Annotated in this window: 107 protein-coding genes and 5 pseudogenes (2 of these 112 only partly in view); 49 read left to right on the top strand and 63 right to left on the bottom strand. The window is 71.3% G+C overall.

Annotation, left to right across the window (positions count from 1 at the left end; all coding sequences use genetic code 11):
• The 5 genes from AB0B50_RS26190 to AB0B50_RS26170 form a co-directional block, all read right to left on the bottom strand.
• Positions 1–758, bottom strand: the 5' portion of a protein-coding gene (locus AB0B50_RS26190; protein WP_362336602.1) for a HAMP domain-containing sensor histidine kinase. Its footprint begins 496 nt before the window's first position; only the first 758 of its 1254 coding nucleotides appear in the window; the start codon lies at positions 756–758; its stop codon lies off the left edge, out of view.
• 5 nt (positions 759–763) lie between these two features.
• Positions 764–1507, bottom strand: coding sequence for a two-component system response regulator CseB (gene cseB / locus AB0B50_RS26185; protein WP_362336599.1), 744 nt, complete (start codon positions 1505–1507; stop codon positions 764–766).
• A 206-nt stretch (positions 1508–1713) separates the two neighbouring features.
• Positions 1714–4068, bottom strand: coding sequence for a galactose oxidase-like domain-containing protein (locus AB0B50_RS26180; RefSeq protein WP_362336597.1), 2355 nt, complete (start codon positions 4066–4068; stop codon positions 1714–1716).
• Positions 4069–4262: 194 nt separating this feature from the next.
• Complete coding sequence (locus tag AB0B50_RS26175) at positions 4263–5513, bottom strand: matrixin family metalloprotease (protein ID WP_362336594.1); 1251 nt, start codon at positions 5511–5513, stop codon at positions 4263–4265.
• A 343-nt stretch (positions 5514–5856) separates the two neighbouring features.
• The gene (locus AB0B50_RS26170; protein WP_362336591.1) at positions 5857–6072 is read right to left on the bottom strand and encodes a matrixin family metalloprotease; all 216 of its coding nucleotides are present in this window, start codon (positions 6070–6072) and stop codon (positions 5857–5859) included.
• Positions 6073–6584: 512 nt separating this feature from the next.
• On the opposite strand from AB0B50_RS26170, the gene AB0B50_RS26165 reads away from it, so the two are divergent.
• From AB0B50_RS26165 to AB0B50_RS26150, 4 genes are all read left to right on the top strand, one after another.
• Complete coding sequence (locus tag AB0B50_RS26165) at positions 6585–7505, top strand: hypothetical protein (protein ID WP_362336588.1); 921 nt, start codon at positions 6585–6587, stop codon at positions 7503–7505.
• A 293-nt stretch (positions 7506–7798) separates the two neighbouring features.
• Positions 7799–8791, top strand: a complete 993-nt coding sequence (gene dhaK / locus AB0B50_RS26160) for a dihydroxyacetone kinase subunit DhaK (RefSeq protein ID WP_362336586.1) — start codon at positions 7799–7801, stop codon at positions 8789–8791.
• Between the two features lie 56 nt (positions 8792–8847).
• A complete protein-coding gene (gene dhaL / locus AB0B50_RS26155; protein ID WP_362336583.1) occupies positions 8848–9477 on the top strand; it encodes a dihydroxyacetone kinase subunit DhaL in 630 nt (209 codons plus the stop codon).
• Complete coding sequence (locus AB0B50_RS26150) at positions 9470–9880, top strand: PTS fructose transporter subunit IIA (RefSeq protein ID WP_362336580.1); 411 nt, start codon at positions 9470–9472, stop codon at positions 9878–9880. Before dhaL ends, AB0B50_RS26150 begins: the two co-directional genes overlap by 8 nt.
• Positions 9881–9929: 49 nt before the next feature.
• Here AB0B50_RS26150 and AB0B50_RS26145 read toward each other — a convergent pair whose 3' ends face one another.
• Positions 9930–10688, bottom strand: coding sequence for a glycoside hydrolase family 75 protein (locus AB0B50_RS26145; protein ID WP_362336577.1), 759 nt, complete (start codon positions 10686–10688; stop codon positions 9930–9932).
• Between the two features lie 190 nt (positions 10689–10878).
• On the opposite strand from AB0B50_RS26145, the gene AB0B50_RS26140 reads away from it, so the two are divergent.
• Positions 10879–11865: a fibronectin type III domain-containing protein gene (locus AB0B50_RS26140; protein WP_362336574.1), complete on the top strand. Its 987-nt coding sequence runs from the start codon at positions 10879–10881 to the stop codon at positions 11863–11865.
• A gap of 10 nt (positions 11866–11875) precedes the next feature.
• On the opposite strand, the gene AB0B50_RS26135 is transcribed toward AB0B50_RS26140, so the two are convergent.
• Complete coding sequence (locus AB0B50_RS26135; RefSeq protein WP_362336571.1) at positions 11876–12448, bottom strand: PadR family transcriptional regulator; 573 nt, start codon at positions 12446–12448, stop codon at positions 11876–11878.
• A gap of 95 nt (positions 12449–12543) precedes the next feature.
• Here AB0B50_RS26135 and AB0B50_RS26130 point away from each other — a divergent pair, with 95 nt between their 5' ends.
• The 4 genes from AB0B50_RS26130 to AB0B50_RS26115 all read left to right on the top strand — a co-directional run bounded on the left by AB0B50_RS26130 (position 12544) and on the right by AB0B50_RS26115 (position 15853).
• Complete coding sequence (locus AB0B50_RS26130) at positions 12544–12972, top strand: nuclear transport factor 2 family protein (protein ID WP_362336568.1); 429 nt, start codon at positions 12544–12546, stop codon at positions 12970–12972.
• 211 nt (positions 12973–13183) lie between these two features.
• Complete coding sequence (locus AB0B50_RS26125; RefSeq protein ID WP_362336565.1) at positions 13184–13687, top strand: hypothetical protein; 504 nt, start codon at positions 13184–13186, stop codon at positions 13685–13687.
• 253 nt (positions 13688–13940) lie between these two features.
• Complete coding sequence (locus AB0B50_RS26120; RefSeq protein ID WP_362336562.1) at positions 13941–14714, top strand: sugar phosphate isomerase/epimerase; 774 nt, start codon at positions 13941–13943, stop codon at positions 14712–14714.
• Positions 14711–15853 carry a Gfo/Idh/MocA family oxidoreductase gene (locus tag AB0B50_RS26115; RefSeq protein ID WP_362336559.1) on the top strand — a complete coding sequence of 381 codons (1143 nt, stop codon included), beginning with the start codon at positions 14711–14713 and terminating at the stop codon, positions 15851–15853. Before AB0B50_RS26120 ends, AB0B50_RS26115 begins: the two co-directional genes overlap by 4 nt.
• On the opposite strand, the gene AB0B50_RS26110 is transcribed toward AB0B50_RS26115, so the two are convergent.
• Entirely contained in the window at positions 15850–16386 is a 537-nt protein-coding gene (locus tag AB0B50_RS26110) for a PadR family transcriptional regulator (protein WP_362336556.1), read from the bottom strand. The genes AB0B50_RS26115 and AB0B50_RS26110 overlap by 4 nt on opposite strands.
• A gap of 54 nt (positions 16387–16440) precedes the next feature.
• Positions 16441–18490, bottom strand: a pseudogene (locus AB0B50_RS26105) (NADPH-dependent 2,4-dienoyl-CoA reductase).
• Positions 18491–18670: 180 nt separating this feature from the next.
• Here AB0B50_RS26105 and AB0B50_RS26100 point away from each other — a divergent pair.
• Positions 18671–19168, top strand: a complete 498-nt coding sequence (locus tag AB0B50_RS26100) for a methylated-DNA--[protein]-cysteine S-methyltransferase (protein WP_362336870.1) — start codon at positions 18671–18673, stop codon at positions 19166–19168.
• A gap of 32 nt (positions 19169–19200) precedes the next feature.
• The gene (locus tag AB0B50_RS26095) at positions 19201–19923 is read left to right on the top strand and encodes a 2OG-Fe(II) oxygenase (RefSeq protein ID WP_362336868.1); all 723 of its coding nucleotides are present in this window, start codon (positions 19201–19203) and stop codon (positions 19921–19923) included.
• A gap of 25 nt (positions 19924–19948) precedes the next feature.
• Here the strand turns inward: AB0B50_RS26095 and AB0B50_RS26090 are convergent, their stop codons facing one another.
• The 3 genes from AB0B50_RS26090 to AB0B50_RS26080 form a co-directional block, all read right to left on the bottom strand.
• A complete protein-coding gene (locus AB0B50_RS26090) occupies positions 19949–20614 on the bottom strand; it encodes an alpha-ketoglutarate-dependent dioxygenase AlkB (RefSeq protein WP_362336553.1) in 666 nt (221 codons plus the stop codon).
• Between the two features lie 66 nt (positions 20615–20680).
• On the bottom strand, positions 20681–23041 hold the full coding sequence (locus tag AB0B50_RS26085; protein ID WP_362336550.1) for a phosphoketolase family protein: 2361 nt from the start codon (positions 23039–23041) through the stop codon (positions 20681–20683).
• A gap of 63 nt (positions 23042–23104) precedes the next feature.
• Positions 23105–24130 carry a universal stress protein gene (locus AB0B50_RS26080; protein ID WP_362336548.1) on the bottom strand — a complete coding sequence of 342 codons (1026 nt, stop codon included), beginning with the start codon at positions 24128–24130 and terminating at the stop codon, positions 23105–23107.
• Between the two features lie 341 nt (positions 24131–24471).
• Here AB0B50_RS26080 and AB0B50_RS26075 point away from each other — a divergent pair, with 341 nt between their 5' ends.
• Complete coding sequence (locus AB0B50_RS26075; protein ID WP_362336545.1) at positions 24472–25170, top strand: response regulator transcription factor; 699 nt, start codon at positions 24472–24474, stop codon at positions 25168–25170.
• Positions 25171–25309: 139 nt separating this feature from the next.
• Here AB0B50_RS26075 and AB0B50_RS26070 read toward each other — a convergent pair whose 3' ends face one another.
• The 6 genes from AB0B50_RS26070 to lnt form a co-directional block, all read right to left on the bottom strand.
• Positions 25310–27019 (bottom strand): GAF domain-containing protein, encoded by a 1710-nt coding sequence (locus AB0B50_RS26070; protein WP_362336542.1) that lies wholly within the window; start codon positions 27017–27019, stop codon positions 25310–25312.
• A 96-nt stretch (positions 27020–27115) separates the two neighbouring features.
• Positions 27116–28285 (bottom strand): methyltransferase, encoded by a 1170-nt coding sequence (locus AB0B50_RS26065; RefSeq protein ID WP_362336539.1) that lies wholly within the window; start codon positions 28283–28285, stop codon positions 27116–27118.
• Positions 28286–28325: 40 nt separating this feature from the next.
• Positions 28326–28961: a hypothetical protein gene (locus AB0B50_RS26060; protein WP_362336536.1), complete on the bottom strand. Its 636-nt coding sequence runs from the start codon at positions 28959–28961 to the stop codon at positions 28326–28328.
• Positions 28958–29665 (bottom strand): hypothetical protein, encoded by a 708-nt coding sequence (locus AB0B50_RS26055; protein ID WP_362336533.1) that lies wholly within the window; start codon positions 29663–29665, stop codon positions 28958–28960. Before AB0B50_RS26055 ends, AB0B50_RS26060 begins: the two co-directional genes overlap by 4 nt.
• Positions 29662–30144 (bottom strand): NUDIX domain-containing protein, encoded by a 483-nt coding sequence (locus AB0B50_RS26050; RefSeq protein WP_362336530.1) that lies wholly within the window; start codon positions 30142–30144, stop codon positions 29662–29664. The genes AB0B50_RS26055 and AB0B50_RS26050 overlap by 4 nt, the downstream gene beginning before the upstream one ends.
• A 99-nt stretch (positions 30145–30243) precedes the next feature.
• A complete protein-coding gene (gene lnt / locus AB0B50_RS26045) occupies positions 30244–31929 on the bottom strand; it encodes an apolipoprotein N-acyltransferase (protein ID WP_362336527.1) in 1686 nt (561 codons plus the stop codon).
• A gap of 220 nt (positions 31930–32149) precedes the next feature.
• Here lnt and AB0B50_RS26040 point away from each other — a divergent pair, with 220 nt between their 5' ends.
• Positions 32150–33205 (top strand): O-antigen ligase family protein, encoded by a 1056-nt coding sequence (locus AB0B50_RS26040; RefSeq protein ID WP_362336524.1) that lies wholly within the window; start codon positions 32150–32152, stop codon positions 33203–33205.
• Between the two features lie 17 nt (positions 33206–33222).
• Here the strand turns inward: AB0B50_RS26040 and AB0B50_RS26035 are convergent, their stop codons facing one another.
• Both AB0B50_RS26035 and AB0B50_RS26030 read right to left on the bottom strand, forming a co-directional pair.
• Positions 33223–33771, bottom strand: a complete 549-nt coding sequence (locus AB0B50_RS26035) for a hypothetical protein (protein ID WP_362336521.1) — start codon at positions 33769–33771, stop codon at positions 33223–33225.
• A gap of 227 nt (positions 33772–33998) precedes the next feature.
• Positions 33999–34787 carry an aspartate/glutamate racemase family protein gene (locus AB0B50_RS26030; protein WP_362336518.1) on the bottom strand — a complete coding sequence of 263 codons (789 nt, stop codon included), beginning with the start codon at positions 34785–34787 and terminating at the stop codon, positions 33999–34001.
• A gap of 58 nt (positions 34788–34845) precedes the next feature.
• Here AB0B50_RS26030 and AB0B50_RS26025 point away from each other — a divergent pair, with 58 nt between their 5' ends.
• Positions 34846–36033: a glycosyltransferase gene (locus AB0B50_RS26025; RefSeq protein ID WP_362336515.1), complete on the top strand. Its 1188-nt coding sequence runs from the start codon at positions 34846–34848 to the stop codon at positions 36031–36033.
• 4 nt (positions 36034–36037) lie between these two features.
• Here AB0B50_RS26025 and AB0B50_RS26020 read toward each other — a convergent pair whose 3' ends face one another.
• Complete coding sequence (locus AB0B50_RS26020; protein WP_362336512.1) at positions 36038–37333, bottom strand: TerD family protein; 1296 nt, start codon at positions 37331–37333, stop codon at positions 36038–36040.
• Between the two features lie 283 nt (positions 37334–37616).
• Here AB0B50_RS26020 and AB0B50_RS26015 point away from each other — a divergent pair, with 283 nt between their 5' ends.
• The 4 genes from AB0B50_RS26015 (at position 37617) to AB0B50_RS26000 (ending at position 42259) form a co-directional block, all read left to right on the top strand.
• Positions 37617–38045, top strand: a complete 429-nt coding sequence (locus tag AB0B50_RS26015) for a DUF6643 family protein (RefSeq protein WP_362336509.1) — start codon at positions 37617–37619, stop codon at positions 38043–38045.
• Between the two features lie 46 nt (positions 38046–38091).
• Positions 38092–38919 carry an MOSC N-terminal beta barrel domain-containing protein gene (locus AB0B50_RS26010; RefSeq protein ID WP_362336506.1) on the top strand — a complete coding sequence of 276 codons (828 nt, stop codon included), beginning with the start codon at positions 38092–38094 and terminating at the stop codon, positions 38917–38919.
• A gap of 145 nt (positions 38920–39064) precedes the next feature.
• A complete protein-coding gene (locus AB0B50_RS26005; RefSeq protein ID WP_362336503.1) occupies positions 39065–39670 on the top strand; it encodes a hypothetical protein in 606 nt (201 codons plus the stop codon).
• 174 nt (positions 39671–39844) lie between these two features.
• Positions 39845–42259, top strand: a complete 2415-nt coding sequence (locus tag AB0B50_RS26000) for a right-handed parallel beta-helix repeat-containing protein (RefSeq protein WP_362336500.1) — start codon at positions 39845–39847, stop codon at positions 42257–42259.
• Here AB0B50_RS26000 and AB0B50_RS25995 read toward each other — a convergent pair.
• Entirely contained in the window at positions 42219–44483 is a 2265-nt protein-coding gene (locus AB0B50_RS25995) for a hypothetical protein (RefSeq protein WP_362336865.1), read from the bottom strand. The two genes, AB0B50_RS26000 and AB0B50_RS25995, sit on opposite strands and share 41 nt — an antisense overlap.
• Before the next feature lie 282 nt (positions 44484–44765).
• Between AB0B50_RS25995 and AB0B50_RS25990 the strand changes: the two are divergent.
• Positions 44766–45572, top strand: a pseudogene (locus AB0B50_RS25990) (DeoR/GlpR family DNA-binding transcription regulator); the annotation flags it as partial.
• Between the two features lie 207 nt (positions 45573–45779).
• The gene (locus AB0B50_RS25985) at positions 45780–46259 is read left to right on the top strand and encodes an SRPBCC family protein (protein WP_362336497.1); all 480 of its coding nucleotides are present in this window, start codon (positions 45780–45782) and stop codon (positions 46257–46259) included.
• A 6-nt stretch (positions 46260–46265) separates the two neighbouring features.
• On the opposite strand, the gene AB0B50_RS25980 is transcribed toward AB0B50_RS25985, so the two are convergent.
• The gene (locus tag AB0B50_RS25980) at positions 46266–47363 is read right to left on the bottom strand and encodes a PLP-dependent cysteine synthase family protein (protein ID WP_362336862.1); all 1098 of its coding nucleotides are present in this window, start codon (positions 47361–47363) and stop codon (positions 46266–46268) included.
• Positions 47364–47690: 327 nt separating this feature from the next.
• Between AB0B50_RS25980 and AB0B50_RS25975 the strand changes: the two genes are divergently transcribed.
• Together AB0B50_RS25975 and AB0B50_RS25970 are read left to right on the top strand one after the other, a co-directional pair.
• Positions 47691–48023, top strand: coding sequence for a hypothetical protein (locus tag AB0B50_RS25975; RefSeq protein WP_362336494.1), 333 nt, complete (start codon positions 47691–47693; stop codon positions 48021–48023).
• A gap of 196 nt (positions 48024–48219) precedes the next feature.
• Positions 48220–48693 (top strand): ATP-binding protein, encoded by a 474-nt coding sequence (locus AB0B50_RS25970; RefSeq protein WP_362336491.1) that lies wholly within the window; start codon positions 48220–48222, stop codon positions 48691–48693.
• Between the two features lie 53 nt (positions 48694–48746).
• Here AB0B50_RS25970 and AB0B50_RS25965 read toward each other — a convergent pair whose 3' ends face one another.
• From AB0B50_RS25965 to AB0B50_RS25955, 3 genes are read right to left on the bottom strand one after another with little or no spacing between them, the layout of a single operon-like run.
• Positions 48747–51308 (bottom strand): ABC transporter permease, encoded by a 2562-nt coding sequence (locus tag AB0B50_RS25965; protein WP_362336859.1) that lies wholly within the window; start codon positions 51306–51308, stop codon positions 48747–48749.
• A gap of 14 nt (positions 51309–51322) precedes the next feature.
• Positions 51323–52174, bottom strand: a complete 852-nt coding sequence (locus AB0B50_RS25960) for an ABC transporter ATP-binding protein (protein WP_362336488.1) — start codon at positions 52172–52174, stop codon at positions 51323–51325.
• The gene (locus AB0B50_RS25955; RefSeq protein WP_362336486.1) at positions 52171–52464 is read right to left on the bottom strand and encodes an SHOCT domain-containing protein; all 294 of its coding nucleotides are present in this window, start codon (positions 52462–52464) and stop codon (positions 52171–52173) included. The genes AB0B50_RS25960 and AB0B50_RS25955 overlap by 4 nt, the downstream gene beginning before the upstream one ends.
• A 162-nt stretch (positions 52465–52626) precedes the next feature.
• Between AB0B50_RS25955 and AB0B50_RS25950 the strand changes: the two genes are divergently transcribed.
• The 6 genes from AB0B50_RS25950 to AB0B50_RS25925 all read left to right on the top strand — a co-directional run bounded on the left by AB0B50_RS25950 (position 52627) and on the right by AB0B50_RS25925 (position 57305).
• A complete protein-coding gene (locus AB0B50_RS25950) occupies positions 52627–53268 on the top strand; it encodes a TetR/AcrR family transcriptional regulator (protein ID WP_362336483.1) in 642 nt (213 codons plus the stop codon).
• Between the two features lie 11 nt (positions 53269–53279).
• Complete coding sequence (locus tag AB0B50_RS25945; protein ID WP_362336480.1) at positions 53280–53675, top strand: cupin domain-containing protein; 396 nt, start codon at positions 53280–53282, stop codon at positions 53673–53675.
• A 77-nt stretch (positions 53676–53752) separates the two neighbouring features.
• Positions 53753–54337, top strand: coding sequence for a DUF4865 family protein (locus AB0B50_RS25940; protein ID WP_362336477.1), 585 nt, complete (start codon positions 53753–53755; stop codon positions 54335–54337).
• Entirely contained in the window at positions 54334–55272 is a 939-nt protein-coding gene (locus tag AB0B50_RS25935; protein ID WP_362336474.1) for a phosphotriesterase, read from the top strand. The genes AB0B50_RS25940 and AB0B50_RS25935 overlap by 4 nt, the downstream gene beginning before the upstream one ends.
• Before the next feature lie 76 nt (positions 55273–55348).
• A complete protein-coding gene (locus AB0B50_RS25930; RefSeq protein WP_362336472.1) occupies positions 55349–55951 on the top strand; it encodes a TetR/AcrR family transcriptional regulator in 603 nt (200 codons plus the stop codon).
• A 115-nt stretch (positions 55952–56066) separates the two neighbouring features.
• Positions 56067–57305: an MFS transporter gene (locus AB0B50_RS25925; protein WP_362336469.1), complete on the top strand. Its 1239-nt coding sequence runs from the start codon at positions 56067–56069 to the stop codon at positions 57303–57305.
• Here AB0B50_RS25925 and AB0B50_RS25920 read toward each other — a convergent pair.
• A complete protein-coding gene (locus AB0B50_RS25920; protein ID WP_362336466.1) occupies positions 57302–58534 on the bottom strand; it encodes an ROK family protein in 1233 nt (410 codons plus the stop codon). The two genes, AB0B50_RS25925 and AB0B50_RS25920, sit on opposite strands and share 4 nt — an antisense overlap.
• Before the next feature lie 143 nt (positions 58535–58677).
• On the opposite strand from AB0B50_RS25920, the gene AB0B50_RS25915 reads away from it, so the two are divergent.
• Together AB0B50_RS25915 and AB0B50_RS25910 are read left to right on the top strand one after the other, a co-directional pair.
• Positions 58678–60006: an MFS transporter gene (locus AB0B50_RS25915; protein WP_362336463.1), complete on the top strand. Its 1329-nt coding sequence runs from the start codon at positions 58678–58680 to the stop codon at positions 60004–60006.
• Positions 60007–60058: 52 nt separating this feature from the next.
• Complete coding sequence (locus AB0B50_RS25910) at positions 60059–60802, top strand: maleylpyruvate isomerase family mycothiol-dependent enzyme (RefSeq protein WP_362336460.1); 744 nt, start codon at positions 60059–60061, stop codon at positions 60800–60802.
• A gap of 36 nt (positions 60803–60838) precedes the next feature.
• Here AB0B50_RS25910 and AB0B50_RS25905 read toward each other — a convergent pair whose 3' ends face one another.
• Positions 60839–61249 carry a MarR family transcriptional regulator gene (locus AB0B50_RS25905; protein ID WP_362336457.1) on the bottom strand — a complete coding sequence of 137 codons (411 nt, stop codon included), beginning with the start codon at positions 61247–61249 and terminating at the stop codon, positions 60839–60841.
• Between the two features lie 89 nt (positions 61250–61338).
• Here AB0B50_RS25905 and AB0B50_RS25900 point away from each other — a divergent pair, with 89 nt between their 5' ends.
• Together AB0B50_RS25900 and AB0B50_RS25895 are read left to right on the top strand one after the other, a co-directional pair.
• A complete protein-coding gene (locus tag AB0B50_RS25900) occupies positions 61339–62841 on the top strand; it encodes an MFS transporter (protein WP_362336454.1) in 1503 nt (500 codons plus the stop codon).
• Between the two features lie 77 nt (positions 62842–62918).
• Complete coding sequence (locus tag AB0B50_RS25895) at positions 62919–63215, top strand: DUF6332 family protein (protein ID WP_362336451.1); 297 nt, start codon at positions 62919–62921, stop codon at positions 63213–63215.
• Here AB0B50_RS25895 and AB0B50_RS25890 read toward each other — a convergent pair.
• The 3 genes from AB0B50_RS25890 to AB0B50_RS25880 form a co-directional block, all read right to left on the bottom strand.
• Positions 63176–63841, bottom strand: a complete 666-nt coding sequence (locus AB0B50_RS25890; protein ID WP_362336448.1) for a response regulator transcription factor — start codon at positions 63839–63841, stop codon at positions 63176–63178. The genes AB0B50_RS25895 and AB0B50_RS25890 overlap by 40 nt on opposite strands.
• Positions 63838–65121 (bottom strand): sensor histidine kinase, encoded by a 1284-nt coding sequence (locus AB0B50_RS25885; protein WP_362336445.1) that lies wholly within the window; start codon positions 65119–65121, stop codon positions 63838–63840. The genes AB0B50_RS25890 and AB0B50_RS25885 overlap by 4 nt, the downstream gene beginning before the upstream one ends.
• A 619-nt stretch (positions 65122–65740) precedes the next feature.
• Positions 65741–66499, bottom strand: a complete 759-nt coding sequence (locus tag AB0B50_RS25880) for a TetR/AcrR family transcriptional regulator (RefSeq protein ID WP_362336442.1) — start codon at positions 66497–66499, stop codon at positions 65741–65743.
• Between the two features lie 174 nt (positions 66500–66673).
• Here AB0B50_RS25880 and AB0B50_RS25875 point away from each other — a divergent pair, with 174 nt between their 5' ends.
• Positions 66674–67222 carry a nitroreductase/quinone reductase family protein gene (locus tag AB0B50_RS25875; protein ID WP_362336439.1) on the top strand — a complete coding sequence of 183 codons (549 nt, stop codon included), beginning with the start codon at positions 66674–66676 and terminating at the stop codon, positions 67220–67222.
• 24 nt (positions 67223–67246) lie between these two features.
• Here AB0B50_RS25875 and AB0B50_RS25870 read toward each other — a convergent pair whose 3' ends face one another.
• Positions 67247–68449, bottom strand: coding sequence for a geranylgeranyl reductase family protein (locus tag AB0B50_RS25870; RefSeq protein WP_362336436.1), 1203 nt, complete (start codon positions 68447–68449; stop codon positions 67247–67249).
• Between the two features lie 135 nt (positions 68450–68584).
• Here AB0B50_RS25870 and AB0B50_RS25865 point away from each other — a divergent pair, with 135 nt between their 5' ends.
• A complete protein-coding gene (locus tag AB0B50_RS25865) occupies positions 68585–69940 on the top strand; it encodes a dipeptidase (RefSeq protein WP_362336433.1) in 1356 nt (451 codons plus the stop codon).
• Between the two features lie 7 nt (positions 69941–69947).
• Positions 69948–70609 (top strand): annotated as a pseudogene (locus AB0B50_RS25860) (MBL fold metallo-hydrolase); the annotation flags it as partial.
• Between the two features lie 2 nt (positions 70610–70611).
• Here AB0B50_RS25860 and AB0B50_RS25855 read toward each other — a convergent pair.
• From AB0B50_RS25855 to AB0B50_RS25845, 3 genes are all read right to left on the bottom strand, one after another.
• Entirely contained in the window at positions 70612–71805 is a 1194-nt protein-coding gene (locus tag AB0B50_RS25855; RefSeq protein ID WP_362336430.1) for an NUDIX domain-containing protein, read from the bottom strand.
• Positions 71806–71903: 98 nt separating this feature from the next.
• Positions 71904–72641, bottom strand: a complete 738-nt coding sequence (locus AB0B50_RS25850) for a MerR family transcriptional regulator (RefSeq protein WP_362336427.1) — start codon at positions 72639–72641, stop codon at positions 71904–71906.
• A gap of 65 nt (positions 72642–72706) precedes the next feature.
• Complete coding sequence (locus AB0B50_RS25845; protein ID WP_362336425.1) at positions 72707–73624, bottom strand: alpha/beta hydrolase; 918 nt, start codon at positions 73622–73624, stop codon at positions 72707–72709.
• A gap of 128 nt (positions 73625–73752) precedes the next feature.
• Here AB0B50_RS25845 and AB0B50_RS25840 point away from each other — a divergent pair, with 128 nt between their 5' ends.
• Together AB0B50_RS25840 and AB0B50_RS25835 are read left to right on the top strand one after the other, a co-directional pair.
• Complete coding sequence (locus AB0B50_RS25840) at positions 73753–74028, top strand: hypothetical protein (protein ID WP_362336422.1); 276 nt, start codon at positions 73753–73755, stop codon at positions 74026–74028.
• Between the two features lie 208 nt (positions 74029–74236).
• The gene (locus AB0B50_RS25835) at positions 74237–74644 is read left to right on the top strand and encodes an STAS domain-containing protein (RefSeq protein WP_362336419.1); all 408 of its coding nucleotides are present in this window, start codon (positions 74237–74239) and stop codon (positions 74642–74644) included.
• Positions 74645–74722: 78 nt separating this feature from the next.
• Here the strand turns inward: AB0B50_RS25835 and AB0B50_RS25830 are convergent, their stop codons facing one another.
• The gene (locus AB0B50_RS25830; protein ID WP_362336416.1) at positions 74723–75397 is read right to left on the bottom strand and encodes a TetR/AcrR family transcriptional regulator; all 675 of its coding nucleotides are present in this window, start codon (positions 75395–75397) and stop codon (positions 74723–74725) included.
• A gap of 65 nt (positions 75398–75462) precedes the next feature.
• Between AB0B50_RS25830 and AB0B50_RS25825 the strand changes: the two genes are divergently transcribed.
• Positions 75463–76995, top strand: a complete 1533-nt coding sequence (locus AB0B50_RS25825) for an MFS transporter (RefSeq protein WP_362336413.1) — start codon at positions 75463–75465, stop codon at positions 76993–76995.
• 205 nt (positions 76996–77200) lie between these two features.
• Here the strand turns inward: AB0B50_RS25825 and AB0B50_RS25820 are convergent, their stop codons facing one another.
• Both AB0B50_RS25820 and AB0B50_RS25815 read right to left on the bottom strand, forming a co-directional pair.
• Positions 77201–77758: a DinB family protein gene (locus AB0B50_RS25820; RefSeq protein WP_362336410.1), complete on the bottom strand. Its 558-nt coding sequence runs from the start codon at positions 77756–77758 to the stop codon at positions 77201–77203.
• A 772-nt stretch (positions 77759–78530) separates the two neighbouring features.
• The gene (locus tag AB0B50_RS25815; RefSeq protein WP_362336407.1) at positions 78531–78689 is read right to left on the bottom strand and encodes a hypothetical protein; all 159 of its coding nucleotides are present in this window, start codon (positions 78687–78689) and stop codon (positions 78531–78533) included.
• A gap of 92 nt (positions 78690–78781) precedes the next feature.
• Here AB0B50_RS25815 and AB0B50_RS25810 point away from each other — a divergent pair, with 92 nt between their 5' ends.
• From AB0B50_RS25810 to AB0B50_RS25800, 3 genes are all read left to right on the top strand, one after another.
• Positions 78782–78976: a hypothetical protein gene (locus AB0B50_RS25810; protein WP_362336404.1), complete on the top strand. Its 195-nt coding sequence runs from the start codon at positions 78782–78784 to the stop codon at positions 78974–78976.
• 268 nt (positions 78977–79244) lie between these two features.
• Positions 79245–79793, top strand: a complete 549-nt coding sequence (locus tag AB0B50_RS25805) for a hypothetical protein (protein ID WP_362336402.1) — start codon at positions 79245–79247, stop codon at positions 79791–79793.
• An 81-nt stretch (positions 79794–79874) separates the two neighbouring features.
• The gene (locus tag AB0B50_RS25800) at positions 79875–80375 is read left to right on the top strand and encodes a hypothetical protein (protein WP_362336885.1); all 501 of its coding nucleotides are present in this window, start codon (positions 79875–79877) and stop codon (positions 80373–80375) included.
• On the opposite strand, the pseudogene AB0B50_RS25795 reads toward AB0B50_RS25800, so the two are convergent.
• Positions 80276–80557, bottom strand: a pseudogene (locus tag AB0B50_RS25795) (transposase); the annotation flags it as partial. The gene AB0B50_RS25800 and the pseudogene AB0B50_RS25795 overlap by 100 nt on opposite strands.
• 396 nt (positions 80558–80953) lie before the next feature.
• The gene (locus AB0B50_RS25790; RefSeq protein ID WP_362336399.1) at positions 80954–81415 is read right to left on the bottom strand and encodes a hypothetical protein; all 462 of its coding nucleotides are present in this window, start codon (positions 81413–81415) and stop codon (positions 80954–80956) included.
• A gap of 166 nt (positions 81416–81581) precedes the next feature.
• On the opposite strand from AB0B50_RS25790, the gene AB0B50_RS25785 reads away from it, so the two are divergent.
• Entirely contained in the window at positions 81582–82646 is a 1065-nt protein-coding gene (locus AB0B50_RS25785; protein ID WP_362336396.1) for a pentapeptide repeat-containing protein, read from the top strand.
• Between the two features lie 332 nt (positions 82647–82978).
• Positions 82979–83458: a hypothetical protein gene (locus AB0B50_RS25780; RefSeq protein WP_362336393.1), complete on the top strand. Its 480-nt coding sequence runs from the start codon at positions 82979–82981 to the stop codon at positions 83456–83458.
• A 534-nt stretch (positions 83459–83992) separates the two neighbouring features.
• Here the strand turns inward: AB0B50_RS25780 and AB0B50_RS25775 are convergent.
• From AB0B50_RS25775 to AB0B50_RS25765, 3 genes are all read right to left on the bottom strand, one after another.
• Complete coding sequence (locus AB0B50_RS25775) at positions 83993–84868, bottom strand: carbohydrate ABC transporter permease (RefSeq protein WP_362336856.1); 876 nt, start codon at positions 84866–84868, stop codon at positions 83993–83995.
• Between the two features lie 53 nt (positions 84869–84921).
• Complete coding sequence (locus AB0B50_RS25770) at positions 84922–85758, bottom strand: sugar ABC transporter permease (RefSeq protein WP_362336853.1); 837 nt, start codon at positions 85756–85758, stop codon at positions 84922–84924.
• Between the two features lie 143 nt (positions 85759–85901).
• Positions 85902–87170, bottom strand: a complete 1269-nt coding sequence (locus AB0B50_RS25765) for an ABC transporter substrate-binding protein (protein WP_362336850.1) — start codon at positions 87168–87170, stop codon at positions 85902–85904.
• Positions 87171–87437: 267 nt separating this feature from the next.
• On the opposite strand from AB0B50_RS25765, the gene AB0B50_RS25760 reads away from it, so the two are divergent.
• Positions 87438–89549: an NPCBM/NEW2 domain-containing protein gene (locus AB0B50_RS25760; protein WP_362336390.1), complete on the top strand. Its 2112-nt coding sequence runs from the start codon at positions 87438–87440 to the stop codon at positions 89547–89549.
• 621 nt (positions 89550–90170) lie between these two features.
• Here the strand turns inward: AB0B50_RS25760 and AB0B50_RS25755 are convergent.
• Positions 90171–91139 (bottom strand): ROK family protein, encoded by a 969-nt coding sequence (locus AB0B50_RS25755; protein ID WP_362336388.1) that lies wholly within the window; start codon positions 91137–91139, stop codon positions 90171–90173.
• A 182-nt stretch (positions 91140–91321) separates the two neighbouring features.
• Between AB0B50_RS25755 and AB0B50_RS25750 the strand changes: the two genes are divergently transcribed.
• A complete protein-coding gene (locus AB0B50_RS25750) occupies positions 91322–92401 on the top strand; it encodes a LacI family DNA-binding transcriptional regulator (protein ID WP_362336385.1) in 1080 nt (359 codons plus the stop codon).
• A 20-nt stretch (positions 92402–92421) separates the two neighbouring features.
• On the opposite strand, the gene AB0B50_RS25745 is transcribed toward AB0B50_RS25750, so the two are convergent.
• The 4 genes from AB0B50_RS25745 to AB0B50_RS25730 form a co-directional block, all read right to left on the bottom strand.
• Positions 92422–92940: a hypothetical protein gene (locus tag AB0B50_RS25745; protein WP_362336382.1), complete on the bottom strand. Its 519-nt coding sequence runs from the start codon at positions 92938–92940 to the stop codon at positions 92422–92424.
• 159 nt (positions 92941–93099) lie between these two features.
• On the bottom strand, positions 93100–93600 hold the full coding sequence (locus tag AB0B50_RS25740; RefSeq protein WP_362336379.1) for a hypothetical protein: 501 nt from the start codon (positions 93598–93600) through the stop codon (positions 93100–93102).
• 29 nt (positions 93601–93629) lie between these two features.
• Positions 93630–95441: a protein kinase gene (locus AB0B50_RS25735; RefSeq protein WP_362336376.1), complete on the bottom strand. Its 1812-nt coding sequence runs from the start codon at positions 95439–95441 to the stop codon at positions 93630–93632.
• Positions 95442–95516: 75 nt separating this feature from the next.
• A complete protein-coding gene (locus AB0B50_RS25730) occupies positions 95517–96809 on the bottom strand; it encodes an aldolase/citrate lyase family protein (RefSeq protein WP_362336373.1) in 1293 nt (430 codons plus the stop codon).
• Positions 96810–97114: 305 nt separating this feature from the next.
• Between AB0B50_RS25730 and AB0B50_RS25725 the strand changes: the two are divergent.
• Positions 97115–98015: pseudogene (locus AB0B50_RS25725) on the top strand (endonuclease/exonuclease/phosphatase family protein).
• A 60-nt stretch (positions 98016–98075) separates the two neighbouring features.
• Here AB0B50_RS25725 and AB0B50_RS25720 read toward each other — a convergent pair.
• The 4 genes from AB0B50_RS25720 to AB0B50_RS25705 form a co-directional block, all read right to left on the bottom strand.
• Complete coding sequence (locus tag AB0B50_RS25720; RefSeq protein ID WP_362336370.1) at positions 98076–99038, bottom strand: electron transfer flavoprotein subunit alpha/FixB family protein; 963 nt, start codon at positions 99036–99038, stop codon at positions 98076–98078.
• A 57-nt stretch (positions 99039–99095) separates the two neighbouring features.
• Complete coding sequence (locus AB0B50_RS25715) at positions 99096–99881, bottom strand: electron transfer flavoprotein subunit beta/FixA family protein (RefSeq protein ID WP_055699785.1); 786 nt, start codon at positions 99879–99881, stop codon at positions 99096–99098.
• A gap of 232 nt (positions 99882–100113) precedes the next feature.
• Positions 100114–100623: a flavin reductase family protein gene (locus tag AB0B50_RS25710; protein WP_362336367.1), complete on the bottom strand. Its 510-nt coding sequence runs from the start codon at positions 100621–100623 to the stop codon at positions 100114–100116.
• A gap of 234 nt (positions 100624–100857) precedes the next feature.
• Positions 100858–101229 carry a thioredoxin family protein gene (locus AB0B50_RS25705; RefSeq protein WP_362336364.1) on the bottom strand — a complete coding sequence of 124 codons (372 nt, stop codon included), beginning with the start codon at positions 101227–101229 and terminating at the stop codon, positions 100858–100860.
• Between the two features lie 192 nt (positions 101230–101421).
• On the opposite strand from AB0B50_RS25705, the gene AB0B50_RS25700 reads away from it, so the two are divergent.
• On the top strand, positions 101422–102150 hold the full coding sequence (locus AB0B50_RS25700) for a lysophospholipid acyltransferase family protein (RefSeq protein WP_362336361.1): 729 nt from the start codon (positions 101422–101424) through the stop codon (positions 102148–102150).
• Positions 102151–102166: 16 nt separating this feature from the next.
• Here the strand turns inward: AB0B50_RS25700 and AB0B50_RS25695 are convergent, their stop codons facing one another.
• The 7 genes from AB0B50_RS25695 to AB0B50_RS25665 all read right to left on the bottom strand — a co-directional run bounded on the left by AB0B50_RS25695 (position 102167) and on the right by AB0B50_RS25665 (position 109122).
• Positions 102167–102862 (bottom strand): phenylalanine--tRNA ligase beta subunit-related protein, encoded by a 696-nt coding sequence (locus AB0B50_RS25695; RefSeq protein ID WP_362336358.1) that lies wholly within the window; start codon positions 102860–102862, stop codon positions 102167–102169.
• Positions 102863–102926: 64 nt separating this feature from the next.
• Entirely contained in the window at positions 102927–103520 is a 594-nt protein-coding gene (locus AB0B50_RS25690; RefSeq protein ID WP_362336355.1) for a transglutaminase domain-containing protein, read from the bottom strand.
• Positions 103521–103620: 100 nt separating this feature from the next.
• The gene (locus AB0B50_RS25685; protein ID WP_362336352.1) at positions 103621–104691 is read right to left on the bottom strand and encodes a low specificity L-threonine aldolase; all 1071 of its coding nucleotides are present in this window, start codon (positions 104689–104691) and stop codon (positions 103621–103623) included.
• On the bottom strand, positions 104688–105428 hold the full coding sequence (locus tag AB0B50_RS25680) for an SDR family oxidoreductase (protein WP_362336349.1): 741 nt from the start codon (positions 105426–105428) through the stop codon (positions 104688–104690). Before AB0B50_RS25680 ends, AB0B50_RS25685 begins: the two co-directional genes overlap by 4 nt.
• Before the next feature lie 26 nt (positions 105429–105454).
• A complete protein-coding gene (locus AB0B50_RS25675; protein WP_362336346.1) occupies positions 105455–106858 on the bottom strand; it encodes a DUF6421 family protein in 1404 nt (467 codons plus the stop codon).
• A gap of 81 nt (positions 106859–106939) precedes the next feature.
• Entirely contained in the window at positions 106940–107986 is a 1047-nt protein-coding gene (locus tag AB0B50_RS25670) for an alpha/beta hydrolase (RefSeq protein WP_362336343.1), read from the bottom strand.
• Positions 107986–109122 (bottom strand): LLM class flavin-dependent oxidoreductase, encoded by a 1137-nt coding sequence (locus tag AB0B50_RS25665; RefSeq protein ID WP_362336340.1) that lies wholly within the window; start codon positions 109120–109122, stop codon positions 107986–107988. Before AB0B50_RS25665 ends, AB0B50_RS25670 begins: the two co-directional genes overlap by 1 nt.
• 204 nt (positions 109123–109326) lie before the next feature.
• Between AB0B50_RS25665 and AB0B50_RS25660 the strand changes: the two genes are divergently transcribed.
• Positions 109327–109893, top strand: coding sequence for a TerB family tellurite resistance protein (locus AB0B50_RS25660; protein ID WP_362336337.1), 567 nt, complete (start codon positions 109327–109329; stop codon positions 109891–109893).
• Between the two features lie 60 nt (positions 109894–109953).
• Here AB0B50_RS25660 and AB0B50_RS25655 read toward each other — a convergent pair whose 3' ends face one another.
• Positions 109954–110856 carry a LysR family transcriptional regulator gene (locus AB0B50_RS25655; RefSeq protein WP_362336335.1) on the bottom strand — a complete coding sequence of 301 codons (903 nt, stop codon included), beginning with the start codon at positions 110854–110856 and terminating at the stop codon, positions 109954–109956.
• 126 nt (positions 110857–110982) lie between these two features.
• Here AB0B50_RS25655 and AB0B50_RS25650 point away from each other — a divergent pair, with 126 nt between their 5' ends.
• A complete protein-coding gene (locus AB0B50_RS25650) occupies positions 110983–111372 on the top strand; it encodes a VOC family protein (protein WP_362336333.1) in 390 nt (129 codons plus the stop codon).
• A 12-nt stretch (positions 111373–111384) separates the two neighbouring features.
• On the opposite strand, the gene AB0B50_RS25645 is transcribed toward AB0B50_RS25650, so the two are convergent.
• The 3 genes from AB0B50_RS25645 to AB0B50_RS25635 all read right to left on the bottom strand — a co-directional run.
• The gene (locus AB0B50_RS25645) at positions 111385–111951 is read right to left on the bottom strand and encodes a putative immunity protein (protein WP_362336330.1); all 567 of its coding nucleotides are present in this window, start codon (positions 111949–111951) and stop codon (positions 111385–111387) included.
• Between the two features lie 109 nt (positions 111952–112060).
• Positions 112061–112729 (bottom strand): GntR family transcriptional regulator, encoded by a 669-nt coding sequence (locus tag AB0B50_RS25640; RefSeq protein ID WP_362336327.1) that lies wholly within the window; start codon positions 112727–112729, stop codon positions 112061–112063.
• A gap of 94 nt (positions 112730–112823) precedes the next feature.
• A protein-coding gene (locus AB0B50_RS25635; protein ID WP_362336324.1) for an aldehyde dehydrogenase family protein crosses the window boundary here: on the bottom strand, positions 112824–112967 show its end. The gene runs 1230 nt beyond the window's last position; only the last 144 of its 1374 coding nucleotides appear in the window; its start codon lies beyond the right edge, outside the window; its stop codon occupies positions 112824–112826.

Here is a 112967-nt window from a genome sequence, read left to right as displayed (position 1 = left end):
AGCAGGTCCTCGGTCTCGCCGGGCGGCAGCAGGTCGGCGGCGGCGAGCAGGCCGCCGACAGGGGTACGCAGCTCATGGGCCACGTCCGCCGTGAACTGCCGCTCGGTGCGCAGCCGTCGGCCCAGGCTGTCCGCCATGAGGTCGACGGTGGCGGCGATCTCGGCCACCTCGTCGCGCCCCTTGGTGGGGCCGGTCCGCGCGTCCAGGTCCCCCGCGGAGATCCGCTCCGCCGTCTCCGAGACCCGCCGCAGCCTGCGGCCGAGCAGCCCGGCTCCGTAGACCGCGAGGGGCACGGCCGCCGCGAGGGCGGCGAGCGAGGCCACCGCCATGGTCGCGTCGAGCCGGCGCAGCGTGGAGCGCATCGGGCCCTCGTTGAGCGACACGGCGAGGACCTGGCTGTCCGGCCCGGCGACCCGTTGGGCGGCCCAGGCGGTCGGGCCCACCCCGTACGTGTCGACGGAGTCGTCGTAGGCGGTGTGCCGCTCGCCGTCGGTCGGGGCGCGCAGGGAGGCGGGCAGATCGGCGGGGTCGAGTTCGGCGCCGCCGACGAGGGTGCCGGTGCGCCGGTAGACGTCCATGGCCTCGTACAGCGTGTTCGTCACCTGCATCTCGCTCCGGGAGCGGATGTCCGATGCGGTCCACACGTGCACCAGGACGCCCACCGCGAGCGCGACCATGCAGGCCGTGGCCGCGGCCAGCGCGGCGATCTTCCAGCGCAGGGGCACGCGGACCGGCCGCGGCCGAGTGAGGCGGCGCACCGGCCTCAGCGCCTGAACTTGTAGCCGAAGCCGCGGACCGTCTCGATCCGGTCGCGGCCCAGCTTCTTGCGCAGCCGCTGCACGCACAGGTCCACGACGCGGCTGTCGCCGTCCCAGCCGTAGTCCCACACGTCCCGCAGCAGGGTGTGCCGTTCCAGTACGACACCCGGGCGGGCGGCGAACGCGAGGAGCAGCTTCAGCTCGGTCGGGGTCAGTGCCACCGGTCTGCCGGAGAGGGTCACCTCCATGCCGCCGGTGTCGATGGCCAGGTCGCCGAAGACCAGCACGTCCTCGTCGGGCGCCTGCGCCCCTTCGGCCGTGTCCTGTCCGGGGCCCGGGGCGGGCGCGTAGGAGGCCCGCCTCAGCAGCGAACGGATGCGGGCCACGAGGACCCCGGTCTCCACGGGCTTGACCACGTAGTCGTCCGCGCCCGCCTCCAGACCGGCCACGACGTCGACCCCGTCGCCGCGTGCGGACATCATGAGGACGGGCACCAGGCTGGTCTCCCGGACCCTGCGGCACAGGCCGATCCCGTCGAGGCCGGGCAGCATCACGTCCAGGATCAGCAGGTCGAAGCTCTCCTCGCGGAAGAGTTCGAGGCCCGCGAGCCCGTCGGGCGCGGTCCTCATCTCGTACCCGTACCGCTCCAGGGAGACGCCGAAGGACCGGCGCATCAGGTCGTCGTCCTCCACCAGCAGCACGCGCACGGGCAGCGGGGAGGCCGGAGCCGGTTTCAGGTCGCCTTCCATGCGAAGGACGATATGCCAGACATCGGCCGAGGCGGCGCAGCCGATGAGCGGCGGGACGCTCCCTGATGGGCAACAGAGCACTCCCTGATACGCGGCCGATACAAACCCGCCCGACACGGCGCCGTCGAAGGCCGCGTACGCACGGGAGCGGACCTCCTCCTCGGCCGCCTGCCCCGCCCCCGAGCAGGCCGATCGCAGTACGAGCCTTAGGCGAGCCGCAGCCACTGCCCGTACGAGGGCACGTTGTCGCCGTCGGTGGCGAACACCAGGTACCAGCCGGGCGGGGCGAGGTTTCTGTCGCTGGGCAGCTGGAGGCGCAATCCTGTCGGCTCGACGGCGAAGGAGACGTCGACGAGCCGCTGTTCGTTGTCACAGCTGTGGGTGGTGGCACCGGGCCTGATGAGCGAGATCTTGGTGATGCGAGGCGGGACATCGGTCTGTGCGCTCACCGAACCGCCGTATGTGCCGCTTTCGGTGGACAGGGCGAGTCGCGGACGGGGGCCGCGGAAGAGGTAGGGCGGCGAATACACCTCGATGCGCCAATCCTCTGCCTTGCGCTGGGGGTTCGACCCGGCCGTCAGGACCCGGCCGTCAGCGGCGAGGAGGGCAACCGAGTGGTAGAGCCGCGGTACACGGGCACGGGCGGCCCGCACCCATTTCTCCGTCATCGGGTCGAAGATCTCCGCGTCGTGCACAGCCGTGTCGGCGTCCTCCTCCATTTCCGCCCCACCGCTGATGAGCACCGTACGGTCGGGCAAAAGCGCCGCGCACAGGTGCATGCGGGGATGGTGCATCGGCTCCACAGCCCGGTAGGTGGGGGCTGTGGCCGTGAGGTCGGCGATGCTCGTTGCGGACACGGCTGGGGCCTGGCTGTGCATGTCGTATCCGCCTCCGCCCGCGATGAGCACCCGTTGATCCTGCGCGGGCGGCAACAGCACGCTCGTGGACTGGTTGCGCATGTCGGGGAACGGCAGGCCGGTGACGGTGGCCGTCGCACCCGTGGCCGAGTTCCACAGCAGCGGCCGTGTGCCGTTGTTGCCCCCGTACTGCCCGCCGGAGTAGAAGATCCGGCCGTCGGCGAGCAGGAACAGGTGGGCGTACATCGGCAGCGGCCCGGCCGACGGGAGAGTGGACCAGGACGGACTGCCGGAGTCGTCGTAGGCCTCGGGCAGCATATTGAGGTTCCCGTCCGTGCCGAGTCCGGACACCGCCAGAACCCGTCCGTCCGGCAGTGCCAGCAGCGCGGGGTACCAGCGTCCGCCGGCCATGGCGGGGGCGTGCGTCCACTGCCCGGTCGCGGGATCGAACACGACCGCGTCACGCAGGCCGCGGAAGGGGTCGTACGCCTGGGTGCCGCCCGCGGCGAGGAGCCGTCCATCGGGCAGGAACGCCTGCCCGCAGCAGAACAGGTCGATGGGGGTGGCGGGCTCCTCCAGTCGCGGCGTCGGGTACCGCCAGAGTCGAGTGCGGAAATCCTGCGGGTTCAGCCGGTCGGGGTCGTTGCCGGATCCGGAGAAGAACAGCACGTCCCCGGTGTGCAACAGGGCGGCATGGACCGGGTTGACGTCGGTGCCGAAGTCCATGAGGCGCCAGACGCCCAGTTCCGCCGCGTCGTCGAGATCGGTGCTCAGGTCGATGACGCGCCGGTATCCGGCGGGAGCCCCAGGGGGATCGTCGGCGACGAGGATCAGGAGCTCGCCGGGTGCTGCGCCGGGCCGATGGGTGGTGGCGGCCGCCGCACCGCCGTTCTCCCAGAACCGCCAACCGCCGACCGCGGCCCAGGGCCCCCAGCCCTCAGCGGCCCTGCCGGTGGCGTCCAGGGCCCAACCCACTGTGCAGGAGGCACTGTTCTGTCCCTGCGGGTTGTCGACGGCAAGGACGATGAGCTCAAGGCGTCCGTCGCCGTCCAGGTCGGAGAGGGTGACACCGGCGCCCTGGTTCTCCCAGAAGCCCCAGTCCGGCACCGCCGCCCATGGCCCCCAACCGCCGGTGACCGTACCGTCGGCGTCGAGGGCATGCCCGATCCGGTAGTAACCGGCGTTCGGCCCCTCCGGAGCATCCACCATGAACACCACCAGGTCCGGCCGGCCGTCGCCGTCCACATCCGCGACCGCGATGTCGGCTCCCTGATTGCGCCAGGAGAACCAGTCGGGGATCTCCAGCCATGGCCCCCAGCCTCCGGTGACCGCGCCGTCGGCGTCGAGGGCATGCCCGATCCGGTAGTAACCGGCGTTCGGTCCTTGGGGGGCGTCCACCATGAACACCACCAGGTCCGGTCGCCCGTCGCCATCCACGTCGGCGACCGCCAGGCCACCGTCCGAGGTGAGCCAGGAGAACCAGTCGGGCACCTTCCGCCATGGGCCCCAACCGCCACGGACCGCGCCGTCGGCCGCAAGCCCCCGGCCGACACGGTAGTAGCCCGCATTGCGCTCCGGCCGGTCTGCGACGGCCAGGACGACAGCATCCAGCCGCCCCGTCCCGCCCAGATCGGCCACCGCTACGCCCACTCCGGCATTTCCGTCCTGCGGCCAGTCCGGAACCCCTGCGAATCCACCGGCCATCGGGCCACCCCCGTCTTCCTTCCCCCGTCTTCCTTCGTCGGCCGCCTCTGCCTCAGGGGCAGATGAGTGTCCCGTCCTCCCGCAGGATCGGCGGCCCGGTTCGCGGGGGACGCGCCTCTGTCAGATCGAGGTCCGCTGCCAGGCGAAAGCAGCGAAAGCAGAACTATCCAGCCCGGCCACGAAGCACGATGGGCCTACGAAGCACGATGGACCAGGGAGTAGTTGCCGCTGCCGCTCTGGCTGGGCCGGGCATGGGCGCCACCCGCAGCGCATGGCGGTGAGGCGACGTTGTCCTCGAAGTACAGCCCGTGGCACTTGTTGCACCAGCGCCAATTGCTCTGCTGGCCCGGGGCGGTCCCGGCGTTGTGCATCAGGCTGTAGTTACCGCTGCCGGACTGGGCAGGCGGTGTGTGCGTGCTACCGGCCGGGCAGCGCGACGCAGCTGCCTGCGGCCCGAAGAACAGGCCCTGGCACTTGTTGCACCACCGCCAGTCGCTCTGCCATCCGGTGGTGGCCGGGAGGCCGTGCGCCAGAAGGTATCGGCCGCTGCCGGACTGAGCGGGCGGTGTGTGCGTGCTGCCGGCCGGGCAGCGCGACGCGGCCGCCTGCGGCCCGAAGAACAGGCCCTGGCACTTGTTGCACCACCGCCAGTCGCTCTGCGTGGGGTAGTTGCCCGTCACTCCGGTGATGTCGTCGTCGGTCAGCGAGCGCTTGACTGCGCCAGGGGCGATGGTCGGCTGCATCACCGCGCCACTGACGCTGGAGTGCCCAAGGCCGAGTATGTGGCCCAGTTCGTGGAGAGCCACCGTCTCGACATCGAACGCGCCCGCCACCGCGCCGATCGACCAGGTGTGCTCGGTGTCGTCGAAGTGCACTGGTTTGGGAAGGGTAGTGGTGACGATCGAGCAGTTCGGGGGGAAGTCGGCGTGCGCGAGGACCCCGCCGACCATGCTGTGATCGGGGTCGTTGGCCGGGCGCCATCCGATACGGATGTCGGGTGTCTGGTCGACACCGACCTCAGTGAACGTCAGCGGTGTGGCAGCTGCCCAGGTCGCCAAGGCGTTCCGGACGGCAAGGAACTCCCCGAAGCAGTCCTCGGTTCCCGTGTCCATCGTGTAGCTGAGGCTCCACCTGTCCCATGCGCAGGTGCGGGCGAACGCCACGCCCTGCCACAGGTCGGGCATCAAACACCGCGACTGAGTCATCTGCTCCTTGGTCGTCTCGTCGAACGCCCCGGTGTCGGGGAGGTCGAAGAACCGCTGGTACTTCTGGAGCGAGGACGAGGTCACCGCGTCGAGCGTGCCGGGCTGGTAGCCGCCCTCTGCCAGGTAGCCGTAGCGGTTCAGGTAGACCTGCACCCGTTCCAAGCCTTCGATGTGCTCTCCGGGCTTTCCCAGGTCGACCGACTGGATGAAGTTGGTTGAGCCGCTCCGTGCACTGGTCATAATCGTTCCCCTCCTGCGGGCCCGCCCCACCGGTGGCCCTGTGATGCCCATCACGGTCCTCCGGGGTGCGGATGGCGTGAAGAGGCCGAGATGCCCCATCTCCATTCGGCCAGAAAGGGCCCTTGAACTGGTGGTGTCGCTGTGGCTGGGCGCGATCGTCTCCCCCCCTCTTCCACTGTCTCTTCTGTCACGCATCACGCATCGCGCATCACGCACACGGCTGGCGACACCTGCGGGGCAGACGTTGGCCCACGCCCTCCGCCCAACTGCACGTCCTTGGTCGGAATGAGACCAGGCCCGCGTCGTCCGGCGCCCGGTCGAGCAGGCTGAAGTGCAGAGCTCGTCAGCAACCCGTCCGGCGGTGCGGGCAGAAGGGGTTCTTCGTCGAACTGGGCACCGAGGTGTGGTCCAGTCCCAGCGAGGGACCGAATTCGAGCAGCATGCCCGTCAACAGATCGAAGCCCTGTCCGGCGAATCCCTCCTGCCAGGTCTCGCCTTCGTCGAAATGCCCGTCCTCGCCCACCACTCCCGCATTCGACGGCGGGAAGAACGCGTACACGAGAACGCGTACACGAGAACGCCTCCGGCCCACCGAACGGGAAAGCATCACTACGGTCAAGCACACCGAAGCGGATTTCAATGTCGACTTCCCATAAGGCCTCACGGAGCGCCACCGGAACCTCTGATACCCAGCGCCCCAGGCGGTCGATATCAGGGCTGCGTTGACGCCCTGCATCGATGCCCGCAACGCGGCCGGGCCATCGCCTGGCACGCACGGATGACCACCGAGCCCTGGGAGGATTCGAGGGCGACTCCGCCAGGGTCGAGGGCGACTCGCCAGGGTCGAGGGCGGCGGGAAACTGCCACGCACTCTCGCAGTAGACACGGGATCATTCGGGTCGAGCGCCAGTGGCTATTCCCTTCCCGCTCCCACAGGGGTAACGAGCGCACTCAACGAGCAACTACCGTTGACTTCATTACGTTTTGTGGCGTGTTGACCGGGAGTTCCCCGAGCGGGATGCTCCCCGCGACCGAACTCTGCCCCGGAAAACGGGAAGGAAGATTTCCGCTATGGAGTTCAACGCAAATGCCACCACGTTCATCTATGTGCATGGCGCTGGCAACAAACCGTTGGAGTCGGACCTCAAGCGCGCATGGGACGAGGACTTGTTCGAGCGGGACATGGGAGAGCGCACGCGGATGGTCTACTACGCCGACCTGCTGCACGACCGCCCGGCCGCGATCGCGGCCGATGCGTGCGACGCGAGCGGTGCGTTGGGGGCGCTCGCGTCCGCCGCGTTCGCCGATACCGCGCTCCTCGAGGACGCCGAAGTTCGCGAAACGTTCGGCAAGATGGCCCCAGACGGGCAGGAGTTGGCCCTCTCCCTGACGATCAGCATGGCGGCCCGCGCCGCGAGCCCAACGGGCCTCGCCCCGACCCCGAGCGCCCGCCCCGAGGCCGGCGTCGCCGAGTTGCTGCCGCTGCCCGGCCCACTCCGCCGCTTCCTGCTGCGGCAGTTGCTGCGCCACCTCATCCCGGACGCCAACGGGTACTTCTTCACCAGCGCCCGGGAGAGGATCAGGGACCAACTGCGCACTGCCCTCGCCGCCGCCGACGGGCCCGTGGCCGTGATCAGCCACAGCCTGGGCACTGTCGTCGCCTACGACGTGCTCAGTGAGGCCGACTTCACCGAGAAGGAGGTCCCGCTGCTCGTCACGCTGGGCTCCCCCCTGGGATACACCGAAATCCAGGACGTCGTTTCCCGCCCCCTACAGGTCCCCGCCCCCGTACGGTTGTGGGCGAACTTCGCCGACCCTCTCGACCTCGTCACGCTGGACACCACCCTGGCCGACGACTTCAGGACCGAGGGAAAGCTGATCGCCGACATAGTGGTGGACAACCCCTCGCCGAACAACCACGCACCCTGCGGCTATCTGCGCAGCCGTCATATGCGTAACGCCGTGACCGCGGCCCTTGGCAGGCCCTCGTAGTCGCCCACGGGCGATGCGCTGCTCCCGCCCCCTCCGCTCAGCCCACGAGCACCCGGAGAGCTTGATGTCCGGGTGCTCGTTCTTGTTCTCCGTGACTCAATACCGGTTCCGTCGCACGGCGTGCCCGTCGCCACCCGGCCAGCAGTCGGGTACACCCTCAACTGAAGCCATCCACACGGGGAGTTCCGGCTCCGCACCGGCCCCGACCACCAAGATCGCCGACCGGAAGCTCCCAGCCCGACCCGCAAGGACCAGCTCAGCAACCCAGCTGCCGATCTCGCCAGGAGGTAACCATGAGGATGCTGATCAACGTCGCCGAGACCGTCGTCACCGACGCGCTGCGCGGGATGGCCGCCGCCCATCCCGAGTTGACGATCGACGTCGAGAACCGCGTGATCGTACGCAGGGACGCCCCCGTCGAGGGAAAGGTCGCCCTGGTGTCGGGCGGCGGGTCCGGGCACGAGCCGCTGCACGGCGGGTTCGTGGGGCCCGGCATGCTGTCCGCCGCCTGTCCCGGGGAGGTCTTCACCTCGCCGGTGCCGGACCAGATGGTGCGGGCCGCGGCCGCCGTGGACAGCGGTGCGGGCGTGCTGTTCGTCGTGAAGAACTACACGGGCGACGTGCTCAACTTCGACATGGCCGCGGAGCTCGCCGAGGACGAGGGCATCCAGGTGGCCAAGGTGCTCGTCGACGACGACGTGGCGGTGACCGACAGCCTGTACACGGCCGGTCGGCGCGGCACCGGCGCCACGCTCTTCGTGGAGAAGATCGCGGGGGCCGCCGCCGACGCGGGCATGCCGCTGGAGCGGGTGGAGGCCATCGCGCGGCGGGTCAACGAGAACTCCCGGAGTTTCGGCGTCGCGCTCAGCGCGTGCAGTACGCCGGCCAAGGGCAGCCCGACCTTCGAACTGCCCTCCGGTGAGCTGGAGTTGGGCATCGGGATCCACGGCGAGCCGGGGCGCGAGCGGCGCCCCATGATGACCTCGCGCGAGATCGCCGACTTCGCCGTGAACGCCGTGGTGGACGATCTCCGGCCGCGCAATCCGGTGCTCCTGCTCGTCAACGGCATGGGGGCCACTCCCCTGTTGGAGCTGTACGGCTTCAACGCCGAGGTCGAGGACGTCCTCGCCGAGCGCGGCGTCGCCGTGGCGCGCACCCTCGTCGGCAACTACGTGACGTCGCTCGACATGGCAGGGGCCTCGGTGACGCTGTGCCAGATCGACGAGGAGACACTGGAGTTGTGGGACGCCCCGGTCCGTACGCCCGCACTGCGCTGGGGAGCCTGAGGACCTCAGGCTCTGTCCGGTACGCGATCACGTCACCGCCGACGCAAGGAGATCCTGTGCTCGACGCCCACTTCTTCCGCCGCTGGCTGACGGCCGCCGCGGCGGCCGTCGACCGCGAGGCGGACCGGCTCACGGAGCTGGACTCGCCCATCGGCGACGCCGACCACGGCAGCAATCTGCGGCGCGGCTTCACCGCCGTCGTGACCGCGCTGGAGAAGGAGGCGCCCGACACGCCGGGGGCCGTCCTGACGCTGGCGGGGCGGCAGTTGATCTCGACGGTCGGCGGGGCGTCGGGCCCGCTGTACGGCACGCTCCTTCGCCGTACCGGCAAGGCGCTCGGCGACGCCCGCGAGGTCGACGAGGCGCGGTTCGCCGAGGCCCTGCGCACCGGCATCGACGCGGTGGCAGCGCTCGGCGGGGCGGCGCCCGGCGACAAGACGATGCTGGACGCGCTCGTCCCCGGGGTCGACGGGCTCCCGGACTCCTTCGGCGCGGCACGGGAGGCCGCGCTCCAGGGCGCCCTCGCCACCATTCCCCTGCGGGCCCGCAAGGGCCGCGCGAGCTATCTGGGCGAGCGGAGCGTCGGACACCAGGACCCCGGCGCGACCTCCTCGGCCCTGCTCTTCGAGGCGCTCGCCGAGACCGCCGCCGAGGGCGGCGAATCACGGGAGGGCGGCCATGGCTAACGGACCGTTGGTCGGCGTCGTCCTCGTCTCGCACAGCGGCCCCGTCGCCGAAGCCGTCGCCGCGCTCGCCACGGGCCTCGCCGGTGGCGGCGACACCGCGCCCGTGGCGGCCGCGGGCGGCACGGAGGACGGCGGGCTCGGCACGAGCGCCGAGTTGATCTCGGCGGCCGCCGCGCGGGTCGACCGCGGCGCGGGCGTCGCCCTGCTCACCGACCTCGGCAGCGCCGTCCTCACGGTGAAGGCGCTGCTCGCCGAGGGCGACGAACTCCCGGACGGGGCACGCCTGGTGGACGCCCCGTTCCTGGAGGGCGCGGTGGCGGCGGTGGTCACCACGTCGGCCGGCGCCGACCTCGCCGCGGTGGAGGCGGCGGCCGAGGAGGCGTACACCTACCGGAAGGCGTGAGCCCCCGTACACCTACCGGAAGGCGTGAATCCCCGAGCAACGAGGTGCGCTAGTTCCGTCGCACGAACTGCCGGGCCAGCGCGTCGCCCCGCGCGACCGCGGCCCGGTGGCTCTCGATCGGCTTCGCCTTGGGCCCCTTGAAGAAGACGTACGTGACGCCGGAGCCGACGCCGCCCGATTTCGGGTCGGGCCGGATGCCGAGCGCCTTGGCGGTCGCGTACGACGCCTCGCCGATGAGGTCGGTGGGACCGGTGTCACCGACGACGGCGTACTGCACCCTGCCGCGGTGGATCACGGCGGCGACGGTGCCGCCCGTGATGCCGTGCTCGGCGTGGTTCCAGCGGCGGCTGGGGCCCGGCACGACGACGTAGGGCAGACGTTCCGCGTTCAGCTGGCGGCCGTCGGACTGCTGGAAGGCCGTGGCGTGGAAGAAGAGCGGGTCGGTGCGGCGGCTGCAGGCCTTGGTCGGCTGCCCGTCGCAGTCGATGTCCATGTCGGCCTTCCAGAAGACCGCGCCCCGCGCCCCGCACACGGGCACCGAGGCGCGGGCGCCGTCGTCGGTGCGGAACCTGCCGTGCGAGATCTGCTTGCAGGAGCGCGTCGCCGCCAGCAGATCGGCGGCCCGCACCGAGCCCTCCCTGACCGGAGCGGCCGCTGAACCGGCCCTGGCCGCTGGTGAACTCGCCCTGGTCTCCGGCAACTCGACGACCGGTTCGGCCGTCGGCTGCTGCGCCGCGGCGGGGTACGAGGCAGGGGCGAGCAGAGCGGCTCCGGCAGCGGTGGCCAGGGCCACCGTTCTGGTACGCACGTGAAGAAACCCTTCATAGGGGACAAACTGACGGCTTGTAGGCCAGATATCCCAATCTGTGCCCGGTCGTACCCTCCGTCCACTGTTCTGGGTCCGTACGGCGCACGCCCGCCTCTTGATGTGCCCCCGTCACCCGTGTCAAATAGGTCCGGACCAATGCCGTCGAGTGGAAGGCAGCGCCGTGCGACGGATGCCCCACCTGTCCACCCCCGTGACCCTGCTTGCCGTCATGGCCGCGACCACGGCCACGCTCGGTGGCTGCGCGTGGGGCGGCGAGGACGGCAAGGACACCAGGCCCCCCGCGGCACCCCGGGGTCTGACCGTGCAGGCGGGCAGCGCCACCACCGCGCACGTCATGTGGAACCAGGCCACCGACGACACCGAGGTCACCGGCTACGAGGTGTACCGGGACGCCGAGAAGGTCAAGGAAGTGCCCGGCGGGGAACACATGGTGGACGTCGTCGGCCTGAAGCCGTCCACCACGTACACCTTCACCGTGCGCGCCCGCGACGCCGAGGGGAACGTCAGCGAGGACAGCAGGAAGCTCTCGGTCACCACGCCCGCCGCGGCCGCCGCCGACCGCAAGCCACCGACCCGGCCCGCCGCCCTGAAGGGCGAGGCGGAGGGGAGCCGGGCGGCGATGCTCTCGTGGGGCAGGTCGTCGGACAACAGGGGTGTGGCCTCGTACGAGATCTTCCAGGGCGGCACGAAGATCCACAGCGTGGGCGGGCAGCAGACCGCGACGCTGGTCACGGGGTTGCGCCCCGGCACCGACTACACCTTCACGGTCAAGGCGCGCGACGCCGCCGACAACTTCTCGCCCGCCAGCGGCGAGGTCCGCCTCACCACGGCGGCGGGCAAGGACTCGGGGCGCGGCACGGCACCCACCGGCTTCCGCGCGAGCACGCACAGCAAGGACGGGGCGTACTACATCGACCTGTCCTGGACACCGCCGCGCACCGGCGGCGCGGTGACGGAGTATCAGATCCAGCTGGACGGCCGCACCGCCACCTCGCTCGTCTTCGGCGGCACCGCGCCGCAGGACAAGGCCGACCACAGCTTCTACATCGGCAGGCAGTCCGGTGAGCGGCACCGCGTGAAGATCCGCCCCAAGCTGCCGGACGGGACCTGGGGCGGCTACTCCCCCGAGCGGACGGTGACCACCGGCCGTCCCTGAGGCCCGGGGCTCAGCTCCGCCGGTCCGCGGCGGCGGCCCGCTCGCACAGCAGCGCCGCCGCGCGTCGGCACCAGTCGCGGGACTCCCGCTCGAAGGCGAGCCCGCGCAGACACGTCAGATAGGGGCCGACGCGCTCCCCGGTGCGCAGGAAGCCCTCCTCGTCGGCGCCGCCGCGCAGCTTCACGAGGAGCTTCTCCAGGACCTCGATCTTCGCGTCGGCGATCGCGGCGCGCTCCGTGAGCTGCTCGATCACGGGCGCGGCGGCGACGCCGTCCACGGCCTGCACCTTCACCAGCAGGTCGTCGCGGATGAAGGACGGCTTCGCGGCGCGGGCGGCGAAGCACTCCATCTCGGCGAGGCCCTCGTCGGTGACCTTGAAAAGGCGCTTGTTCGGGCGGCCTTCCTGGACCACCTCGCGCCCCGCGACCAGACCCTCGGACTCCAGCTTGGCCAGCTCGGCGTAGAGCTGCTGGGGCAGCGCGTGCCAGAAGTTGGCCACGCCGATGTCGAATCCCTTGGCCAGCTGATAGCCGCTGTACTCACCGTCCAGCAGTGCCGCGAGCACCGCGTGCCGCAGAGCCATCGCCCGGTGTCCCCTTCCCTTGCGCCGCCTCGTACCTCCATCATAGTCATCGATCTGACTACTCAGATTCTTGACTATGGAACTTGGGAGTATCCATGACGCACCCCACCGCCGCACGCTTCCGCACTGCCGTCGAGCAGGGCGACCTCGACGCCCTGGAGAAGCTCTTCACCCCGGACGTCCGCCTCTACAGCCCGGTGAAGTTCACGCCTTTCGAGGGCCGCCCGATGGTGCTCGGGCTCTTCGGCGTCCTGCTGCGGACGTTCGAGGACTTCCGGTACGTCGGTTCGTACGCGGGCCGGGCGCACACGAGCGCCGACGGCAGCGAGGCGGAGTCGGACGTCCTGCTCTTCCGTACGACCGTGAACGGCAAGGAGATCCACGGCATCGACCTGCTGCACTTCGACGAGGACAGCCGGATCAAGGAGTTCACCGTGATGGTGCGCCCGCAGTCCGCGGTCCGGACGCTCGGCCAGGCGGTGCACGAGGGCCTCGTCGCGGCAGGCCTCGTCCCCGCCCCGTGACGCGGCCGAGGTGACAGTGGATCAGACACCGAGGTGACGGCCAATCAGGTCCTCTGTGCGCCGGACGATGGATTCCGTCACCTGCCCGGCGGTCGTCCGCATGCGGGACCCGGCGCGGGCCCATTGACTCGTCGTCAGGTAGCACGGGCGTTCCCCGATTCTCGGCGGCGCATGGGTTGTACCGCCTCCCGTGCCACCGGAGGGCAGACTCATGCGTACTACTCAGATATGTGTCCGTGCCGGCCTGACCGTCGCCACCGCCGCGCTGCCGCTGGCCCTTGGTGCTCCATCGGCGTTCGCGGGCGGCGGGATCAGCGTGACCGCCACCGGTTCGACCGTGCAGGTCACCACCGCCGCGTGCGTCAACGGCGGCACGGCGTCGCTGATGGGCAGCGCCAATGCCAGCTTCGCCGGCGGCCAACAGGTCGAACTCGCCAACGGCAGCGGTACTTGGCGGAACGTCAGCGCCGGCACCTATACCGTGCTCGTCACCTGCAAGGACGGCTCGTCGGTCGGGCCTCGGACCGTCACCGTCGGCACCACGCCGACGGCTTCCTCCACGACGGCGCCCTCGCGCGGCGTCCGTGGCGGACTCGGGGGCGGGACCGAGGACCGGGGCACGCTCACCCTCGTCAGCGGCGGGGCCCTGGTGGCCGCGGCCGCGGGCGGCGGCTTCTGGTACCTGCGGCGCCGCGGTGCCGCGGGCCGGACCTGATCCCGGGCACCGACGACAGGAGCACCACCACTGCCGCCCACTCGCCGTCACGGCGGGTGGGCGGCAGTGTCATGCACCGCCAGGCACTCCTGGACCCTCAGGTCCCCTGACCCCTCAGGCACCCCTGGACCCTCAGACACTCCTGGGCCCTCAGACACTCCTGGGCTCTCAGGCACTTCTGGACCCCCAGGCACTCTTGCCCACCCCACCGAACCGACTTACCGTCCTCCCAGCCGACAGGGAGGGCGCGTCCATGACACGACCGCTCAGCGTTCAGCTCTACAGCGTGCGCGACCAGTTCACCGCCGACCGGGAGGGGACGCTGCGCCGCCTGGCCGGTCTGGGGTACGGCGCGGTGGAGGCGTACGACATCCTGGGCGACCCCAAGGGGCTGCGGCGTATCGTCGATGACCTCGGGCTCACCGTCTCCGGCACGCACGCCGTCCAGCTCCTCGGTCCCGAGCCCGGACACGTCCTCGACGCGGTGGCCACGCTCGGCACCGACCTCGCGATCGTCCCCGCGGGCATCCCGCCCGAGGAGTTCACCTCGCGCGACGGGCTCGAGCGGACCGCGCAGCGGCTCAACTCCCTTGCGGAACAGGCCGATCGGCACGGCATCCGCATCGGCTACCACAACCACTGGTGGGAGGTCGAGCCCCGGCTCGGCGACGGGAACGGCCAGGGCGGCGGGCGCCATGCCGTCGAGATCCTCGCCGAACTCCTGGATCCCGCCGTGTTCCTGGAGATCGACACCTACTGGGCCGCGGTCGGCGGCGCCGAGGTGCCGGGACTGCTGCGCCGCCTCGGGGACCGCGTGCGGGCCCTGCACCTCAAGGACGGGCCCGGCACGAAGGAGGACCCGAACGTGGCGGTCGGCGGCGGCACCATGCCGGTGCCGGAGATCCTCGCCGCCGCGCCGGACGCCTGGCGGATCGTCGAGTTCGACTCCTGCGCGGGCGGCACGGACACCCTCTTCGACGAGCTCGCGGCGAGCCGCACCTACATAACCTCCTTGGAGGCGGCGTGAGTTCGAAAGCCCCCGGAGCCGCCTCCGGAGCCGCCTCCGGCTCGGGGCCCGTCGGCGTCGCCGTCGTCGGCGCGGGCGTCATCAGCGCCGAGTACCTGCGTACGCTGAGCGGCTTCCCGGACATCCGGGTCGTGGCCGTCGCCGACCTCGACGTGACACGGGCGGCCGCCGTGGCCCGCACCCATGGCATACCGGTGTCGGGCGATCCCGCGGTGGTGCTCGCCCTGCCCGAGGTCGAACTCGTCGTCAATCTCACCGTGCCCGCCGCGCACGCGCAGGTGGCGACGGCCGCACTGCGCGCGGGCAAGCACGTCTACGGCGAGAAGCCCATCGCGCTCGCCCCCGCCGAGGCGGAGAAGCTGCTCGCCGAGGCGTCGGAGCGGGGGCTGCTCGTGGGCAACGCCCCGGACACATTCCTCGGCGCGGGCCTGCAGTCGGCGCTGCGGGCCGTGGCGGCCGGGCACATCGGCGCCCCCGTGGCGGCGACGACCGTGACGCAGGGCCTGGGCCCCGAGGCCTGGCACCCCGACCCCGCGTTCTTCTACCAGCCGGGCGCGGGACCGCTCTTCGACCTCGGCCCCTACTATCTGACCTCGCTCGTCGCCCTGTTCGGCGGCGTGTCGCAGGTGGCCGCGACGGCGGCACGCGCGCGGGTGGAGCGCACGGTCGGCTCGGGCCCGAAGGCGGGGCAGACCTTCCCCGTCGATGTGCCGACGCATGTCACGGCGCTCGTCGAGTTCGCCTCCGGGGTGCGGGCCGACTCGACGTTCAGCTTCGACTCCGCGCTCCCCCGCATCCGCTTCGAGATCACCGGGACCGAGGGCACCCTCGCGGTGCCCGACCCGAACACGTTCGCGGGACCGCTGAAGCTGCTGCCGAGCGGCGCGAGCGAGTGGCGCGAACTGCCCGTGCGGGGGCGGACCGACGGGCGCGGCCTCGGCGTGGTCGACATGGCGCGGGCCCTGCGCTGCGGCGGTGCCCACCGGGCGTCCGGCGCGCTCGCCCTGCACGTCCTGCAGGCCATGACGGCCGTCGCGCACTCCTCGGAGCGCTCGGAGTTCGTCCCGCTCACCACGCAGATCGTGCCGCCGCGGCCGCTGCCGGAGGGGTGGGACCCGAAGGAGGCGACGCTCGGCTAGCCGGGCTCCCTGAGTTCCTCGATCGCCCGCGTGAGCCACTGCGTCCAGAACGTCTCCAGGTCGATGCCCGCCCGCAGCACCACATGCCGCAGCCGGTCCTCGACGGCGTCCTTCTCGGGCGGGAAGTCGCGCCGCTCGATCTCCTCGTACTCGGCCAACTGCCGCTGATGCAGAGCGAGATGGCGGCGCAGGTCCTCCTGGATGCCCGCCGTGCCGACCACCGCGGCGGCACGCAGCCGCAGCAGGAGGGGGTCACGCGGCGGCTTGGGGTCCTGGCTCTCGGCCGTCCAACGGGCCAGTTCGGCGCGGCCCGCGGGCAGGACCTCGTACTCCTTCTTCTGCCCGCGCGTCGCCCCCTGCCGGGGCAGCGCGCGGATCGCCCCCTCGCGCTCCAGCCTGCCCAGCTCGCGGTAGATCTGCTGGTGCGTGGCCGACCAGAAGTAGCCGATCGACTTGTCGAACCTGCGGGTCAGTTCCAGGCCCGACGACGGCTTCTCCAAGAGGGCGGTGAGGATCGCGTGCGGGAGTGACATGGGGGCAATCCTAGGGACAGGGCGCCCGGCACGCGGTGGTGCCGGGCGCCGGTCTCACAGGGCGGCCGCCAGCTCCGTGCCCTGCTTGATGGCGCGCTTGGCGTCCAGTTCGGCCGCCACGTCCGCGCCCCCGATGAGGTGGGCCTCGACCCCGGCCGCGACGAGCTCCTCGTACAGACCGCGGCGCGGTTCCTGCCCCGAGCACAGGACGACCGTGTCGACCGGGATGACCGAGGACTCGCCGTCGACGGTGATGTGCAGGCCCGCGTCGTCGATGAGGTCGTACTGCGCGCCGGCGACCATCGTGACGCCGCGGTGGCGCAGTTCGGTGCGGTGGATCCAGCCCGTCGTCTTGCCGAGGCCCTGGCCGACCTTGGACGTCTTGCGCTGCAGGAGGTGGACGGCGCGCGGCGGCTTCGGCCGCTGGGGCGCGGTCAGACCGCCGCGGCCCTGGTAGTCCATGTCGACGCCCCACTGCCGGAAGTACGTCGCCGCATCCAGGCTCGCCTTGTCGCCGCCGTCGGTCAGGAACTCGGCGACGTCGAAGCCGATGCCGCCCGCGCCGATGATCGCGACCCGCTCGCCCACGGGGGCTTCGTCGCGCAGCACGTCGAGGTAGCCGACGACGCTGGGGTGGTCGATGCCGGGGATCTCGGGGGTGCGGGGCGTGACGCCGGTGGCGACGACCACCTCGTCGTACGCCGCCTCCTTGAGCTGCTCGGCCGTGACGACGGTGTTCAACTCGACGTGCACGCCACGCAGTTCGAGCTGGGTGCGGAAGTAGCGCAGGGTCTCGTCGAACTCCTCCTTGCCCGGGACCCGGCGGGCGACGTTCAGCTGCCCGCCGATCTCGGAGGCGGCGTCGTAGAGGGTGACGTCGTGGCCGCGCTCGGCCGCCGAGACGGCGAAGGCGAGCCCCGCGGGGCCCGCGCCGACGACGGCCATGCGCTTCTTGGTGCGGGTGGGCGAGAGCACGAGCTCGGTCTCGTGGCAGGCGCGCGGGTTCACCAGGCAGGAAGTGATCTGCAGGTTGAAGGTGTGGTCCAGGCAGGCCTGGTTGCAGCCGATGCAGGTGTTGATGGCGTCCGACTGCTCGGCCTTCGCCTTGGCGACGAAGTCGGGGTCGGCGAGCAGCGGGCGGGCCAGGGACACCATGTCGGCGGCGCCGTCCGCGATCAACTGCTCGGCGATCTCGGGGGTGTTGATGCGGTTGGTGGTGACGAGCGGGACGGAGACCTCGCCCATGACCTTCTTCGTGACGAAGGTGTACGCGCCGCGCGGCACGGACGTCGCGATGGTGGGGATGCGGGCCTCGTGCCAGCCGATGCCGGTGTTGATGATGGTGGCGCCCGCGGCCTCGATCTCCTTGGCGAGGTGCACGACCTCCTCCAGGGTGGAGCCACCGGGGACGAGGTCCAGCATGGAGAGGCGGTAGATGAGGATGAAGTCCGCGCCGACGCGCTCGCGGGTGCGGCGGACGATCTCCACGGGGAAGCGGATGCGGTTCTCGTAGGCGCCGCCCCAGCGGTCGGTGCGCTGGTTGGTGGGGGCCGCGATGAACTCGTTGATCAGGTAGCCCTCGGAGCCCATGATCTCGACGCCGTCGTACCCGGCGAGCTTGGCCAGCTCGGCGGCGCGCACGAAGTCCTCGATGGTCTGCTCGACCTCGTCGTCCTCAAGGGCGCGCGGCACGAAGGGGCTGATGGGCGCCTGCAGGGCGCTCGGCGCGACCAGCTTGTCGTGGTAGGCGTACCGCCCGAAGTGGAGGATCTGCATCGCGATCTTCCCGCCCTCGGCGTGCACGGCCGCGGTGATGCCGGCGTGCTCCTTCGCCTCCGCCTCCGTGGTCAGCTTGGCGCCGCCGTCCCAGGGGCGGCCGAGCTCGTTCGGGGCGATGCCGCCGGTGACGATGAGGCCGACGCCGCCGCGTGCGCGGGTCGCGTAGAACTCCGCCATCCGCTCGAAGCCGTTCGGGGCCTCTTCGAGGCCCACGTGCATGGAACCCATCAGGACCCGGTTGGGCAGGGTCGTGAAGCCCAGGTCGAGCGGGTTCAGCAGGTTCGGGTATCGGCTCATGCGGCCCCTCCGTACGCGATGTCCACAGAACAGTTGTAGACCAGGCCGAAGCCGTTGTGCAACTAGTTGCATAAAGCGTGAGCGGAGTCTCCTGCCCGACGTGGGCAGGCCTCAGCGCGATGTCCGAATCCCGCCAGCCCCGACCTCGCGCGAGACGCAGACTTGAGGCAGCAACCGAACGCTTGAGGAGAGTCCGATGACCGGTCCGATGACCGTCTACACGACGATCGACAGCCCGCTGGGCGAGCTGCTTCTGGTGGGCGAGGAGTCGGCCACCGCCAAGGGCGGCACCGCCCTTGCCTCGCTGTCCATGCCGGGCCAGAAGGGCGGCGCCGTCGTCCGGGACGGCTGGGTCCGCGACGACGAGGCGTTCGACGCGATCACCGCACAGCTGCGCGCGTACTTCGCGGGGAGCCTCACCGACTTCGACATCGAGTACGCCACCAGGACCGGCACCGAGTTCCAGCGCAAGGTCTGGGACGCCCTCGACTCGGTCCCCTACGGCACCACGACCACCTACGGACGGCTCGCCGAGCGGCTCGGCCTCTCCCGGGCCGCCGTCCGCGCCCTGGGCACCGCCGTCGGCCGCAACCCGCTGCTCGTCGTACGCCCCTGCCACCGGGTGATCGGTGCCGACGGCTCCCTGACCGGTTATGCGGGCGGCCTGGAGCGCAAGCAGCGGCTCCTGGACCTGGAGGCGGCGTGACCACGAGGGGCGGCGTGGCGGCCGGCGGCGGCATGACCACCACCGCGCGGGCGCGGCGCGAGGCGGTCGACGCGGCGGACTGGACGGCGCTGGCCGCCGAGCTCGACGCGCACGGCTGCGCGCTCACACCGCGCCTGATCGACCCGGCCGAGTGCCGCGAGGTCGCGGAGCTGTACGGCGACGACACGCTGTTCCGCTCCACCGTCGACATGGCACGGCACCGCTTCGGCTCCGGCCGGTACCGCTACTTCACGCATGAACTCCCGCACCCGGTCGCTGAGTTGCGCGCCGCCCTCTACCCCCGCCTGCTGACCGTGGCCCGCGACTGGGCGGCCCGCCTCGGCCGCCCCGCGCCCTGGCCCGACTCCCTGGAGGAGTGGCTGGAGCAGTGCCACGCGGCGGGCCAGAGCCGGTCCGCTCAGATCCTGCTGCGCTACGAGGAGGGCGACTGGAACGCCCTGCACCGCGATCTGTTCGGCGACATGATCTTCCCGCTCCAGGTCGTCATCGGCCTGGACGAGCCCGGCACCGACTACACGGGCGGCGAGTTCCTGCTGGTCGAACAGCGGCCGCGGGCCCAGTCCCGGGGCACGTCGACGGTCCTGCGACAGGGCCACGGCCTGATATTCACCACCCGCGACCGCCCGGTCCGCTCCGCGCGCGGCTGGTCGGCGGGGCCCGTGCGGCACGGAGTGAGCACGGTGCGGTCGGGGCTGCGCAGGTCGCTCGGACTGGTCTTCCACGACGCCTCGTAGACCACCGCCACTGCCACCGCTCCGCTCACGCGCCGTCGGTCAGGCCGCTGACCCGCAGCGTGATGTTCAGCCGCCCCGTGAGACCGAGCCCGACCGGCGCGGTGCCGGGCAGCACCCGCGGCACCCCGTGGAAGGCGAGCCGCGACGCTCCGCCGAAGACCACGAGGTCGCCGCTGCGCAACTCGACGTCCGTGTACGGCTTCGCGCGCGTCTCCGTGTTGCCGAAGCGGAAGACGCCGGTGTCGCCGAGGCTCAGCGACACCACGGGCGCGCCGGACTTCTCGTCGCTGTCGCGGTGCATGCCCATGCGTGCGTCGGCGTCGTAGAAGTTGACGAGCGCGAGGTCGTACGCGAGGTCGTCCCCCTCCGCGCCCCCGTACCCCGCCGCTTCGGCCGCCGTGCGCCCCAGCTCGGCGAGCCAGGGCGGCATCGGCTTCACCGGGGCGCCGTCGCCGTCGACCGCGCTGCGCGCGTACCCGTACGGATACCAGTGCCAGCCGAGGCCGAACTGCCGGGCGGTCATGGCGCCGCCGCCCGGCGTCCTGACGAGCCGCAGCCCCGCGGGGGGCCGCGCCCACTCCCGGCAGGCCGCGAGCAGCCGCAGCTGCGCCTCTGGCGTCAGCCAGTCCGGCACGTGCACCGCGCCGGGGCCGAGCGCGGAGCGGGTCCGCGGAAACAGCTCGTCGGCCAATGCCCTGCGCACCCTTCGCTCGTCCCGCCTCTCCTCACACGGTGCCACAGGGGTCCGACAACGGCCTCAGTAGGGCCACGCCCACGCGGCGACCTCGGGCAGGTCCGTGCCGTGCTCGCGGATCCAGGCGTGGTGGCGGGTGCGGATGTCGGCCATCGCCTGGCGCACGGCCGTGGCACGGACGGCGAGGCCGGGGACCCGGTCGACGACGTCCATGACGAGGCGGTAGCGGTCCAGGTCGTTGCGCACCACCATGTCGAACGGCGTCGTGGTCGTGCCCGCCTCCTTGTAGCCGCGCACGTGGAGATGGGCGTGGCCTGCGCGACGGTAGGCGAGGCGGTGGATCAGCCACGGATAGCCATGATACGCGAAGATCACCGGCCGGTCGCGGGTGAAGAGGGCGTCGTACTCGAAGTCGGCCATGCCGTGCGGGTGTTCCTCGCGCGGCATGAGACGGGCGATGTCGACGACATTGACCACACGGACGGCGAGTTCGGGCAGGTGCTCGCGCAACAGCCCCGCGGCGGCGAGGACTTCCTGAGTGGGCACGTCGCCCGCGCAGGCGAGCACCACATCGGGGTCGCGCGTGCCGTCGTCCGTCCCCGCCCACTCCCACACACCCGCGCCGCGCGCGCAGTGGGCCCGCGCCTCGTCCAGGGAGAGCCAGTCGAAACAGGGCTGCTTCCCCGCCACGACGACATTCACGTAGTCGCGGCTGTGCAGGACGTGCTCGGTCACGGACAGCAGGGTGTTGGCGTCCGGCGGCAGATACACGCGTACGACATCGGGGCTCTTGTTGAGCACGTGGTCCACGAAGCCGGGGTCCTGGTGCGAGAAGCCGTTGTGGTCCTGGCGCCATACGTGCGATGTCAGCAGGTAGTTGAGGGACGGCACGGGGGCGCGCCAGGGCAGCGAGCGGGCGGTCCCCAGCCACTTGATGTGCTGGTTGACCATCGAGTCGACGATGTGCACGAACGCCTCGTAACAGGAGAACAGTCCGTGCCGGCCGGTCAGCGTGTAGCCCTCCAGCCAGCCCTGGCAGAGGTGTTCGGACAGGACCTCCATGACGCGGCCCTCGCGCGAGAGGTGCTCGTCCCCGTCGAGAGTCTGTTCCTGCCAGGCCTTCCCGGTCACTTCGAAGAGCGCGCCGAGCCGGTTGGACTCGGTCTCGTCGGGGCCCATGACGCGGAAGTCCCGCCGCCGCGCGGTGTCGGCCATGACCTGGGCGAGCAGTCCGCCCGCGATCCTCGTCGGCTCGTGCAGGGTCGTGCCCGGCTTGTCGACGGGGACGGCGAACCGCTCCAGCGGCGGCACCGGCAAGGGACGGGTGAGCACGCCGCCGTTGGCGTACGGGGTCGCTCCCAGGCGGCGGCGCCCTTCGGGGACGCAGGCCAGGACCTGCGGGCTCGGACCGCCGTGCGCGTCGAAGAGCTCGTGGGGCCGGTAGGAGCGCAGCCAGTCCTCCAACTGGGCCAGGTGGTCCGGGTTCTCGCGCACTCCGGATAGCGGGACCTGGTGCGAGCGCCACGTGCCCTCGACCCGCAGGCCGTCCACGGCCGCGGGTCCCGTCCAGCCCTTGGGCGTCCGCAGCACGATCATCGGCCACCGGGCGCGGCCGTGCGCGCCGCCGCCACGGGCCGCCTTCTGGAGGGCGGCGATGCGGTCGAGCGCCTGGTCCATGGCCTTGGCCATCGCCTGGTGGACCCGGCGGGGGTCGTCGCCGCTCACGTACAGCGGCTCGTGCCCGAACCCCTTGAGCAGCGCGTCGAGTTCGGCCTCGGGGAGCCGGGCGAGCAGCGCCGGGTTGGCGATCTTGTAGCCGTTGAGGTGGAGGATCGGCAGGACCGCGCCGTCGTGCGCGGGGTCGAGGAACTTGTCGGCGTGCCAGGAAGCGGCCAGCGGCCCCGTCTCGGCCTCGCCGTCGCCGATCACGCAGGCCACGAGGAGGTCCGGGTGGTCGAACGCGGCGCCGTAGGCGTGCGCGAGCGAGTAGCCGAGCTCGCCGCCCTCGTGGATCGATCCCGGCGTCTCGGGGGCGACGTGGCTGGGCACGCCGCCGGGGAACGAGAACTGGCGGAACAGCTTGGCCATGCCCTCCGCGTCACGGCTGACATCGGGGTACGTCTCGCTGTACGAGCCCTCCAGCCAGGCATTGGCGAGCACGGCGGGGCCGCCGTGCCCCGGCCCCCAGACGCACAGGGCGTCCTGCCCGCGCTCCTTGACGACGCGGTTGAGGTGGGTGTGGACGAGGTTGAGGCCGGGCGACGTGCCCCAGTGGCCGAGCAGCCGCGGCTTGATGTGCTCGGGCCGCAGCGGCTCGGTCAGCAGCGGGTTGTCCATCAGGTAGATCTGGCCGACGGCCAGGTAGTTGGCGGCACGCCAGTGGGCGTCGAGTGCCGCGAGGTGCTCCTTCGCCAGAGGTGCCATGGAGTTCTCCTTGGGGCGGGGCGTACGACGGGGGTGCCGCACGGGTTCCACGGGAGACGCGGGTCAGTCGTGCGGGACGACCGCCACCGGGCACGGCGCGTGGTGCAGCACCGCGTGGTTGACGGGGCCGAGCTGCATGCCGAGGTGCCCCTTGCGGCGGCGGGCCCCGACCACGAGCAGCTCGGAAGTGTGGGCGGCGTCGAGCAGCGCGGTACGGGCGTGCCCCTCCAGCACGTCGCGGCGCACCATGAGGGCGCGGTGGGCCCGGAGGGGACCGCGCAGGGCCTCGTCCAACTCCTCCTGGGCGCGCGCCTGATGGAGGTCGGGGAGTGCCGCGGCCCGCGGCCGGTCGGGCGCCTCGTGGGCCGGGCACCGCCAGGTCCGCACGGCGCGCAGGGCGATCCCGCGCCGCTGCGCCGCGTCGCAGGCGAAGGCGACCGCGGCGGCGGACTCCTGGGGGTCGCCGACTCCTACGGTGACCTCGGCCGCGGGGCGGTCCCCTTCGGCATGGCGTGGGGATTCGGTGTCCCGTACGGGTTCGGGATTCCGTACGGGTTCAGAACTCCGCACGGTTTCAGAACTCCGCACGGTTTCAGGATTCCGCACGGTTTCAGGATTCCGTACGGATTCGGCGTCCGGTACGACTCCGGTGTCCGGTACGGCTCCGGTGTCCCGTACGACAACGACCGGCGACGCGGCGTGCGCCGCCACCGACAGGCTCACCGACCCCAGCAACAGCCCGGCGAACTGCCCCCTGCCCCGGCTGCCGACGACGACCACGCCCGCCTGCCGGCTCTCCCGGATCAGCGCGGCCGCGGGGTCCTCGGGCAGGACGACACCGGTCACCGCGACGGCGGGCGCACGGCTGCCGACGCGCTCCAGAGCTCCTGCGACGACGCGGTCCGCCGCGGCCCGCACGGACTCCTCGCCGATCCCGAAGGACGGTTCGTGGCCCTCGTACCACTCCCAGCTCGACGCGTGCACGATCCGCAGCGGCGCTCCTCGCCGCACGGCCTCGTCGACGGCCCAGTCAAGGGCCCGCAGACTCGCCGGCGAGCCGTCGACACCCACGATCAGGGGGAGCTCCACGGTCACTCGTCTCCTTCCGCCCTCGGCCTTCCCGCGCCGTCCGCCGTTCCCGCGCTGTCGCCGCCCTTCGACGCTGCCACCCCCCGGCCGTCCGCGGGAGTGCCGAACAGGCCCTTGGATGGGGCCATTTGGCCCCTGCTCAACGGGGTACCCGTGGCCTGATGCTGTACATGGACCACGGCACCAGACACACGTGACCGACCGGAGGAGGCCCGTCGAGGGGCGGTGGCCGCCAGGAGCACCGGAGGGGAGTCTTCCTGTCGGCCGGCGCCCACTCCGGTTGCACATCCCGGCGCCATTGCCCCGCTCGTCCGTGAGCAAGCCAGCCTCAGGGAGCCGTCATGCAGGAGGACCAGCGCGAACCGTCGGCCGGTGACCCCATCCGGGTCTTCCTCCTGGACGACCACGAGGTCGTACGCCGGGGTCTGCGCGACCTGCTGGACGCCGAACCCGACATCGAGGTGGCAGGAGAGGCCGCGACCGGCGAGGAGGCGCTGATCCGCGGGCCCGCGCTGCGCCCCGACGTCGCCGTGCTCGACGTACGTCTCCCGGACGGTGACGGGATCAGCGTCTGCCGCGAACTGCGCTCGCGCGTCCCGGAGGTGGCCTGTCTCATGCTGACCTCCTTCGATGACGACGACGCCCTGCTCGACGCGATCATGGCGGGCGCGGCGGGCTATGTGCTGAAGCAGATCAGGGGCTCCGACCTCGTCTCGGCCGTCCGCACGGTCGCCGCGGGCCGCTCGATGCTCGACGCCGCGACGACGGCCCGGCTGATGGCCACCTTGCGCGGGCCGGAGGACGAGGGCGCACAGCCCGGGGAGCAGCGCCTAGCCGCACTGTCCCCGCGCGAGCACGAGATCCTCGCCCTGATCGGCGAGGGCTTCACCAACCGGCAGATCGGCCGACGCCTCTATCTCTCGGAGAAGACGGTCAAGAACAACATCTCCCGGCTCCTCGCCAAGCTCGGCGTGGAACGCCGGATCCAGGCCGCGGTGCTCGCTGCCCAGTTCCCGCCACCGGGCAACGAACACCACTGAGGGACAGGGTGGGGGGGAACGGACGCCTCCCGCCCTGTCCGATCCCCGCCCACGACAGACGGCCCGCTCACAACAGACGGCTCTCTCACAACAGACGGCTCTCTCGCGACAGACGGCCCGCTCACGACAGACGGCCCGCTCACGACAGCGGGACCTGCCATTCGAGGTGCGTGCCGCCCGCTTCCCGTACCCGTACGGCCAGTTCACCGCCGAGGCGCTCCGCCCGCTCGGCCAGATTGCGCAGCCCGCTGCGCCGTCCCTCGCCGATGCCGACCCCGTCGTCCACCACGGTGACCGTCAGCCGTCCCTTCCGCACCACGAGGGACACCTCCGCGGATGCGGCCCGCGCGTGCCGCCCGACATTGGCCAGTGCCTCGACGAGAACGGCCACCACGTCGTCGGCGACAGCCGCCGGTACGTCGATGTCGATCAGCCCCTCCATCCGCAGGGCGGGCGTGAAGCCGAGCACCGGCACCGCGTCCTCCACGGCCCGCACCGCGCGGACCCGCAGCCCGGGGCCCGCGGGCGTCGCCTCGTGGGCGCGCAGGCCGAAGATGGTCGACCGGATGATCTTGATGGTGCTGTCGAGGTCGTCGACGGCCCTGCCGAGACGCTCGGCCGCCTGCGGATGCGTCACGAACCGCTGGGTGCTCTGCAGCGTCATGCCCGTCGCGAAGAGCCGCTGGATCGCCAGGTCGTGCAGATCGCGGGCGATGCGGTCGCGGTCCTCGAGGACGGTCATCTGCTCGGCGTCCCGCCGCCGGTCGGCGAGTTCGAGCGCGACGGCCGCCTGCGCCGCGAAGCCGGGCAGCGGCGCCGTGTCCACCACGCTGAACGGCACCCGGCCCTCCGTGCGCGCCAGGAGCAGGACGCCGCGCAGCCCTCCCCTGGTCCCCATGGGCACGGCCACGGCGGGCCCGATACCGTCCCACCGCTCGGGCGAGTACGTCACCCGCGGGTCCTTGCGCACGTCCGGGGTGGCCACGAGCCGGCCCGCACGCAGCGCGGCCCCCACCAACGTGCCGTCCCTGGGCAGCACGACCCCCCGGTGGCTCTCCGCCCCCAGCCCCTGGGCCAGCGCCCCGCGGAGCTCCTTGCCGCCCTCGACGAGGAGGTTGACGACGCCGAGCTCGGCGGAGGTGATCTCGCGGGCCCGCGCCACCATCACGTCGAGGACCTGCGACTCGGGCACCCCGGACAGCAGGCCGCTGGTGACCTCGGCGCCCGCCTCCAGCCAGCGTTCGCGCAGCCGGACCTCTTCGTAGAGCCGGGCATTCTCGATCGCGACCCCGGCGGCGACGGCGAGGGTCGAAAGGACCGCCTCGTCCTCGGAGTCGAACTGGCCCCCGTCCCGCTTCTCCGTCATGTACAGGTTCCCGAAGACCTCGTCGCGCACCCTGATCGGCACCCCGAGGAAGGAGTGCATCGGGGGGTGGTGGGCCGGGAACCCCGACGACGCCGGGTGAGTGGCCAAATCGTCGAGGATCAGCGGCTCCGGATGCCGGATCAACTCGCCCAACAGGCCGTGCCCGGACGGCAGATCACCGATCCGCGCCCGGAGTTCGTCACTGATGCCGACCGGCAGGAACTCGTCGAGGCGCTGGCCGTGCCCGATCACCCCGAGCGCGCCGTACTCCGCGTCGACCAGGACGACCGCGGCCTCGACGATGCGCCGCAGGACCTGCGGGAGATCGAGCTCCCTGCCCACGGACAGCACGGCTTCGAGAAGGCCGTGCAACCGGTCCCTGGTGCCGCGGACCGCGCTGATCCGTACCTGTAACTCTTCGAGCAGTTCGTCGAGGCGCAGCTTGGGCAACTGCCCCGCGCCCCCGGTGCCGTCCCCGCCCATGCAGATCCTCCGCCCGGTGAGCCGACCGCGGCGGCCCCATGTGTTCCACGGTAGCCGTGGAACACGGGAGTCGGACCGGCCTTGCCGCAGGCGGTGTCAGCTGCCGCCCTTCACCGCCCGCAACACCACGAACTTCGGGTCGCTCGCCACGACGTGGGCGTTGCCGAAGAGCTTGCGGAGCTTCACGTGGTAGCCGAGGTGACGGTTGCCGATGACCCACAGCTCGCCGCCGGGGCGCAGCGCGGCACGGGCCCCGCTGAACATCCGCCACGCGGTCGCGCCGGTGGTGGCCTGGTGGCTGTGGAAGGGCGGATTGTTCAGGACGAGGTCCACCGTCCCCTGCGGCACGGCGGCGAGGGCGTCTCCGGCCACGAAGTGCGCCTTGGCCCCCTCGGCGGCGTTGGCACGGAAGGTGGCCTCGGCGGAGGCGACGGCCTGGAAGGACTCGTCGATGAAGGTGACCGTGGCGTCGGGGTCGGCGACGGACACGGCGGTGCCGAGCACGCCGTTGCCGCAGCCGAGGTCCACCACATGGGCGCCGCCGCGGGCGCGCGGCAGGTGCTTGAGGAAGAAGCGGGTGCCGATGTCGAGCCGGTCGGCGCAGAAGATCCCCGCGTGGTTGACGACGGTCAGGCCCGCGCCCGCTCCGGAGTCGGCGGGCAGGACGTAACTGCCGGGCCAGGGACTGGATCCCGCGGCGCGTGCCGGATCCGGGGCGCAGAAGATGAGCCGCGCCTTCTGGCGGGCCAGTGAGGTCCTGGTCGGCCCGATGATCCGCTCGAAGAGCTCCAGCGTCGACGTGTGGATCTCGGTGACCATGCCGGTGCCGACGACGACGGTGCCCTCGTGCACGGCGGGCGCGATCCGGTGCAGCTGGTCCTCCAGGAGCGCGAGGCTCTTGGGTACGCGGACGAGGAGCACGTCGACGCGCGTGGGCGGAGTGTCCCTGGTCGTCAGGAGCCGTGCCGTGTCCGGCGCGTGGCCCGCCCTCGCCAGATTGGCCCGGGTCGCCTGCTGGGTGAGGAAGGAGTCGGTGATCTGCACCGGCACGCGCGCGTGCCCCGCGAGCGCGGTGGTCAGTGCACCCCAGCGGTCGCCGACGACGGCGACGGTGCCGGAGAGGTCGACGGCGTCGGCGTCCTCCTCGCCCGCGAGGTGCCGCAACAGATAGGCGTCGGCCGCCGACCAGGCGCGCAGCTGGTCGCGGGGGTCCTCCGGGAAGCGGGTGAGGTCGTACGCGCCCCATGACGTGCTCAAACGGTTCATCGTGCCCTCAGGCTAACGGAGATCCCGGCAGGCACGGGGCTCAGCCCACGAGCCGCACGAGCACCGTCACGAGCGCCGCGAGCACCGCGCCCGCCCCGAGCACGTGCACGCCGGGCGGGAGGCCACGGCCGGGCTCCCGCGCGCTGTGTGCCGCCTCCGCGTCGAGCTGCTGCGCGCGGGCCTGCCAGGAGCGCGGCGGGTTGTCCGGCAGGGCGACCCGCCAGGGCTGCTTCGGGTCGTACTCGACGACGGCTCTGGTCCGGTGCAACAGGCCTTGCACGTCGAGGGGATGGCGCACCACGACGCGGTAGGCGGGAGCGTCCTCGGGCACGACGGTGAGCTCGAAGGCGAACACACTGGACTGCGCCTGCCCGTCCACGACCGCGGCCCCGCTCCGCCGGTGCACGGCGCGCGCCGAGTGGACGACGGCGGGCGCGTAGGCGCGCGGCCCGCCGGACCGCAGCCCGGACGCGACACCCGTGCCGTGGCCCTGGTCGGCGAGGCCGCCGAGGACGGCGAGCACGAGGGCCGTGCCGGTGAGGCCGATGACCAGCACCCAGGTGGTGCCGCCGATGATGCCCTGCGCCAGCGTGGCGAACGCGGCGGCCACGACCACCGCGCCCAGCAGGACGTGGGGCGTGAGGAATCTGCGTACGGAGTGCGTCGTGGCGGTCATGAGATGCGCAGGAGCCTCTTCCGGGGAACGGCGACCCTGGTGCGGTCGGGGTCGCCGGGGCGGGTCGCGTCGTACACGGCGAGGACGGGGCGGTCGAGCGCGATGCGGTCGACGACGGCCGGCACCTCGTGCCGCACGCCCGTGTGGTCCTCGAAGACGACGACGGCCTCGCCGCGCGAGCGGCTGACGGTCCGCCAGCCCTGCAGGGTCGCCTCGGCGGTGGTGTACCGCCGGGAGATCCGGCGCAGCACGGCGGTGCGGCGCACGCTCACCACCGCGCCCCAGGACGCGGCGACGAGGCCCGCGGCGGCCGCCGTCCACAGGATCGTCAGCCAGTCCGCCACCGGCAGGCGCGAGATCGGCAGGACGATGTGGAAGTCGGTGACGGTGGCGCGGCCGACCCGGCCCGCGGAGAGCGCGTCGCGCCAGCCGACGGCGGCGGCGAGCGCGCTGAACGCGACCACCGCCCCCGCCGTCGCGCGCTGCAGATAGCGCGAGGACAGGAACCCGAGCAGCACCGCGGAGGCGATGCCGACGATCGGGGCCATGCCCGCGAACTGATCGGTGGCGCAGCCCTCGGTGTCGCAGGACCACCGCACCGACGCCGCGTCGTAGGTGCTGGTGTGCCACACCAGCCAGACCTGCCAGGCCATCAGCGCGCAGGCGAGCCCGCGCAGGGCCTGCGCGTAGGGTCTGTGGCTCACTGCGGGGCTTCGGCTCGCTCGAACCACGTGGGACCGTCCGACAGCGCCTGCTTGATCCGGGACATCGAGAACTCGTGCAGGTCGGGCAGTGCGTCGACGGCGAACCAGGCCACTTCGAGGGACTCGTCGTCATTGACGCGCGCCTCGCCGCCGACGGCACGGCAGCGCAGGGTGACGTCCATGTACTGGCACGTGTCGCCGTTGGGGTAGGTGACCGGTTCGAGCGCCTGCACCAGGACCACGCGCTCGACCACGCAGCGCACCGCCGTCTCCTCGTACACCTCGCGCACCGCGCACTCCGCCGGCTGCTCGCCCGGATCCGGGATCCCGCCGATCACCGACCACCTGCCGTTGTCGGAGCGCCGCCCGAGCAGCACTCTTCCCTCGTCGTCGAAGACGATGGCGGTGACTCCGGGGAGCCAGAGCAGCTGCTGGCCGGCGTCGGCCCTGATCGTGCGGATGAACTCAGGAGTTGCCATGGCCCGACCCTAACGGTGCGGGGCCATCATCCTTGCCGGGGTGGGTTGTTACTCCCGTTACCCCCGGCCGTGATCCCGCTACTCCCGGCCGTCGTCCCGCTACTCGCCCGCCGTCCGCTTCGCCCGCACCACCCTCGTGACGGCCCACCCGAGTCCGCCCGCGGCGATCAGCACGAGGATGCCCTCGGGCAGCACGCCGAGGCGGGTGGCGGGAGTCCGCGAGGAGCGCAGCGGCACCTCTTCGACGAGCGAGTCGGCGGTGTACCACGTGGTCTTCGCGACGACCTCGCCGTCCGGCATGATCACGGCACTGACGCCGCTGGTGACCGGGACGGTGACCGCGCGGCTGTGCTCGACCGCGCGGATCCGGGACATCGCGAGCTGCTGGTAGGTCATCTCGCTGCGGTCGAAGGTGGCGTTGTTGCTGGGCACCGAGATGATCTGCGCGCCGTTGGTGACGGTGTCGCGCACCGCCCAGTCGAAGGCTGCCTCGTAGCAGGTCGCGATGCCCACCTCGGTGCCCGCCATGGTGAAGACGCCGGGCTCGGTGCCGCGGCTGAAGTCCTGGCGCACCATGTCGACGTCGCTGCTGAAGACGCTGATCAGGGAGCGCAGCGGGATGTACTCGCCGAAGGGCTGGATCTGCCGCTTGTCGTAGGTGTCCGTGGGGCCCTTCTTCGGGTCCCACAGGATCTGCTCGTTGTAGAGCTTGCCGTTCTTGTTCTCGACGACGCCGCCGACGGAGACCGGCACCCCTATGGCCTTGACCGCGCCCTCGATGGCGTGGCGTGCGTCGGGGTTGGTGAACGGGTCGATGTCGGAGGAGTTCTCCGGCCACAGGACCAGGTCGGGCCGCTCGACCTCGCCCGCCTTCACCCTCGCGGCCAGGCGCTCCGTCTCGCGCACGTGGTGGTCGAGGACGGCGCGGCGCTGGGCGTTGAAGCCGAGCCCCGCGCGCGGGACGTTGCCCTGGATCGCGGCGACGGTCGCGGTGCCGTCCTCCGCCTTGTCACTGACGAGCGGACGCGCCGCGAAGGCACCGACGAGGGGGACTGCCACGGAGAGCAGCGCGACGGCCGCGGCTCCGCGGCGCACGCCCTTGCTCTCGGGTACGCCCTTGCTGTCGGGGACGTCCTTGTTCTCGCGTACGCCCTTGCTCTCACGTACGCCCTTGCTCCCGCGTACGTCGCGGACCTGCCGCACGATCTCGTAGACCCCGAAGCCGCACAGGACGACCGCGAAACCGAGCACGGGTGTGCCGCCGAGCGCGGCCAGCGGCAGGAAGACGCCGTCGGCCTGGCCGAAGGCGATCTTGCCCCAGGGGAAGCCGTTGAAGGGCACGCGCGCGCGTGCCGCCTCTCCCGCGACCCACAGGGCCGCCGCCCAGAGCGGATATCCGGGCAGGCGTGAGACGGCCGCGATGCCCGCTCCCACCAGCGCGACGAAGACCGCCTCGACGGCGGCGAGCGCCAGCCACGGGCCGGGGCCCACCTCGACGCCGGTCCACACGAGGAGCGGCAGCAGGAAGCCGAGTCCGAAGAGGTAGCCGAGGCCGAGGCCCGCCTTCCAGGTGCGGCCGTGCAGACACCAGGCGAGGACCGCGAAGGCCGGGAGCGCCAGCCACCAGAGGGTGCGTGGCGGAAAACTGACGTAGAGCAGCACTCCGGAGAGGGCCGCCGCGGCGGCGGGCACGAGCCGTCGCAGCATCCGCACGGCACGGGAGGCCTGAGCGGGCTGCGGATCGAGCTGGGCCGGCTCGTCTACGGAGGTGGTGGTGGCGGTCACTCGGGGAGTGTACGGCGCCTCACCTGGGGCCGGACAGCGTGGTGGCCCGGGGCTGCGGGGACCGGCGCGAGCACGTCCGCCGTATCGTTCCTGCACAACTGGTCCCACAGCGCGGCGCCAGCGGTTAGCGTGTGCCCGAGTCCCTGACGTACGAACGGTTCGCGCCACGGTGAACCGGATCGTGCCGTTCGGGGCCCGTCATGGACCGGGGGGCGACGGGGTGAGATCAACGGGTACGGCCGCGACGGCCGGTCCGGCGGGGGCGCGTGAGCGGCGCGGTGCGTCCGACGCGACGGGCGGGGCGCTCCTCGGCGCGTGCGCCGCCTGGTCACTGATCACCGCGGGAGTGCACGGCGGACACCCCGAGGGGATGCTCCTCGCGGTCCTCGCCGTGGCCGCGGGCTATGCGGGCGGGCGGATCTGCGGGGCACTGCTCCCGGTCGCCGCCCCGTGTGCGGGCGCACTCGCGGGGCTCGGCCTCGCCGTGGCCGCCCCCCGCCTCACGCTCGGCCCCTCCTCTCCCCTCGGGCACACCGGTGCCACGGCCGCGCTGCTGATCCTGGCGGCGGGCGCGGCCTGCTGTGCGGCGTGGGCGGCGAGGACCGCGGCGGCTCGCCTCACCCTGCGGCTGCTGGCCGTGGGGATCGCCGGTGCGGCGGTGGCGCTCGGCTCGCCTGCGGGCTTCGTCGGATGCGTGGTGGTGCTGCTCTGCTCGCTCGCGGCGGCGCGTCTGCGTGCCAGGGCCCTGGGTCTCGCCGGGCTCGCGGCAGCGGCGGTGCTGGTCACCGGGGTGTCCTTGGCGGTGGCCGAGGACGCGCTGCCGGAGGGTCTGACGGCCCCCTTGGAGGGTCAGCTGGGGCGCCAGCGCGTGCTGCTGTGGCGGGACGCGATGGGCCTCGCGGAGCGGGAGCCCGCCATGGGGGTGGGGCCCGGCCGGTTCGGCGAGATCAGCCCGGTGGTCACCGAGGATCTCCTGGCGGACGGGAAGCCGCACTCGGCACCGCTGCAGCAGGCCTCGGAGCAGGGCTTCGTGGGGATGGCGCTGCTGGCGGCGGTGTTCTGCTGGCTCCTGTACGCACTGTGGCGCTCGCCGCGCTCGACGCAGGTGGTGCTGTCGGCGGGCGCGGCCCTGACGGCGCTGACGGCCGTGGCGACGGTGGGCAACGCACTGAGCGTGACGACGGTGACGACGGCGGCGGGGCTGCTCGCGGGCATCGCGACGGCGCGACCGCTGGGCGACGACCCGCCGGACGGCGCGCTGTCACACCACCCGTGAGGGCATGGCGAGGAGGTTCAGGCGGCGTTGCCCGCGAGGGCGAGGCGGTGCCTGATGGCGCGGACGGCCGCCTCGGCGTCGTCCACCGTGACCGTGAACTTGTGGCCGTCGCCCAGGCTGAGCACCAGGCCCTCGCCGCGCCGGACCACGACGGCGGTGCCCTTCTCGGGCCGCCAGCGATAACCCCAGCCGCCCCACTGCCGGGGCGTGACGGCGGGCGCGAAGTCCGCGCCGACGACATGGGAGAGCGGGATGTGACGGCGCGGCAGGCCCAGATGGCCGCAGCGCACCTCGAGGGAGTCCTTGTCGACCTTCACCGCCACATGGACGAAGGCGAGCGTCCCGAAGAGCATCAGGAGCCCGGCGGCGATGCACCCCACGACGGACATGACCAGAGGCGCGATGCCCGAGGTCCACATGGAGTCCACGGCGAGCTCGATGCCGAGCGCCATGCAGGCCGCGCCGGCGCACGCCAGCAGCCACTGCACGCGGTTGGTCGCGCGGCCGGTCCAGACGTCGGGCGGGCTCTCGGCCACGGCCCGCTCCTCGGGGGCTTGGTCCCTCATGCCTTCGAGACTACTCAGATATCGGTGTGAGGGCACCGCGTCGCGGAGGGTTACCACCTGTCCGGGTAACGGCAGTCCCAGAGGGACCGAGCCCGCGGTCACGGGGCGCGATCACGTCGCGCACCGGCCCTCGCTGATCGCAGCACCGGCCCTCGCTGCTCGCAGCGCCGGGCCGACCGCGCCCAGCACGCCGGGCCGAGGGCGCTCGGAACCCCGGCCGACCGCGCTCAGAGCGCCGGGCTGACCGCCGCGAGCGCGCGTCCCTCCGCGTACGTGAGCGCCGCGCGCGGCAGCTCCTCCTCGCGCCCGCTGAGCAGCACGGTGAGACCGGGGGCCGGGGCCGCGGTCCGCGCGACGGCGTGGGCGCCGGTCCTGCGCAGCGCCTGGGCCGCCACCGCACCGGCCGAGCCGTGCAGGACCAGGGGCGGCAGACCGGGCTGCTGGAGGGCGGCGCGAATACGCTCGGCGACCAGCTCGTAATGGGTGCAGCCCAGGACGACGGCCCTTACATCGGGCGGGGTCAGGGCAGCGGCGGCGGCGATCGTCTCGTCGATGGCCTTCTCGTCCGCGTACTGCACGGCGTCGGCGAGTCCGGGGCAGGGAACCTCGGTGACCGCGACGCCGCTCGCGAACTCCTCGATGAGGCCGCGCTGGTAGGGGCTGCCGGTGGTGGCGGGCGTGGCCCAGATGGCCACGGGTCCACCGCTCGCGGCGGCCGGCTTGATCGCGGGCACGGTCCCGATGACCGGGATGCCGGGCTCGAGACGGGCCCTGATCGTGGGCAGCGCGTGCACGGAGGCGGTGTTGCAGGCCACGATCAGCGCGTCGGGCCGGTGGGCCGCGGCCGCCTCGGCGACGGCGACGGCGCGCTCGGTGAGGTCCTGCGTGGTACGCGGTCCCCACGGCATGCCGTCCGGGTCCGAGGAGAGCACGAGATCGGCGTCGGGCCGCAGGCGACGTACCGCGGCCGCCGCGGCGAGCAGTCCGATGCCGGAGTCCATGAGCGCGATCTTCACCCGGTCACCATAGTCGATGCGCCCCACAGGCACCGTCCCGTGGGGCAGACTTCGGCGGATGAGCGCCGTTGCGTGGATCGCCACCGGATCGCTTGCCGCGTGGCTGTGGCTGCTGTTGGGGCAGGGCTTCTTCTGGCGTACGGACGTGCGTCTGCCACCGCGCAGGGAGCCGGCGGAGTGGCCGTCGGTCTGTGTCGTCGTCCCCGCGCGGGACGAGGCGGCCGTGCTGCCGGACAGCCTGCCGTCGCTGCTCGCGCAGGACTACCCGGGGCGGGCCGAGATCTTCCTTGTCGACGACGGCAGTTCGGACGGCACGGGCGAGCTGGCCCGCGCGCTGGCCGAGCGGCACGGCGGCCTTCCGCTGACCGTCGGCTCCCCCGGAGAGCCGCCCCCCGGGTGGACCGGCAAGCTCTGGGCGGTGCGCCACGGCATCGGTCTGGCACGCGCGCGTGACCCCGAGTATCTACTCCTGACCGACGCGGACATCGCCCATGAGCCGGACAGCCTGCGGCAGTTGGTGGCCGCGGCGGGCACGGGCGGCTTCGACCTCGTCTCGCTGATGGCCAGGCTGCGGGTGGCGAGCGTGTGGGAACGCCTGGTGGTTCCCGCCTTCGTCTACTTCTTCGCGCAGCTCTATCCCTTCCGCTGGATCGCCCGCGGGAACGGGCGGACGGCCGCCGCGGCGGGCGGCTGTGTGCTGCTGCGCGCGGACGCGGCCGAGCGGGCGCGGATCCCCGACGCCATCCGGCACGCGGTGATCGACGACGTGGCGCTCGCGCGGGCGGTGAAGCGCTCCGGCGGCCACATCTGGCTCGGGCTCGCCGAGCGCGTCGACAGCGTGCGGCCCTATCCGCGCCTGGGAGACCTGTGGCGGATGGTGTCGCGCAGCGCCTACGCGCAGCTGCGGCACAACCCGCTGCTCCTCATCGGCACGGTCGCCGGCCTCGCGGTGGTCTACCTCGCTCCCCCGGTGACGCTGGTCGCGGGCCTGGCCACGGGGGACGCGGCGGCCGCGGCGGCCGGTGGGCTCGCGTGGCTGGTGATGACCGCGACGTATCTGCCGATGCTCCGCTACTACCGGCAGACCTTCTGGCTCGCCCCGCTGCTGCCCGGCACCGCGTTCCTGTACCTCCTGATGACGGTGGACTCGGCGGTGCAGCACTACCGGGGGCGCGGTGCGGCGTGGAAGGGACGTACGTACGCACGTCCGGACACCGCGGCGGAGCCCGCGCCCGAGCAGCGCTGAGGGGTCACTTCCTGCCGGGCGTCCAGTTCATGCCCCAGCCGTAGGCGTAGTCGATGGTGCGCTGCGGGCTCACTCCGCGCTCGGGCACCAGATAGCGGGCCTCGCGCTGGACGACGAGGTCGCCGCCGTTGTTGGTGAGCAGGGCAAGGGCGCACACCGTGGAGGGGACCGTGCACTCGTCCAGCGAGAAGTCGACCGGGGCGCCGTGCTGGGGCTGGAGGGTGACCGTGGCGTTGAGGTCGGCGAAGCTGCGCGCGCCTTCGTAGATCGTCACGAAGATGACGATGCGGCGGAAGTCCTTGATGTGGTCGAGGTTGATGGTGAGGTTCTCGCCGGTGGCCACGGCACCGGTGCGGTCGTCGCCGTCGAGCAGGATGTACGGGGGCTGGTGCAACGCTCCGAAGGCGTTGCCGAGCGCCTGGACGACTCCCTTGCGGCCGTCGGAGAGTTCGTAGAGCGCGCAGAGGTCGAGATCCAGGTCGGCGTGCATGGCGACGGCCCTGCCGAGCTTCGCGCCCCAGCCCTTGAACTGCTTGCGCACCTCCCAGTTGAGGTTCACGCGCATACCGCCCGACGTGCCGCCCTGCTTCGTCAGCGAGACGGACGGCGCGTCCTTCGTCAGGGTGACTTTGGTGAGGCGCACGGGCTCGGCGGGGGCGGCAACCGGCGGGGCGGGCGGCGGCGGTGGGGCCGGAGCGGGGTTGACGGCAGGGGCGACAGGGGCCGGTGGCGGCGGGGCCGGAGCGGCGGCAGGGGCGGGCGTCGCCTGCTGCGGTTCGTCCACCGAGATGCCGTAGTCCGTCGCGAGGCCCTCGAGCCCGCTGCCGTACCCCTGGCCGACGGCGCGGAACTTCCACGCGCCCTGACGGCGGTAGAGCTCGCCGAGGACGAACGCGGTCTCCACGGTCGCGTCCGCGCTGTCGTAGCGCGCGAGTTCGGCGCCGCTCGCCGCGTCGAGCACGCGGATGTGCAGGCCCGGCACCTGCCCGAAGGTGCCGCCGTCGGCCGACGCGGCGAGCACCACGGTCTCGATCTCGGGCTCCACGCGCGCGAGGTCGACCGTCAGCACATCTGTGACACCTGCGCCGGAGCGCTGCTTGCCCTCGTGCCGCACCGCTCCGGAGGAGTGCGCCGACTGGTTGTAAAAGACGAAGTCCGCGTCCGAGCGCACCTTTCCGGAAGAGCCCAACAACAGGGCCGACGCATCGGCGTCCGGCACTCCGGCCCCCGAACCCCACCCCAATTCGACCCGTACCGCGGGTGCCGGTACGGGAACATTCGATCCTTTAGGCATTGTCATGTCCGCCCCCATCGCAAGTCGCCGCGTCCGGCAGGGCCGCCGTTTCCGTTCATGGCCAACCTATTACCCGGACGACGAAGAGGCCCACGGCCGTGTCCTACGGGCCCCACGGTCAACCCCGGGTAACCCTCCAGGAACTCGGCCTTTACACGATCCGAACACCGTCCAGCGACCGATTTTCCCAAGTTCGCTCGCATTGGGGATCCGCAGCCACTGCCGACACGTAAAACAACCCTCTTATCGGTCTCCCCAACCAGCACATCAAGGGCTTAACTTATGGAGCATGACCTCCCCCCGCTCCACCTATGGCGGCGGTTACTACTCCGCGCCGTCCTTCCCGGACACTCCGATCTACGACTCGCTCGTCGCCGAGCGGGGCACGCCCCAGATCGCCCCGATTCGGGTCCCCTCCGCGTACGACACGGGCAGTCATCTGCCCGCGCTCCCGGCCGCGCTGCCCGCGCTGCCCGCCGCCCCCTCCCACCCCAACCCGGCGTACGGCTACGTCCAGGCCCAGCAGCCCGCACCGCTGCAGCAGGCCCCCGCGCCGTACATCCCGCAGCAGTCCGCGGGCCCGCGCGGCTACCCGGGCGCCCAGCCCCAGCGGCCGGCCACCGGTACCGGGTACGAGGCCATGCGCCCCGCCGCGCCGCGCCCCGCCCCGGCCCCGTACGAGGATCCGTACAACCGCCAGCAGTACCGCGGGTACTGATCCGGCCGCGGCCTTCCTGCCGGCGCGGGCCGGCAGGATGACCGCCATGTCGCACCCAGCGCTTCGGTCCATCCACGTCCACCCGCTCAAGGCGGCCAGGGGGCACGCACCGCGTGAGGCCGTCGTGGAGCCATGGGGACTCGCGGGTGACCGTCGATGGCTGCTGGTCGACGACGGACGGTGCGTCTCCCAACGGCCGCATCCGCGCATGGCCTTGGTCGCCGCCGAGCTCTTGCCCGGCGGCGGCCTTCGTGTGCCCGCGCCCGGCCGCGAGGCCCTGACGGTCCAGGTGCCCGAGCCCACCAGGACCGTGCCGGTGCGGATCCGGCAGGACAAGGCCGAGGCCGTGCCCGTGCCCGCCGACGACCCGGCGCACGCCTGGTTCGGCGCCCACCTCGGCGCGGAGGTCCGCCTCGCCCACCTGGACGACCCCGCGACCCGCCGTCCGGTCGATCCCGCGTACGGCGAAAAGGGCGAGACGGTCAGCTTCGCGGACGGCTTCCCGCTGCTGCTCACCGCGCTCTCCTCACTCGACGCGCTGAACTCCCTCGTGGCGCAGGGCGATCACCCCGACGAGGGACCGCTCCCCATGGACCGCTTCCGGCCCAATGTCGTCGTGGACGGCACACCGCCCCGGGCCGAGGACGGCTGGCGGCGCGTGGCCATCGGCGACGTCGCGTTCCGCGTCGTCAAGAGCCGCGGGCGCTGTGTCGTGACGACCACCGACCAGGACACCGCACGGCGCGGCAAGGAGCCGCTGCGCACACTCGCGCGCCACCGCCGTGTCGGCGACCAGCTCGTCTTCGGGCAGAATCTGGTGCCCGAATCGACCGGGGTCATCCGCGTCGGCGACACCTTCACGGTCCTCGATTGATCGGCGTCCGGTGGGGGAACTCGTCGGCGGGGCACGGACGTTGAGCCTCGTGGACGTGAAGGGTGATTTCGCTCTCTCTTCTCGCCACCCGCGCGTGAACCGTGCCGTTCCCGGTTAAGACGGACGCGGAAGGGGGTGCAGGGCAGTGCGAGCAATCGTCGGACTCTGGCGGTGGCGGCACAATCCGCTGCGCCGCAGGACCGACCTCGTCGAGGCCTGGCTGGCCTTGGCCGCCCTGGTGTTGATCGTCGTGGCCGTCCCGGTCGTCGGCGCGCTCACGACGAGCCTGTCGCGGGACGCCCTCCTCACCTCGGTGCGCCAGCAGCGCGAGGAGCGCCACGCGATCACCGGCACCGTCCTGCGCAAGGCCGACTCTCCCCCGCTCGACCCGGATCCCGAGACCTCGTCGGCGCGCGATGCGCACAGCCGCGTGCACGCGCGCTGGACGGCGCCCAACGGCGCGTTGCGCTCCGGCGTCGTCCTCTCCGACCTCAAGTCCCCCTCCCCCGGCGACCACTTCAGGCTCTGGACCGACGAGGAAGGCCGGGTCGTCGGCCGCCCGCTGGACAGCGCGACCGCGACCACGCACGCGGTCATCGCCGGATTCGGCGCGGCCACGATGAGCGTCGCCCTCGTCGAGGGCGCCCGCAGGTTCGTCCTGTGGCGCGTGATGCGGGGACGGTATGCCCGGCTCGACCAGGCCTGGGCCAAGGCGGGCCCCGACTGGGGCAGGACCGGCACCGGTTCCTGACCCCGCCGAAGAGCTCCACGGCCCGGCCACGCAGGTGAGAGCCTGCCCATCGGGTCAACTCCCCGCCCTCGCGCGCGCTACGGTGGTCCGGCCGAACTCTTCGGCTCCTTGCGCATCGACACGGCACATCGACGCAGGATCCCGCGTACGACGAGGTGGGGGCAGAGCAACTCCATGGCACAGGGCACGGTCCAGGTGACGCACACCGGCACGTCGCGGTGGCGGCGCCGCACCGGCGAATACGCATCGCTCGCCGCCGCCTTGGAGGCCGCGGGCGACGGGGACGTGTTGACCGTCGCCGCCGGCACCTACCGCGAGAACCTCGTCGTCCAGCGCGCGGTGACGCTGCGCGGCCCCGAGGGTTCCCCGGGCTCCGTGCGCATCGCGCCGTCCGACGGGGTGCCGCTCACCGTCCGCGCCTCCGCCGTCGTCCAGGACCTGCACGTCGAGGGCCAGGACTCCTCCGCGCCCGCGCTGCTCGTCGAGGACGGCGCCCCCGAGCTCGCCGACATCCGCGTCGTGACGCGTTCCGCGGCCGGCATCGAGGTGCGCGGCGGCGCGCGCCCGACCGTGCGCCGCTGCACGGTCGACAACCCCGGCGGCATCGGCATCGCGGTGCTCGACGGCGGCGGCGGTGTCTTCGAGGAGTGCGAGATCGTCGCGGCGGGCCAGTCCGGCGTCGCGGTGCGCGGCGGCGCGCACCCCCGCCTGGAGCGCTGCCGGGTGCACCACGCCTCGGGCGCCGGGCTCGCGGTGACCGGTGAGCACACGGGCCTGGAGGCCATCGGCTGCGAGGTGTACGAGGTCAAGGGCTCGGGGGTGCAGATCAGCGGGCGGGCCGCGGCGCATCTGACGGACTGCGCCGTGCACCGCACCACATCCGACGGCGTCACGCTCGACACGGACGCCGTGCTCACGCTCGCCGACTGCAAGATCCACGACATCCCGGAGAACGCGATCGACCTGCGCTCGCGCTCCGTGCTCACGCTCACCCGCTCCACGGTGCGCCAATTCGGGCGCAACGGCCTGTCGGTGTGGGACCCGGGCACGCGCGTGGACGCCAACCAGTGCGATATCCAGGACAGTACGGGCGACTATCCGGCGGTCTGGGTCAGCGACGGCGCGACCGCCGTACTGGAGTCGTGCCGGGTGCGCGACGTGCCGGACGCGCTGTTCGTCCTGGACCGCGGCTCGCGCGCCGACGTCGTGGACAGCGACCTCTCGCAGGTGCGCAACACCGCGGTGTCGGTGAGCGACGGGGCGACCGCCCAGCTCGACGACTGCCGTATCCGTGAGGTCGCCACGGGCGCGTGGTTCCGCGACCACGGCAGCGGCGGCACGCTCGCCAACTGCACCATCGACACCGTGCAGACGGGCGTGATCGTCACCAAGGGCGCGGACCCCACCATCGAGCGCTGCACGGTCGCCTCACCCGCCGAGGCCGGGTTCTACGTCTCCGCGGGCGGCCGCGGCAGCTTCCACGGCTGCCGGGTCAGCGGCAGCGGCGGCTACGGCTTCCACGTCATCGACGGATGTCGTACGACGCTGAAGAAGTGCCGCACCGAGCGGTGCGCGCGCGGCGGCTTCGAGTTCTCCGAGGAAGGGCCGCTCGTCGAGGACTGCGCGAGCGACGAGAGCGGTGGCCTGCGCACCCCCACGCCGGCCGCGCAGGAGACGCCCGCCGTGCAGACGGCCACGCAGACCGTCGGCCTGCTCGGCTCCGTGCCGGCCCAGCAGGCGCCGCAGCCCCCGGCGCCCGCCGCGTCCGAGAAGGCCGCCCGCGCCTCCAAGGAGGTGCTCGGCGAACTCGACGCCCTGGTCGGCCTGGACAGCGTCAAGCGCGAGGTGCGCGCCCTCACCGACATGATCGAGGTGGGCCGCCGCAGGCAGCAGGCCGGGCTCAAGGCCGCGTCCGTGCGCCGCCATCTGGTCTTCACCGGCTCCCCCGGCACGGGCAAGACGACCGTCGCCCGCCTCTACGGCGAGATCCTCGCCTCCCTCGGCGTCCTGGAGAGCGGCCACCTCGTCGAGGTCTCGCGCGTGGACCTGGTCGGCGAGCACATCGGCTCGACGGCGATCCGCACCCAGGAGGCGTTCGACCGGGCGCGCGGGGGTGTCCTGTTCATCGACGAGGCGTACGCCCTCTCGCCCGAGGACTCCGGGCGCGACTTCGGCCGTGAGGCCATCGACACGCTGGTGAAGCTGATGGAGGACCACCGCGAGGCCGTCGTGGTGATCGTCGCGGGCTACACCGCGGAGATGGAGCGCTTCCTCTCCGTCAACCCCGGTGTGGCGTCCCGGTTCTCGCGGACCATCACCTTCAGCGACTACGTCCCCGAGGAGCTGCTGCGGATCGTGGCGCAGCAGTCCGAGGAGCACGAGTACCGCCTGGGCACGGGCGCGTCCGAGGCGCTCCTGAAGTACTTCACGGCGATTCCCAAGGGGCCCGCGTTCGGCAACGGCCGCACCGCGCGGCAGACCTTCGAGGCGATGGTGGAGCGGCACGCGGGCCGGGTCGCCCAGCTCACCGAGCCGAGCACGGACGACCTCACCCTGCTGTATCCGGAGGATCTGCCGGACCTGGTGTGACCGGGTCCGCCTCCGATGGCCTGGGCGACGGCACCTCGGGCTTGAGGCGGGCGAGCAGCCGTGCGCGCTCCTCGGCGAAGGCCGGGTCGGCCTGGTAGTCGCCGTGCCCGAGGATCGGCGCGGGCAGCGGGTGTGCCTCCGTACGGCCGTAGGCGAGGGGGTCCTTGAGGGCGGCGCGGTCGACCTGGGGGCCGCAGTCGCCGTGGAGGTTGATGGGGCCGCCGATCGGGTCGGTGGTGCGGTGCAGGTTGCGCCAGCAGTCGACCTCGCGGTGCAGGGACATCAGGGCCGCCGGGCCGAAGTGGGCGGGGAACCAGCGGCCGTAGAGGCGCTCCAGGGGTGAGCCGTAGGTGAGCAGGGCGACGCGTCTGCGGACCGAGGGGCGCAGCTGCCAGGCCGCGGCCGCCGCGAGGACGCTGCCCTGGGAGTGGCCGGAGAGGACGAGGCGACCGCCGGTGGCCTGCGTGGCGCGCGTCCAGGTGGCCATGCGCCAGGTCAGGTCGGGCACCGCGCGCTCGGCGTAGCAGGGCGGGGCGAAGGGGTGGGCGGCGCGCGGCCAGAACGTGCCGACGTCCCAGAGGATGCCGATGGTGCGGCGGGCCGAGGGGTCCTTGTAGGCACGCCGTCCCCAGGTGACGAAGAGTATGAACCCGAAGCCGATCAGCCAGGAGCCGAGGGCCTGGGCGGTCTCGGCGGAGCCTTCCAGGACGTCGGGCGTGCCCTGGGCGGCCTGGCTCGGGGTCTCCTCCGTCAGCCAGGCACAGGTGAGGGCTCCGGCGCCAAGCACCAGCGTCACGGCGGAGATGATGCCGACGAGCAGGGGCGCGCGGTCGGTGAGGGCGGCACGCGCGCGGGTGCCCGCGATGCGGCGGGTGCGGGTGGAGTCCTTGCGCTCGTCGGGGTAGTCCAGCGGCATCCGCTCCATCTCGCGGCGCTTGCGCTGCACGGTGCGGAAGCCGAACCAGCCGCACAGCACCGCTACGACGATCAGGAGCGGCGGGATCACGGACGCCTGCCAGGTGAGCAGCACGGGCGGTCCGTCGATCGAGCCCTGGCTGCCGTCCAGCCAGTCGGAGACGCGCTGCGCCCCGCCGCCGGACATCACGCCGCCGAGCGCGCAGGACAGCATCGCGACGGCGGGGCCGCCGAAGCCGCGGATGGCGGTGCGGGAGTCGGGCGAGGTGCGGTACAGGAGGTGGGCGACCACCGCGAGGCCGATGACCAGGAGCCCCTGGACGAGCGCGATGCCGCCGAAGGTGGCATCGCCCGGCAGCCTGCCCTCGGAGCGCCAGCCGGGGCGCGACCACCCGGCGTACAGCACCGTGAGGACGAGCAGGACGAGCGCGCTCAGCGGCAGCCAGCGCACCAGGGTCTTGTCGAGCCCCCGGTCGAGCTTGTTCTCGCTGCGGCCCCTGCGGAGCACCACCCAGACGACAATGCCCCCGCCGAGGAAGAGAGTTGAGTCGAGCGCCCAGCCGAGCGCGTCGAGCAGGGCGGGGCCGCCGGGGCGCCGGTCGTGCCGCGCCGCCGACGTGCCGACCGCGGCGGCGACGGTGAGCAGGCCCGCGGCCGTGTGGGCGGCGCGCAGCCGGGCCACCAGGCGCCGTCCGTACCAGAACCCGGGCCTGCCGAGTGCGGTGCGGCTGGTCTCCTCCTCGGGGTCGGCCTTGTGGGGCAGCGGCTGCTGGGACTCGTACGCACTCCAGGTGCGGTGGGAGAGGTACCAGAGCAGGCCGGTGAGGGCAGCGGGCACGGCCGCGGCGAGGGCGAGGCGGCGGCCGGGCTGGGACCACCAACCGCCGTCGCCGGAGGCGTCGGTGGCGAGGAAGCCGAGCCAGGCGCGGTCGGCGGCGCAGTCGGGGGTGCCCGCGCACTGCCAGGCCGTCAGGTCCAGCGCGACCTCGCAGGCGGCGGCGACGAGCAGCACGGTGAGGGTGAGGCCGACGAGGCGCACGAGGAGGCCGTAGGTGCGCACGAGCCGCCTGCGGTGGCGCGAGGTCGGGCGCATCCAGTGGGCGAGGTTGACGACCATGAAGGGCAGCAACAGGAGCCACAGGGCGCGGGAGCCGTTGCCGGAGGTCAGGTTGCACCAGACGTACGCCTCGGGGACCGGTTTGCCGCGGTAGTCGTCGGGGCGCCGTTCGGCGTCGGCGTCCTCGGTGCGGCGGAAGACGGCCGCGGTGTCGTCGCCGGAGATCCGCACGGTGCGCGGGTCGCCCAGCATCTCTTCCGGTGTGGTTCCGCCGACTCCGTGGACCAGGAGTTCCAGGGCGGTCTCGTCCTGCGTGGCACGCTCCACTGTTCCGCTTCCCCCGAGATGCGCGTTGTGAGGGGACAAGGATCTCGGGTCCCGCCCCTCGGCGCATCCCTCGTCACGCAATCTCCCCGTTCCGGGCCGTGCGGGGCTCGTGGGCGGTGGCACGGCTGTCGGCGGCACATGCGAGGATGAGGCAGCGCGCCGGGCGGGCGCGACGGGGCGTGACGAGGCAGAAGGGCCGGACCGGGCGTGAGCGACAACCAGAACCTCCTCGCCGAGCAGCGCCGTGCCCTGATCCTCGACGAGGTGCGCCGCCGGGGCGGGGTCCGCGTCAATGAACTCACCCGGAAACTGGGTGTGTCCGACATGACGGTCCGCCGCGACCTCGACGCGCTGGCCCGCCAGGGCGTCCTGGAGAAGGTCCACGGCGGCGCGGTCCCGGTGATCGAGGCGAGCACGCACGAGCCGGGGTTCGAGGCCAAGTCGGGCCTGGAGCTGACCGCCAAGGAGGACATCGCGCGGACCGCGGCATCCCTGGTGACACCCGGCACGGCGATCGCCCTGTCCGGAGGCACGACGACGTACGCGCTGGCGCACCATCTCCTGGACGTGCCGGACCTGACGGTGGTGACCAACTCGGTGCGGGTGGCGGACGTCTTCCACTCCGCGCAGCGCACCTCCGGACAGCGCCAGGGCGCGGCGACGGTGGTCCTGACCGGTGGAGTGCGCACCCCCTCGGACTCACTGGTCGGCCCGGTCGCGGACCAGGCGATCGGAGCGCTCCACTTCGACGTGCTCTTCCTGGGGGTGCACGGCATATCGCTGGAGGCCGGCCTGTCGACGCCGAACCTCGCCGAGGCGGAGACGAACCGGCGTCTCGTGCAGTCGGCGCGGCGCGTGGTGGTGGTCGCGGACCACACCAAGTGGGGGACGGTGGGACTGAGTTCGTTCGCCACGCTCGCCCAGGTCGACACGCTGGTGACGGACGCGGGGCTGCCCGCGGAGGCGCGTACGGAGATCTCCGAGCATCTGAACCGGCTCGTGGTCACGGGTGAGCGGGGAGCGGCCGACGAGTCCGCGGGTGCCGACAAGTCCGTGAGTGGTGCAGGGGAGGCCGAGATCGCCACCAGGGATTCCGACGGTGCCGTCGGCGGGGCCAGGAACTCCGAGGCCCCCACAGACATCTGACGGTCCGCCAGCTATGGTGACGGTGCCCGGTCGACCGAGACCGTCCCGTTCCGTTTCACTGGGGGGAAGAGCTCGATGGCACGCCGACTGAGCCCTGTGGGGCTCGAATTCGTTGACTCCGCTCCGCTGCGCCTGGTCTTCGCGCGCGAGGTGAGCGCGTCCCCCGAAGCGGTCCACCGCGCGCTCGCCCAGGACGTGGTGGGCTGGCCCCAGTGGTTCACCGCGGTCACCCTGTGCCGGCCCACGGACGGCGGCAAGGGCCGCGAGGTCCGGCTCAAGGGCGGCACCCGCTTCCAGGAGTCGATCCTCGCGAGCGACGAGCCGGAGCGGTACGCCTACCGCGTCGACGAGACCAATGCGCCCGGCCTCCGGGCCCTGGTCGAGGAGTGGCGGCTCGCCCCGGCAGGCACCGGCACCCGCGTGCAGTGGACGTTCGCGGCGGACGGCCCCGCGCCCTTCCGCGCCACGCTGCGGCTCGGCAGGGCGGGCCTCGGCCGGGCGTTCCGCGATGCCGTCACGGCCCTGGACCGCAGGCTCGCCGAGACCAAGGCCTAGGGGCCGCTACTCGGGCCAGGCGCCGGTGGTCAGGAGCGTGTCGATCGCCTGTCCGTACGGCGCGATGTCCAGGCCCTGTTCGGCCAGCCACGCATCCGAGTAGTACTTGTCCAGATAACGGTCGCCCCCGTCGCAGATGAGGGTGACGACGCTGCCGGTGCGGCCCGCGGCCACCATTTCGGCGACGATCTTCAGGGCGCTCCACAGGCCCGTCCCCGTCGAGCCGCCCGCCTTGCGGCCGATGGCCTTCTCCAGGGCGCGCACGGCGGCGACGGAGGCCGCGTCCGGCACCTTCATCATGCGGTCGATCGCACCGGGCACGAAGCTCGGCTCCATGCGGGGCCTGCCGATCCCCTCGATGCGGGAGCCGCAGTCACTCGTCGCGTCCGGGTCGTTCTTCGTCCAGCCGTCGAAGAAACAGGAGTTCTCCGGGTCGGCGACGCAGATGCGGGTGTCGTGCTGCATGTAGTGGACGTAGCGCGCGATGGTCGCCGACGTACCGCCGGTGCCCGCCGTGGCGACGATCCACGCGGGCTCGGGATAGCGCTCCAACCGCAGCTGCTGGTACATCGATTCGGCGATGTTGTTGTTGCCCCGCCAGTCGGTGGCGCGTTCCGCGTAGGTGAACTGGTCCATGTAGTGGCCGCCGGTCTCGACGGCGAGGGAGGCGGACTCCGCGTACATCGTGCGGGGGTCGTCCACGAAGTGGCACCGGCCGCCATGGAATTCGATCAGTCGGCACTTCTCGGCGCTGGTCGTGCGCGGCATCACCGCGATGAAGGGCACCCCGATCAGCTTCGCGAAGTACGCCTCGGAGACGGCCGTCGAGCCGCTGGAGGCCTCGATCACCGGGCGGTCCGGCCTGATCCAGCCGTTGCACAAGCCGTAGAGGAACAGCGAGCGGGCGAGGCGGTGCTTGAGGCTGCCGGTCGGGTGCGTCGACTCGTCCTTGAGGTACAGGTCGATGCCCCACTGCTCGGGCAGCGGGAAGCGCAGGAGGTGGGTGTCGGCCGAGCGGTTGGCGTCGGCCTGCACCTTTCGGACGGCCTCTTTCAGCCAGGCGCGGTACTCCGCGTCGCTGTGGTCGACGTCGAGCGTAGGCATCGACTGGTCGACTCGATCCTGCTGTGGGGTGCTCACGGCGGGGCTCCTTCGCGTCGTGCCGGACGCGATTCGACGCGGCCGTACACCTCGATCTTAAACACCCTCCGCACGCTCCTCACCTGCATAAACACACCTTTGAGCACCTCAAAGACACTGCTGGCGCAGCCTTGGCGCGTGCGCCTGGAGACGCCCTCGCGCGCCCCCTTCCGTCCCTGGCCGACGTCTACATGCGCACTGGTGCTCGACGCCGGGTGCGTGCAGACTGCACCGCACGGGACGCCAGTCCCGTACGGTGCACTCACCGAAACCACAAGGGGGCGAAGCGGCATGGCGGAGCCGGAGTTCACGGCAACGGGCGTGCGGATCGGGCGGCGTTTGCGCTCCCTCACGCGCGCGGGCCAGGTCCGGATCACGGACGGCAGGCTGGAGTTGCTCACCAGCTACGGCAAGGAGATCGACAGCGCGCCGGTACAGGCGGTGCGCACGGGCAAGCCGTGGTTCGCCGCGGACGACCGGGCCCTCGCCGAAGTCAACGGCACGCGCTACAGCCTCACCCTCGGCGAGCACGAACCGGGGCCCGGCGAGGCCGGGCCACCGACGGTGCGCAGGTTCATCGAGGCGGTGCGCAGCGCCACGGAGCACCACCGGCCGCGAGGCTGAGCGGGCCCCGCGGCACCACGCGCGAGTTGCACGCCCGCACCCCCTGAGTCACTCTGGTCTCACAACATCACTCTGGGTTAACCGGCGATGACGCTGCGAACCAGCCCGCCGGCCATACAGCAGGCGGCAGACCACGCGGCCCCTGCTGGATCCGAACGTCGTCTTCTTCCGGACCTCATTTCGGGGAGTCGCAGCCGTGATCAGCCAGCCAAGCAGGCATTGCACGGTAGAGCTCCAAGCCCTGCCGTCGCGGATCGGCCAGGTCCGCAGAATCGTCTCTGCGCAGTTGCGCTACTGGCATCTCGATCCCTTGATAGACCAGGCCGCCCTCGGCGTGACCGAGCTGCTCACCAACGTCCACCGGCATGCCGAACCGGACAAGATGTGCACGGTGGAGATCGAGCTGCTGCTCGACCGCCTCATGGTCTCCGTCCACGACCACGACCCCCGGCTGCCCCAGATCCGCGACGCGGAGCCCTTCGCCACCTGTGGCCGCGGGCTCGCGATGGTCGCGGCGGTGAGCGAGAGCTGGGGCGTGCGCCCGCAGGGCGACGCGGGAAAGATCGTGTGGTTCACACTCCCCGCCCCGTCTCCGGCGGTGGCCCTGCCCGCGTACCCCATGTACGGGGCAGTCGGAAAGACTCCCGCCCGGTCGGCCGTTGTCGGCTGACCGGGCGGTGACACGTTCCGTACGCCCTTCGTCGTACGGGACTTCGCACGGCGTCATTCGGTGGCGATGGCCCGCAGCACATCGAGGCGCGCCGCCCGCCGAGCCGGGCGCAGGCCCGCCAAGGCTCCCGCTGTCAGGCCCACCAGGGCGACCACCACGAGCTGCACCGGCGGCACGGCGAACGCGAAGTCGCTGTCGCTCGCGCCGTCCGACGCCCTGACGAGGACCCAGCCGAGGAAGCCGCCGAGCGCGAGCCCACCCACCGTGCCGAAGGCCGCGACGAGCACCGACTCCCAGCGGACCATGGCCCGCAGCTGCGCCCTGGTCTGTCCGACCGCGCGCAACAGGCCCAGTTCACGGGTCCGTTCGTGGATCGCCAGTGTCAGCGTGTTGGCGATGCCGAGCAGGGCGATGAGCACCGCGAGGGCGAGCAGGGCGTAGACCAGGGTCAGCATCATGTCGATGCCGCTCGCAGACGACTGCGCGTACTCCTCACGGGTCTGTACGTCCGGATTGCCGTAGTCCCGCGCGGTCTTGGCGACGGCCGCCTTGCCCTCGGCCGCGCTCACACCGTCCTTGAAGGTGACCGAGACCAGGCTGTCGGCGTCCTGCATGCGGTGCGGTGCCCAGGCCTCGCGGTCGATGACGTAGTCACCGGCGAGCTCCGAGCGGCCGAAGACGGCACGGACGGTGAACGTCTCCTTCTTGCCGTCGGCGAAGGCCAGTTCGGCCGTGGAGCCGACCTTCAGGTCCTGCTTCTCCGCCTCCGGGCGGGTGATCGCGATGCCGTCGTCGCCGAGCGAGTCGAGCGAGCCCTCCACCCTGCCGAGGTCGAAGGACCGGGCGAACGGAACCGGGTCGGTGACGGTCAGGGCGCGACCCTCGCCGTCGACCTCCGCGGCGCCCTTGCCGAGGCCCACCGCGGTCTCGACCTCAGGACGCTCGGCGAGCGCCGGGGCCAACTTCGGGCTCAGGCCGCTGCCGCCCGCGCCGAAGCCGGGGGTGCTCACCGCGACGTCGCCCGCGAAGGAGCGGCTGACCGTCTGGTCCATCGTGGCCTTCAGCGAGGCGCCGAAGACCGTGAAGAGGGAGACGACGGCGACGCCGATCATCAGCGCGCTCGCGGTGGCCGCGGTCCGCTTGGGGCTGCGCAGGGCGTTGCGCCGCGCGAGGCCGCCCGTGACACCGCGCAGCCGGTCCAGGGGCCCGCCGAGCAGGCGTACCGCACGCGTGGCGGCGACCGGGCCGAGCACCACGAACGAGGCCAGGGCCAGCACCGCCCCCGCGCCGGCCAGCCAGATCGACGGGCTGACCAGGACGCCGATCAGGGCGAGGCCCACGGCGACGAGCGCGAGGCCCGTCCCGATGACGGCGCGGCGCCGCGAGGCACCGGAGTGGTCGACCGCGGTCTCGCGCAGCGCGGCGAGCGGTGCGGTGCGCCCGGCCCGTACGGCGGGCAGCAGCGCGGAGCCCAGGCAGACCACGACGCCGACGGCGAGCGGAAGCAGCATGGACAGCGCGCTGATCACCAAGTCGCCCTCGGGGAAGGGGAATCCGATGGCGGGGAAGAGCGCCTGCAGGCCCGCCGCGATGCCGATGCCGCCCGCGATGCCCGCGGCCGACGCGACCACGGCGACGACGCTCGCCTCGACGAGGGTCGACGCGGTGACCTGGCGGCGCGAGGCGCCGAGCGCGCGAAGGAGCGCGTTCTCGCGGGTGCGCTGGGCGACGACGATGGCGAAGGTGTTGTGGATGCTGAAGGTGGCGACGAGCAGCGCCACACCGGAGAAGACCAGCAGGAAGCCGGTGAACAGGGACAGGAACTGCCCGGAGATGTTGTCCGTGTTCTCCGCCGCCGACGCCTCGCCGGTGATGGCCTCGACTCCCTTGGGGAGTACGGGAGTCAGCGCGTCGACGAGTTCCCGCTCGCTCACGCCGGGTCCGGCCCGCACCTGGATGGTCGAGGCCTCACCGGGCTTCGGGGTGAGGTACTTCTCGGCGTCGGCCTGGGTCATGCCGGTGAAGGTGGTCTGCGCCATGCCGTCCTCGCCGCCGAAGGTCGCGAGGCCGACGATCTTCACCTCGACCGGGTCGGGGGTGCGCAGCGTCGTCGTGTCGCCGACCTTCAGGCCGCCGGCCTTCGCGGCGCCTCGGTTGACGACGACCTCGCCGGACTTCGACGGGGCGCGGCCTTCGGCGAGTTGGTACGCGTTCAGGTCGGCGTCGTCGATCCAGTTGCCGGCGAGCGTGGGCGGGCCCTGGCCGCCGATGGGCTCGCCGTCCTTGCCGAGGAGCTGGCCCGCGCCCTGGATGCTGGGCGCGGCGACGGCCACCGCGTCGCTCTTCTCGATGGTCGCGACGAGGTCGGTGCTGACGGGCTTGCGGGTGCCCTGGCTGTCGTCGGGCGTGGTGATGGTGTCGGCGCTGCGGACGACCGCGTCGGTGCCGCTCGTCGCGTTGCCGAACATCGTGTCGAAGCTGGCGCGCAGGGTGTCGCCCATGACGAGCGTGCCCGCGAGGAAGGCGACGCCGAGCATGACCGCGAGGAACGTACCGGCGAAGCGGCGCTTGTGGCCGCGCAGCGAGGACAGGCTCAGGCGCGTGGAGGCGCGCAGCGAACTCGGGGCGCTCATGACGACGACTCCTTTCCGCCCGGCCGCGTGCCGGGCCCGGCGTCGGGCCACGTGGCGGAGTGCGCGGGCGAGGACGCGGCGGGCGGCCTCGTGTCGAGGGCCTTCATCCGGTCCAGGACCAAGTCGGCCGTCGGGCACTCCATGCGGTCCACCAGGCGGCCGTCGGCGAGGAAGACGACCTCGTCGGCGTGGGCGGCGGCCACCGGGTCGTGGGTGACCATGACGACGGTGCGGCCCATCCGGCGCACCGCCCGGCCGAGCAGGTTCAGCACCTCTTCGCCGGAGCGCGAGTCGAGGTTGCCGGTCGGCTCGTCGGCGAAGACGACGTCGGGCCGCCCGGCGAACGCCCGCGCCACGGCGACGCGTTGCTGCTGTCCGCCGGAGAGCTCGGACGGCCGGTGGTGCAGCCGGTCGCGCAGCCCGACGACGTCGACGAGGGCGTCCGTCCACTCGTGGTCGCCGCGGATGCCCGCGAGGTCCATGGGCAGGGTGATGTTCTCGGCGACGGTCAGCGTCGGCACCAGGTTGAAGGCCTGGAAGACGAAGCCGACGCGGTCGCGGCGCAGCAGCGTCAGACGCCGGTCGTCCAGCGCGCCGAGCTCCGTGTCGCCGATGAAGGCAGCGCCGGAGGTGAGCGTGTCCAGGCCCGCCGCGCAGTGCATCAGCGTGGACTTGCCCGAGCCCGACGGGCCCATGATCGCGGTGAAGCGTCCGGCGCGAAAGCCGACGCTCACCCCGTCCAGGGCCCGTACGGTCGTGTCCCCGCTGCCGTAGACCTTCACTGCGTCGGTGACGCGGGCGGCGTCCGTGTGCACGGTCCGGGTGGCCGGTCCGGTCGCGGTGTTCATGCCGCACCGCCCTTGGACGCGCGGCCGAACTCCTCGTTGAGGACGGTCAGCCGGCGCCAGTACTCGTCCTCGTCGATCTCACCGGAGGCGAAGCGACGGCCGAGCACGGCGATGGGCGAGTTCTGGTCGACGGCGGCGGGGCCCTCGGAGGGCCGGAACGGGCCGCGACGGCCGCGCCGGACGGTGCGGCGGAGGAGGGTGACCGCGCCGATCACGACGGCCGCCCAGATCAGCGGGAAGAAGAGGATCCACGGGCCGGGCCCGCCGTCCCAGTGCGCCAGGGTCTGCATCTGAACTCAGCTCCTTCGAAGCGGTTTCCGCGATGCCTCCAAACTCGCCCCGGCAGGGCCCTCACGTCGTCGTACGGCCAGCGGCACCCCGTGTACCACCCCGGGAGTACGTGCGGCGCACGCGCCTGCTCCCGCCGCCGGTGGATATCTGTACCTACTAGTATGTACAGTGAGTGCATGAGCACTCCGGAGCGTCTGATCGAGTCCACCCGCGAGCTGCTGTGGGAGCGGGGTTACGTCGGCACGAGCCCCAAGGCCATCCAGCAGCACGCGGGCGCGGGGCAGGGCAGCATGTACCACCACTTCGCGGGCAAGCCCGACCTGGCGCTCGCGGCGATCCGGCGCACGGCGCAGGAGATGCGCGCCACCGCGGAGGCGGTCCTCGGCGGCTCCGGATCGGCGTACGAGCGCGTCGAGGCGTATCTGCTGCGCGAGCGCGACGTGCTCCGGGGCTGCCCGGTCGGGCGGCTCACCATGGACCCGGACGTCATCGCCAGCGACGAGCTGCGCGCGCCCGTCACGGAGACACTCGACTGGCTGCGCGAGCGGCTCGCCGGGATCGTCGAAGAGGGCCGCGCGCAGGGCGAGTTCATCGCCTCGATCGACCCGCGGGAGACCGCTTCGGCGGTGGTCGCGACGGTGCAGGGCGGCTACGTCCTGGCCCGCTCGTCCGCGTCCCCCGCCGCGTTCGACGCCGCGGTGCGTGGTCTGCTCACGCTCCTCGCGGCCGCGCGCACCGGCGACCGGCCCCGTGCCACCACTCAGCCCCGTACCACCACTCAGCCCCGCACCACCACGCGATAAGGATCCGCACGTTGCACATCACCCGGAACCGGCCCGACAGCATGCGCGGCCCCGCCGAGCACTTCACCGGGGCCGTCTGGCTGGACGAGATCGCCGCGCCCGCATCCCCTTCCCGGCTACGGATGTTCAGTGTCCACTTCACGCCCGGCGCCCGCACGGCCTGGCACCGCCACCCGCACGGCCAGGTCCTGCACGTCACCGAGGGCGAGGGGCTCGTGCAGCGCCAAGGGGGTCCGGTCGAGCCGATCCGGGCGGGCGACACCGTCTGGATCGAGCCCGGCGAGGCGCACTGGCACGGCGCCGGGCCACGCACCTTCATGACGCACCTGGCCGTGGTCGAGGCCGCCGAGGACGGGACGACCGCCGACTGGGGCGCCCTGGTCGACGCCGAGACCTACCCCACCTGAGCCTGCCGCACCACCTGGGCCTGCCGCACCACCTGAGCCCGTCACCCCAACTTGGCCTGCCACCACGGGAGTACGCGATGCACGCGATGCAGTACGAGATCACCCTGCCCGCCGACTACGACATGGGCATCATCCGCCACCGCGTCGAGTCGAAGGGCCACCTTCTGGACGACTTCCCCGGGCTCGGCTTCAAGGCGTACTTGATGCGCGAGCGCGACAGGGACGGCTCGCCCGTGAACCAGTACGCGCCGTTCTACCTCTGGAACACCGCGGAGGGCATGAACTCCTTCCTCTGGGGGCCCGGTTTCCAGGGCCTTTCCCACGACTTCGGGCGGCCCGAGGTGCAGCACTGGACGGTCCTCGCGTACGAGGAGGGGGCCGCGACCGCAGCCGTGCCGAAGGCGGCCGTGCGTCGCTGTCAGCGCATTCCCGCGCCGACGCCGCTGCCGGAGCTCGCGGCCGAACTCGCCGCGGAGGCGGCGCGGTCGGTGCGCGAGGACGGCGCGGTGAGCGCCATGGTCGCCGTCGATCCACGCACCTGGGAGGCGGTGCACTTCTCCCTCTGGGACCACGAGGCACCGGCAGAGGCGGGGGACGTCTTCCAGGTGCTGCACCTGTCGTCGCCGGAGCGCGAGAAGCTGCCGCGCGGGAGGCAGTGGTGACGGGACAGGAGCCCGCGACGTCACCGAGCACCGTCCGCACGGTCCTCGGCGACGTCGCCCCTGCGGACCTCGGCGTCTGCGACGCCCACGACCACCTCTTCCTCAGCAGCCCTCAACTGCCGGGCCAGGAGCTGGACTCGGCGCAGGCGGCGGCGGACGAACTGGCGGCGTTCCGCGCGGCGGGCGGACAGAGCGTCGTGCAGTGGACGCCGCACGGCATGGGGCGGCACGCCGGGCGGCTGCCGGAGCTGTCGAGGGTGACGGGGGTTCACCTGGTCGCGGCGACGGGGCTGCACCAGGCCGCGCACTACACGCGGGAGTTCCTGGACCGGCTCCGCGAGGACGGCCTGGCAGGCCTCTTCGTCCGCGAACTCACGCAAGGCATCGGGGAGTCGAGGGCCCTGGCAGGCCTCATCAAAGTCGCGGGCGGCTTCCACGGACTCGACGCCCACGCCCGCTGGACCATGACGGCGGCGGCCGAGGCGCACCACGCCACGGGCGCGCCCATCACCGTCCACCTGGAGCTGGGCACCGGAGCACTGGACGTACTCGACCTGCTCTGCGGCGAGTTGGCGGTACCCCCGCACCGGGTGGTCCTCGGCCACCTCAACCGCTCCCCCGACCTCACCGCCCATCTCCAGGCCGCGCGGTCGGGCGCGTACCTGGCCTTCGACGGCCCCTCCCGCGCGAACCACGCCACGGACTGGCGCATGCCGGACGCGATCCGCTCCCTGGCCGAGGCGGGCTTCGCCGACCGCCTGCTCCTGGGCGGCGACACGACGACAGCGGCCGCACGATCGGTGAACGGCGGCCCCGGCATGCCGCACCTGCTCCGCAGGGTCCGCCCCCGCCTGGAGCTCGCGGTGGGCGCGGAGACGGTGACGCGGATCCTGACGGTGAATCCGGGGCGGGCGTTCGGGGTGGCGTGGGCGTAGTCCTCGCGGGACGCAGCGCTCCAGCGGCACCGAAGACGTATTGCACTGATCGTTCCAGAACGGGTACGGTACCGACATGGCCCGACCGAGGACTTTCGACGAGGAGCGGGCCCTGGACGCGGCGATGCATGCCTTCTGGGCGAATGGCTACGAGGCCACCTCGACCCAGGACCTGTGCGAGGCCACCGGACTGGGCCGCAGCAGCATTTACAACACGTTCAGCAGCAAGCACGACCTGTTCCGGCGGGCCCTCGCCCGCTACATGGACACCATGAACGCCGGCCAGATCGAGATCCTGGAGGACGCCGGGCGGACGGCGACGGAGCGGCTCCGCGCCCTCTTCGTCCGCGTCGTCGACGGCGAGTTCGAGCACCGCGAGAACGGCCACAGCATCGGCTGCCTCACGGTCAACACGACCGTCGAACTCGCCGGGCGCGACCCCGAGGCCGCCGGGATGCTGGAGCGGGACCTCGCGACACGGATCACCGCGCTGCGCGCCGCGATCCGGACCGGGCAGAGCGACGGCGACATCACGTCGAAGCGGGACCCGGACACCCTCGCCCGCTACATCAACGCCGTCATCGGCGGCATGCGCGTCTCCGCACAGGGCGGCGCCGACCGCGCCACCCTGGAGGCCATCGCCGAGACGGCTCTTGACGCACTGACGACGGCTCGGTAGCCCCCTCGCCCCGACCGCTCCCCCTCGGATGCGCCCCTTCGCGCCACTCCGCACCCCTTCATGCTCTTTTTTTGTACTGCTCTATCCAAAACTTGTGCCCGACAGGAGCCCACCCATGCCCCGCGCCGTATACGTACTGGCCCTCGGCATCTTCGCCATGGTGACCAGTGAATTCGTGGTCGCAGGACTGATGCCGCAGATGGCCGAGGGACTGGACGCCACCATTCCCGAGATCGGCTACCTCATCACCGCGTTCGCCGCGGCGATGGCCATCGGCGGCCCCTTCCTCACCGTCGCCCTGCTGAAGATGCGTCAGAAGTCGGCCCTGATGGTGCTGTTCGGCATTTTCCTGGCGGGCAACGTGCTCGCCGCCGTCGCCCCCGACTACCGCACCATGCTCGTGGCCCGCCTGCTCACCGGCGCCGCGTCACAGGCCTTCTTCGGCGTCGCCATCTCGCTCGGCTCGGGCATCACCCGGCCCGAAGTGCGCGGCCGCGCCGTCGCGGTGGTGCTCAACGGTCTGATGCTGGGCACGCTGCTCGGCCTGCCGCTCGCCACCGTCATCGGTGAACACCTGGGCTGGCGCGCCGCGTTCTGGGCCATCACTCTCCTGACCGTGCTCGCCGCCCTCGCCACGATCGCCGGAGTGCCGAGCGCCGACGGCGCGACCGAGGCGAGCGGCAACCTCCGCCAGGAGCTGGTCGCCTTCCGCAATCCGCGCCTGTGGCTGGTCCTCACCACCAGCACGTTCATCATCGGCGCGACCTTCGCCGCCTTCAGCTACCTCAACCCGATCCTCACCGAGATCACGGGCTTCTCCACCGGGACCGTCCCGCTCCTGCTCATCGCGTACGGCGCCGCCACCGTCATCGGCAACACGGTCGTCGGCAGGCTGGCCGACCGCCACCCCGTTCCCGTGCTCCTGACCGGCCTCACACTCAACCTCGCCTTCCTCGTCGGCTTCGCGCTGTTCGCCCAACTGACCGTCCCCGCGGTCGTGTTCATGCTCGGCATCGGACTGGTCGGCGTCACGATGAACCCGGCCATGGCGATCCGTGTCCAGCGCGCCGGCAACGCGCGGCCGCTGGTGAACACCGTCCACTCGTCCTTCATCACCCTCGGCATCATCGTCGCCACCTCCGTCGGCGGCCCGGCCATCGACACCTTCGGCCTGCGGGCACCTCTGTGGATCGGCGCGGGGCTCGCCGTGCTGGGCCTCGTCACACTGGTGCCGGACCTGCTGCGCCGCCGGGCCGGATCCGCCACGACCACCGCGCCGCACGGGCCCGAAGGGGCGGCGCGCAAGGCCACCGAAGGGAACAGGGCCACGGAAGAAGTGACCCAGCCCGTCTAACCCAGCGCCGCCAAGGGGTCGTCGAGCACCGGCTGCCAAGCCAGCTCGGCGGCCCCCACCAGGCTGTTGTGGTCCAGCGTGCAGGCAAGGATCGGCACGCCGCCGCTGCGCCCCCACAGGCTGCGGTCCGCGACGACGGCCCGCAGCCGCTCGGGGTCCGCCTCCAGCAGGGCGCGGTGCAGACCGCCCAGGACGATCCGGTCGGGGTTGAGGATGTTGACCAGGCCCGCGAGCCCCAGACCGAGCCGGTCGATCAGCGCCTCCGCGGCGGAGCGCACGGCCGGTTCCCCGTACGCGCCGCGGAGCAGTTCGCGGGCCTGCACGAGCAGCCCCTCGGGACCCGGCTCGCGCCCGGCCGCCGTCAGGAAGGCGAGGGGATCCGTCTCGACGTCCAGGCAGCCCCGGCTGCCGCAGTGGCAGGGGCGCCCCTCCGGGTTCACGACGACATGGCCGACCTCCAGGGCGAGGCCCGAACTTCCGGTGTGCAGGCGGCCATCGAGGACCAGCGCGCCGCCGACGCCCCGGTGCCCGGTCGCCACGCAGAGCAGGTCCCTGGCGCCGCGGCCCGCGCCGTGGCGGTGCTCGGCGAGCGCGGCGAGGTTCACGTCGTTGCCCGCGAAGGCAGGACCCTCGATGCCCGCGTCGCGTACACACGCGGCGAAGATCTCCCTGACCTGCGCGCCCGCGGGCCACGCCAGGTGCATCGGGTTGAGCGCGGTGCCCTCGGGCTCGGCCACCGCGGACGGCACGGCGAGGCCCGCGCCCACACAGCGCCTGCCCGTCTCGCGCAACAGCCGCGCGCCCGCGTCCACGACGGCGCCGAGCACCTGCGCGGGGTCGGCGTCGACGGCCTCGCAGCCGGGCGCGGTCGCCACGATGCGCCCGCCGACGCCGACCAGCGCGGCCCGGAATCCATCGGCGTGCACCTGCGCGGCGAGCGCCACGGGCCCCGACTCGGCGACGGAGAGCCGGTGTGAGGGCCTGCCCTGCGATCCGGCCGCGGCGCTCGGCTTCGCGTCGATCCGGATCAGCCCGAGCGCCTCCAGCTCGGCGGCGACGGCGCCCGCCGTGGCGCGCGTGACACCCAGCTCCGCCGTGAGCACGGCACGGGTCGGCGCGCGCCCGGTGTGGACCAGTTCGAGCGCGGGACCCAACGCGCCACGCCCTCGCTCCAGGCGGGTACGCGTGGTCACTTCCCCCTCGGCACGGGGGTCAGCCTTGCCGTTCATGAGGGCGAGTCTCCCATGATCCGTACACGGCATCGCCGTTCACCCGTCATCCGTTCGTTCCTCCCCGAAGCGGTCCTGTGCGTCCGCACGCGTCCGACAGCACCCTCTTGTCCGCGCCCCGCGCGCACCCCTACCCTGACTTTGTGCCGCTACGAAACAAAATCGAGACCGCAGCGCCGCGGTCCGCCCCGCCCGACCTCCGCAGGCTGCGCGTCGCCCTCACCGTCTTCTGCGCCCTCGACGGCTTCGTCTTCGCCGGGTGGGTCGCCCGCATCCCCGCAATCAAGGAGCAGACCAGCGCCTCGGCGAGCGAACTCGGCCTCGCCCTGCTAGCGGTCTCGGCCGGGGCGGTGGTCACCATGACGTTCACCGGACGGCTCTGCGGGCGCTACGGCAGCATCCCGATGACCGTGACCTTCGGGGTGCTGCTCCCGCTGAGCGTCGCACTGCCGCCGCTGACGGACTCGGTCCTCGCCCTCGGGCTCGTGCTGCTGCTCTTCGGAGCCTCGTACGGCGGCATCAGCGTCGCGATGAACAGCGCCGCCGTGGACGTGGTGCGCGCGCTGCGCCGGCCCGTGATGCCCAGCTTCCACGCGGCGTTCAGCCTGGGCGGGATGGTCGGCGCGGGGCTCGGCGGCCTGGTCGCCGCCCACCTCTCCCCCACCCGTCATCTGCTCGGCATCACCGTCATCGGCCTCGCGGTCACCGCCGTGACGGCGCCCGCGCTGCTGCGGCACGCGGCGGCCTCGTACATACCGGAGTCCGTCGCCGCACGAGACTCCGTCACCGTACGAGACTCGGTCGCCGTACGAGACTCCGTCACCGTACGAGACTCCGGCGCCGCACGAGAATCCGGCGCCGCACGAGAATCCGCCAGCGCCCCTGTGGAGCGCGGCGGTTCGCGCCGCATGGACCGCCGCACCCGAGGGCTCGTGCTGGTCCTCGGGCTCATCGCGCTGTGCACCGCCTACGGCGAGGGCGCCATCGCCGACTGGGCTCCGCTGCACCTGGAGGACGACCTGCACGCGCACCCGGGCATCGCCGCCGCGGGGTACTCGTGCTTCGCCTTCGCCATGACCGTCGGCAGGCTCTCCGGCACCGCGCTCCTCGAACGGCTCGGCGGGACCCGCACAGTGGTGGGCGGCGGCGCGACGGCCTGCGTCGGGATGCTCCTGGGCGCGCTCGCACCGTCGGCGGGGCTCGCCCTCGCCGGTCTCGTCGTCACCGGGCTCGGCCTGGCCAACATCTTCCCCGTGGCGGTGGCACGCGCGGGCGCGCTCGCCGGTCCCGACGGCGTCGCCACCGTGTCGACGCTCGGCTACGGCGGCATGCTGGTCGGGCCGCCGCTGATCGGCTTCATGGCGGACTGGTATTCGCTGCCCGTGGCACTGACGAGCGTCGCGCTGCTCGCCGCCGTCGCCGCGCTCATCGGCTTCGCGACACGGCGTACGGAGCGTACGGAAACGGCCTGACATCACACGGAGGTTCCGGTTCCAGTGCGCCGCATCGGACACAATCTCCCGCATGGAGATTTCCGAGCACATTCAAGTAGTGGACAGGGAAGGCCAGTTGCTCGCCCGTGCCGCCCAGCAGGCCGGGCCCGACGCCAAGGTGCCGTCGTGCCCGGACTGGCAGGTGCGGGACCTGTTGCGGCACACCGGGATGGTGCACCGCTGGGCCACGGCGTTCGTCGCCGAGCGGCGCACCTCGTACCGGCTCGGCGGCGAACTCCCGGACCTGGACGGGGACGCGCTCGTCGACTGGTTCCGCGAGGGGCACGCCACGCTCGTCGAGACGCTCACCACCGCGCCGCCCGACGTCGAGTGCTGGGCGTTTCTGCCCTCCCCCTCGCCGCTCGCCTTCTGGGCGCGGCGGCAGGCGAACGAGACGACCGTCCACCGGGTGGACGCCGAGTCCGCGCGGGGCGAGACGCTGTCGCCGATCGGCACCGCGTCGGCCGTGGACGGCATCGAGGAGCTGCTGCTCGGCTTCCACGCCCGCGAGAGGAGCCGGGTGCGCAGCGATGTGCCGCGCGTACTGCGGGTGCGGGCCACGGACGCGCCGCAGGAGTGGAGTTGGACCGTTCGCCTCTCCGACGGGCCGCCGGTCGCCGAGCGCGGCGCGACGGCACCGGCCGACTGCGAGGTCTCCGGGCAGGCGGCGCGGCTCTATCTGGCGCTGTGGAACCGGCTTCCGTTTCCCGAGGTGAGGGGCGACGCCTCGCTGGCCGCGCTGTGGCGGGAGAAGTCGGCGATCGTCATGCGCTGACGGTCGGCCGTCGACTCGTCGACCGCGGGCGGGTGCTCAGGCGCCGCAATCCCCGGAGCCGTCGAGCATCCGCTTGAGGACCGCCCGCTGCAGGGGCCGCACCTCGCGGTGCAGTTCACGTCCCTTGCCGGTGAGGGAGACGCGCACGCCCCGCCGGTCCTCGCTGCACATGCCGCGCTCCACGAGACCGTCCTTCTCCAGGCGCCCGATGAGGCGGGAGAGCGCACTCTGGCTCAGATGGACCTGTGCGGAGATCTCCTGCACACGGAACGTGCAGCCGCCGTCGTCCGACGAGCCCTCCGCGAGGACGTCGAGGACCTCGAAGTCGCTCGCCCCCAGGCCGTGCGGATGCAGCTCACGGTCGAGCTCGCACAGTGTGCGCGCATGCACCGCGAGGATCTCCCGCCATTGATCCACGAGCCCCTGCTCGGCCGTTTTCGCCGCCATGACACCGCACGTTAGCAGAGATTCACCCCTTTATTGCATCGTCATTAAATGCACTTGCATTCAATGCATGTGCATGTACCTTACTCCTCATGACTTCTCCGCTCACAGCTGCCTCCACGTCCCCGGAGCGCTGGACCCCGCGCCTGTGGGGCACTCTGCTGGTGCTCTGCGCCGCGATGTTCCTCGACGCACTCGACGTGTCGATGGTCGGTGTCGCCCTGCCCTCCATCGGCTCCGAACTGGACCTCTCCACCTCGACCCTGCAGTGGGTCGTCAGCGGCTACATCCTCGGCTACGGAGGACTGCTGCTCCTCGGCGGACGGGCCGCCGACCTGCTCGGCCGCCGCCGGGTCTTCCTCATCGCGCTCGCCGTCTTCGCGCTCGCCTCGCTGCTCGGCGGATTCGTCGACTCCGGGCCGCTGCTCATCGCCAGCCGCTTCATCAAGGGGCTGAGCGCCGCGTTCACCGCGCCCGCGGGTCTGTCCATCATCACCACGACGTTCGCCGAGGGCCCGGTCCGCAACCGCGCGCTCACCATCTACACCACCTGCGCCGCCACCGGCTTCTCCATGGGCCTCGTCCTGTCGGGGCTGCTCACCGAGGCCAGCTGGCGCCTGACGATGCTGCTGCCCGCACCCATCGCGCTCCTCGCGCTGATCGCCGGCATCAAGCTGATCCCGCGCAGCGCCCGCGAGGAGAACAAGGGCGGCTACGACGTACCGGGCGCCGTCACCGGCACGGCGGCCATGCTGCTCCTCGTCTTCACCGTGGTGGAGGCCCCCGAGGTCGGCTGGGCCTCGGCCCGCACCCTCCTGTCGTTCCTCGTCGCGGCCGTGCTGCTCGCCGCCTTCGTACGCATCGAACTGCGCACCGCGAGCCCGCTGATCAGGCTCGGCGTGCTGCGCTCGGGCCCTCAACTGCGGGCGCAGCTGGGTGCGATGACGTTCTTCGGCGGATACGTCTCCTTCCAGTTCCTGGCCACGCAGTACTTCCAGTCGCTGCTCGGCTGGTCCGCCCTTCAGACCGCGCTCGCCTTCCTGCCCGCGGGCGCGCTCGTCGCCCTGTCGTCGACGAAGGTCGGCTCGGTCATCGACCGGTTCGGCACGCCGCGCGTCATCGTGGTCGGCTTCGTGCTGCTCGTCGCCTCGTACGTGCTGTTCCTGCGGATCAGCCTGACTCCGGCGTACGCGTCCGTGGTGCTGCCCTCCATGGTCCTGCTCGGCTTCGCGTGCGCCCTGGTCTTCCCCTCGCTCAACATCCAGGCCACCAACGGCGTGCACGACGACGAACAGGGCATGGTCTCCGGGCTGCTCAACACCTCGATCCAGGTGGGCGGCGCGATCTTCCTCGCCGTCGTCACGGCCGTGGTCACCGCCTCCTCCCACGACGGGGACTCCTCGCCGCAGGCCGTCCTCGACAGCTTCCGGCCCGGCCTGATCGTGGTGACGTCGATCGCGGTCGCCGGACTCCTGATCACCCTGACAGGGCTGCGTTCGCGGCGTACGCAGGAGACGGTCGTCGTCGCCAAGTCGGTGCCCGAGCAGGCGCCCGAGCAGGCGGCGGGGCGGGAGCGCCTGGCGGTCCGCGACTGAGCGCACCGGGTTCCCGCACAGCGCCTCCGCCCGGCAGTTGTTTGCCCTGCGGGGGCGCTTGGCCCGACACTGGAGCGATGGAGCACAGGACACAGACCGAACGGGACGCGAACACCATCGAGATCGTCTACGCCCTGGTTCTCGCGGCGGTCCTCGCCGGTGCCGCGTTCCTGGCCGTAGCGGGGTACGCCCACGCGCTCGGCGTGACGTCGCCCGACACCTTCATCCGGGCCGGCCAGATCGCCGCGGCCGCCGCCTTCGTCGCGACCGCGGCGACGGTCCTCCTGCAACACCGGCGGACGTCGGTCCCCGCGCGGCGGCGGCGCGCGTCCGCTCAGCCCAGCCAGCCCGGCCGCACCAGGCCCGACTCATAGGCCAGAACGACCAATTGGGCCCGGTCGCGGGCGCCCAGCTTCACCATGGTCCTGCTCACGTGCGTCTTGGCGGTGAGAGGGCTGACGACCAGGCGGCGGGCGATCTCCTCGTTCGACAGGCCGATGCCGACCAGGGCCATCACTTCCCGCTCCCGCTCGGTGAGTTCACCGAGGGAGTCGGCGGCCGCGGGCTCCTTGGAACGGGCCGCGAACTCGGCGATCAGACGGCGGGTCACGCCCGGCGAGAGCAGTGCGTCGCCCTCGACCACCGCCCGCACCGCGCGCAGCAGTTCGTCCGGCTCGGTGTCCTTGACGAGGAAGCCCGACGCTCCGGAGCGGATCGCCTCGAAGACGTACTCGTCGAGTTCGAAGGTGGTGAGCATGACCACCTTCACGCCGTCCAGGCCGGGTTCGTCGGTGATCCTGCGCGTGGCGGCGAGCCCGTCGAGCAGCGGCATGCGGATGTCCATCAGGACGACATCGGGGCGCAGCTCCCGCACCAGCCGCACCGCCTCCTCGCCGTCCGCGGCCTCCCCCGCCACCGCGATGTCCGGCTGTGCGTCGAGGAGTGCCTTGAACCCCGCCCTGACCAGGGACTGGTCGTCGGCGAGCAGTACGCGGATCACTGGTCCTCCCGGGGTGCGGTGCGGGCCTTGGGACCTCCGCCGCCCGGCGGCAGGGGCAGCACGGCGGTCACGCGGAAGCCGCCGTCCGGCCGCGGGCCCGCCTCGATCGTGCCATCAAGGGCCGCCGCGCGCTCCCGCATCCCGGCAAGTCCGTTGCCGCTGCCGCCCGCGTCCGCGCCGGTGGCGGGCCCGTCGTCGTCGACGCGCAGGGTGAGGGCGGCCGGTTCGTAGTGCACGAGCACGCGCGCGTGGCGTGATCCGGAGTGGCGTACGACGTTCGTCAGCGCCTCCTGGACGATGCGGAACGCGGCGAGGTCCGTGCCGGGCGGCACCTTCGTACGGGTGCCCTCGGTGGTGACGTCGACGGTCAGCCCCGTGCTCTTGGCCTGTTCGACGAGTTCGGGCAGGCGGTCGAGGCCGGGCGCGGGGGCGCGGGGCGCGTCGCCCGGGGCCCGCAGGGTGTCCAGGACCTGACGCACCTCCCCCAGCGCCTCCTTGCTCGCGGCCTTGATGGTGGTCAGCGCGGTGCGGGCCTGTTCGGGGTCGGAGTCGAGCAGGGCGAGGCCCATGCCCGCCTGGACGTTGATGACGGAGATGCTGTGCGCGAGGACGTCGTGCAGTTCGCGCGCCATCCGCAGCCGCTCCTCGTCCGCGCGCCGCTTCGCCGCCTGAGCGCGCTCGGCGCGTTCCTTGGCCCACTGCTCGCGGCGCAGGCGGCCGAGTTCGGAGACGGCGACGATCGCCACGACCCAGACGGCGACGACGAGTTCCTCGCCCCAGGAGCGGACGACCTCGTCGCCGCCGGGCGGCAGCCAGCGGTAGAGCCAGTGCGCGATCAGCAGGTGCCCGCCCCAGAGCATGCCGACCGCTCCCCAGGCCGCGCGCCGGTGCCCCGCGACGACGGCGGCGAAGCAGCTCACGGCGACGGCCAGGAAGATCGGGCCGTACGGGAATCCGGCACCGATGTAGACGAGCGTGACCGCGGCGGTGGCGTAGGCGACGAGGACGGGGTGGCGGTGGCGCAGCAGCAGGACCGCCGTGGCCAGGAACAGGAGCAGCCTGGCGAAGGGATTGAGCTCCACTCGGTCGAGCTGACCGTGCTCCGCGAAACTGGAGCCGATCTGCACGAAGGCGGTGAGCGCGAGCGTCGTGAGCCAGGGCAGTCGGCGGCCCCCACCCTCCTCGGGGGCGGGGTTCCAGGGGGTCCAGGGGCCCCAAGGGGCCCAGTTCCACCAAGGCGGGCCGCCTGGGCCCGGCCTGCGTTCGCGCTGCTCGTCCATGACGGTCACGCTAGACGTCGGGCGGCGGCCGGGGCGTCCGACGGGCGTGGCGATCACGTGTACTCCTGCGGGAGTAGATGCCTCGATGTCCAGGGCGGCGGGCCGTCATCGCCACCCGCGGCCGGCGCGGGGCATAGTGGCACTTCCGGGCCCCGCCTGTCAGAGAAACGGACCGTCAGGCCGAAGCGATCTTCAATTCCTGGTCTCCGGCAGCTCACGCCAATACCTTGGATCTCAGGTGCCCACTTCGCCTGGCATGTACGGTCAGTACGAGTGGTGCTCCGCATCAGCAGCACAAAGAGGTGGGGGCCGACCGCAAGGTCGACCCCCGGGGTGAGCGCGTCAGACTAGACAACTGAGTTGATCTGCACGGTCAGATCCAGCGCCATCTGGATCAACATGACCACCAGAGACCAGTACGTCCAGTCTGGCGGCTCATCGAGCGGGTTCACCGATCACCCTCCTTCCTTTTCCGGGACGTCCTCGGAAGAGTCGGGAAGGGCTCTGCGCGCCAGCTCGTTGGTCACTCTATGGGCGGCCCCTGGCGACGTTCTGCTGTTTGCGCCGAATAACAGAAGTTGTAGGCGAGCAACCCAGAAGTAGCTGATAATGCCGCGGCTCAGCCCTGCGGCAACAGCCCTACGCCATGCGCCAGTTGCGTCACCGAGTAGGAGAAGAACACCTCGCGGTCCTCGACGACGCGGTTGAACTGGCCGAACACCTCGAAGCCCACCAGGCCGAACAGCTGCGCCCACGCGGCGACCATCGCGGCGGCGGCCGCCGGCGGGAGATCGGGAGCGAGGTCCGCGGCGAGCCGCTCGCCCTCCGTGCGCATCCCGGCGGGCAGGGGCTGCACGGCGATGCCCCGGCCCTGATGGGCGTCGCGCACGATGTCGATGAGCAGCTGCCCCACGCGCGCGGCGGCCCGGACCGTGGTGGGGGGCGCGCTGTAGCCGGGGACGGGCGAGCCGTAGATGAGCGCGTACTCGTGGGGATGCGCCAGCGCCCACGTACGCACCGCCTCGCACACCGCCGTCCACCGCCGCACGGGCTGCTGCCCCGCGACTCCCGCGTGTGCGGTCTCGGCTGCGGCGCCGAGGGAGTCGTACGCGTCGATGATGAGCGCGGTCAGGAGGTCGTCGCGGCTGGGGAAGTAGCGGTACAGCGCAGAGGAGACCATGCCGAGCTCGCGGGCGACGGCGCGCAGGGAGAGCTTGGCGGCACCCTCGGCCGCCAGCTGTCTGCGGGCCTCGTCCTTGATCGCCAGGGTCACTTCTTCGCGGGCGCGGGCGCGGGCTCCCTTGGCTGCACTACCGCCGGCCCTGCTGCTGGCACCGCCGCTCGCACTACTGCTCGCACTTCCGCTCGCACTACTCATGCGGGCCAGTGTGCCACGAAGGCGGAGCGGTGCACACAGACGAGAGCGTCGACCCGTAACGAGACCACCGCAACTTTTAGAGAGCGCTGCTCTTGCTTTGGTCCACCGATCTCGTACACACTGCTCCCAAGCGAGAGCAGTGCTCTCCCAACCGCTTCTCCCGGAGGAACCACCATGTCGTCGACGTCCGCAGCCCAGTCCCCCTACTACCTCAAGGGCAGCCCCCTCAACGTCCGCCTCAACGGCGTGATCGGCTGGCTCGCGCGGCACGGCGTCAGCCTGATGGGCAGCGCCGAACTCTCCGTGCGGGGCCGCAAGAGCGGCAAGATGCAGCGCATCCCCGTGAACCCGTACACGCACGAGGGCGAGGGCGAGGGCGAGGGCGACCACGGGCAGTACCTGGTATCGGCGCGCGGGCACTCCCAGTGGGTGCGCAACATGCGCGTGGCCGGCGGCGGCGAGCTGCGGGTGGGGCGCAAGGTACGGGAGTTCACCGCCGTGGAGGTGCCCGACGCCGAGAAGCTGCCGTTGCTGCGCGGCTATCTGGAGCGGTGGGGCTGGGAGGTCAACCAGTACTTCAAGGGCGTGACCGCGCAGTCCTCCGACGAGGAGATCCTGGCGGCCGCGCCCGACCACCCCGTCTTCCGCATCACCGTGCTGAACGCGAAGAAGAGCAGCAAGAAGAACAGCAGGAGCAAGAAGAAGAACGACGAGAAGAAGTGACCCCTAGCGGTCCCACGCGCTCAGCTAGCGGTCCAGCGCGCTCAGCGCCCGTCCCGCCAGCGGATGCGTGCGGACCAGCTCGCCCAGCGTCGTCGAGCCGCGTGTGATCTTCGCGAAGGCGTTCCACGCGGGGCGGAAGCCCGTGATCGCCGCGTGCAGCACGCCAGGACGGCGCTCGAAGACCTGCAGCATGCGGCGCCCCACGCTCATCTCGACGCCGAGGCCCGCCTTGACGGCGAAGGCGTAGTTCAGCGCCTGGCGGCGGGCGTCCACCGCGTCGTGCGCCTCGCCGATCCGCACCGCCCACTCCCCCGCGAGCCGCCCGGAGCGCAGCGCGAAGGAGATGCCCTCGCGGGTCCACGGCTCCAGGAGCCCCGCCGCGTCACCGCAGACCAGGACCCGGCCGCGCGAGAGCGGCGAGTCGTCGCTGCGGCAGCGCGTCAGATGCCCCGAGGAGATGCTCGGCTCGAAGCCCGCGAGGCCGAGACGGGCGATGAAGTCCTCCAAGTACCGCTTGGTGGCCGCGCCTTCGCCGCGCGCGGAGATCACACCGACGGTGAGGGTGTCGCCCTTGGGGAACACCCAGCCGTAACTGCCCGGCATCGGGCCCCAGTCGATGAGCACCCGGCCCGCCCAGTCCTCGGCGACGGTCTCCGGCACCGGGATCTCGGCCTCCAGGCCCAGGTCGACCTGGTCGAGCTTCACGCCGACATGCGCTCCTATGCGGCTGGCGCTGCCGTCCGCTCCGACCACGGCGCGGGCAAGCAGCGTCTCGCCGCCCTGCAGCACGACCGCGACGGTGCGCCGGTCGGGCACCTCGGGGCCGTGCTGCTCCACGCGCGCGACGGTGACGCCGGTGCGCAGCTCGACGCCCGCCTTCTGCGCGTGCTCGACGAGCTGCTGGTCGAACTCGGAGCGGTTGATCAGGCCGAAGAGCATCTGCCGGGAGCGGCGGGTGCGGGTGAACTTGCCGTCGAGGGAGAACGTCACCGCGTGCACCCGGTCGCGGAAGGGAAGCTCGAAGCCGGGCGGCAGGGCGTCGCGCGAGGGGCCGATGATGCCGCCGCCGCACGTCTTGTACCGGGGCAGTTCGGCCTTCTCCAGGAGCAGCACGCTGCGTCCCGCGACCGCTGCCGCGTAGGCCGCAGAGGCCCCCGCGGGGCCGGCTCCGACCACGACGACGTCCCACACGTGCCGGGTGTCGTCCGCTGAGTTCTCGCTGCTCACGTTGGTCTACCGCTCCTGATCCCGCTGTTGGCCGCGCTGTCCTCAGGCATCCTACGGCGGAGGCCCTCGGGTCCCTCCTGTGGGAGGATCACATGTACCCACACGTACAACGTCGCACCTACGAGGAGCGTGCCCATGTCGCGGAATCCGATCGCCGAGACCGTCGCCTCACTGATGCCGAAGGCGAAGGCGGAGCTCACCGAACTGGTGGCCTTCAAGTCGGTGGCGGACTTCGACCAGTTCCCCAAGAGCGAGAGCGAGGCCGCCGCGAACTGGGTGGCCGACGCGCTCCGCACCGAGGGATTCCAGGACGTCGCGCTGCTCGACACCCCGGACGGCACCCAGTCGGTGTACGGCTTCCTGCCGGGCCCCGAGGGCGCGCCGACCGTCCTGCTGTACGCGCACTACGACGTCCAGCCGCCGCTCGACGAGGCCGCGTGGGCCACGCCCCCCTTCGAGCTGACCGAGCGCAACGGCCGTTGGTACGGCCGGGGCAGCGCCGACTGCAAGGGCGGCGTCATCATGCACCTGCTCGCGCTGCGCGCCCTGAAGGCGAACGGCGGCGTCCCCGTGAACGTGAAGGTGATCGCGGAGGGCTCGGAGGAGCAGGGCACGGGCGGCCTCGAACGGTACGCCGAGGAGCACCCCGAGTTGCTCACGGCCGACACGATCGTCATCGGTGACGCGGGCAACTTCCGGGTCGGTCTGCCGACGGTGACGTCGACGCTGCGCGGCATGACCCTCGTACGCATCAGTGTCGACACCCTCGAAGGCAACCTGCACTCGGGGCAGTTCGGCGGCGCGGCCCCGGACGCCCTCGGCGCGCTGGTGCGCACGCTGGACTCGCTGCGCGCCGAGGACGGCTCGACGACGATCGACGGTCTGACGAGCGACACCGTCTGGGACGGCCTTCAGTACGAGCAAGCCGACTTCCGCAAGGACGCGAAGGTCCTCGACGGCGTCGAGCTGATCGGCGAGGGCACCGTCGCCGACCGCATCTGGGCGCGCCCCGCCGTCACGGTCCTCGGCATCGACTGCCCGCCGGTGATCGGCGCGACGCCGTCGGTGCAGGCGGCCGCGCGGGCGCTGATCAGCCTGCGGGTGCCGCCGGGCGTGGACGCGGCCGAGGCGACGAAGCTGCTGCAGGCGCACCTGGAGGCGCACACCCCGTGGGGCGCGCGGGTGCGCACGGAGCAGATCGGGCAGGGCCAGCCGTTTCGCGCGGACACCACCAGCCCGGCGTACGCGGCGATGGCCGAGGCGATGGGCGAGGCCTACCCCGGCGAGGAGATGCAGTACGCGGGCCAGGGCGGCTCGATCCCGCTGTGCAACACCCTCTCGTCGCTGTACCCGAGCGCGGAGATCCTCCTGATCGGTCTGAGCGAGCCGGAGGCGCAGATCCACGCGGTCAACGAGAGCGTTTCTCCTGAGGAGTTGGAGCGCCTCTCGGTGGCGGAGGCGCTGTTCCTGCAGAAGTACGCGGCGAACTGACCGCCCGCTCCGTTTCCCCGTCGGCCAGGCCTATCCGTGGCGCGACGGCGCCGAGTTGAGCCTGACCGACGCGGACGCCGTCGGCGCCGGTCAGGAGATGGCGACGGCGGTGACCGGCCTCGGGCTGCGCCCCACCGACGTACGACGGATCGTGCTGACGCGTCTCCACGAGGACCACGTGGGCGGAGCGGGCGAGTTCGCGGCGCTCAGCGGCGCCCCGGTGTACGCGCACCGCCTGGACGCGCCTTTCGTACGAGGGGAAGCCGTGGGCCCGGAGCCGGTGGCCGAGGACCGGGAGGTGCCGCTGCACGCGGCGGCGAAGCTGCTTCCCCCGCCACCCTCGAACCCGGCCCTGCCCGCCGAGGTACGGGAGTTGGAGGACGGCGACACCCTGGACCTCGGCGGCGGCGCGCACGTGATCGGAGCCCCCGGGCACACGGAGGCAGCATCGCCGTCCATCTGCCCGCGCGCGGGGTGCTGTTCACGGGCGATGCGGTGGCCGCGTCGCCCGTGGACGGACAGGTGATGCCCGGTGTGCTCAACCTGGACGGGGACCGCGCGCTCGCGTCGTTCCGAAGGCTGGCGGCGCTGGAGCACGAGGTGGCGTGCTTCGGGCACGGGGACCCGGCGAGGGAGCGGGCGTCGGCGGTGCTGCGGGCGTCGGCGGAAGCCTACCCGTCGAGCCTGTCGAGCCCTTCGGCGCGCTCGGTCCCGTCGATTCCTTCGACCCCCACTGCTCCCACCGCTCCCCCGGCTCCCACTGCCCCCGCCACTCCCCCGGCTCCTGCCGCTCCCTCGGCTCCTGCCGCTCCCTCGGCTCCTGTCGCTCCCTCGACGGGGACGCCTGCCTCCAGGTAGAGCGTGGCCCCGCGCTCGCGTGCGCGCAGTGCCCAGCGCAGCCGTTCGTAGCGCACGGCGGGCAGCAGGTCGGCAGCCTCGTCCTCGGTGACGAAGCGCCAGGCGCGCAGTTCGGGGCCGGGCAGCAGCATATGGACCTCGCCGCTGTCGAGCCGCCCGCCGTCGAAGAGGAGCCGCATCCCGCCGTAGCCGGGCGGGTGGGGCGGCTCCCAGTCGGCGACCAACAGGCGGGGGGTGCCCACGAGTTGGATGCCGGTCTCCTCGGCCACCTCGCGCACGCCCGCGCGCGCGGGGGCCTCGCCGGGCTCGACGACGCCGCCGGGGAACTCCCATCCGGCCTTGTACGTCGGGTCGACGAGCAGCACGCGGTCCTGCTCGTCGAAGAGGAGCACTCCGGCGGCGAGGGTCTCCGCGGTGGGCTCCGGTGTCTGCACGATGTCGCAGACGGAGGCGGCGCCCGTACGGACGGCGTCGGCGAGACGTTCGGCGGTCTCGTAAGGAGTGAGGGCGCTGGTGTCGATGCGATGGGCGTCCGTGCCGAGCCAGCCGTTGAGGGCGGTGCGGTAGGGCTCGATGTGGTCGGACGACCACTGCCGTACGCGGACGTCGCCATCAGGCAGCTCCGGCGGCACGTCGCGGCCGGCTATTCGCTCGCGCAGGATCGTTTCGTCCGGGGCGAGCACGACGTGGCGCACCGGGATCCTGCGGGAGGCGAGACCTCCGAAGATCTCGTCGCGGTACTCCTGGCGCAGCAGTGTCATCGGCACCACGAGCACGCCGCCCACCTCGCCGTGCAGCGCGGCCGCCGTGTCGACGACGAGCCGACGCCAGATGGGCAGGTCCTGATAATCGCTCACCTCGGCAAGGCGCTTGGGCGGCAGCAGATAGGGCAGCGCGCCGCCGATGACCTCCGGGTCGAAGAGTGTGCTGTTCGGGATCAGCTCGATCAGTTCCCGTGCGGCGCTGGTCTTCCCCGCACCGAACGCGCCGTTGATCCAGACGATCACGGTTCCCCCTCTTCTGTTGGCCCCCTGTGGCTTGCCCGCAACACCCTGCCATGGAAACCAGACGCTGATGGGAGAGGAGCCGAGCAGGTCGGCCGGGGTCAGTCGGTGCGCCCGGCGGGCCGGCGTCGCTCGGCTCGGTGGGCGAGGGCTTCCATGATGCGTTGCCAGGCCGGTGACGCGTCCGAGATCTGGGCGGAGACCAGCTTCATGTATCCGGGGCGGCTGCCGTCCCGTTCGTGTTCGATCTCCCAGGCGTCCAGGTCGTCGATGAGCCGGGCCAGGCGTGGATCGTCCGGGTCCCAGTCGACCGCCTGATCACAGGCAAGGTACAGGCGCGTCGTCTCGGGGTCGTCGAAGCCGGCGTTCTTGTCCCGGATCCGCTGCGGCACGATCTGCGGGTCCAGCGCCTGCATCAGGATCCATGCGTCGCGCTCGAGCCGTACCCTGCGTTCGCTGACTCCGAGGCCGCGCATCCGGTCCAGGACGGCGACCACCTCGGGAGGCAGGACGAGCCTTTCGCCACTGGCCAGTTCGGCGATCCTGCGGCGGTTCTCGGTGAGCTGGTCGATCTTGCGTTGCAGGGCGGCGTCGATGTCCGTGACGGCGGCGGCGAATTCGGTCGGCTGTGCGCGCAGCAGCGCGTCGATGCGGGCCAGGGGCACCCCGGCGTCGGCGAGGGTCCTGATCCGGATGAGGTCCACCGCCGCCTGCGCGGGGTAGCGGCGGTAGCCGGAGGCGTCGCGCTCCGGCTCGGGCAACAGGCCGACGTGGTGGTAGTGGCGAACGGTGCGCACGGTCACGCCTGCGGTTGCCGCGAGCCGGCTGATCGTGAGCACCGTTCCCCTTGGCTCCACTGGTTCGTCGTACGACTCTTCGTACGACCTGGTCGTGCCTGGTGAGTCTAAGGGCGAGCTCGGTCGACGACGTCTCGGACCGCCTGCACCACGGCATCGGGCCGGTCGAAGCAGAGCCGGTGGTGCGCGGTGTCGGAGATGATGCGCTGTTCCCCGTGCGAGACCGCGTTCGCCAGGGCCGCGTCCAGTGCCGTCCTGCCGTCGATCATCTCCTGCAGCGTCCGCTGCGATGTCAGCGCCCGCTGGCCGGGGTCGACGCCCACCACGGTGAGGGCGATCACCGGGACGTCGGGGATGTTCGGCCCGGCCTGCAGCTCGGTCGCGAGCGCGGCCAGCCTGGAGCGCTCCGCGATACCGCTCTCCGTCCATCGGTCGCTCACCTTGGCCTCGGTCAGCGCCCGCCGCAGGTCCTCCGGGTAGTCCGCGAGCAGCTCGGCGGCCATCGCGCGCAGGGCCGGGCGCATCCGTTCCAACTGCTCCCGGTCAGGGGCCATCCGCTCGACCGACGCCAGACTCGCCTCGGACGGCATGGCGTCGTCCCAGCCTCGGTGGAAGGCGTCCATCCAGACCAGCCCCGCCACGTCCTGCGGATACAGCTGCGCGAACCGGTGCGCGAAGAAGCCGCCGAGGGAGTGCGCCGCGAGGACGTAGGGGGCGGCGATGCCCTGGGCGCGCAGCAGTTCGCGCAGTTCGGTGGCGACGTCGGCCGCGGTGCGCGGCAGCGGCAGGTCATCGCTGAAACCGGTGCCGCCGCGGTCGTACAGGACGGCGGTGGTGAACCGTGCGACCTCCTGCTGTACGCCGAAGTAGTCCAGGCCGACCGCACCGGCACCCGGCAGGAACACCACGGCCGGTCCGCCGCTGCCCGCCCGGTGCACGAAGACGCGGCGGCCGTCGATCTCTTGAAACCCTCCGGCCGGCGGCACGGGCGCGAGCCGGGTCGGGGAAGTGCTGTGGTTCGTCATGCGCCCACCCTCCAACCCTGACGCAGGGGCAGGGTCAACACCTTCAAGGCGAGGTCACGTGGGGAAGCGCCTGCTCTCGCGCGGAGCAGCGTGGAGGCCGGCGCAAGGGAGGCTCGTAGGGTTCAGCCATGACCAGGACAAAAGGGCGGTGGCCCGAGTGGGATCCCGACCAGGGGGTCGAGGAGGTGACGCTGCTCGTTCTGGAGTGGCTCGGTGAGCAGGGCGTGGGGGCCATGATCCGGGTCGATGCGGAACGCATGCAGGAAGGTCGGCCCGCGTGGACCTTTGCCGCCGGTGGTGGGCCGCTGGCCCATGGAATCAGGGCCGACGGGGCCTCGGTCGAGCAATGCATGGGCCGGGCGCTGCTGACATTGCGGGAACACGGGCTTGTCGTGCCGTTCTGAAGTTCAAGCTTCTGTCAAGGAAATTTACCCATCTTCACCCCAACGTGTGGCGACGCACTTCCGTGAATCGTTCCCGCACTCCAGAGTGCGCCGGTGCCCGCTAGCGTGAACCAACAGGCGCCCCAGTCCCCGGTGACCTCTGACAACTGGCACTCCCGTTGCACCGCACCCCTTCCGGGGTGTGTCGGCGTCGGCGCTGGGGGGATGGATGCAGCAGGACCAACTGAGCGAGAACGCGAGCGAACGCTCCGATCAACCACCGCGGGTGTACGGACTCGACCGCGCGGTCGTCGTCGAACTGCACGGCGAGATCGACCTCGTCGCCTACCAGCAGACGGTGTCGCTGCTGGACGCCGTGGCCGCGGGCCCGGAGCCGATCGTGATCGTCGACCTCAGCCAGGTCGCCTTCTTCGACTGTTCCGGGATCTCGTTGCTGATGCGCGCCCACCGGCGGGTGAGAACCCGTGGCGGCCAACTCCGCGTCGTCTGCGCACACCCGCTGACGCTGCGCATCCTGCGCATCACGAACCTCACCGGAGTCCTGTCACCGGCACCGACGTTGGGGGCGGCGATGCTCGAATCGTGTGACGGCGACGACCGCTACGACAAGGAGTGAGCCGCCCCCTCTCCCCCCGGGCGCACGGCCTGCCGCGCCGCATGGACAACCCGTCAGCGCGTCGTACGACCAGCCCCGTCAACCCGTGTGCAGCGGGCGCCTTCGGGGCTTCGCGGGCTTGTGGTGGCGCTGGTAGTGGTCGCGCCAACTCGGCGTCGCCGCACCGCCCATGACCGTCATCACCACGTCATGCGCGAGCGAGTCCGTCACGGGCAGATGCCCGAACAGGACCCGGTGGTACGTCGTGGCACCGAGCATGTCGAGCAGCAGGTCGATGTCGGCGTCGGGGCCGATGTCGCCGCGCTCGATCCCGCGCCGCAGGGCCGCCTCGGTGGTGACCCGCCGGGGATGGAAGATCGTCTCGGTGAAGACGCGGTCCAGCTCGGGGTCGTCGGCCAGTTCGGCCATCAGCGCGGGCAGCGTACGGCGGCCGAGGCTGCCGCCGAAGGCACGGCTGAGCGTGTCGATGCCCTCGATCAGATCGCAGTGCGTACACCCGGTGTCGGGCGTCGGCGCCGTGCCCATCGTGTCGGCCAGGGCCGCGATGACCAGGTGCTGACGGGACGGCCAGCGGCGCCTGATCGCCGGCTTCGTCGTGCCCGCGCGCCGTGCCACCGCCTCCATCGTCAGGCCGGGATAGCCGCCCTCCTCCAGCAACTCCTGCGTCGCCGTCAGGATCGCCTCGTCCAGCCGGCTGTCACGAGGGCGTCCCGCAGGGCGGGCGGCACGGGATGCGGAGTCGGGGGTTGCCATGGAGAGCAGTATAGGTAGCATGTGATTTCGTTCCGTTCCGGATCGAAACATAAGGAGGGGCTGCCTTGTCCGAGCAGGAATCGGCCGCCGACCATGTGCTCACCGAGCCCACAGCCGTACGCGAGAACGGGGACGAGCGCGATGAGCGCGATGAGCTCGATGCGAGCGATGAGCCCGATGCGAGCGCGAACGAGGGCGCTCCCGGTGTTGCTCACGAAAACGCTCACGACAGCGTGTTCCGTGCGCCCTACGCCGCGCTGACCTGGGGCATCGTCCTCTCGGTCGGCCTCGTCGCCTTCGAGTCGATGGGCGTGGCCACCGTCCTGCCGGAGATCGCGGGGAGACTCGGCGGCCTCGGCGCCTACGGCTGGGGTCTGTCCGCGCTGATGCTGGCCAACCTCATCGGCACCGTCGCCGCAGGCCGCGCCGCCGACCGGCGTGGCCCCGCACGGCCGTTGGCCATCGGTCTCGCCGTCTTCGCCGTCGGGTGCGCGGTGGCGGGCTCCGCCGCGAACTGGCCCTTGTTCCTCGCCGGGCGCTTCCTGCAGGGGCTCGGCGTCGGAGCCGTCATGGCGCTCGCGTACACCGCGATCGCGCTCGCCTACCCCCAGCGGCTGCGCGCCCGTATGTTCGCGCTCGTGTCGGGCGGCTGGACCGTCCCGTCACTGATCGGTCCGACGATCGCCGCCCTGATCTCCGACCACGTCTCCTGGCGCGGTGTGTTCGTGCTGCTGCTTCCGCTGGTCGCCCTGGCCGCCGTACTCACGCTGCCCCAACTGCGCAGGCTCGGCGGGCCCGACCGGGCCGCCGTCCCGAGCGACGGGCCGTGGTGGGCCACGCCCGTGGCACGCAGCGTGCTGCTCGCCGCCGGTACCGGCGTCCTGCTCGCGGGGCTCGAACTGCGTCAACCGGCCCTGCTGATTCCGCTCGTTCTCGTCGGCGGTGCCGCGGCCGTCCTCGCGTTGCGCTCGGTCACACCGGCGGGCACGCTCGCCGTCCGGCGCGGTGTTCCGACGGGTGTCGTCCTGCGCTTCCTGCTGTGCGGCGCCTACTTCGGAAGCGAGGCCTTCCTGCCCCTCGGCCTGGTCGAACTGCGCGAGTTGAGCGCCACGGAGGCCGGGCTCGGTCTTTCGGCGGGCGCGATCACGTGGGTGCTCGGGGCGGCCTGGCAGGGCAGGGCCGACAGTCGTTGGAGCGGCCGGTCCAGGGCGGTCCCGATCGCCGCGGGGTTCGCGGTGCTGCTCGCGGGGATCGGGGTGATGGCGCTGGGCGTCCTCGTCGACGCGACGCCCGCGTTGACCGCCGTGGCGGGCTGGGCGATCGGCGGCGCGGGCATGGGCGTGGCCTTCAACGCCGCGACCACCGACGCCATGGAGCAGGCCACGGCCGACCGGCAGGGCGAGGCGAGCGGCTCGATGCAGCTGGCGCAGACGCTGGCGGTCGCCGTCCTCAGCGGTCTCGGGGGTGCGGCGGTCGCGCTGTCCGACGCGCACGGTTCGTCGGTGTCGGTCGCGCTGACGGCGACGTTCACGCTGACGGCGGCGCTGGCGGCGGCCGGGATCTTCACGGCGCATCGGATCAGGCCTGCGGGGGCTTGAGATTGGGGCCCAGGGGGGCGGCTCGGTGTGAGTGCGCCGGGCGGCTCCCCCTATGCGTACGCGTACGACGGATACGCCAGGTAGGGCGGGAGAGGGCAGGTGGACCGGGCCGGATACGCCACACCGCAGCGGGCCGTGCACCGCGCGCGGCCCGCTGTCCTTGGCGTCAGGGCCGTGCACCGCGCGCGTCCCACGGCCCTTGGCGTCAGCCCGGCGGGTCCTCGCCCGTGAGGCCGTCCACCGACTCCCTGATGAGGTCGGCCTGGCCGACATGACGCGCGTACTCCTCGATCATGTCGATCAAGATGCGGCGCAGGCTGGGCGATTCGCCCTTGGCCGTGGTGTAGCGGCCCAGCTGCTCCGGGCCACCGTCGGCCAACGCCTTGTCGACCAGCTCACGGGAGCGGGCCACGGCGCCCTGCCAGAGCGTCAGCAGCTCCTCGGGGGTGTCGTCGGCGGCCGACTGCCACTCCCAGTCGGGGGTGGCCTCCCAGTCCACCGCGTCCCACGGCGGGCCCGGCTTCTCCTGCGCGAGCAGCAGCCGGGCGAAGTGGGTGTCCTCGACCAGGGCGAGGTGCTTGAGCAGTCCGCCCAGGGTCACGGACGAGGCGCCCACCGTGGCCCGCATTCCCTCCGCGTCCAGCCCCGTGCACTTCCACACCAGGGTCGCACGCTGACGTTCCAATGAGCCGACAAGGGTGGCGGCTTCGTCGCCGGCGAGGGGTGGTTCGACCCTGCCGGTCTGCTGTTTCGCTGCGGTCATGGGCGGCGAGTGTAGCTGTGGCGGTGCGGGGACCTGCCGCCCAGGGAAGGGAAGTTGAGGGGGAGTGCCCACGAAACGGACCCGGCTCGGCGTTGGTATACCGGCCATGGCCGGATACGACCATTCGCGTCGCCGTACGGCACAGGAGAGGCCGAATCCGGCGAACAAGCAGCACCACAAGGGCAGTTGCCTACCCGCACAAGGCCAGGAGCGTCGCCCCGGACAGCCACAGGGTGGAGAGGGCGAGGCGGTTGGCGAGGAGTACCGCGGTGAGAGGAGTACCGCGGTGAGCAGAGCGGTCACCATCGCGGTTCCGGCTCGCAGGTAGGTGTTGCCTGCCGCGTCGGTGTCCGCCGCCGCGTGCGGACGGAGGCGGAGCGAGGCCTGCAGTGGGCATGGGCCCAGAGTGGCGAGTACGGCCAGGGAGGCGAGGTAGGGGAACAAGGGCTGGTCCGAGGCGTCCATGCCGTACCAGCGGTGGATGACGTAGCCGATTCCTGTGCCTGCCAGGGCGGTCACGGCGCAGAGCCCAGCCGCGAAGAGCCCGTCTGTGATCTTCTCGGCCAGCCGGTCGGCGATCTCGTCGTTCTCCTGGTCGCGCAGTTCGCGCGCGCGGGGCTCGCCGGGGTCGGAGTCGGCAGGTGGAGGGGGCGGTGCATGGTTTCTCCGGAATCGAGGTGCAGGGTGCTGCTGGTTCCACCGGCGGAGGGGCGTGCGGCGCTCAGGGAGGACTGCGCGCCGCACGCGCCGGACGGACGGAGTCCTGGTGCGGCTACTTGCGTCGGAACTTGTTCACGATGGGCTTGATGACCTTCTTGATGGCCGACTTGAACTTGTTCTTCAGGAAGCCGGGCAGAGGTACAGCGCCCACGACGCAGTCGACGGCCAGGTCAAGTATCTCGTTGCCGGGCATGGTCCTGCTTGCCTTCATGACGACGCTCTTGGCGCATCCGTAGAGGGCTTGGCGGCCCAGACCGGAAGGGCCGCCACGGCACCGTCCAGGACATCGGTCACCTCGTCCCCGTGGGGGAAAGGGACACCTGGAAGATGTTCGGCCTCTTCCTGCGTCAGTTCACCCGCGGCCACAGCCTCCTGGAATACGACAGCGAGTTCCTCGGCTGCGGCGAACGCCAGTTGCATGACTTCACGGTCGACGTCGTCCAGCGGCGCGGCCTGCTTCACCGCGGCTCGGATGTCGCGGCGAGGCGGTCCGCCTGAGCGGCTGCGGTCAGGGCCGTGCGGATACGCAGGGCTCTGCGGTTCACCTAGAACCCTTCGTGCGTCGAATGCGCACGAGGTGAGGCCCGGCGATGCATCGTGGCCTGCGAAACCTGATGGCATCGCTGGGCCTCCTACCCCCCGGCCCGGGACCGCTCAGGTCGGCCGCACCCTCCTCGGCGTGCCGGGCAGCTTTCTTCGTCGCCGTCTCAACCCCGTGCCGCCGTATCCGCCTCCACGGAGAGCACCTCCGCGCCACACTCTCTCCATGGACGCGGGCTTGGCAGCAGTGCTCGGGGCACTAGCGGGCGGCATTGGCACCACCCTGGCCGGCATGGCCGCCGGATGGGCCTCGCGGGAGCAAGCCAGGATCACAGCCAGAGCGGAGCACCGGCGCCTCAGGCAAGGCCCCAGGGAGGGCGCATACACGGCATTCATCGGCGCAGCCGGCGCCCTGCGTGATCACGCGATTCCTATGTTCTTCGGCGTCGAGGAGATTCTCGACAGGCCGCCCCTCACCGAGGAGTTCCTTCGCGAAGCCCCGAAACACATGCAAGCGGTTGTGACTGCCTGGCTGACCGTAACTCTCGCCGGACCGCGTAGCGTGCAGGGGGCCGCTTCCGATATTTACGACTGCTCAATGGAGCTGACATCCCACGGCGCCGCGATCTACAGCCTCGCCGAGAGCGGCGTCGGGGAAGAGCACATCGACAGGATCCAACTCGAAGCACACCACCGCATCGTCAAGCTCAACAACCTGCTGGGCACATTCACCGAACTCGCCCAGCAAGTGCTCGATGATGACGGCACGATCTAGGGCGTGTTTGAAATGTGATCGATGAGTTCACAGGTACTGCGGTATTAACGTGAGGGCCACCCAAGGCCCTCACCTGCGCAGTTGGCCACCGTCAGCGCGCTGTGCGCCCGGAACTCCGATCGGCGTCGCTTCGGGCAAGGTGCGGTGGCCAACACGCGATTCGGCGAGGGCGGCCTGGTACGGCAGTTGGCGAGGAACCTGCTGGAATCTCCCTCGAAAAGCGAGCTCGCCGACCGCCTGGGCCATGAGAGCGGTGAGCGGGCCGACCAGGTCGGCATCTTCGGCCCCGCGCTCGGACGCGACCTGCGCTTCGAGCCCGCCCCCGTGGGGTTGCCCGTAAGCATGCTCGCGGACGGCCGTTCCGAGAAGTTGGTCGACGCACTCCTCGCGGCTTCGACACGACGGCCGGAATCACGTCTCGTCGCCGACGATGGCGAACGCCCGACCGGCGCGCCGGCCCGCCCCTTGGCGGAGTGGGTCGGCGACCAGTCGATTCGCCCCTGCGTATCGGCATCGGCTTGCACGGCTCGCAGGAGCATTTCCCATGTGCCGTCGGCCGACCAGCGGCGATGCCGGTCGTAGACCGTCTGCCACTTACCGAACCGGGATGGCGGATCGCGCCACGGGATACCGGCCCGCAGCCGGAACAGAATCCCGTTCATCACCCTGCGGTGACACTTCCAACGCCCGCCCCGCGCCTCGTTTCTTGGCAAGTACGGCTTCAGCCTGGCCCACTCCGCGTCCCTGAGATCACCCCGCCCCACATCCCCGGAAACGAGCCCTCATCCCGGTTCCTCACCGACCCGCCAGACCGGCCCTCGAACCGTCAGACCCAGAACCGATTGCCCCCGCAACGCCACGCGCCGGACATTCGAGGGCTGCGACTACTCAGCCGGGTCTTCGTCGGCGCGCCGCACGGCCTGCTTCGCCGCCATCTCCCCCTCGTGCCGCGACTGCCCGGCCGCCGCCGCGTGCACCGTGACGGCCGCAAGGTCCGGCCCACATACCCGGCCAGCGCTGCAGCCATGGCACCCAAACCTCCAGTGACCACGGCACCTGCGGCAGTGCTCGCCGTCAAGGCGACTGCGGCAAACGTGACGAGAAGTGAAGATCACGAACCAACGCGAAGGGGGCACCCGAAGCGCGCGGCCGCCCCTCAGTCAGTCGGCGCGGAAGAACTGCACCAGATAGCGCTCGACCCCAGCGACCGGCTCCTCAGACTCCCGCTGCGCGGCGACCACGGCGCGACCCGCGCAATACACCCGCACCCGCCACGATCCCTTCCCGCCGAGCTCAACCAGATCATCGGTGCGCCCCAGTGACGGCGTCCAGATCGCCACATCACCGCTCTCCGACTCGAACCGCGCCTCGCCGTGCGCATCCCACGCGGAATCGTCCTCGCCGGGCGGGGCACCGTCCCACACCTGCACCGTCATCGCCACGGTATGCGTATCACCGGCACTGCTCACATCGACCCGGCCGGGAAACGCATTCACGAACACATCGGCATCGAAACCATCAGGAAACTCGACCGGAAGCTCAGCATCCCAGGACTCCACAAACGCAAACGCGTAGTTGTCCACGAACACATCGAACAGCTGCTCCTGCACCGGATCAGCCACGAGAGTCACTCCCACCCGAACGTCCCGGACACGAACCACGATCGTATGGCCGCAGCCCCCACCCTCCACGGCAACACCGGCACGGAGTACCCAGAGCGGGGCGCTGCCCTCACCCGCGGGCGGCGTCCACCGCATGCTCCGCGCTGATGCGGGACATCATGCCGCCATGGGCGATGAGCAACCCGACAAGAAGCGGGCGTGGTGGCACTGGGCGTCAGCCGCGGCCGGCACAGCCGCCTTCATCGTGCTCCTCGTCTGGGGCCCCTGGTGGATCGAAGGCCACCACCTCCGCGAAGACGGAAAACTCGTCACCTCCGCCGGGATCATCATCACCGGGTTCCGCACCATGCTCGTCGCCATCGCAGCCGGAGTCATCGGTGGACTCGGCCTCTGGTACACGCACAAGAGCCACCGTCAGACCGAGCAACTCTTCGAGCACACACGCGCGAAGGACCGCGAGCAGGCGGAGCTGACCCGGGAAGGACAGGTCACCGAGCGCTACGTCGAAGCGATCAAACTCCTCAGCTCCGACAACCTCACTCAACGCCTCGGCGGCATATACAGCCTCGAGCGCATCATGCACGACAGTCAGAAGGACCACGCCACCGTTCTGGCCGTCCTCTGCTCCTTTGTCCGTGACCGCGCGCCGGCGCCCATGGAGGACGAACTACTACAGACCGGTGAACCCAACCCGGACGTGGAACCGACTGCCGATGTACAGGCTGTACTCGACGTCCTCCAAGGCAGGCCCGACCGGCAGGAGTTGAACCGGATCGACCTGCGACGGACGGATCTTCGCGGGGCCAACTTGCGAGGGGACGGCCTTCGGGGTGCGAACCTGACCGGCTCGCACCTTCAGGGTGCGAACCTCAGCGGCGCAGATCTGGTTGGCAGTGATCTACGTCAGGCGAATCTGCAGTGGGCGAATCTAGTTGGCACCCAATTGTTCGAAGCGAACTTGACCGGCGTCCAGTTGCAACATGCGCAACTTCGACTGGCGTTTCTCAAGGGAGCGAACTTGGATGAAGCCCAGTTTCAAGATGAAGATCCAAGTGGTACCCAAGGGCTGCGGTGGGAACAGCTACGAGCGGCTACAGTCCTCGGGTCGACCCGACTCCCGACGAAACTGCTTGAGCATCCACAGATTCAGGCCCGCATTGCCGAATGCGAAGCTGCTCGGTCACGCCGTCCAATTATCTGGTTGCGGCAACGAGGTTCCACGCGAGCGTGAGTCGGACCGCACCAGCGCACGAAGAGTTCGTCGAGGTACTCCCGCACCGGCCCGTCGGTCACTCCGTGCCCATGGGGCGGACACTTGCCGACATGCACTGTTAGAACAGATCGAGCGGCCCACGCCCCCCCCGGGGGGAAAGTCCCTGCACCCCCTGGGCGGATCGCACTACAGCGCGCGACTGACGACAGCCGCCCACTACCGCCCAGGTTGACCCAACTAGCGTGCTCGGTGGACAACCAGACCAAACCAGCGCACGACGCGCAACACACCCCCGAACCCGTACCTTCCTGTGCTGACCGCTCCACTCGCGATTGGACAGGGGGAACACCATGCAAAAGGTCAAGTCTGGCTTAGTGGCGGCTGCCGCGGCCGGTGCTCTCGCTACGGGGATCATGCCCGCCGGCGCAGCCGAAGCACCCACACCCACGGTGGAACGCATCACCAAGTTCCTCAACAGTGCGGCACCCAGCGACACCGTGGACGCGGCAGCTCCCTGCCGGAAGGCAATCACCAGGTTCAACTACACCGGCTACCGAGCCTGCGGTGAAGGCCGCGTAATGGACGTCGACTGGGACCGGAACGGATCAGTCGACGAATCATTCGTCATCGCCCCCAACCGCGAGATATGGCATATCTGGGCCAACTCCCGCGGGTGGAAGGAACTTCCCGGCGACGGCCGGGGAGACACGTTCTGGGGCTGGTCCAAGTACGGCAGGGTTCGCTGCGTCGCAGTCTGGGCGGGCAGCACCGTATGGGACAACCCCTTCGACGGCAGCCGATGGCTCGGCTGGGAACGAGGCACCTGCTGACAGCGGCACAAACAGCGCCCGGCCCGGACTCGGCAAACGGGCGGGGCGCTTCCTTCAACGACGCGCGACGGCCCACCAGTTGGACGCTCGCGGAGCACAGCCCGCGGTGAGGAGTATCGCGAATGCCGCGGTGATGATGTGCGCCTGCGCATGACCGTCCCCGGTGTTGGCGGGCGCTCAGCGTGTCAGGTGCGGAGGGCGTACCACCATTCAGATGTCGGTCACCTGCGGAGTACGACATGAGTCGGCCGGTCTCCGGATGGACCCGCCCCCGAGCAACTTGATCACCTCGACCGTCAGGCCAGTATTTGAGGGCGCCGTGTGGGCCCAACACCACCTGCACGGCGTCCGCTGGCGCCGCCAGCGGGGCATCCTGCCGCGCCAGGATCTGGTTCGCCGAGGGCTCCGATTCCGAAAAGATCTCCCCAGGTTCTCCCAGAGCTTTTCCTGATGTGACCTAGCCCGACCGACAGTGCCGTTCACAGCGGTCTCCCGATGCCGCAAAGCCCTGCTCAGGAACGCGGCTCCCCCCCCTCACCCCTTCCCCGCCCCCAACGTCAGCCCCGCAATGAAGTGCCTCTGCAGCAGCAGGAAGACCAGGACCGTGGGGAGAGCCACCAGGACCGAGCCCGCTGCCAGCAAGTTGTAGTCCGTGAAGAATTGACCCCTGAGGTTGTTCAGCGAAGATGTGATCGGGAGCTTTTCCGGGTTGGAGATGAAGATCAGGGCCCAGAGAAAATCGTTGTAGATCCAGGTGAATTCGAGCGTGGCCAGGGCCGCGAGGGCCGGGCGGCACAGGGGCAGCGTGACGCGCCAGAACTGGGTCCACACTCCCGCGCCGTCCACGATCGCCGCTTCCAGGATCTCCTTCGGGAGCGTCCGCATGAAGTTGGCGAGGACGAAGACGCAGAAGCCGATCTGGAAGCCGACGTTGACGAGGATCAGCGCCCAGAAGGAGTCGTAAAGGGTGAGCGAGTCGGACATCCACCACGGCAGCGGGATCTTCAGGAAGAGGGCGTACAGGGGGGTCACCAGGACCTGCGGAGGCAGCAGGTTGCCCGCCGTGAAGAGCATCAGGAGGATCAATCCGCCGCGGATCCTCAGCCGCGACACCGCGAACGCCACGAACGACGCGAGGAACAGCGTCACGATCACCGCGGGCACCGCGATCAGGAGCGTATTCGTGAAGTACTTCCCCATACCGGATTCGGTGTAGGCCTCGCGGTAGTAGTCGAAGGAGAGCCGGTCGGGCCAGGAGAAGTAGCCGTGCTCTGCCGTCTCTTCGTACGGGCGCAGCGACGCGTAGACGGCAAGCAGCAGCGGCGCGAGGAAGGCGAGGGAGACCGCGGAGAGGAAGAGCGGTACACCGAACTTGCCTCGGCGGGGCGGGCGTTGGGGCCGCACGGACATCGCGGGCTTCGTGGGCGGGCGGCGGTCCGGGGACGTCGTGCGCAGATCTGCCGTCATCGGTCGCGCGCACCTCGCAGCTCTTGGACCAGGAACGTCACGATGAATCCCAGGGATACGGTGAGCAGGACGACCGCGATGGCCGAGCCGAATCCGATGCGGCTCGCCTCGCCGATGATGTTGTCGGTGATGAGCACGGAGAGCAGTTCCAGGCCGTTGCGGCCCTTGTTCACCGCGTACACGATGTCGAAGGCGCGCAGCGCTTCGATGACCGTGATCACCCCGACGATGACATTGACGGGGCGCAGCGTCGGGAACACGACGCGGAAGAAAGTCTGGCGGGTGTTCGCGCCGTCGATCGCGGCCGCTTCCTTGAGGGCGGGGTCCACGGACTTCAGTCCGGCGAGATAGAGGATCATCACGTAGCCGGTGTGCCGCCAGCTCGCGGCGATCATCATCATCCAGATGTTGAGGTCGGAATTGCCGAGCCAGTCGATGGGGTCCTTCTCGTTGCCCAGAAGGGTGTTGACGACTCCCTGGTCGGTACCGAGGAGCAGTTGTGCCATAAAGCCGACCACGGCGAGCGAGAGCACCACCGGCATGTAGAGCACGGACTGGTAGAAGCGGCTGAACCGCACGCCTCGGTCGATGAGGACCGCGAGGAGGAGGCCGAACGGTGTCGCCACCAGGCCGAGGAAGGCTGTCCAGAGGAGGTTGTGGCGGACGGCGGGCCAAAAGGCGGGATAGTTGTCGACGAGGCTCTCGTAGTTCTTTCCGCCCACCCAGTGAATGTCGCCGATGCCGTCCCAGGACGTGAAGGACAGACCGATGGAGGCCAGCGTCGGGCCCCAGATCACGACCGCCTCGATCAGGATCGGAATGCCCAGGAGCAGAGTGAGGACGAGTACGTCGCGGCGTGTGAAGCGCGTCGGGCCGCCGCGTCGTCCATATCGCTTCGCGCCTCGCCGCCCCCGCCCGGTACTCGGCGGCGACTGCTCAGTGCCTTTCGTCGGTGCGGTACGCGATGCCCCCATGGTCAGCCGACGTCCTGCGCGAAGATGTCTTTCTTCTGCCGTTCGATGCTGTTGACCAGGCCGTCGACGTTCTTCGGGTTGTCGATGAAGTCCTGCAGCGCCTTGATCATGACGGTCTGCGCGAAGTCGGGGCGGGTGTCGCGGTCGAGGAACTGCGATATCTGCTTGGCGCCCGAGACCAGTTCGGCCGACTTCTTCTGCAGCGGGCTGTACTTGGAGGTGTCGGCGCCGTCGTTGACCGCAACGTTGTTCGGGTCGCCGGCCAGGTAGACATCCTCGGCCTCGGGGGTTCCGAGCCATTTCAGGAGGTCCTTGCCCGCGTCGATGTTCTTGGCCTTCTTGGCGATCAGGAATCCGTCGATCGGCGCCTCCACCGCGTCCTGTCCGTGCGCGGGGTCGATCTCCGGGAAGGCGAAGAAGTCGATGTCGTCGCGCTCGTCCGCGGGGAACTGCTGGCCCGGGTGCGGCATTCCGAAGACGGCCATGCCCGTCCTGCGCTGCTGCAGGCCCTGCCCGGCCTCCTCCCAGGTACGGCCGAGGGCGCCCTTTTGGTAGTACGGCATGAGTTCGCGCCACAGGTCGAAGACCTTCTTGACCTTGGTGTCGGTCCAGGCCTGCTCGCCGGCCATCAGGCTCTTGTGGAAGTCGTATCCGTTCAGGCGAAGGTTGATGTAGTCGAAGGTTCCCATCGCGGGCCAGCCGTCCTTGTCGCAGAAGGCGACCGGAATCCCGTCCTTGTGCATCTTCTTGGCGAGGGCGATGAACTCGTCCCAGGTCTTGGCCTGTTCGTACCCCTGTTTCTCGAAGAGACTCTTGCGGTGAAAGACGGCCCACGGATAGTAGTAGTACGGCACGAAGTACTGTTTACCCTCGTGGGTGGACTGGTCCTTCAGCGCCTCGGAGAAGCCACTGAAGCCCTTCCACACATCACTGATGTCGACCAGCAGGCCCTTCTCCGCGAAGTACTGCATGCGGTATCCGGCGAACCACATGAAGACGTCGTCCGGTGTGGCCCGCAGATAGCGCGTGATGTTCTGCTGGAATTCGTTGTGCTCTGTGGTGTGGACCTCGACGGTCTTGCCGGTCTTCTTCTTGTACGCGTCGAAGGCGTCCTGGAACGCCTTCTTCGGCACGGCGTCCGAGGAGTTGGAGCCCATGGTGACTTCGTTCTTGTTGCCACCCGGCTTCTCACCACAGGCGCTGAGCAGCGCGGGAAGGGTGACCGCCCCGGCTGTGACGGTCGCGCCACGCAGGAGATTCCGCCGGGACATCCGATGTCCTGTCATGCCCTTCGGCGCGACCGGACCGCTGAACGATGACTGTGCCATGTCCCCCTCCTCGGGGTGCAACCAAACACAACCGAACGCGAGGGTTGGATCTCACTCCCAAGAGGCACCGCAGTCAAGGGTTCCGGCGCCAGGCGTCCGAACCGTTACCGCTCCTCTTCCAACAGAGTCCAACACGCCCTACCGTGAGCGCGCAGCTGTGACGCGTACGCCCAAACCCCCCATCTTCCGCGAGTACGGAGGAACGTAACGATGCGTCATCTCCCATCCCGCACAACCCGCCGAAGAGTGGTCGGATCGCTGGCCACCGTTCTGTTATGCGCCGGAGGGCTCGCCGCCCCGGCCGCCGCCGGTGAGTCCGACGCGGACGGCCGTGCCACCGCCGATCGCACAGCCACCGATCACTCAACCACCGACCGTGCCGCCGCCGACCGCACCGCCGCCGGCCCCGACGTCAAGCTTCCCGACGGGCTCGCCCTCACCCCGCCCATGGGCTTCAACAACTGGAACTCCACCCACTGCAGGGCCGAGTTCGACGAAGCGATGGTCAAGGGAATCGCCGACATCTTCGTGGAGAAGGGCCTCAAGAAGGCCGGCTACGAATACGTCAACCTCGACGACTGCTGGGCGCTGCCCGAGCGCGACGCGAACGGCAAGTTGGTCCCGGACCCGAAGCGATTCCCCAATGGAATCAAGGCCGTTGCCGACTACGTCCACGCCAAGGGCCTGAAGCTCGGCATCTACACCAGCGCCGGAACGAAGACCTGCAACGAAGCGGGGTTCCCCGGCGCGCTCGGCCATGAGCGCAACGACGCACAGCAGTTCGCGGACTGGGGCGTCGACTACCTCAAGTACGACAACTGCAACAACCAAGGCGTGGACGCCAAGAAGCGGTACATCGCGATGCGCGACGCACTGAAGGCCGCCTCCGAGACCACCGGCAGGCCCATCGTCTACAGCATCTGCGAATGGGGCGAGAACAAGCCATGGGAGTGGGCCGCCGACGTCGGCCATCTGTGGCGCACCACCGGTGACATCAGCGACAACTGGGGCTCGATGGTGTCGATCATGAAGCGGAACCTGCCGCTCGCGAAGTACGCGGGGCCCGGACGCTGGAACGACCCCGACATGCTCGAGGTCGGCAACGGCGGCATGACGGACACCGAGTACCGTACGCACTTCTCCATGTGGTCGATCATGGCGGCGCCGCTGCTGATCGGCTCGGATCTGCGCAAGGCATCCCCGGAGACCTTCGAGATCCTCGGCAACGAAGAGGTCGTCGCGGTCGACCAGGACCCGCTCGGCAAACAGGGCGAGGTCGTGTCGTCGGAGAGCGGGCGCTGGGTCGTCGCCAAGGAGATGAAGGACGGCAGCCGCGCCGTCGCCCTCTTCAACGAGACCGACAGCGCGCAACGCCTCGCCACCACCGCGAAGGCCGTCGGCCTGCCCGAGGCCGCCGGGTACTCGCTGCGCGACCTGTGGCGGCACAAGAACTACCAGACCGCGGGCGGCATTTCGGCGACCGTCCCCGCGCACGGCACCGTGCTGCTGCGCGTGTCCGCCGACGGCAAGTGGAACGCGTACCCGCCGGCCGTCGAACTCGGCCTGGACGGCGGCGACTTCTTCGAGGCGGGCAAGGCCGCGCCGATCACCACGTCGGTCACCAACCTCGGCCGCACCTCCGCCCGCCAGGTGGCCGCCTCGCTGTCCGCCCCCGAGGGCTGGCGGGTCAAGGCGACCTCGCCGACCACGGCGCGGTCGCTCGCGACCGGAAAGTCCCTGCGTACGTCGTGGCAGGTCGCCGCGCCTGCGGGCACGGCACCGGGGACGTACGCACTGACACTGAAGTCGACCTATCGCTCACCCTCCGGCGTACGCGCCGAGAACGTCCTGCCGCTGTCCGTACGCGTCGTCGTCGCACCGCCCGCGGGCGCGTCGGGGCTCGGCGATCTGCCGTGGCTGTCGATGACCAACGGCTGGGGGCCCGCCGAGCGGAACACCAGCAACGGCGAGGGCGCGCTCGGTGACGGCAAGCCGATCACCATCGGCGGGAAGGTGTACGCGAAGGGGCTCGGCGCGCACGCCGAGAGCTCCGTGGCCTATTACGCGGGCCGGGCGTGCGAGAAGGTCAGCGCCGACGTCGGTGTCGACGACGAGACCCTCACGGGCGGCACGGTCGCGTTCGAGGTCTGGGCGGACGACAAGAAGGTGGCGTCGACCGGCGTGCTCACCAACGCCATGTCGGCACAGCCCCTTTCCGCGGACGTCACCGGCGCCCAGGTCGTACGGCTCGTCGTCACCGACGGCGGCGACGGCATCTACGCCGACCACGCGGACTGGGCGGACGCGACGCTGACGTGCTGACGCCGACGGCTGCGGCGTCGACGGTCGTGACGCCAGCACCCGTGACGTCGGCGGTCGTGACGCCGGGTGTCGTACGTCGACGGTCCCCGCACAGGTGACGGCCACCGGGACGGCATTCACCCGCTGACAACCGGCCCGGGGCAACACCCACTTGCCTCGGGCCGGCCCCGGTGGCTCGCTGACCGAGCGTCGGCCCGGGGCGAAGCCGCTGCCCGCGGGTCGGTCCGGGCGCGGATCGGTCCGGGGCGAAGCCGCTCGCTGCGGGGCGGTCCGGGCGCGGGTCGATCCGGGCGCGCGTCGATCCGGGCGCGCGTCGCTCGCCGCGGGTCGGTCGGGGCGAAGCTCACCTGCCAAGGGCCGGTTCGACGCCATCGCTTACAGCGGGCCGGTCCGGATCCAAGCTCATCTGCCGCAGGCCAGCCCTCGGAGGGCGTAGCGCACTTACCGAGCGTCCATCCAGGGCGAGGGGCACCTGCTGACAACCGGCCCGGGGCAATGCCCACTTGCCATGGACCGGTCCGGGGCGAGGGCCGCTCGCCGCGGGCCGGTCAGGGCGAAACTCACCAGACGCAGGCCTTTCCAAGGGCTCGCTTCCCGTGGTCGCCGCAGAAGCCCCGCGCCTCAGCTCCCCACCGCTGACCCCAGCTCCACCGCCGCGCTCCGGCCGCTGCCCAGCGCTGCCGCCGCCGCTCCCACCAGGCCCGCGTCCGTGCCCATCAGCGCGGGGGCCACCGTCAGGCGGCGTACGAAGGAGAGCGTCGCGTACTCGCGCAGGGCGCGGCGCAGCGGGGCGAACAGGATGTCGCCCGACTTCGCCACTCCCCCGCCGATCACCGCGATGTCGATCTCGACGAGCGTGGCCGTGGCGGCGATTCCGGCGGCCAGGGCCTGGGCGGCGCGTTCGAAGGAGGCGAGGGCGACCGGGTCGCCCGCGCGGGCGGCGGTCGCCACCGCGGCCGCCGATGCATCGCCGTCGGGTCCGGGGACCCAGCCGCGCTCCAGGGCCCGGCGCGCGATGTTCGGGCCGCTGGCTATCCGCTCGACGCAGCCGCGCGCGCCGCACGGGCAGGCGTCGCCGTCCAGGTCCACGCTGATGTGGCCGATATGACCGGCGTTGCCCGTGGGACCCGGGTGCAGTTTCCCGCCGAGAACGAGGCCGCCGCCGACGCCCGTCGACACCACCATGCACAGCGCGTTGTCATGGCCGCGGGCCGCGCCCTGCCAGTGCTCGGCCGCCGTCATCGCCACGCCGTCGCCGACCAGTTCGACGGGAAGCCCGCCGGTCGCCGCGCGCACCCGCGCCACCAACGGATAGCCGCGCCAGCCGGGAACGTTGACGGGGCTGACCGTGCCCGCCGACGCGTCCACGGGGCCCGCGCTGCCGATGCCCACGGCGGTCGCTCGGGCCCACAGTTCACTGGACGTCAGCTCCGCGAGGACCTCCTCGACCGCGCGCATCACGATGTCGCCGTCCTCGCGCGCGGGCGTCGGCCGCTGGGCACGCAGGAGGATCCGGCCGTGGCCGTCCACCAGGGCTCCGGCGATCTTGGTGCCGCCGATGTCGAGTGCGGCGACGAGGTCCATGTGCATCTGTGTCGGTTCTCCTGGTGTATCGGCAGGCCGGAGAGTGCGAAGGACAGTCTCCCTTGCATCTGACAACGTTGTCCAGGCCCTATGCTCGACGCCACATGCTCATGACGGGTCCCGGGGAAGAGCGGGGGAAGGCCAGGGGAAGACCCTTGGTGGAACCCTTGGCGCGCCAGGGACGCCCGATGGGTGACCGCGTGGACGACAGGACAGGACAGCGCACCGTGGCCGAGACCGCCGCCCGACGACCCGAGAACCGTTACGGCAATCGTCCGACCATGAAGGATGTCGCCGCGCGCGCGGGAGTCGGCCTGAAGACGGTCTCGCGGGTCGTCAACGGCGAGCCGGGCGTCACGCCCGACACCGAGCGCCGCGTCCAGGAGGCCATCGAGGCCCTCGGCTTCCGCCGCAACGACAGCGCGCGCGTGCTGCGCAAGGGCCGCACCGCCAGCATCGGCCTCGTCCTGGAGGACCTGGCCGACCCCTTCTACGGCCCGCTGAGCCGCGCCGTCGAGGAGGTCGCGCGTGCGCACGGCGCGCTGCTCATCAACGGGTCGAGCGCCGAAGACCCGGACCGCGAACAGGAGTTGGTGCTCGCGCTGTGCGCCCGCAGGGTCGACGGGCTCGTGGTGATCCCGGCCGGTGACGACCACCGCTATCTGGAGCCGGAGATCGCCGCCGGTGTCGCCACCGTCTTCGTCGACCGGCCCGCCGGGAAGATCGACGCCGACGTGGTGCTGTCCGACAGCTTCGGCGGGGCGCGGGACGGCGTCGCGCACCTCATCGCGCACGGCCACCGCCGCATCGGCTTCATCGGTGACCAGCCCCGCATCCACACCGCCATAGAGCGGCTGCGGGGCTACCGCGCCGCCATGGAGGACGCGGACATCCCGGTCGACGAGGCGTGGATGTCGCTGGGCGTCACCGATCCGGAGCGGGTCCGCGCCGCCGCCGAGTCGATGCTCGCCGGTCCCGAGCCGGTCACGGCGATCTTCGCGGGCAACAACCGCGTGACGGTGACCGTCGTCCGCGTCCTCGCCGCGCTCGACCGCCCCGTGGCCCTCGTGGGCTTCGACGACTTCGAACTCGCGGACCTGCTGGACCCCGGCGTGACCGTCATCGCCCAGGACGCGGCACAGCTGGGCAGAACAGCGGCGGAACGCCTCTTCCGCCAACTGGACGGCGCATCCGGAACCCCGGAGCGAGTCGAACTACCCACGCGCCTGATCACACGCGGCTCGGGCGAACTGCCACCGGCGGACTGAACGCACCTCCCGGCACCTGTTCACACACCGAGTTCCCGGATCAGCTCGCTCACGCCTCCGGGCCTCTCGGTCGCTCCTCGCCCCTCCAGCGCCCTCAGTCGGGCCACCGCCTCGCTCAGCCACTCCGGGTCGCCCAGCCGGTGTGCCGCCTTCGCCTTGGTCGTCTCTGCGAACAGCGCGTCCACCAGGCCGATGTGGCGGAACGTGCAGGAGCGCTTGTGGTGGGTGTAATGAGCCGACCAGGTGTCGTACGGATGACGGACCAGCGCCCGCACGGAACAGGCATCGCGGCCGACCATGGTGCTGCCGGTGCCGATCACACCCATCATGCGGGTGGCCATCCACGCCCATTGGCCGGCCCACACGTCGAGCTCCACGAACCGGGACCAGGGCACGACCGCTCGGGGTTCCGGTGCCCAGGAGCTGTGGTGCTCCATGCCTTCCGCGGTGAGGACGAGCCATGAGCTGGTCCCGCGCGTCGCGTCGCCGATGACCCACCTGCCCCCGACGAGTTCCAGCGGTCCCAGCCGTTCAGGCATGCCCTCTCCGGTCCTTCTCCGGTCCTTCTCCGGTCCTTCTCCGGTCCTTCTCCGGTCCTTCTCCGGTCCTTCTCCGGTCCTTCTCCGGTCCTTCGTACGTACGGCCGAACCGGAGCAGTACCTTCTGCCCCATTTCGACCGAAGTCAGGGCCAGAAGAGTCAGAAGGGCCAGAAGACGACCGCCAGCGCGATCAGCGTGCCCAGGGCCACGAGCCCGCCGACGACCCCGAAGACGCGCGCGACCTTCTGGCCCGCGGGGCGGATCTCCTGCCAGCCCAGCTCCCCCGCCGCGCCCCGGATCAGGCGGTGACCGTCGGCGGACGCGAAGCTGTGGCGCTCGGTGCCGTCCAGGGAGCGGCTCCAGGTGCGGTACCTGCTCCGGCCGGTCGTCACGGTCCGCCCTCGTGCGGGACCCGGTCCGTGCTGCTCGGTGACAACGACGTCCGTCATGACGAACATCCTGTCCCGCGAGCTCAACTCGACCCGGTAGGTGTGCACTTGGGTGGTGTGACGGCTCGTCGTCGGGACGTCCGCGGTCAGGTCGAAGCCCCGCCCCGTCCGCCGCAGCCGATACTCCGTCCCCGTATCCGCCTCCGCTACGGCCGACCGGATGCGGTCGTAGAACTCGTCCGTCCCGCACGGGCGTTGGGTTTCGCTCATGGGACCGGGCCTCCTCTCCCCGCCAGGGGTCAGCAGGTCGGCAGGCCCGGCAGCGGCTTGTCGTTGTCGCCGCCCTTGAGGTAGACGTCGCTGACGAAGACGTTCGTGTTGCCGCTGTCGTCGTCCGTCTTGGCCCACCAGACGTTCGTCCACCGGCCGTACGTCTCGCGGCGGCCCAGGTTCTGCTGGCAGTAGAAGTAGTTGGTGCCCGCGTTCAGCGTGCCCGCCTCGGCGCCGCCCGCCGTGTACGACTTCGCGGTGCGCCACACGTCGCAGTTGTACTTGCCGCCGCCCGCCGGATGGCAGACGGGGTCCGGCGCGGAGCCGCCGCCGTCGCCCGAGCCTCCGGAGCCGCCCGAACCGCCGTCCGTCGGCTTGGTGGTGGGGTCGGGGCGCGAGGAGGACGTGTCGCCGCCCTCGTCCTTGCCCTTGTCCCGGTCCTTGGCGCCCGCGCCGTCCTTGCCGGTGTCCTCGGCGCCGCCGGAGGGCTTCGCGTCCGGCTCGCGGGTCTTCTTGTCGCCCTGCTCCGAGGGCTTGGGGCGCTTCGACTCGCCGCCGAGCGGGCCGTTGCTGCCGTCGTCCGCGGTCGAGCCCGCGCGCCCCGGGTTCACGTCCTCGCGCGCCTGGGTGTCGCCGTCGCCCCTGGAGTTGAGGAAGGCCACCGCGCCTCCGGTCACCGCGAGGACCACCGCCACGGCAGCCGCGGCGAGCAACACGCGACCCCGCCGCGGGCGTTGGGTGGAGCGGGTCTCGGCGAGCCCTGCGGGCGCGGCACCCTGATGCCCCACAAAGGGCCCAGGGGCCGGGGCGGAAGCGGGAGTCGGTACGGGAGTCGGGACAGCGGCCTGAGCCGGATCCGACGCCTGCGCCATCGCGGAAGGCGGCCCGAATCCCGGCGGCGGTCCGCTCGGGATGCTGCGCTCCGTGCCTCCGTACGGCCCCGGGGCAGGCGTACCCGGACTGCCGAAGGCCCCGGGAGGCGTCCCGCCCGCCGCCACCCCGGCGAGCAGGCGCCGCGCGGCGTCCGCGTCGGGGCGCGCCTGCGGGTCCTTGTGCATGAGCTGCCGCAGTACGGGCGTCAGGGGCCCCGAGCGCTGCGGCTCGGGCAGCGGGTCGGCGACGATCGCGGTGAGCGTGGACCACGTCGACGTACGACGGAAAGGAGAGGAGCCCTCCACCGCGGCGTACAGGGTCGCGCCGAGTGCCCAGACGTCGGAGGCGGGGCCCGGGTCATGGCCCTGGGCACGCTCGGGCGCCAAGTAGTCCAGCGAGCCGACCAGTTCGCCGCTGCGGGTGAGGTGGGTGGACGAGCCGTCGCCGGGGTCGTCCATCGTGGCGATGCCGAAGTCGGTGAGGACGACGCGGCCGCCGGCTCCCAGCAGGATGTTGCCGGGCTTCACGTCGCGGTGCAGGACGCCCACGCCGTGCGCCGCGGCCAGGGCCTCCATGACCTTGGCGCCGATCCCCGCGGCCTCGCGGGGGTCGAGGGTGCCGCGGTCGCGCAGCACGTCGTCCAGGGAGGGGCCGTCGATGAGCTCCATGACGATCAGCGGGCGCCCTTCGACCTCCGCCACGTCGTGCACGGCGACCACTCCGGGGTGGCGCACGCGGGCGGCCGCGCGGGCCTCGCGCTGCATCCGCAGGCGCAGGTCGGCCAGTTCGGGCCCGCCCGCGTCCGTGTACGTCCGCAGTTCCTTGACCGCGACCTCGCGGTGCAGCACCTCGTCGACGGCGCGCCACACGACGCCCATGCCGCCGCGCCCCAGCTGTGCCACGACGCGATAGCGCCCGGCGAGGAGCCTGCCGACCCCGCCCGTCTGTTCCTGATCCCCCGAAGACACCGCTGCCCCGTTCCTGCGACACCACATTGCGTGGCGTACAGACTACGGGGCAGCGGTGACAGCCAGGGGCCGGTGTTACCTGCCCGACACCGTGAGGTCGCCGCGGCGCGGTCCCGCGAAGCCCTGCAGCCGGGCAAGGGTCAGGCCGGTGAGCCGGGTCACCTCGCCCGCGTCGAGGGCGCCGCAGTCCAGGCCGCGCAGCAGATAGCCCGCGAGGGCCTTGGCGGTGGCGGGCTCGTCGGCCACGTCGCCGCCCTCGTGGTGACCGGCGTAGGCGGCCAGGCGCGCGGCGGCCGCCTCGAAGCCCTCGCGGTAGAACGCGAACACGGCGGCGTAGCGCGTGGGGATGTGGCCGGGGTGCATGTCCCAGCCCTGGTAGTAGGCGCGGGCCAGGGCACGCCGGGTGAGGCCGTAGTGCAGCCGCCAGGCGTCGTGGACCTTCTCGGTGGAGCCGACGGGCAGGACGTTGGTGGAGCCGTCGGAGACGCGCACTCCGGTGCCCGCGGCGGCGACCTGCATGACGGCCTTGGCGTGGTCGGCGGCCGGGTGGTCGCTGGCCTGGTAGGCGGCGCTGACGCCGAGGCAGGCGCTGTAGTCGAAGGTGCCGTAATGCAGGCCGGTGGCGCGGCCCTCGGCGGCCTGGATCATCCGGGCGACGGCGGCGGTGCCGTCGGTGGCGAGGATGGACTGGCTGGTCTCGATCTGGATCTCGAAGCCGATCCGGCCGCGCTCCAGGCCGTGCGCCTTCTCGAACTCCTCCAGGAGCCGCACCATCGCGGTGACCTGCTCGGGGTACGTCACCTTGGGCAGCGTCAGGACGAGGCCGTCGGGCAGGCCGCCCGCGGCCATGAGGCCGGACAGGAAGACGTCGAGGGTGCGGATGCCGCGGTCGCGGACCGCCTCCTCCATGCACTTCATGCGGATGCCCATGTACGGGGCCGCGGTGCCGTTCTTGTAGGCCTCGGCGACCAGGCGGGCCGCGCGGGCGGCGTCCTGGTCCTCGTCGGCGCCCTTGTAGCCGTCCTCGAAGTCGATGCGCAGGTCTTCGACGGGCTCGCGCTCCAGCTTGGCCCGCACGCGCGTGTGGACGGCCTCGGCGAGGTCGTCGCCCAGGCCGAGGACCGCGGCGAAGGAGGCGGCGTCCGGGGCGTGCTCGTCGAGCATCGCCAGGGCCTTGTCGCCCCAGGTACGGATCGAGTCCGCGTCGAATTGCTCACCGGGGACGTACACGGTGTGGACGGGCTGGCGCGTGCCTGGGTCCCCGGGGTAGCGGCGCTCCAGCTCCGCGTCCACCGGGGCGAGGGAAGCGCTGATGCCCTCGCTGACCGCGCCGGCGAGGCTCGTTGCCACCTTCTCTTGCTGACCCATTCCCGCATCCTCCACACGCTCGGTGCCGCGCCCGGCATTTCCGCTCCACGGAATCAACAATCCGTATAGCGAAGTTATCCGCGACCTTCGTGCTGGTCAACACCCTCTCGTGCCCTGGACCCGTCCCCGACCACGGGAGTTCACGCACACCCCGGATCCTTCTCCAGCCGACCCAGGTCCTTCGCCGGCTGTCCCAGATCCTTCTCCAGTCGTCCCAGATCCTGTCCGGCTGTCTCAGATCCTGCTTCCGCACGCGTACGCGCGCACCCCATCCTGACCGCGCGCCCCGAACCGAAGGAGACCGTGTGCCGACCGACTCCCGTGTCACGCGCCGCTTTGGACTGCGGACCGTCCTCGCGGCGGCCGCCGCGCTTCCCCTCTTCAGCACCGCGCTGTCGGCCGCCCCCGCGCGCGCCGTCGAGCGGGGGCGGCCGCCGCCTGGAGGTCATGTCGTTCAACCTCCGCTACGCGAGCACCACCCCGCCGAACACCTGGGCCGACCGCCGCCCGGTCACCCGGGAGCTGCTGCGCCGCGCGCGGCCGCACGTCGTCGGCACCCAGGAAGGCCTCTACCAACAGGTTCGGGACATCGCGGCCGACCTCGGCCCGCACTACGACTGGATCGGCACAGGACGCGCGGGCGGCAGCCGCGACGAGTTCATGACCGTCTACTACGACACCCGCAGGCTGGCCCCGGTCGAGTACGACCACTTCTGGCTCTCGGACACCCCGGACGTCATCGGGTCCAACACCTGGGGCGGCGGCTCCATACGCATGGTCACCCGGGTCCGCTTCCACGACCTGCGCACGGACGAGGAGCTGTACGTCCTCAACACCCACCTGGACAACGCCTCCCAGTACGCACGCGCGCGTGCCGCGTCCCTGATCGTCGAACGCGCGGGACGCCTCGACCCGTCCCTGCCGCTCGTCGTGACGGGCGACTTCAACGTGGCCGCGCACAAGAACCCGGTCTACGACACGCTCCTGGGCGCCGGGCTCGTCGACACCTGGGACGCCGCGGACCGACGGAGCAAGGCGTACGCCACCTTCCACGGCTACAAGCCGCTCACCCCGGACGGCGACCGCATCGACTGGATCCTCGCGACGCGCGGGACGCGCGTGCACGAGGCGTCGATCAACACCTTCTCCCTGGGCGGGCAGTTCCCCAGCGACCACCTGCCCGTGCAGGCGAGCCTGACGCTGTGACGCACGAAGGCCCCCGGCCCCGCGGCGTGCGGGAACGGGGGCCTCGGGCGATCGACGAGCTCAGCCCTTGCGGGAGTTGACCTCTTCGGTGAGCTGCGGGACGACTTCGAAGAGGTCGCCGACCACGCCGTAGTCGACCAGGTCGAAGATCGGGGCCTCGGCGTCCTTGTTGATGGCCACGATGGTCTTCGAGGTCTGCATGCCGGCGCGGTGCTGGATCGCACCGGAGATGCCGGACGCGATGTACAGCTGCGGGGAGACCGACTTACCGGTCTGGCCCACCTGGTTGGAGTGCGGGTACCAGCCGGCGTCGACCGCGGCGCGCGAGGCGCCCACGGCGGCACCGAGCGAGTCGGCGAGCGCCTCGATGATCGAGAAGTTCTCGGCACCGTTGACGCCACGGCCGCCGGAGACCACGATCGCGGCCTCGGTCAGCTCGGGGCGGCCCGTCGACTCGCGCGGGGTGCGCGAGACGACCTTGGTGCCGGTGGCCTTCTCGGAGAAGGAGACCGAGAGCGCCTCGACCGCGCCCGCGGCCGGGGCGGGCTCCACGGCGGCCGAGTTCGGCTTGACCGTGATGACCGGGGTGCCGCTGGAGACACGGGACTTGGTGGTGAAGGAGGCGGCGAACGCGGACTGCGTCGCCACCGGACCCTCGTCGCCTGCCTCGAGGTCGACGGCGTCCGTGATGATGCCGGACTTGATGCGGACCGCGAGGCGGGCCGCGATCTCCTTGCCCTCGGCGGACGACGGGACGAGCACCGCGGCCGGGGAGACGGCCTCGTACGCGGCCTGGAGCGCGTCCACCTTCGGCACGACGAGGTAGTCGGCGAACTCGGGGGCGTCCGCGGTGAGGACCTTGACCGCGCCGTGCTCGGCGAGCGAGGCGGCGGTGTCGGCGGCGCCGTTGCCCAGCGCGACGGCGACGGGCTCGCCGATGCGGCGGGCCAGCGTCAGCAGCTCCAGGGTGGGCTTGCGGACGGCACCGTCCACGTGGTCGACGTAGACGAGAACTTCAGCCATGGGACTTCAATCTCCTGCAGTTGCGAAGAAGTTGGGCGGTTGAGGGGTGACTGAAGCTCAGATGAACTTCTGGCCCGCGAGGAACTCGGCGAGCTGCTTGCCGCCCTCGCCCTCGTCCTTGACGATCGTGCCGGCCGTGCGGGCCGGACGCTCGGCGGCGGAGTCGACCTTGGTCCAGGCACCCTCGAGGCCGACCTCTTCGGCGTCGATGTCCAGGTCGTCCAGGTCGAGCGACTCCACCGGCTTCTTCTTGGCGGCCATGATGCCCTTGAAGGACGGGTAACGAGCCTCGCCCGACTGGTCCGTGACGGACACGACGGCCGGCAGGGAGGCCTCCAGCTGCTCGCTGGCGGTGTCGCCGTCACGGCGGCCCTTGACGACACCGTCCTCGACGGAGACCTCGGAGAGCAGCGTGACCTGCGGGACGCCGAGGCGCTCCGCGAGGATCGCCGGCAGCACACCCATGGTGCCGTCGGTCGAGGCCATACCGGCGATGACCAGGTCGTAACCGGTCTTCTCGATGGCCTTGGCGAGCACCAGGGAGGTACCCATCACGTCGGTGCCGTGCAGGTCGTCGTCCTCGACGTGGACAGCCTTGTCGGCGCCCATGGAGAGCGCCTTGCGCAGCGCGTCCTTGGCGTCCTCGGGGCCGACGGTCAGCACGGTGATCTCCGCGTCGTCCGCCTCGTCGGCGATCTGCAGTGCCTGCTCGACCGCGTACTCGTCGAGCTCCGACAGCAGGCCGTCGACGTCGTCGCGGTCGACGGTCAGGTCATCGGCGAAGTGCCGGTCGCCGGTGGCGTCGGGCACGTACTTCACACAGACAACGATCCTCAAGCTCACGCCGGCTCTCCTACTGCATCGTCTTAACTGGGCTGCTGCCTTGGCTCATGGCCACTGCCTTCTTCCAGGCAGCATAGGCGCCTGAAGCGGCGGATCCCGGTCGGGGCGGCCCGCGCTCCGAACGAAATATTACTCATGAGTACACCCAGTTCATTCCCACTGAGCAAGCGCTTTGAACTGTGACCTTCCCAACGCTCCGTAATCGACCGGAGCACCGGTCCGCCGGGAACTCTCAGTCGCGCAGAGCGTTGAAGCGACCCTGGTGGTACAGGAGCGGGCGGCCCTCGCCCACGGGGTCGCCGTCGACGACCTCCGCGAGCACCAGACGATGGTCGCCCGCGGGCACGCGCGCCACGATCCGGCAGACCAGCCACGCCAGCGCGCCGTCGAGCACGGGAACCCCCTCGGGCCCCTCGCGCCAGCGCGTGGGCGCGCCGAAGCGGTCGGCACCGCTGCGCGCGAAGGTGGCGGCCAGCTCCTGCTGGTGCTCGCCGAGTATGTGGACGCCGACATGCGCGGCCTCGGAGACCGCGGGCCAGCTGGAGGCGCCGGTGCCGATGCCGAACGAGATCATCGGCGGTTCGGCCGAGACGGAGGTGAGCGAGGTGGCGGTGAAGCCGACGGGGCGGGAGCCCTGCGCGGCGGTGATCACCGCGACCCCCGCGGCATGCCGTCGGAAGACCGAGCGCAGCAGATCGGGGGTGGTGAGCCGGGAAGTGCCGAGGGCGGTCGATGCCGTCATGGAATTGTCCTTCTGCCGGAGGTACGGACCAGGTCGTCGGTGCTCAGCAGTGCCGACAGCGCGCGCTGGCATGGCGGGCGAGGTCGACATGGACGCGCTCGTACAGAAGGAGGTCCCGAGGCATGGATGCAGGCTCGCGACAGATGGCACATGCAGTCAAGTGCATTCCGCGAGATGAAAGAAGGATCACTGCCGCACCACCGGGCCATACGCCGTGACCTGCGCGGGAACCACTCACACGGCCTCACCCAGAGCGGCGATGACATCGGCCTTGCGGGGCTGTCCGACGGCGCGCCGCACCACGCGGCCTTCCGCGTCGAGGACGAGCACGGTGGGGGTCTTCAGGACGCGCAGTTCGCGTACGAGTTCCAGGTGGTCCTCGGCGTCGATCTCCACATGGGAGACGCCCGGGACCATCGCGGCGACGTCCGCGAGGACTCTGCGAGTGGCACGGCAGGGCTGACAGAAGGCGCTGGAGAACTGCACGAGCGTGGCCCGCTCCCCCAGTGCTCCACCGATGTCCGTCGCGCCGAGCCGTCGCCCGGTGTCACGTCCTCGCACCTCTGCCTCCCGCCCCGACACCCTGGTCCCGTTCGCCGCGCCCATTCGCTCCCCCGTACAGCGCTCACACGTCCGCAAAGATTCCGACGTGACGAGAATCTCCCGGATCCGCGGCACCAAGGGTGGCCAGCCGTCCGTTGATGGGGCACGATCTGCGCAACGCCGAAAACCTACGGCTGCGTAACTTTCCCGCCGGGAGCCCCCTCCCCAGGCAGAAACGAAGGGCCCTCCCCACCCATGGCAGAGCTTGTCTACCGTCCGGTCATCGGTGCCGCGAAAACCCTGTTCAAGGCATGGGACCTGAAGATCGACTGCAAGGGGTCGGAGAACATCCCACGCTCCGGCGGTGCGGTCCTCGTCAGCAACCACATCAGTTACCTCGACTTCATCTTCGACGGCCTCGCCGCCCTGCCGCAGAAGCGCCTGGTGCGCTTCATGGCGAAGGAGTCGGTGTTCCGCCACAAGATCTCCGGGCCGCTGATGCGCGGGATGAAGCACATCCCCGTCGACCGCAAGCAGGGCGAGGCGGCCTACGCCCACGCCCTGGACTCGCTGCGCTCCGGAGAGATCGTCGGCGTCTTCCCCGAGGCGACCATCTCGCAGTCCTTCACCCTCAAGACGTTCAAGTCGGGCGCCGCCCGCCTGGCCCAGGAGGCCGGGGTGCCGCTCATCCCGATGGCCCTGTGGGGCACGCAGCGGCTGTGGACCAAGGGACACCCCCGCAACTTCAAGCGCAGCCACCTGCCGATCACGATCCGCGTCGGCGAGCCGGTGGAGGCCCCCAAGGACCAGTACGCGGGCGCGATCACCCGGCGGCTGCGCGAGCGCTGCCAGGAGCTCCTGGAGGCCGCACAGCGCGCCTATCCCGTACGCCCCAAGGGTCCGGACGACACGTGGTGGATGCCGGCGCACCTCGGCGGCACGGCGCCGACCCCCGCCGAGGTGAAGGCCGCCGAGGCGGGCTGAGCTCCGGCCCGCTCGTCTACTCCGGTGCGCGGAGCGCGATCCGCGCCCCGGGGCTGAACTTCTCCAGGAGCTCGGCGAGTTCGGCGCCCGCCGCCTCGAGACCGGCGTCCGGCCCCATGCCCTCAAGCAGGAAGATCGCGTTCGCCGACTCCTCGGTGAGGCGGGTGCGCGGGCCCTGGCGCCAGTTCCAGCGGCGGCAGGTGACACCCTCGTCGTCGCACCACACGACCTCGCCGGCGTCCGGGTGCTCGACGACCGTCTCCCCCGCGGCCGCGGTGACGAAGTCCTCGTCGCCCGTGGCCCGCACCAGACGCATGCCGCCCTTGATCAGGTCCAGGTCCTCGCCGCCGACCGGGATCAGATGGGCCACGCTGATCGCGTTGTAGAGGTCGACGAGAGCGTTGATGCGCGGCAGCCCGCCGTCCGCGAGGGCCCGCTTGGCGAGCGCCTCGGCGGAGTTGCGGGTGCGCGAGGGCTTCGCGCCGAACGCCGTGTACGCGGCGCGCCAGGCGACCATGTGCGGGTCCTCGTGCGGGGCGCGCCCGTCCAGGCGTACGGCCACACGGCGCGCCGCTTCGTCGAGGAGAGCCGAAGTGGCGTCGGTACTGGGCCCGTTGAGGAGTCCGTACGCCTCGACGGCGACGTGGGTGAAACCGGGCACGAGGGTGCGCACCTCGTCGGAGACGGTGAGCGTGAGTGGCGTGTGTGGCACGTGTGGCTCGTATGTCATCGGGTTGCCTTGCTGCGTCGGGGCGGGGCTGGTCCGGCGGGAGGGGTCAGAGCGCGTCGGGAAGGTTCTCCCACAGGTACGGCCTGTCCGGGGCCTCCTTCATGACGCGCAGGACCGCCGGATGCGGTGCAGCATAGAGTACTGGAAAGTCCATCTCGTTGGACTTGGCGTCGGGCACCCAGGCCAGCCGCTCCCCCGCCAGCGAGAACTGCGCGTCGACGCCGGGCTTGTTCCCCCGGCAGTCCTGCCGATGCCAACTCCCGTGAAAACGTACGGCGATGAGCCCGTGCACACAGTGCCCGCTCCCCGCGTCATGGGTCAGCCGCTGATAGGCGAGCGCGGTCGGGATGTCCTCGGCCCGCAGCAGCGCGGCCAGCGCGTGGGCCTTGGCGTGACAGATGCCGGTGCCCTGCGCCAGGACGTCGGAGGCACGCCAGGTGACGCGCATGTCGCCGCTGTCGGCGGAGTGCGGGATGGTGTCGCGTACGAATTCATACGCGGTCTGTGCGTATACGTATGAGTCCGCGGCCTTCTCCGCGAGACGCGCGGCAGTCTCGCGTACAAGCGGGTGGTGATGGTCGATGACCTCGTCGGCGGCCAAGTAGGCGGACAGGTCAGGGGTTTCCTGGATCAGCTGCATGCCACGGGAGCATAGGAATACGGCCGACCGCGAGTCAATGACTTTACGATCGGCCGCATACTTATGCAGATTTATGGCTGAGCCGCTACGGAGACGGGCGTCAGCGCGCCATCTCCTCCTTGAGCGCCGCCAGGAACCCGTCGACATCCTCTTCGCGCGTGTCGAACGCGCACATCCAGCGGACGTCGCCCGCCGCCTCGTCCCAGAAGTAGAAGCGGTAGCGCTTCTGCAGGCGCTCGCTCACGTCGTGCGGCAGCCGCGCGAAGACCGCGTTGGCCTGGACGGGGTAGAGGATCTCCACGCCGTGCACGGAGCGGACGCCCTCGGCCAGGCGCTGCGCCATCTCGTTGGCGTGCCGGGCGTTGCGCAGCCACAGGTCCTTGGCGAGCAGGGCTTCCAACTGCACCGACACGAAACGCATCTTGGAGGCGAGCTGCATGGACATCTTGCGCAGGTGCTTCATGTGGCGCACCGCGTCCTGGTTGATGACCACGACGGCCTCGCCGAACAGCGCGCCGTTCTTGGTGCCGCCCAGCGACAGGATGTCCACGCCGACCGCGTTGGTGAACGTCCGCATGGGGACGTCCAGCGCGGCCGCGGCGTTGGCTATCCGCGAGCCGTCCAGGTGCACCTTCATGCCGAGCTGGTGCGCGTGGTCGCAGATCGCGCGGATCTCGTCGGGCGTGTAGAGCGTGCCCAGTTCGGTGTTCTGCGCGATCGAGACGACCTGCGGCATCGCGCGGTGCTCGTCGTCCCAGCCGAACGCCTGCTTGTCGATCAGCTCGGGGGTGAGCTTGCCGTCGGGCGTGGGCACCGTGAGCAGCTTGATGCCGGCCATGCGCTCGGGGGCGCCGCCCTCGTCCACGTTGATGTGCGCGGACTCGGCGCAGATCACCGCGCCCCAGCGATCGGTGACCGCCTGCAGCGCGACGACGTTGGCGCCCGTGCCGTTGAACACCGGGAACGCCTCGGCGGTGGCGCCGAAGTGCCCCCGGATCACCTGCTGGAGGTGATCGGTGTAGTCGTCTTCTCCGTACGCGATCTGGTGGCCGCCGTTGGCGAGGGCCAGGGCGGCCATCACCTCCGGGTGCGCGCCCGCGTAGTTGTCGCTCGCGAAGCCGCGGACGTCGGGGTCGTGATGACGCCGGGCATCGGTCTTCGGAGGGTTCACGGCTTCTCGGTCAGCCACAGGCGGTTTCCGTTCACTTCCCCGGCGGGCCGCTCCCAGACGCCCGCGATGGCCTCGGCCAGTTCCTTGACGTCCGTGAAGCCCGCGAACTTCGCGTTGGGCCGCTCCGCGCGCATCGCGTCGTGCACCAACGCCTTGACCACCAGGATGGCAGCCGCCGCGCGCGGGCCGTCCTCGCCCCCCGCCTTGCGGAAGGCGTCCGCGAGGGCGAGCGTCCAGGCCTCGGCCGCCGCCTTGGAGGCCGCGTACGCGGCGTTGCCCGCGGTCGGCTTGGACGCGCCCGCCGCGCTGATCAGCAGATAGCGGCCGCGGTCGCTGCGCCGCAGACCGTCCTCGAAGGCGAGGGAGGTGTGCTGCACGGTGCGGATCAGGAGCTTCTCGAGAAGGTCCCAGTCGGCGAGGTCCGTCTCGGCGAAGCTGGAACTGCCGCGCCAGCCGCCGACGAGGTGGACCAGGCCGTCGATCCGCCCGAACTCCTTCTCCGTGCGCGTCGCCCACTCGCGGGCCGCGTCCAGGTCCAGGAGGTCGACCGTGTCACCGACGACGGTGGCACCGCCGTGCGCGTACCGCGCGGCGTCCACCGCCTCCGCGAGGCGCGCCGCGTCGGCGTCCGATGCCACGACGGTGGCTCCCGCCTCGGCCAGCCTCAGCAGGGTGGCCCGACCGGCCGGTCCTGCCGCGCCTGCCACCGCGATGACGGCTCCATCGAGTGCGGACATGGTCCTCGCCTCCTCCTGGCGGCCGCTCACGCGGCGACCTTCTCGGCGTTCGTGGAAGCGGTGATCCCCTTGGTGGAGGCGATCACGTTCTTCAGCTTCTTGGAGAGCGCCTCATAGAACATGCTGAGCGGAAACTCGTCGGGAAGCACCTCGTCGACGAGTTTGCGCGGCGGCAGCGAGGTGTCCAGGGCCTCCGGGCCCTTGGCCCAGCGCGACCCGGGGTGCGGGGCGAGATAGCGGGAGACCAGGTCGTACGCGGCGAACCAGTGGACCAGCTTCGGGCGGTCGATGCCGGCCCGGTAGAGGTCCTCGATCTCGCCGCACAGCTGGTTGGTGATCTGCGGCGCACGCTCCCAGTCGATCCTGAGCTGGTTGTCCGTCCAGCGGACCACGTCGTGCTTGTGGAGGTAGGCGAAGAGGAGCTGGCCGCCGAGCCCGTCGTAGTTCTTGACGCGGTCGCCGGTGACCGGGAAGCGGAACATCCGGTCGAAGAGGACGGCGTACTGCACGTCGCGTGCCTGCGGGACGCCCTCGGCCTCCAGCTTCACGGCCTCCTTGAAGGCGGTGAGGTCGCAGCGCAGCTCCTCGAGGCCGTACATCCAGAACGGCTGGCGCTGCTTGATCATGAACGGGTCGAAGGGCAGGTCTCCGTGGCTGTGGGTGCGGTCGTGGACCATGTCCCACAGCACGAACGCCTGCTGGCAGCGGTCCTGGTCGCCGACCATCGCCCGGATGTCGTCCGGCAGTTCGAGCCCGAGGAGGTCCACGGCGGCCTCGGTGACGCGGCGGAATCGGGCCGCCTCCCGGTCGCAGAAGATGCCGCCCCAGGAGAAGCGCTCGGGGGCCTCGCGCACGGCGATCGTCTCGGGGAAGAGGACGGCCGAGTTCGTGTCGTACCCGGCGGTGAAGTCCTCGAAGGTGATGCCGCAGAACAGCGGGTTGTCGTAGCGCGTGCGCTCCAGCTCGGCCAGCCAGTCGGGCCAGACCATGCGCAGCACGACCGCCTCGAGATTGCGGTCGGGGTTGCCGTTCTGCGTGTACATCGGGAAGACGACCAGGTGCTGCAGGCCGTCCTCACGGTGCGCCGCGGGCTGGAAGGCGAGCAGCGAGTCCAGGAAGTCCGGCACCTCGAAACCGCCCTCGACCCAGCGGCGCAGGTCCGCGACGAGCGCCTGGTGGTACGCGGCGTCGTGCGGCAGGAGCGGGGCGAGCTGCTCGACCGCGGAGATCACGCGGTCCACGGTGAGCTCGGCGACGGCCTTCGCCGGGGCGCCGTCGGCCGCGAAGTCGATGGAGCCGTCCGCGGACTGCCAGGGCCTGATCTCTTCCACGGCATCCTTGAGCACCGGCCACGCCGGGTGGTCCACCACCCGCTCACCAGCGGAAGGAACCGCACCCTCCGTACCCGACTGCACAAGAATTTCCGTCATAACCCATCCTCCACGGGAGAACCTCGCGTAAGGACACCGTATGCATGCGAGGTTCTCCGCGACAAGAGGGACCTCGGGAAATTATCCTGCGCCACCCCCTGCTCCACCGCTGTTTTTCCTGCCCACTGCCGCCGAGGCGACGGCTTCTGCCACATTTGCCACGGCCTCCCCCGCGTCGGGAAGCAGGTCGGGGAAGCCGAGGAAGCCGTGGAACATCTCCGGGTAGTGGGCCAGGACGACCTCCACTCCCGCGGCCCTCAGCCGCTCCGCGTAGGCCAGCCCCTCGTCGCACAGGGGATCGCAGCCCGCGGTGACGACGTGCGCGGGCGGCAGCCCGGCGAGGTCGGCGGCACGCAGCGGCGAGGCGAGGGGGTGCGCCCCGTCGCCGTCGGGGCCGAGGTACTGCTGCCAGAACCAGCGCATGTGCGCGGCGGTCAGGAAGTAGCCCTCGGCGTTCTCCCGGTAGGAGGCCGTGTCCTGGGCGGCATCCAGCACGGGATAGATCAGCACCTGCAGCGCGACAGCGGGCCCTCGCAGGTCCCTCGCCCTGAGGGCCACGGCGGTGGCGAGCCCGCCGCCGCTGCTGTCCCCCGCGGTGACGAGCACACCGGGGTCGCCGCCGAGTTCGGCGCACTCCCCGGCCGCCCAGCACAGCGCCGCGTACGCGTCGTCGACGGCCGCGGGGAAGCGGTGCTCGGGGGCCAGGCGGTACGCGACGGAGACCACGGCGGCACCGGCCCCCGCACACAGGCCGCGGGCCGTGGCGTCGTGGGAGTCGAGGCCGCACAGGGTGTAGCCGCCGCCGTGGAAGAAGACGACGGTCGGGCGCGGGTCCGGGAAGGCGTCCGGATCCGGCAGATAGATGCGTACGGGGAGGTCGGGGGCGCCGACGGGGCCCGGAACGGCGCGGTCCACGACGGAGCCGACGGCGAGGGCTCGCTCGGGCGGCTTCTTCGCGCGGGCCCCGGCGTCAAGGATCCGCCGGGCCTCGGCGGCGTCGGTGACGGCCCCGCCGACGTCGGGGAAGGCCGCGGCCAGGGCGTCGACGAGGGGGCGGGCGGCGGGGGCGAGGCGGTCCGGGGGCGCCGGAGGGCGCCCACCTGCCGGGGACGGAAGTTCCGGGTCCATCAGACGGCTCCCGCCTCCTGGGCGCGGAAGTACGGAATGACCTTCTCGCCCCACTGCCGCAGGGTCTCCATGCAGGCCTCCTGCGGGACGGTGCCCATCTGGACGAGGCACATGATCTCGTCGGCCCCCGCGTCACGCAGGCGCTCCACATAGGCGATGGCGTCGTCCGCGGTGCCGTACGCGTGATCGGCGTTGAACGTCGCGGTGGATGTGGGGCGTACCGGAATGTTGTGCTCGTGCAGGTGCGCGACGACCTGCTCGGCGGCCTTGCGCATCTCGGCGGCCTCGTCGCTGCCCTCGACGACCGCCTCGTCGGGGATTCCGGCACCGCCGTACCAGTGCCCGATGGACTGCGCGAAGAACCGCTGCCCGCGGATGCCGACGCGCCGTGCCGTCTCGCGGTCGTCGAGCACGATCGTCGGACAGAGCACGGAGAAGTGGTCGTTGACGACGCTCGACACGAAGCGCGCGTCGGTGCGGGCCGCGATCGCCGCGTCGTACGCCGTGCGCATCCGAGCGATCGACTCGGGTCCCGCGAAGCCCATCACCAGGGCGCCGATGCCGAGTTCGGCCGCCTGGGTCAGCGTCTCGGTCCTGCTGCACGCGAGGAACAGCGGCGGGTGCGGGGTCTGCTCGGGGCGGGGCAGGATCGGGTGCGGATCGATGTCGAGGAGTTCGCCGTGGTGCTCCAACTCCTCCTTCTCCCAGGCCTTTCCGATGATCCGGAGGGCCTCCTCGACCTCCTGGGTCGTACGTTCCCTGTCCACTCCGCACAGCGACGTCTCCTGTGCCGTGCCACCGCGGCCCGCACCCAGGTCGAGCCGGCCGCCGGAGAGCAGGTCCAGCATGGCGGCGCGCTCGGCGACCCGCGCGGGGTGGTTGAAGTTGAACGGCATGCAGACGACGCCGTGCCCGACCCTGATCCTGCTGGTGCGCGCGGCGACCCAGGTCAGGAAGATTTCCGGTGCGCTCATGTGCGCGTACCACTTGAGGGAGTGGTGCTCGACCGCCCAAATGCGGTCGAACCCCATCTCTTCCGCGAAAACCGCCTGTTCGACGCTGTCGCGGATGACCTGGTGCTCGCGCTCGACGGTCGGGTCGGCGAGCTGCGCTTCGAAGATGACGGAGAACTTCACGTGCCCTCCAGGGAGTTGTGCCGTACGGCATGGCCCTTGTTTCGATCAGTCATATGACTAGTCGTCAGGTCGTGAAGCCGCAAGGGATGCGCGGGGAAACTTCGACGGGAACGCCGAGGGGGAACTTCGTGGGGCGGGAGGGCGTTGGCAGGGGGACGCGCGGACCACGCGCGGCACAGGTAACGGGTAGCCGAGGTGGCACGGATGGCGATGTGGGACCGGATCAAGGACCAGGCCAAGGGTCTGCAGCAGTCGCAGGGGGCACGCGGCTCCGGCGGTCACGGCCTCCCGGGGTCGAGGTCGGGGTCGGGGTCGGGTTCCGGCGGCGGCTCGAAAGCGCAGCTCGTGGGCCTGCTCAAGACCCAGCTCACCTCCCTCAAGACGGAGCTCAAGAGCGGCGCCTACCGTGACGCCACCATGGCCATGTGCGCCCTGGTCGCGGCCGCCGACGGGTCGGTCGACCCGGCCGAGCGCCAGCACGTGGAGTCGCTCATCCTGCAGAACGACGTCCTGCAGAACTTCCCGCCGGACCAGCTGCGGCAGCGGTTCAACAAGCACGTCGACCAGCTGACGTTCAACTTCCAGCAGGGCAAGACCGAGGCCATGCAGGAGATCGCCAAGGCCGCCAAGAAGCCGACGGAGGCCAAGGCCGTCGTGCAGACCGGCTTCGTCGTCGCGGGCGCGGACGGGTACATCGCCCCGGCCGAGGAGCAGGTCCTGCGCGAGGTGTGCCAGGCGCTCGGCGTCTCCCCGCAGGAGTTCGGCCTCTGATCAGGGCATATCCGATCTGAAGTTCGGCCTCCGTCCGGGCGGCGGGGGCCGGACCCGCGATCAGGTGCCGGCGGCGGACTCCGCGGCGGCCGGAGCGCCGATGCCCAGCAGGGCGAGGAAGGCGGAGGCCGCGGGCGACGGGGCGAAGCGGCTCCAGACGAGACGCTCTTCCCGCACCGGCCCGTCGGTGACCGGTACGGTCCGCAGGCCGTGCAGTTCGGCGGCGAACGCCGCGGGCAGCAGGGCGATGCCCAGTCCATGGCGGACCAGCCGGGACATGAGCTCGACGCCGGACACCTCGAAGGCGACCTCGCGCCGCAGGCCCGCCGCCGCGAACGCCTCGTCCGACTGGGCGCGGGCGGCACTGCCGTCGGCGAAGTCCACGAAGACCTCGTCGGCGAGGAGGCGGATGTCCACCTCCCGCTCCGCGGCCAGCGGGTGGCCCGGGGCGACCACGGCGACGTGCCGCCCCTGGGCGAGCTCCTGGTCCCGGACGCCCTGCGCCCGGAATCCGGGCGGTACGCCGATGAGGGCCGCGTCAAGCCCGCCGTCGCGCACCTGCTCGACGAGCCGCTCGCTCGAACCGGCCCGCAGGCTGATCCGCACCTGGGGGTAGCGCAGGCGGTAGCCCCCCAGCACCCCGGGGAGATCGACCGCCGTCACGGTGGGGATCGCGCCGACGACCAGCTTGCCCCGTATCTCACCGGCGGCCGCCGCCACCTCTGCCCGTGCCCGTTCGGCCGCCTCCAGGGCCTGACGGGCGGCCGGCAGGAACGCCTCCCCCGCGGCGGTCAACCGCACCCGGCGGCTGGTCCGCTCGAACAGCCGGGCGCCCAACTCCTTCTCCAGACGGGCCACTTGATGACTGAGTGCGGACTGGACGACATGGCATCGCGCGGCGGCGCGGGTGAAGCTCGCGGTGTCCGCCACGGCGAGGACGTAGCGCATCTGCTGGAGATCCATCGATGCATCGTGATGCATGATCAATGAGATGACAAACATGTGTTGGACCGATGGATGGCCGCCGCGCGATGCTGAGATCCACGGCGCTCCGACGCCGCCGTCCCGAGTCCCAGGAGACAGACAGCCATGCGTGTCATCGCCTTCGATCACCTCGTTCTGAACGTCGCCGACATCGAGCGTTCGCTGGACTTCTACACCGGTCCGCTGGGCCTCGAACCGGTGCGCGTGGAGGAGTGGAGGGCCGGCAAGGTGCCCTTCCCGTCCGTGCGCGTGAGCGCCGACACCATCATCGACCTCGTCTCGCCGTCCGGCGGCGAGCCGCGGGGTTCGAACGTCGACCACATCTGCCTGGTGGTCGAGCCGCTCGACTGGCAGGAGGTCATCGACTCCGGCGTCTTCACGGTGGTGGACGGCCCCGGCGAGCGCTTCGGCGCCCGGGGCACCGCGATCTCGGTCTATGTGCGGGACCCGGACGAGAACACCGTGGAACTGCGCTGGTACCCGCAGGACGCCTGAGGGGCCTTGCGCTCAGCGGCGAAGGCCCGCTTCCAGTCGGCTTGCGAACGCGCCGAGGCGGGTGCGGGCCGAAGGGCCGGCCGGGAACCTGCGCACCACCGCGCGGACGGCCGGTGACGCGCGCTCGATGGCCCACCGGATCTCCTCGTCCCCGATGCCGGGGTCGCCGCCCGACGCGAGTTCACGGGCCTGCGCCAGGTACATCGCGGGTCCGAAGACGTGCTTCGTCTGGTGAGGGGTGGCCAGTGCGTGCATGTAGGGGGCTCCCGCGGCGGAGCCCGCGGCGCGTGCGGCAGCCGCGGCGGCCGGGTCGCCGACCTCTCGCGCGGCGGCGTAGGCCGCCCAGGCCAGCGTGCGCAGTTGCTTCGTCCGCGGCCCTCCGCGCCCGAAGGCACGGGCACCCTCGATCGCTTCGTAGGGGCGGGTGTCCAGGAGAGCCTTCGCCTCGAACAGGGGCAGCGCGCGCTCGGCGCAGTCGACGGCGTAGAGGGTCACATGGCGGCGGTCTTCTTCACTCAGCAGCTCTTCACTCAGCAGCTCTTCGCCCTGCAGCTCTTCAACCAGCGGTTCTTCGCTCATATGCCGCGATCGTATCTTTGAAATGACGGTTGAGGCTTTGCTGTGCCCCAATGGCTGTTTTCAGCAAGTTGGGAACCAAAGCTTCAAACCGCTGGTCACTGCCCTGACCTCAGCCGTCGCTGCTCGCCCACAGCGAGCGCACGTGGCCCAGGTGCTTGGCCATGCACTTCTCCGCGGCCTTGGCCTCGCCCGCGAGCATCAGGTCGAGGAGTTCGATGTGCTCCTGCGCCGACGGGAGCAACTCACCACGCTCGTCGAGGGCGGTGAGGCCGTAGAGGCGGGAGCGCTTGCGCAGGTCGCCGACGGTCTCGACGAGGCGGTCGTTGCCCGAGAGGGCGAGCAGGGAGAGGTGGAAGCGCCGGTCGGCCTCCAGGTAGGCGATGAGGTCGTGCTCGCGGGCGGCGCGGACGATCTCCTCCGCGACCGGACGCAGGGCCTCCAAGTCCTCGCGGGCGGCGTTCTTCGTGATCCGGCCGATCATGGGGACTTCGATCAGGGCGCGGATCTCCGTGTACTGGTCGAGGTCGCGTTCGTTGACCTCGGTGACCCGGAACCCCTTGTTGCGTACGGGTTCGACAAGGCCCTCCCGTGCCAGGTCCAGCATCGCCTCGCGCACCGGCGTCGCCGAGATGCCGAAGTCCTCCGCCAGGGCGGGTGCCGAGTACACGCCGCCGGGGCGCAGTTCGCCGGAGATCAGGGCGGCGCGCAGGGCGTGGGACACCTGGTCGCGCAGCCGCTCCCGGGTGGCGTTGAGGTCGCGGTGCTTCAGGTGCCCCATGCGGTGGTGGTCCCTTCGATCTGGTCTGGACCGCCACCGTACAATGTCACGTTGCTCAATGATCAGGGGGGCGAGTGATCGGAAGGGCAAGTGATCAGGTGGGTGACAGGGTGTAGGTCCTGCTGGAGGTGTAGAACTCCAGCGCCGCCCGCCCCTGTTCGCGCTGCCCGATGCTGGACTCCTTCGTTCCGCCGAACGGCAGGTGGAAGTCGACTCCGGTGGACGGCGCGTTGATCCG

The sequence above is a fragment of the Streptomyces sp. NPDC041068 genome (assembly GCF_040647455.1).
Taxonomy (GTDB): Bacteria; Actinomycetota; Actinomycetes; order Streptomycetales; family Streptomycetaceae; genus Streptomyces.
This window is presented reverse-complemented; position numbering and strand designations above follow the sequence as displayed.

Bases quoted from the DNA above. Each gene is read 5' to 3' on its own strand.
- AB0B50_RS26015 (WP_362336509.1), top strand. From the start codon at position 37,617: ATGACCTCCCCCCGCTCCACCTATGGCGGCGGTTACTACTCCGCGCCG.
- AB0B50_RS26165 (WP_362336588.1), top strand. From the start codon at position 6,585: ATGGAGTTCAACGCAAATGCCACCACGTTCATCTATGTGCATGGCGCT.
- AB0B50_RS25745 (WP_362336382.1), bottom strand. From the start codon at position 92,940: ATGCCTGAACGGCTGGGACCGCTGGAACTCGTCGGGGGCAGGTGGGTC.
- AB0B50_RS25720 (WP_362336370.1), bottom strand. From the start codon at position 99,038: ATGGCTGAAGTTCTCGTCTACGTCGACCACGTGGACGGTGCCGTCCGC.
- AB0B50_RS25950 (WP_362336483.1), top strand. From the start codon at position 52,627: ATGTACAGTGAGTGCATGAGCACTCCGGAGCGTCTGATCGAGTCCACC.
- AB0B50_RS25710 (WP_362336367.1), bottom strand. From the start codon at position 100,623: ATGACGGCATCGACCGCCCTCGGCACTTCCCGGCTCACCACCCCCGAT.
- AB0B50_RS26135 (WP_362336571.1), bottom strand. From the start codon at position 12,448: ATGGCTCTGCGGCACGCGGTGCTCGCGGCACTGCTGGACGGTGAGTAC.
- AB0B50_RS25875 (WP_362336439.1), top strand. From the start codon at position 66,674: ATGTCGTCGACGTCCGCAGCCCAGTCCCCCTACTACCTCAAGGGCAGC.
- AB0B50_RS26085 (WP_362336550.1), bottom strand. From the start codon at position 23,041: ATGGCACCTCTGGCGAAGGAGCACCTCGCGGCACTCGACGCCCACTGG.
- AB0B50_RS25885 (WP_362336445.1), bottom strand. From the start codon at position 65,121: ATGGACGAGCAGCGCGAACGCAGGCCGGGCCCAGGCGGCCCGCCTTGG.
- AB0B50_RS26140 (WP_362336574.1), top strand. From the start codon at position 10,879: ATGCCCCACCTGTCCACCCCCGTGACCCTGCTTGCCGTCATGGCCGCG.
- AB0B50_RS25920 (WP_362336466.1), bottom strand. From the start codon at position 58,534: ATGAACGGCAAGGCTGACCCCCGTGCCGAGGGGGAAGTGACCACGCGT.
- AB0B50_RS25865 (WP_362336433.1), top strand. From the start codon at position 68,585: ATGTCGCGGAATCCGATCGCCGAGACCGTCGCCTCACTGATGCCGAAG.
- AB0B50_RS25930 (WP_362336472.1), top strand. From the start codon at position 55,349: ATGGCCCGACCGAGGACTTTCGACGAGGAGCGGGCCCTGGACGCGGCG.
- AB0B50_RS25640 (WP_362336327.1), bottom strand. From the start codon at position 112,729: ATGGGGCACCTGAAGCACCGCGACCTCAACGCCACCCGGGAGCGGCTG.
- AB0B50_RS25805 (WP_362336402.1), top strand. From the start codon at position 79,245: ATGGACGCGGGCTTGGCAGCAGTGCTCGGGGCACTAGCGGGCGGCATT.
- AB0B50_RS25775 (WP_362336856.1), bottom strand. From the start codon at position 84,868: ATGTCCGTGCGGCCCCAACGCCCGCCCCGCCGAGGCAAGTTCGGTGTA.
- AB0B50_RS26110 (WP_362336556.1), bottom strand. From the start codon at position 16,386: ATGTCACTCCCGCACGCGATCCTCACCGCCCTCTTGGAGAAGCCGTCG.
- AB0B50_RS25675 (WP_362336346.1), bottom strand. From the start codon at position 106,858: ATGACGGAAATTCTTGTGCAGTCGGGTACGGAGGGTGCGGTTCCTTCC.
- AB0B50_RS26100 (WP_362336870.1), top strand. From the start codon at position 18,671: ATGACCGTCTACACGACGATCGACAGCCCGCTGGGCGAGCTGCTTCTG.
- dhaK (WP_362336586.1), top strand. From the start codon at position 7,799: ATGAGGATGCTGATCAACGTCGCCGAGACCGTCGTCACCGACGCGCTG.
- AB0B50_RS25975 (WP_362336494.1), top strand. From the start codon at position 47,691: ATGGCGGAGCCGGAGTTCACGGCAACGGGCGTGCGGATCGGGCGGCGT.
- AB0B50_RS25645 (WP_362336330.1), bottom strand. From the start codon at position 111,951: ATGAGCGAAGAACCGCTGGTTGAAGAGCTGCAGGGCGAAGAGCTGCTG.
- AB0B50_RS25730 (WP_362336373.1), bottom strand. From the start codon at position 96,809: ATGGGTCAGCAAGAGAAGGTGGCAACGAGCCTCGCCGGCGCGGTCAGC.
- AB0B50_RS26010 (WP_362336506.1), top strand. From the start codon at position 38,092: ATGTCGCACCCAGCGCTTCGGTCCATCCACGTCCACCCGCTCAAGGCG.
- AB0B50_RS25835 (WP_362336419.1), top strand. From the start codon at position 74,237: ATGCAGCAGGACCAACTGAGCGAGAACGCGAGCGAACGCTCCGATCAA.
- AB0B50_RS25900 (WP_362336454.1), top strand. From the start codon at position 61,339: ATGACTTCTCCGCTCACAGCTGCCTCCACGTCCCCGGAGCGCTGGACC.
- AB0B50_RS25655 (WP_362336335.1), bottom strand. From the start codon at position 110,856: ATGGATCTCCAGCAGATGCGCTACGTCCTCGCCGTGGCGGACACCGCG.
- AB0B50_RS25815 (WP_362336407.1), bottom strand. From the start codon at position 78,689: ATGAAGGCAAGCAGGACCATGCCCGGCAACGAGATACTTGACCTGGCC.
- AB0B50_RS25910 (WP_362336460.1), top strand. From the start codon at position 60,059: ATGGAGATTTCCGAGCACATTCAAGTAGTGGACAGGGAAGGCCAGTTG.
- AB0B50_RS25925 (WP_362336469.1), top strand. From the start codon at position 56,067: ATGCCCCGCGCCGTATACGTACTGGCCCTCGGCATCTTCGCCATGGTG.
- AB0B50_RS26035 (WP_362336521.1), bottom strand. From the start codon at position 33,771: ATGAGGGACCAAGCCCCCGAGGAGCGGGCCGTGGCCGAGAGCCCGCCC.
- AB0B50_RS25820 (WP_362336410.1), bottom strand. From the start codon at position 77,758: ATGACCGCAGCGAAACAGCAGACCGGCAGGGTCGAACCACCCCTCGCC.
- AB0B50_RS26075 (WP_362336545.1), top strand. From the start codon at position 24,472: ATGCAGGAGGACCAGCGCGAACCGTCGGCCGGTGACCCCATCCGGGTC.
- AB0B50_RS25955 (WP_362336486.1), bottom strand. From the start codon at position 52,464: ATGCAGACCCTGGCGCACTGGGACGGCGGGCCCGGCCCGTGGATCCTC.
- AB0B50_RS25700 (WP_362336361.1), top strand. From the start codon at position 101,422: ATGGCAGAGCTTGTCTACCGTCCGGTCATCGGTGCCGCGAAAACCCTG.
- AB0B50_RS26120 (WP_362336562.1), top strand. From the start codon at position 13,941: ATGACACGACCGCTCAGCGTTCAGCTCTACAGCGTGCGCGACCAGTTC.
- AB0B50_RS26130 (WP_362336568.1), top strand. From the start codon at position 12,544: ATGACGCACCCCACCGCCGCACGCTTCCGCACTGCCGTCGAGCAGGGC.
- AB0B50_RS26150 (WP_362336580.1), top strand. From the start codon at position 9,470: ATGGCTAACGGACCGTTGGTCGGCGTCGTCCTCGTCTCGCACAGCGGC.
- AB0B50_RS25830 (WP_362336416.1), bottom strand. From the start codon at position 75,397: ATGGCAACCCCCGACTCCGCATCCCGTGCCGCCCGCCCTGCGGGACGC.
- AB0B50_RS26050 (WP_362336530.1), bottom strand. From the start codon at position 30,144: ATGGCAACTCCTGAGTTCATCCGCACGATCAGGGCCGACGCCGGCCAG.
- AB0B50_RS25750 (WP_362336385.1), top strand. From the start codon at position 91,322: ATGGGTGACCGCGTGGACGACAGGACAGGACAGCGCACCGTGGCCGAG.
- AB0B50_RS25840 (WP_362336422.1), top strand. From the start codon at position 73,753: ATGACCAGGACAAAAGGGCGGTGGCCCGAGTGGGATCCCGACCAGGGG.
- AB0B50_RS26070 (WP_362336542.1), bottom strand. From the start codon at position 27,019: ATGGGCGGGGACGGCACCGGGGGCGCGGGGCAGTTGCCCAAGCTGCGC.
- AB0B50_RS25905 (WP_362336457.1), bottom strand. From the start codon at position 61,249: ATGGCGGCGAAAACGGCCGAGCAGGGGCTCGTGGATCAATGGCGGGAG.
- AB0B50_RS26020 (WP_362336512.1), bottom strand. From the start codon at position 37,333: ATGACAATGCCTAAAGGATCGAATGTTCCCGTACCGGCACCCGCGGTA.
- AB0B50_RS25845 (WP_362336425.1), bottom strand. From the start codon at position 73,624: ATGACGAACCACAGCACTTCCCCGACCCGGCTCGCGCCCGTGCCGCCG.
- AB0B50_RS26125 (WP_362336565.1), top strand. From the start codon at position 13,184: ATGCGTACTACTCAGATATGTGTCCGTGCCGGCCTGACCGTCGCCACC.
- cseB (WP_362336599.1), bottom strand. From the start codon at position 1,507: ATGGAAGGCGACCTGAAACCGGCTCCGGCCTCCCCGCTGCCCGTGCGC.
- AB0B50_RS25765 (WP_362336850.1), bottom strand. From the start codon at position 87,170: ATGTCCCGGCGGAATCTCCTGCGTGGCGCGACCGTCACAGCCGGGGCG.
- AB0B50_RS25740 (WP_362336379.1), bottom strand. From the start codon at position 93,600: ATGAGCGAAACCCAACGCCCGTGCGGGACGGACGAGTTCTACGACCGC.
- AB0B50_RS25985 (WP_362336497.1), top strand. From the start codon at position 45,780: ATGGCACGCCGACTGAGCCCTGTGGGGCTCGAATTCGTTGACTCCGCT.
- AB0B50_RS25760 (WP_362336390.1), top strand. From the start codon at position 87,438: ATGCGTCATCTCCCATCCCGCACAACCCGCCGAAGAGTGGTCGGATCG.
- AB0B50_RS25780 (WP_362336393.1), top strand. From the start codon at position 82,979: ATGCAAAAGGTCAAGTCTGGCTTAGTGGCGGCTGCCGCGGCCGGTGCT.
- AB0B50_RS25980 (WP_362336862.1), bottom strand. From the start codon at position 47,363: ATGCCTACGCTCGACGTCGACCACAGCGACGCGGAGTACCGCGCCTGG.
- AB0B50_RS26095 (WP_362336868.1), top strand. From the start codon at position 19,201: ATGACCACCACCGCGCGGGCGCGGCGCGAGGCGGTCGACGCGGCGGAC.
- AB0B50_RS26000 (WP_362336500.1), top strand. From the start codon at position 39,845: ATGGCACAGGGCACGGTCCAGGTGACGCACACCGGCACGTCGCGGTGG.
- AB0B50_RS25880 (WP_362336442.1), bottom strand. From the start codon at position 66,499: ATGAGTAGTGCGAGCGGAAGTGCGAGCAGTAGTGCGAGCGGCGGTGCC.
- AB0B50_RS25785 (WP_362336396.1), top strand. From the start codon at position 81,582: ATGGGCGATGAGCAACCCGACAAGAAGCGGGCGTGGTGGCACTGGGCG.
- AB0B50_RS26180 (WP_362336597.1), bottom strand. From the start codon at position 4,068: ATGGCCGGTGGATTCGCAGGGGTTCCGGACTGGCCGCAGGACGGAAAT.
- AB0B50_RS25660 (WP_362336337.1), top strand. From the start codon at position 109,327: ATGGCGATGTGGGACCGGATCAAGGACCAGGCCAAGGGTCTGCAGCAG.
- AB0B50_RS25940 (WP_362336477.1), top strand. From the start codon at position 53,753: ATGCACGCGATGCAGTACGAGATCACCCTGCCCGCCGACTACGACATG.
- AB0B50_RS25755 (WP_362336388.1), bottom strand. From the start codon at position 91,139: ATGCACATGGACCTCGTCGCCGCACTCGACATCGGCGGCACCAAGATC.
- AB0B50_RS25680 (WP_362336349.1), bottom strand. From the start codon at position 105,428: ATGTCCGCACTCGATGGAGCCGTCATCGCGGTGGCAGGCGCGGCAGGA.
- AB0B50_RS25995 (WP_362336865.1), bottom strand. From the start codon at position 44,483: ATGCTGGGCGACCCGCGCACCGTGCGGATCTCCGGCGACGACACCGCG.
- AB0B50_RS26175 (WP_362336594.1), bottom strand. From the start codon at position 5,513: ATGACCAGTGCACGGAGCGGCTCAACCAACTTCATCCAGTCGGTCGAC.
- AB0B50_RS25670 (WP_362336343.1), bottom strand. From the start codon at position 107,986: ATGGACCCGGAACTTCCGTCCCCGGCAGGTGGGCGCCCTCCGGCGCCC.
- AB0B50_RS26065 (WP_362336539.1), bottom strand. From the start codon at position 28,285: ATGAACCGTTTGAGCACGTCATGGGGCGCGTACGACCTCACCCGCTTC.
- AB0B50_RS25705 (WP_362336364.1), bottom strand. From the start codon at position 101,229: ATGGGCGCGGCGAACGGGACCAGGGTGTCGGGGCGGGAGGCAGAGGTG.
- AB0B50_RS25690 (WP_362336355.1), bottom strand. From the start codon at position 103,520: ATGCAGCTGATCCAGGAAACCCCTGACCTGTCCGCCTACTTGGCCGCC.
- AB0B50_RS26025 (WP_362336515.1), top strand. From the start codon at position 34,846: ATGAGCGCCGTTGCGTGGATCGCCACCGGATCGCTTGCCGCGTGGCTG.
- AB0B50_RS25650 (WP_362336333.1), top strand. From the start codon at position 110,983: ATGCGTGTCATCGCCTTCGATCACCTCGTTCTGAACGTCGCCGACATC.
- AB0B50_RS25960 (WP_362336488.1), bottom strand. From the start codon at position 52,174: ATGAACACCGCGACCGGACCGGCCACCCGGACCGTGCACACGGACGCC.
- AB0B50_RS26060 (WP_362336536.1), bottom strand. From the start codon at position 28,961: ATGACCGCCACGACGCACTCCGTACGCAGATTCCTCACGCCCCACGTC.
- AB0B50_RS25895 (WP_362336451.1), top strand. From the start codon at position 62,919: ATGGAGCACAGGACACAGACCGAACGGGACGCGAACACCATCGAGATC.